The following is a 101,864-nucleotide window of genomic DNA, read 5'->3' as shown; positions in this document are numbered from 1 at the left end:
TGTCGATGTATGGGCTCGAGGATTACACCGTCGTTCGGCATGTGATGTTCAAGCACTAAGAAACGCATCGCCGGCAAGCCAGCTCCCACAAAATCTCAGCAATCCCTGTGGGAGCTGGCTTGCCAGCGATGGCGTCACCGCTGTTCCAAAACCAATCCCTACAACGTTCGCTGACTGTTGCCGATGCCCTTGGCGATATCGATACCCCAATCCATCGCCGCTTCCATGTCCAGCATGTGCGGTTTCGGGTCATGGTTTTCGTCGATCGGCGTGCCGTCCGGCCGATAGACGCCGATGAACATCCCCAGCGAACCGTCCTTCAAAATCTCGGCTTTGACGCGAATGCTGCATCCGTTCGACAGCGTCTCCTTGTGGTCCAGATGGCGCTCAGTCATTGCAATTTTCCTCCCGTCGCAGGATTTTCGACCTTACTGCCAATCCTAGCTCAGCCCCGCAATCGCGCTGATTCGCGACTCTGAACACTCAACCTGACAGCGGCGAAATGCCACCTATACTACAAGCCACCGCCCCTCCGGGGTCTGCGCATCCAACAATAAAAAGCAGAGGTGGAACATGGTTTGGCAGCAAATCTACGATCCGTTCAATAACCCGGTACTCTCCACCGTCATGGCCGCCGTGCCGGTGGTGGTGATGCTGGCAGCCCTCGCATTTTTCCATGTCAAGGCCCACCTGGCGGCACTGCTCGCCCTGGCCTCGGCGCTGGTGATCGCGATTTTCGCATTCGGCATGCCCGCCGACATGGCGGGGTCTGCTGCACTCTACGGCGCGGCCAATGGCTTGCTGCCGATTGGCTGGATCGTGTTGAACATCATCTTCCTGCACCGCCTCACCACCGAGAACGGCTCGTTCAAAGTGCTGCAGGATTCCCTGGCGCGGATCACCGACGACCGGCGCCTGCAATTGCTGCTGATCGCCTTCTGCTTCGGCGCCTTCTTCGAGGGCGCGGCCGGTTTCGGTACGCCGGTGGCGGTGACCGGCGCGATTCTGATCGGCCTGGGCTTTTCGCCGCTGGCGGCTTCGGGCCTGGCGCTGATCGCCAACACCGCACCGGTGGCATTCGGCGCGTTGGGCACGCCAATCATTACCCTGGCCAAAGTCACCGGGCTGGATGAAATGGAACTGTCGATGATGGTCGGGCGGCAATTGCCGTTCTTCTCGGTGATCGTACCGTTCTGGTTGATCTGGGCCTTTGCCGGGTGGCGCAAGATGCTGGAAATCTGGCCGGCCATCGTGGTCACCGGGGTCAGTTTTGCCATTCCGCAATTTCTTGTTTCCAACTATCACGGGCCGATGCTGGTGGACGTGATCGCCGCATTGATTTCCATGGCCTGCCTGACCGGTTTCCTGAAAGTCTGGAAACCGGCCACCGTGCACACGTCCGCCGCCCTCACCGGCCGAGTCGATAACTCGAAGATCGACGCCGAATATGAGTCGAAAATCGAGCCGAGCGCGGCGTTTTCCAGCGAATCGAAAAAGGCTGTAATGCGCGCGTGGATGCCGTGGATCATCCTCACGGTATTCGTATTCGCCTGGGGCACCCAGGGCTTCAAGAACATGTTCGACACCCGCCCGGCGATAGATCCGGCCACCAATTCGGCCAAGCTCGACCCGCAGGGCAAGCCGATGCGCGAAGCCAACCCGGTATTCGCTCCGGTCCTGACCTTCACCACCATCCACCAGCAAATCGAAAAAGTGCCACCGGTGGTGCCAGCGCCTAAAGTCGAAGAGGCGGTCTACAAATTCACCTGGTTCACCTCCACCGGCAGCGGGATCCTGCTGGCAGCGATTGTCGGTGGATTGCTGATGGGCTATTCCATCCCGCAATTGATCCACCAATACCTGCGAACCCTGTGGGTGGTGCGCTATTCGTTGATCACCATCACAGCGATGCTTGCCCTGGGTTTCCTCACCCGTTACTCCGGGCTGGATGCCACCATGGGCCTGGCCTTTGCCGCGACGGGAATCTTCTATCCGATGTTCGGCACATTGCTCGGCTGGCTCGGCGTGGCGCTGACGGGCTCGGACACCGCGTCCAACGTGCTGTTCGGCGGCTTGCAACGGGTCACCGCCGAGCAACTGGGCCTGAGCCCGGTGTTGATGGCAGCGGCCAACAGTTCCGGTGGGGTGATGGGCAAGATGGTCGATGCGCAGTCGATCGTGGTCGCCTCCACCGCTACCCGATGGTACGGCCACGAAGGGGAAATCCTGCGATACGTGTTCTTCCACTCGATCATTCTGGCGATCCTGGTCGGCGGTTTGGTGACGTTGCAAGCGTATGTGGCGCCATTCAGCAGTATGGTGGTGGGCGGAAATTGAACCGACAGACCGAGGTTTCACTGCACTGAAGCTCAAGCCCTTGCCCGGGAGGTCCGCCTCCCGGGCTTTTTCTTCGAAGGGCAGTTCTGGAGTACATCGCGAGCAGGCTCGCTCCTACAGGGGCCGGGATTGCGGTGGTACTTGCGTATCTGCGTTTCAGGGCAAAACTTATTGAATGAAAAGCGCTTTACCAGGGACGAAAAGATAGGGACAAACCCAAGGCAAGCAATCCCATAACAACAAACCGAGTGTCGAGCGCCGATGAACATTCTTTACGATGAACGCGTTGACGGCACCCTGCCCGACGTCGACAAAAATGCACTGCTGCAGGCCCTGCAAACGCAGATGCCCGACCTGGAAATCCTGCACCAGCAGGAAGAACTCAAGCCGTACGAGTGCGATGGGCTTTCCGCCTACCGCACCACGCCGATGCTGGTGGTGCTGCCGCGTGAAATCGCACAGGTTCAAGGGATATTGCGCCTGTGCCATGAGCGCCGGGTGCCAGTGGTGGCTCGGGGTGCCGGGACCGGTTTATCGGGCGGCGCATTGCCGCTGGAAAAAGGCGTGCTACTGGTGATGGCGCGCTTCAATCAGATCCTGCATATCGACGCCGCGGCCCGCACTGCGCGGGTTCAGCCGGGCGTGCGTAACCTGGCGATTTCCCAGGCCGCCGCGCCGTTTGGCCTGTACTACGCGCCGGACCCTTCCTCGCAAATCGCCTGTTCCATCGGCGGTAATGTGGCGGAAAATGCCGGTGGCGTGCATTGCTTGAAATACGGGCTGACCGTGCACAACCTGCTCAAGGTCGACATTCTCACCGTCGATGGCGAACACCTGACGCTGGGTTCCGACGCCCTTGATTCCCCCGGCCTCGATCTGCTGGCCCTGTTCACCGGTTCCGAAGGCATGCTCGGGGTCATTACCGAAGTCACGGTCAAGTTGTTGCCCAAGCCGCAGTCCGCCAAGGTACTGCTGGCGGCATTCGATTCCGTGGAAAAAGCCGGCCGCGCCGTCGGCGATATCATCGCTGCCGGGATCATTCCCGGTGGCCTGGAGATGATGGATAACCTGGCTATCCGCGCCGCTGAAGACTTCATCCACGCCGGGTATCCGGTTGAGGCCGAAGCCATTTTGCTGTGCGAACTCGACGGCGTTGAAGCCGATGTGCATGACGACTGCGACCGCGTGCGCCAGGTGTTGGAACAGGCTGGCGCCACCGAAGTGCGCCTGGCCAAAGACGAAGCCGAACGGGTGCGGTTCTGGGCCGGTCGGAAAAACGCCTTTCCGGCGGTGGGTCGCCTGTCACCGGATTATTACTGCATGGACGGCACCATCCCGCGCCGCGAATTGCCCGGCGTGCTCAAGGCCATTGCCGAGCTGTCGGCGGAATATGGTTTGCGCGTCGCCAATGTGTTCCACGCCGGCGACGGCAACATGCACCCGCTGATTCTGTTCGATGCCAATCAGCCCGGTGAACTGGAGCGTGCCGAAACCCTGGGCGGCAAGATTCTGGAGCTGTGCGTGAAGGTCGGCGGCAGCATCACCGGTGAACACGGTGTCGGGCGCGAAAAGATCAATCAGATGTGCGCACAGTTCAACAGCGATGAGCTGACCCTGTTTCACGCGATCAAGGCCGCGTTCGACCCCGGTGGCTTGCTCAACCCCGGCAAGAACATCCCGACCCTGCACCGCTGCGCCGAATTTGGCGCAATGCACGTGCATGCCGGAAAACTGCCGTTCCCTGACCTGGAGCGTTTCTGATGTACGCAAAAGCCGATTTGGACGACAGCGCGCTGCTGCTGGAGCAGGTCAACGAGGCATTGGAAAACGCCACGCCGTTGCGCATCCAGGGCGCCAACAGCAAAGCGTTTCTCGGGCGCATGACGGCCGGCGAAATACTCGACACCCGATCACATCGCGGCATCGTCAGTTACGACCCGACTGAACTGGTGATCACCGTGCGCTGCGGTACGCCATTGGCCGAACTCAAGCAAGTGCTGGACGCCGCCCAGCAGATGCTGCCCTGTGAACCGCCAGCCTTTGGCGATGGCGCCACCGTTGGCGGCATGATTGCCTGCGGGTTGTCGGGGCCGCGTCGGCCCTGGTCCGGCTCGGTACGCGATTTCGTCCTCGGCACACGGGTGATCACCGGCCAGGGAAAGCATTTGCGTTTCGGTGGCGAAGTGATGAAGAACGTCGCCGGCTACGACCTGTCGCGGCTGATGGCCGGTAGCTACGGAACCCTGGGCTTGATCACTGAAGTCTCGCTCAAGGTTTTGCCCAAACCCCGCCAAGCCTTGAGCATCAGTCTTGAAATGAGCGCTGAGCGCGCGCTGTTGCGCCTGGCAGAATGGGGCCAGCAACCATTGCCAATAAGTGCCGCGTGTCACGACGGCGAACGCTTGCAGCTGCGGCTCGAGGGCGGTGAAGGCTCGGTGGCGGCGGCCCATGACCGTTTGGGCGGTGAGCTGCTTGAGGCGGCGTACTGGGCGGATCTCAATGAACAGCGCTTGAGTTTCTTCGACGAGGACCAACCGTTGTGGCGGCTGTCCTTGCCCAACAACACGCCGCGCCTGTCGCTGCCCGGCAAGCAGCTCATCGACTGGGGCGGCGCCCAGCGCTGGCTCAAGTCCGACGCCCAGGCAGCATTCATTCGCCAGGTCGTCGAGGAAGTCGGCGGCCACGTGACCTGCTACAGCCACGGCCTCACCGACACTCCGTTCCAGCCACTGCCCGACGGGCTGATGCGCTATCACCGCAACCTCAAGCAGCAACTCGATCCCCGGGGCATTTTCAACCCCGGACGTCTGTACGCGGAGCTTTGAACCATGCAGACCACCCTGAGTGAAAATGCTCGCCAACTGCCCCGCGCCGAAGAAGCCGACAGCATCCTGCGCACCTGTGTGCACTGCGGCTTCTGCAATGCCACCTGCCCGACCTATCAGTTGCTCGGCGATGAACTGGATGGCCCGCGCGGGCGCATTTACCTGATCAAGCAAGTGCTCGAGGGCAACGAGGTCACGCAGAAAACCCAGCAACATCTGGACCGTTGCCTGTCGTGCCGTAACTGCGAAACCACCTGCCCGTCCGGCGTCGACTATCACAACCTGCTGGACATCGGCCGGGCGGTGGTCGATGCGGCAGTGCCGCGCCCGATTGGTCAGCGCCTGTTACGCGAAGGGCTGCGCACGCTGGTGCCGCATGCGGACCTGTTCAAGGGCCTGGTCAACAGCGGCCAGATGTTCCGTGCGCTGCTGCCTGGCACATTGCAAAGCAAATTGCCGCGCAGTTCACCGGCAACCAAAAAACGCCCCACCACCCGCCACGCCAGGCAGGTGTTGATGCTCGAAGGTTGCGTACAACCGGGGCTGTCACCCAATACCAACGTCGCCGCTGCGCGGGTGCTCGATCGGTTGGGCATCAGTGTCATGCCGGCTCGCGAGGCCGGTTGTTGCGGTGCCGTGGATTATCATCTCGACGCCCAGGCGACCGGACTGGATCGTGCTAGGCACAACATCGACGCCTGGTGGCCCAGCATTGAAAGCGGCGCCGAAGCCATCGTGCAAACGGCCAGTGGATGCGGTGCATTTATCAAGGACTACGGGCATTTGCTCGAACGCGACCCGGCCTACGCCGACAAGGCCAAAACCGTCAGTGCTCTGGCCAAGGACCTGGTCGAAGTACTGCGTAACGAGCCACTGGAACAACTCGGCATTCATAACGCCCGACGCGTGGCGTTTCATTGCCCTTGCACGTTGCAGCACGCGCAGAAACTTGGTGGCGCAGTGGAGTCGGTGTTGATGCGCCTGGGCTTCAATCTGACGACCGTGCCCGACGGTCATCTATGCTGTGGCTCGGCGGGCACCTATTCGCTGACCCAGCCGGAACTGGCCCGACAACTGCGCGACAACAAGATGAATGCCCTGGAAAGCGGCTACCCCGAAGTCATCGCCACGGCCAATATCGGCTGCCAGTCGCACCTCGATGGCGCGGGCCGTACACCGGTCCGGCACTGGATCGAACTGGTCGAAGCCGCCCTGTCCCAATAACGCCCCGGAGATTGCCCATGAACAGCAAAGCCATCCTGAGCCAGGCCGAAGTCAGCCAGATCCTGACGGCGGCGCGGACCGAAGCCCAGGCCAACCAGTGGCCGGTAACCATCGTGGTGGTCGATGACGGCGGTCATCCTCTGGCCCTGGAACGCCTCGACGGCGCTTCGCCCATCAGCGCCTACATCGCCACGGAAAAGGCCCGCACTTCGGCGCTGGGTCGGCGGGAATCGAAGGGCTATGAAGAGATGGTCAACGGCGGCCGCACGGCTTTTCTATCGGCACCACTGCTGACATCGCTGGAGGGCGGCGTGCCAGTCATCGTCGACGGCCAGGTGATCGGCGCGGTGGGCGTGTCGGGCGTCAAGGCCGAGCAGGATGCGCAAGTGGCGAAAGCCGGGGCGCAGTGTTTGAAGTGATCGCGATGCACATTTAACAACCCCCGCAGATCCCTGTGGGAGCGGGCTTGCCCGCGATGACGGCGGCACATCCGACATCCATTTGCCCGATACACCGCCATCGCGAGCAGGCTCGCTCCTACGGGGGTAGTGTCCAACCCGCCGAAGAGGAAGCACACCGATGACCCGCCTCACCGCGAAAGACTTTGCCCCGCAGTTGCTGGAACTCTACGACTTTTACGCCCATGGCCTGATCAACCGCCGCGAATTTCTCGACCGCGCCGCGTTGTTCACGCTTGGTGGTTTGACTGCCAGTGCGCTGCTCGCGTCCCTGAGCCCGAATTACGCGCTCGCCGAGCAAGTCGAGTTCACCGACCCGGACATCATCGCTGAATACATCACCTACCCGTCGCCCAAGGGTCACGGGCAGGTACGTGGTTATCTGGTGCGCCCGGCCAAAGCCACCGGCAAGGTCGCGGGTGTAGTGGTCGTGCATGAAAACCGTGGGCTCAACCCGTACATTGAAGACGTCGCCCGGCGTGTGGCCAAGGCCGGTTTCATCGCCCTCGCTCCGGATGGCCTGAGTTCGGTGGGGGGCTATCCGGGTAATGACGACAAGGGTCGCGCGCTACAGGAAACGGTCGACCCGAAAAAGCTCATGAATGACTTTTTCGCGGCCGTGGAATGGATGATGAAACATGAAGCCGGCAACGGCAAAGTCGGCATCACCGGGTTCTGTTACGGCGGTGGCGTGACCAATGCGGCGGCGGTGGCTTACCCGGAACTGGGCGCCGCCGTTTCGTTTTATGGCCGCCAACCCGATGCCAAGGATGTGCCCCGGATCAAGGCGCCGGTGATGCTGCACTTTGGCGAACTGGATACGCGAATCAATGAAGGCTGGCCGGCTTATGAGCAGGCACTGAAGGCCAACGGCAAGACGTATGAAGCGTATATCTACCCGGGCGCCAATCACGGTTTCCACAACGACTCCACACCGCGTTATGACGAAGCGGCGGCGAAACTGGCGTGGGATCGGACGCTGGAGTGGTTTCGCAAGTATCTGGTTTGACAGGCCGGCAGGACCGGCCCTATCGCGAGCAGGCTCGCTCCCACAGGTGATCGAATGTGGGAGCAAGCCTGCTCGCGTTGGCGGTGTCACTGCCGCTGATTACTTGGGCTGCGCCACGGTGCGCAGATAAGGCTTCAAAGTCTTGAACCCATCCGGATACTTCTTCTTCGCGTCCTCATCGGACACCGACGTCGGAATGATCACGTCCTCACCCGGACGCCAGTTCACCGGCGTAGCCACGGTGTGCTTGGCATTGAGTTGCAGCGAGTCGAGCAGGCGCAGCACTTCATCGAAGTTACGCCCGGCACTCATCGGGTAGATCAGCATGGCCTTGACCTTCTTGTCCGGCCCGACCAGGAACACCGAGCGCACGGTGGCGTTGTCCACAGCGGTGCGCGAACCGCCGCTGGCGTTCGGATGGATCATGTCATAGAGCTTGGCCACCACCAGGTTTTCGTCGCCGATCAACGGATAATTGACGGCGTTGCCCTGGGTTTCTTCAATGTCACCGACCCACTTGTTGTGATCACTGACCGGGTCGATGCTCAGGCCGAGGATCTTGGTGTTGCGCTTGTCGAACTCGGGCTTGAGCTTGGCCAGATAGCCCAGTTCAGTGGTGCAGACCGGTGTGAAATCCTTGGGATGGGAAAACAGAATGGCCCAGCCATCACCAATCCACTGGTGAAAATTGATAGGGCCTTCGGTGGTGTCGGCGGTGAAATCCGGTGCTTCATCGCCAATGCGAATGGTCATGATCGATCTCCTTAAAGTGAGTTTCAGGGATGCTGTCAGAGCACGCGCAACAGCATTCGTGCATGGCTGTCGAGCCAGTCAACGCGACTGAGTATAGGAGACGAATGATGACAGGCTGCAAGCCCACGCTCAGCCACCCAGCGCGATGATTGCCGTGATCAGCGCTGCACCGACAACCGCCATCGCCACCGCGCCCTGCCAGGGTTTGGCTCCGGCGTATCGCGCCAGCAACCAGCCAGCCACGAACAGCACTACCAGCCCGATCAGGTTGGACAAACGTACCGCCAGCCCCGTTTGCTCAAGCAGCAGGAACGGCACCACCAGCGGAAACGTCGCGAGCACCACCAACAGGAAAACACCCAGCGCCCCCTTGAAATCCTCCAGCCTCAGGACTGGATAATTCGGCGTGGCCGGCGATGCGACCAGGCGTTGGCGCAACACTTCCAGGCCTTCGGTGCCAGCCGCCGTGGCGATACGCGGTGGCAACGCTTCGGCAATCAGCGCCTGGCCGGCGCTTGCGTCCGCGCCCGCGCGCAAACCGGCAAACAGTGTGCGGTTGCGCGTGCGTTCGATCACCGTGCGCAACAGATACATCACCGCGTCCGCCAACCCCCAGGCCAGGTTGCAGCCGAGCGCGGCAATCATCATGGTGCGCTCCTCTTCCTGATTGGCGGTCGCAACACTGATAGTGCCTGTGAAAGTCATGGCCATCAGCAAGCCAAAAATCACTTCCGTGACCCGATCGACAGGATCGAGCACGCGTGTACGCAGCTGTTCGCGGTTGTCTTGCATAGGCACGGCCTTACGGCCCGCAGGCGAGCCGTCGTGTTCAAGGGAGGTTAAATCCGAATGCTTCACTCAGTGTAGTCAGGAACGTGCCTGCTGCTGATCGAGCGAGCCCTCGTCAATCCACCATGGCGATCAATTGATGCCGTTGCGCATCGGTGAGCATCGGCCCGAAACCGGCACCGGCGTTTTCAGCCATGTAGCGCGGGTTACCGGTGCCGGGAATGACGCAGGTCACCGCCGAATGCGACAACAAAAACTTGAGCGCCAGTTGTGGCCAGCTCTTGACCCCGACTTGAGCCGCCCAGCCCGGTAGCGGTTTGTCCTTGAGTCGCCCCAACAAGCCACCGCCGCCGAACGGCCGGTTGCAAATCACCGCTACACCGCGCTCGCGACACAGCGGCAGGATGCGTTTTTCGACACCGCGATCATCCAGCGCATAGTTGATCTGCAAGAAATCCAGCGGCTCGGCCTTGAGCACCGCTTCCACTTCTTCATAGGCCGATGCGGTGTAATGGGTGATGCCGATGTAACGTATGCGCCCCTCTTCCTTCCATTGCCGCAACGTTGGCAGATGGGTTTGCCAGTCCAGCAGGTTGTGGATCTGCATCAGGTCGATGCGATCGGTCTGCAACAACTTGAACGACTGCTCCATCTGCGCGATGCCCTCTTCGCGGCCCCGGGTCCATACCTTGGTTGCCAGAAACGCTGGTGAGCGGGGCTCGTGGATGGACAACAGTTCACCGGTGGTCTGTTCGGCACGGCCGTACATCGGCGAGCTGTCGATCACCGTCCCGCCCTTCTCGAACAATGCGCGAAGCACCGCGGGCAGTTGCTTGTAGGCGGCATCGTCCGGGGACACGTCAAAACCGCGATAGGTGCCCAGGCCGACAATGGGCAATGCCTCTTGGCTGGAAGGAATGACGCGGGTCTGCATGTTCTTGCCTCCTGTTCCCGTCGACGGCGGGGTTTGTGCGCCGGTCGGACCGAACGTGAAGACCGCCGAAACACCGGCAGCCAGCGTAAGAATTTTTCTACGGGTGTACCCCACAGGATGGCTCATAAATCGTCCCTCGCCCGCCAATCAGGTTTCGACTTGTTGCGCCTGGCGCCGAGCCAGCCACAGACATAACCCGCCCCACATCCCGGCAAATGGCACGATGACCAGCGCCACCAGGCCAAATCCTGCGCCCAACGCCGTCAAACCGGCGGACAACCAGCCACTGGCGGCATCGCCGCCGCGATAGACCAGGGTCTCGATGACATTCTTGGCCTTGTACTTCTCTTCGCGGCTGACCACTGTCCACAACACTTCCCGCGCCGGCCGCACGAGGGCGAATTCCACAGCGCGGCGCAAGCCTTGGGCCAGTGCCACGGTGGCCGGCACCGGCGCCAGTGCCATGGCGGCAAAGGCCACGATGGTCGCCAACGGCATTGCCAACAATGCACCGCCGATCCCCACCAGGCGAATCAAGGGCGCGGTCAGCAGCAGTTGCAACGTCAGGGTCAGTGCCGACACGATCAAATCGACAATGGCGAAGAATTGCGTCCGGCTGCCTGTATCAGCGTAGCTGCCAGCGACAATCCGTCCCTGCTCGAAATACAACAGCGTCGCCGCGCTGGTGTGCAGCAGCATGAACAGCACCAGCCCCAACAGGTACGGGGACCGCAGGATCAGCGTGATGCCAGCGAGCATGCTGCCACCCAGGCGCCGTTCGTCGAGTAACGGCTTGCCCGATTGCGACTGCGTGCGCGCCAGCAGCCCTCGATAGCAATGCACGGCGATCTCCAGCAACAGTGCCGCCGCAACGGTCAATGCCACCGGGCCAAGCCGGGTGGCCATGGTCGCCGCGAGCAGCGGCCCGATAAACGTGCCGAGGGTGCCACCGGCGGCGATGCAACCGAACAGTCGCCGGCCCTGCTCGCTGGAGAAGCGGTCGACCAGCACACTCCAGAAAATCGAGACGATGAACAGGTTGTAGATACTGATCCAGACAAAAAACACCCGCCCGACCGTCACCGGCGCGACCTGGTTGGCGATCAGCAGGCCGAACACCAGCATCGAGGCGGCAATGACGCGGTAGATCAGCGGCACGAAGCGCGTGGCCGGCAGACGCGACGCCAGCGCGCCGAACACCGGCACCATCAGCAGCATCACCGCAAACGTGGCGGTGAACAGCCACTGCAATTGATCGGCGCCACCCTCCAGCCCAAGCGCATCGCGCAACGGTCGCACCAGGTAATAGCTGGCGAGCACGCAAAAATGAAAAGCAAAACCCAGGGCCAGGGCCGCTCTTTCCGAAGGCAACACATTGAGCCACTTGAGACCGATGGGCATCGCTGCCCTCCTTTTCCGCCAGCTACACTCTGACAGCAATCCGGAGCCGTCAATGCCGCCCACTAACGTTAGTCGAATGTCCCGAACCCTGGTGTTACTCGTTGTCATCCTTGCCGCAGCGTACCTGTCGCTTTGCGCGGCGCTGTATGTGTTTCAGCGCTCGCTGATCTACTACCCGCAACCCCGCGCCGCTGGTTCAGCGCAAGCATTGCTCACGCTGCCCGTCGATGACGCGCAGGTGCTGGTTTCGGTGCGTTCGCACGACGGCCCCAAGGCGCTGATTTATTTCGGTGGCAATGCCGAAGACGTTTCCCGCAGCCTGCCCGGCTTCGCCGAGGCCTTCCCGGACCATGCACTGTACTTCATGCATTACCGAGGCTACGGCGGCAGCAGTGGATCGCCCTCCGAGGAGGCCATTGCCCGCGACGCCATGACCTTGTTCGACAAGGTCTATGCCGATCATCCGCACATCATCGTGGTCGGCCGCAGCCTGGGGTCAGGGGTCGCGGTGCGATTGGCCAGTTCTCGACCGGCCACCCGCCTGCTGCTGGTCACGCCTTACAACAGCCTCGAAGAGCTCGCCGCCCGTCAGTTCCGATGGTTCCCGGTGCGGTGGCTGTTGCAGGACAAATTCGAATCCTGGCGCTACGCATCACACATCGCAGTGCCGACGCGGCTGATTGCCGCCGAACATGACGAAGTGATTCCAAATTCCAGCACGCAACGGCTGTACAGCCACTTCGCCAAGGGCGTGGCATTGATGCAGATCATCAAGGGGACGGGGCACAATTCGATCAGCGACAGCCCTGAGTACTTCAAGGCGCTGGGGGATGGGTTATAGCAACAAACGCCAACATCGAGTGCGTCCGTCGGACAGAAAGCTTCAGCAGCCAATAAGCGCAGCGGTCCCTTGAACCTTGTTTCGCAAGCCCAGTCTTAGATCGGCGTTCAACCCACCTCCCTATCGTTGTCATCTCTTCAGAGCTGTCCGCACCATGCGCCAAACCGCCTCCGCCTTGCGCTTCACTTCGCTGTGTCTGGTTACTTTACTGCCCTTGATCGCCCCTCCCGCCCACGCCGGCGCGGAGCGACAACTGGTGGAAGCCATCAACGATTACCGTGCCCATCCGCGAGACTGCTCGCGGCGACCGGCCCAGCGCTTGTCGCCGCTGGCCTTGAAGTCAAACCTGGCATTGCCGGTGGGTTACGGTGGCGGTTTACGCGATCGATTGAAGGCATCCGGTTACCAGGCTGTCGCCGTGCGCTCCATCCGCGTGGTGGGTGCGCAGGATGCCGAAGAGGCCTTTGAACTGCTGCAGGATGATCACTGCGCCGCACTGCTCGATAGCCAGTACGCTGACATCGGTGTGAGCCGCAGTCGGGGTGAGTGGCAAGTGGTATTGGCCCGTCCCGTTCTCGACAGTCAAATGGCCGATCCGCGAGCCGTCAGCAAAGCTTTGCTGGCGCAAGTGAATGCCGCCCGGGCCAAACCACGGCTGTGCGGTCGCCAGCGTTTCGCCGCGGCCCGTCCGTTATCCTGGGATGCAAGTCTCGGGGCTGCCGCGCAAGGACACAGTAAAGCGATGGCCTACGGTAACTACTTCGCCCACCGCGACCCCGATGGCGACACCCCTGCCGACCGGGCGCGCGCCGCCGGCTACCGTGATCGGCAGATCGGCGAAAACATTGCAGCCGGCCAAGGCTCGGCGAACAAGGCAATGGCCGGATGGCTCGCCAGCCCCGGGCATTGCGCCAACCTGATGAACCCGATGTTCACTCAAGTGGGTGCGGGCTTTGCGACGGACGCACGCAGCGATGAAGGGGTCTACTGGACGATGCTGTTCGGGGCGAAATGATCGGCTCGCTGTGATTGCCGATCATTCATCGAGCCGTTACTTCACCAACCGGGTTTCCTTGGACGGTCGATAGCCGAAATAGGCGCTGTAGCATTTGCTGAAGTGGCTCGGTGAAACGAAGCCACAGGCGACGGAGACTTCGACGATGGTCAACGTCGTGTGCTGCAGCAACCGGCGTGCCTCAGTGATGCGCAAGTCCATGTAATAGCGCTGCGGTGTCGTACCCAACTGCTCTTTGAACAGTCGCTCGATCTGCCGTCGGGAACGACCGGCATACAGACAAAGCGTCTCCATCTCCAAAGGCTCTTCCAGGTTGGCATCCATCAGGTTGACCACCTCGCGCAACGGGCCGCTGACAGAGACATTGAGGCTGGGTTTGATGCGTCGATAGCGCGACGCTTCAAATGCCAGTATGTCTTCAATACCGTCGGTCAGCGCCTTGTCGTGCAAACCTCTGATCCATTCCAGCGCCATGTAGAACGCACCGTTGGGACTGGACGCCGTCAGACGATCGCGGTCCACCACATACGCTTCACTGGTGACCTGGGTGAGTTTGGCGATTTCCGCCAGCGCGGGACGATGCTCCGGGTGGATCGCGCAGCGATAACCGTCCAGCAAACCGGCTCGACCGACAAACCAGGCGCCATTCCAGATCCCTGCCAGCTTCACGCCTGCTTCGGCGGCCCCTTGCAAAAGACTGACCAGCACGTCGTCAGCCTGGAGCGCCGTTCGATACCCGCCACAAATCACCAACAGATCGAGCTGCATAATCTGCCCATGATCGAGGCGCGCATCCGGGCGGATCACCAACCCCAAATCGCTGATCACTTCACCTTCGCGCAAACCGAAAGTCTTGGTGGAAAACAGCTCTGGCCGCAGCAGGTTTGCAGTGACAATCGTATCGAGTGCCTGGGTAAACGCCGGCAACGAAAAATGCTCCAGCAGCAAAAAACCTGCCCGGGCGCGAATTGAATGGCCTTCCTGTTCATTGAGGTAGCGAAGGTTCTTGCCCTTCATCGCACCGCTGAACTGACGTCGCTCTACCAACGCCCGCCTCGCTTCGTCGTGTGGTCGTACATGTGATTTAGCGCCTTGATGTCTATCACTCCTGCTCCGCAGCACAAACCGCACAGTTGCGCCTGCGCGGTGCGTGCATTGTTTACGCCAGTTGATAACTGCGAGCAAGTGGGAGGGTTCATCGGAAGAAATTTTGTTGGGGTTGATCAGGCAATCACAGAAATCCGAGGGTTTTCAATGAGGACATGGAGGATTGCAGGAAGCGGCTGAAGATGGGGGGATTTGGGAAGTCAGAAAATGGCTATCGCAAGGCGATTGCGATAGCGCGTCGCACGCGCTGCCAAGACCTTCATCAACTGCCCCAGCCAGCAGCAGAGTCACCCGGAGCCAGCAACAGATGAACATGGTTGGTCATCAAACAGTAGGCGTAGACCTTTACGCCCCATGCATCTTTGAGTTCACGTAAATCCGTCAGGTAGCGCTGATAATCCTCGGCGACAGCAAATACCACCTGGCGATTATGACCGCGTTGCACAACGTGGTGCGGGTAGTTGGGTAATACGAGGCGTCCCATTCTGTGCACTTTTTACTTCTCCTTCCATGGAGGTTTTCAGCGTAGCAAAGGAGAAAAAATAAATCTGTCCCTGTCCCCTTTTTGAAAGCGAAGGATCAAGAGGCTTAAAAAATAAACATTGGTCCTCATGCGGCAATTTAAGTGAGAGCTTCTTTCATTTTATTTTTTTCTTTTTTTCTTAACGTCTTCAATTTTTGACAAACCCCAAACTCCTGCTCCGCCCCAAGCGCCATAGACAAGAGCAAACCGTAACGAAACTAGAAAATCATCCCCGTCAAATGTCCAAGCACCACTTTTGTAGTAATTTATTGCTGCACCAATAAGACTTCCGCATAGCCCTGCGACATAAAATAACGCAGTGGCATATACAATCAACAGCAAGAACAAATGCAACCCAACTTTTTTTGGCTTCATTATTTATCACCCAGCGACTGGACTTCGCCCCCTATTACTTCTGAAATTCCTGCTCCTACCATATTTCCAAAGACCTGAGCTGCACTATCGCCTACAAAAGGCTTTAATTGTTCCAGAAAAAAGGGGACCAGAAAAAAAAAAGGGGACAAAAAAAAAAGGGGACAGATTTATTTTCCTAGTCCGCTCCTTGGTCGGCCTCGCCCACGCTGCTCTACCCGCTGCCCCACAATCCGCTCCACCTCGTCCACAAAACGGCTTGTCCCCGTCAGTTGACCACGCTGCAAGGCGTCCCGAATCAATCTGGTCTCCTCATCGGAAGTAGCTTGCTGCATGAACCGCTCATATTGAAGGCGCCGCTCCATCGCCGTGTCACCCAAAGCCGTAAAGCATGGGTCGAAATCCAGCCAATGCTCATCAGGCCTGTCACTGATTCGGGCTCCATAGCTGGACCATGGGTAATCCGCCGCATCGGCCACCATGCGAGCACGTACTGGATTTAATTCAATGTAACGACAACAAGCAAGCAGGTAGGAATCTGACTGCACCACACTGGATTTGTACCGACTCTCCCACAGAGTGCCTGAACGCCCTTCCAGTCGATTGCGATAGCGCGTCGCACGCGCTGCCAAAACCTTCATCAACTGCCCCAGCCCAGCAGCAGAGTCACCCGGAGCCAGCAACAGATGAACATGGTTGGTCATCAAACAGTAGGCGTAGACCTTTACGCCCCATGCATCTTTGAGTTCACGTAAATCCGTCAGGTAGCGCTGATAATCCTCGGCGACGGCAAATACCACCTGGCGGTTATGACCGCGTTCTAGTCCACATAAAGGAAAAAAGAAAAAAAGGGGACAGATTTATTTCCCTAGCCCGCTCCTTGGTCGGCCTCGCCCACGCTGCTCTACCCGCTGCCCCACAATCCGCTCCACCTCGTCCACAAAACGGCTTGTCCCCGTCAGTTGACCACGCTGCAAGGCGTCCCGAATCAATCTGGTCTCCTCATCGGAAGTAGCTTGCTGCATGAACCGCTCATATTGAAGGCGCCGCTCCATCGCCGTGTCACCCAAAGCCGTAAAGCATGGGTCGAAATCCAGCCAATGCTCATCAGGCCTGTCACTGATTCGGGCTCCATAGCTGGACCATGGGTAATCCGCCGCATCGGCCACCATGCGAGCACGTACTGGATTTAATTCAATGTAACGACAACAAGCAAGCAGGTAGGAATCTGACTGCACCACACTGGATTTGTACCGACTCTCCCACAGAGTGCCTGAACGCCCTTCCAGTCGATTGCGATAGCGCGTCGCACGCGCTGCCAAAACCTTCATCAACTGCCCCAGCCCAGCAGCAGAGTCACCCGGAGCCAGCAACAGATGAACATGGTTGGTCATCAAACAGTAGGCGTAGACCTTTACGCCCCATGCATCTTTGAGTTCACGTAAATCCGTCAGATAGCGTTGATAATCCTCGGCGACGGCAAATACCACTTGGCGGTTATGACCGCGTTGCACCACGTGGTGCGGATAGTTGGGTAATACGAGGCGTCCCATTCTGGGCATTTTTCACTTCTCCTCCATGGAGGTTTTCAGCGTAGCAAAGGAGAGAAATTAAATCTGTCCCCTTTTAGAACACAGTTCAAAAACGTTAACGGATGAGCCGCAGGGCTAAAACCGGAGGCTTCCGAGGCGTCAGCGAGAAACGTCTTTGCGGGAAGAAAGCGCGGGACGTAGGAAAGGTCTGAAGACGGTGGGATTTGCGAGGTGCTGGGCTGATTCAAAAGCAGAGAGTTGGCGCAGTGGATGTCGATCGTCACCGCAACGCTGGATTCGTATGAGTCAGCGGACCGACATCCACAAACAATTTAACGCCGGGATTTCATCAAGGACGACGAACCGCCCTCACCCGCCCGCTGCTGCCGCCACCGCAGAAAAACCGTTCACTGCCGTCGTACTCAAGACCGGACACGCCTACGCCCTCCGGCATCTTCAGGCTCTCAAGCACTTCGCCCGTGTTCGTGTCGATGTGCCGCAGTTCGCTTTCTTCGGCTTCCCATGTGCCATGCCACAGCGCGTCTTCAACGAAGGTCACACCCGTGACAAAGCGGTTGGATTCGAGGGTGCGCAGGATCTTGCCGCTCTCGGGATCGATCTGGTGGATTTTGCGCTCGCGGTATTGCCCCACCCACAGCGAGCCTTCCGCCCAGGTCATCCCGGAGTCGTTGCCACCACCGGGGGCCGGGATGGTGGAGAGCACGCGACCGGTTTGCGGGTCGATTTTCTGGATGCGGTCTTCGGCGATCTGGAACAAGTGCTTGCCATCGAATGCGGTGCCGGCGTGGGCGGCGACATCCAGCGAACGCACCGTTGCGCCGCTCGAAGGGTCGAGTGCGATGAGTTTACCGGTAGTGGCAAACCACACCTGCTGACCATCCCAGGTCACGCCATGTACATCGTCTACACCTTCAAAAGGTCCGTATTCACGAATGATTTCTGCGGCTGACTGTTTCATTTCGGTGTTCCTCGAAAGGGTTTGGTGGCGTTCATCCTAGCCACCGGCCAGCGGAACCGGGAGTAACAAGGTCGTCGCGAAACCGGGCACCGGTGGCGTCATCCAGCGCCGCCCGCGCCCATGCCCGAACGACTGAACCTTGCCCTGTGCTGCCAGTGTTTCGAGAACTCGTTGCACGCTGCGCTGGCTGTTGCCCAGCGCCAGGGCAAGTGCTGAACTCGACCACGCTTCGCCGTCGGCGAGCAGTGCAAACACCGCTGCGTGTTTTTCTTCGACCGGTGGCGTGAGCAGCACCACGTCAGGTGAAACCTGGGTGATCAATGCAAACCCGCGCTTGGTGGCGACCACGTTGGCCAAGGGTTTGAGCGCTGCACGCAAGCGGCCGATTTCGACCCTTAGCCGGGCGCGATGGGATTCATCGCTGAGCTTCAGGCGAAAGGCCCGGGCGATGAGCGTTTCCCGCGCAACATCTTCCGGCCAGGCTTCGGCCAATGTCCGTACGAGGTTGAACAGCACCGGACGCTTCGACAGGGACACCGACATGCCCGCACCGCGCACGACGAACCGGCAGGCATCGACCACCAGCGATGTCGAGGCCAGCAATGCTTCGACGTCATCGAGCAACAAGGGTCGCGCCTGACCATTACTGATCAAGTGTGCGGCGGGACTGTCGAGCAAGCGCAGCGCGCTGTCGACTTCTGCTATCAACGCGGGAATGCCGGATTGCTGCGCGGCGAACTTGGCCCGGGCCAACGCCGCACGCGCAGCTTGTGAGCGCAAGTGACGCATGGCGATGCCCGCCGCCACGAGCTCATGGGTGGCGTGCAAAGCGGGTGGCAATGTCGAAGGGTCAAGTTGCGCGAGGTTGTCCTGGGCGTCATCCAATTGGCCGATCAGCAACAGGCGGCGGATGTGCAGGTAGCGCGCATGGGCCGCGTTCACCCTGTCACCGTGAGCTTGCAGCGTGACCCGCGCCGCATCGAGGGCCTTCACTGGCCAGCCGAGGTCCCGCGAGGCCAATGCGATCTCGGCTTCGGCGACGATGCAACGCGCCCGAGCCAGCGCTTCCTTTGGCCCGAACGCCCGTATTGCCCGGCGCACCAGTGCTTTGGCCCGTACCAGATCACCCAGTTGCGCCATGGCGATTGCGCGCAACGCCAGCGCCGGTGCATCGTCACGCAACGCGACCCGGTCCAGCGCGCCCAGCGGATCCCCCGCTGCCAGCGCCTGGGCGGCGGCGGTGATCAGCGAGTCCATCGCAGTCTTGCCATGGGGGTCACTCCATTGTCGGCTAGTCGCTGTTGAGTCTATCTCAGACGATGGCGCCTCATGCCGGATCGCGAATTTGATGCTCGCGGCAAATCAGATCCACTTCTGTGAATTCCAGTGGTTCCTGTGTCAGTCCGCAAAACGCTCCACCCGCCACTGCCTGATGAAAACGGCAGGTTCGGCACAGCCCGAAACTCGGGACATTTTCACCTTGCTGGATGTTGCGCAACAGCTCCAGCAGCAAGCCTTCCAGATCCACTGCCCGCGCACCCATGCGCTGGGCGGCATTGACCAGAAAATCCGGTGGCACCACGGCGTCCAGCAACGCCTGTGCCGGAGCCGTCAGTTTCAGGTGCACGCTGCGTTTGTCCCGGGCATCTGGCTGTTTGGTCAGCAGTCCTTTGCCTTCCAGAGCCTTGAGCGATTGCGACACCGTGCCTTTGGTCAGTCCCAGATATTCGGTCACCGCCAGCGGCGTGTCGGAGTAACGATTGCATCGGCCGAGGTACATCAAGGCGCTGAGCTGGATCGGCTGCAGGTCCGTCAGCAGCGGGTGCTCACGAAACCAGACCCGAGTCAGGCTCGACAACCTTTCCAGCAAATCAAAAAGCACGAGGAAATTCCTGATCAAAAGCGTTGATAAATAGTATCGGATAAAAACCTTATTGACAAAATATCGGCTTGCCGTAGGATTTGTGGTGTCGATCCGAAACCTAATCTACTTCCAAACGGAGGCATACATGAAAACCGCTCTGGCACTCACCCTTGGCACGCTGCTGGCGACACAGGCTGTGGCCCATGACAAACAAGGCATCCAAAGCGACAAAGGCAAAGCCGATGCCGCGTTCGATCTGGTCAATACCCGGGTTTTCAAGGAAGGCAGCAATCTGGTGTTCGAACAATTAGTCGATGGCCAGGCCGGCAGTCGCGTGCCAACCGCCAAGGGTTCGTTTGCCGGGGCCGAGGTGTTCAGTTATGTCTGGCCTACCAGCCTCGACAGTTCCGTTGTCGGCTTTGAAGCGAAGTCCGGGATCCTGGCCCTGGCGCTGACCTCTCACCCGGATTTCGATGACACCCCGCAGCTGGACGAAAACAAGGACGGCAAGAAGGACAACGACGGCGGCCTCTGGCACTCGCACTGGGTGGTGCTGAGCAAAGACGAAAGCTGCGGGCCTGGCGGTTTGAAAGTCCGCGACATTCCCAAGGATGCCAAACCGAAGTTACCGGCCACCTGGCCCGGCGCTCCGATCTACATCGACTCCCCCGGCTACGACCTGAGCGTCGAGAAAAACGCCGCGAAAATCCATGTGCCGTTGGCGGCAGTCGGCTTCCCCGAAAGTTTCAACTACGACGGCGTCACCGCTGCACTGAAAGTCAATGCCGACCTGCACAACCCATTGCTGTGCGTCAGCAGCGTCTATGACATTGCCTCGGGTGACCTGTCGTTGCCCGGCACCTGGAAACTCAAGGAGAGCAAATAATGAGCGTGAACGTATTCGATACCCACGTGCGCACCAAAGATGGCCGCTACCTGCACTTCGATGTGCTGATCGAGCGTAACGACGCCGAACTGGCGAAAACCTATGCCCGCCGCTTCCTTGATGAACAGGGCATACAGGACGAAGATATCGCCCAGGACCGCTGCCAGTTCTGTCACGTCGAACCGACCCATCCCGAAGTGGCAGCGGCGATCGGCAAGCAGGGTTACTTCATCCTCAAACTGCAAGGTTGCCAGGAGTAACGAAATGAACACCTACCAGCCCATGAACTGCGACCTGTACGACTATCTGGAAATCGCCTGCATGCGCGGTTACCGACTGGACATCGAGTTGAAGGATGGCGCCCGCCTGGAAGCGAAGGCGCTGACTACGCGAACGTCCGCCGACAAGGAAGAATTCCTCGAGCTTGAAACGGCTGACGGCCAACAGGAAATCCGCTTGGATCAACTGTTGGCCATCACCCCGCTGGACGCCAACGCGCAGTTCGGCCGGGTGGTGTTTACCGATGCGGTTTGCACGTTCTGAGGCGGTTATCAGACCAGCGACATGCCGCCGTCGACATGCAATTGGATGCCGTTGACGAACGAACTGTCGCTGCAGGCCAGGTACAGCGCCGCTTGTGCGAGCTCGTCGGCCTCCCCCAGTCGACCGGCGGGAATCATGGCCGCCATCATTTGCTCGAAGCCGGGGCGGGCTTCTTCTGAAACGCCCAGCTTGCCGATGATCGCAGTATCGACCGGCCCCGGGCTGAGCACATTGACGCGTATGCGCCGCGCCCGCAGCTCCAGCGCCCAGCTGCGCGCAAAAGCGCCGATAGCTGCTTTGGAACCGGCATACACCGCATGCCCTTCGAGCACTTTCGTAGCCGCCAGGGAACTGGTCAGGATGATGCTGCCAGCGTCGCGCATCAGCGGCACGATCGACTGCACACCAAAGAACACGCCTCGGGTGTTGATATTGAATTGCGCGTCGAACTCCGCTGGAGTGACCTGCTGCGATGGCGTCAGGGTGATGACCCCGGCGTTGGCCATGTAGATATCCAGCGCACCGAAGCGCACCCGGACTTGCTCGGCGACCTCGGCATGGTGCTCGAGGCTGGCGACATCGCCCTTGATGCCAAAGGCGCCGTGACCGATGTGGCGCACGGCTTCGTCCAGCACTTCTTGGCGACGTGCGGTGATAATCACCTGCGCGCCCTCTTTGGCGAACAGGCACGCCGACGCCAGGCCTATGCCGCTGTTGCCGCCGGTGATCACTGCGACCTTTCCTTGAAGACGTTGCATCTACTGACTCCGATTGTTGAAGGAGCGCAGTATTATGTCGCTCGCCCCAGCGCCAACCAGTCCAGAAAAAGGCACATCAGTTGTGCTTCGGAGTCACAAGATGCCCAGCTTGTTGAACCAGTCGGCCAGCCTGATTGCCTTTGTCCGCGCGGTGGAAGCCGGTTCTTTCAGTGCTGCCGCACGCAACGCCGGGACCACGCCGTCGGCCATTTCCAAAAGCATCGCCCGACTGGAATCCGAACTGAATGCCAAGCTGTTTCGCCGCTCCACGCGGATGCTCAGCCTTACGCCCGAGGGGCAGGCATTTTTCGAGCGTGTCGCGCCGTTGTTGCAGGCCATCGATGACTGCGCCGATGCGTTGCGCCACACCGGGGGTGCGCGCGGTCATTTGCGGGTCAGCATGCCGAGTGACCTCGGACGATTGCTGATGCCGAGGATCAGCTCGGTGTTTCTCGCCGAGTACCCAGAGGTGGAACTGGACCTGACGTTGCTCGACCACCATGTCGATGTGATTCGTGAGGGTTATGACGTGATTTTCCGCGCCGGCATCCTGTCTGACAGCGATCTGAAAAGCCGTACCCTCGCCCAACTCGACATGGCGTTGGTGGCCTCACCGAAGTTCCTCGACGAATGGGGAACCCCGCACACCCTCGAAGAACTGCGCGCTCTGCCCTTCGTGCGCTATCAACTCAATGGTCGAACCCTGCCCATCATTTTTGAAAACGGTGAAACGTTGGTGCCCCGTGGCCGAATAGGTCTGGACTCGGGATTCGGCTTGCGTGCCGCCGCATTGGGAAACCTGGGCGTTGCGTATTTGATGAAATGCACGGTCCAGCAAGAGCTCGATCGCGGTGAGTTGATGCAGATCATGCCCGGCCATCGGTTGCCGTCGCTGGCCATCCATTCCCTGCATGCGTTTGGTGTACTGACACCGATCCGGATCAAGCTGTTTGCCGATTTTGTACAACAGGAACTGTATCGACTGGAAGGACAATCCATTTCAAGTCATACGATCTCTTGACTCATTTTTTGCAATCAATAGGCGCTAAACTCCCTTCTCCAAAGCCTTCAACCTTGTTCATGCAAGCCAAATGCGTTACAAACCCCTTTGGTTGTACGACAACATAATAAATATTCGCGCCTCATTTCTTTTGAGAGCGCACTCAATTCGAGACACTGCCATGACCCAACCAACCTTCCGCCAAGAAGCGCCTGCGCCCTTCCCTCGCCATCTCGCCGTGCTGATTTTACTGTGCATGGGCTGTGCATTTGCGGGCAACCATGTGGCGGCGCGGGTTGCCTTCGATGACGGCGCGGGTGTGTTGTTGGCGATTCTGATGCGCTCGGGCGGGACGTTGTTGGTATTGGCCGCTTTGGTCATTTGGCAACGCCAGACGCTGCGCCTGCCGGCGGGTGCCTGGCGTTGGCAATTGCTGTTGGGCTTGCTGATCGCCACCCAAAGCCTTTGCCTGTATTCCGCGGTCGCACGGGTGCCGGTGGCGTTGGCACTGTTGGTGGCCAATGTCTTTCCCATTCTGCTGGCGCTGCTCACCTGGGCGTTGGGAGGCCCGCGTCCGACCGCACGCACCGCCGCACTGATGGGCCTGATTTTGCTGGGCCTGGTATTTGTGCTGGATGTCCCCGGTCGCCTCGCGGACAACGCCAGTGTCGGCCCGCAATGGTGGCTGGGCGTGACCCTGGCCTTTTGCGCGGCCAGCGTGTTTGCCTGTGCGTTGTGGATCACCGACCACAAGTTGGCCGAGGTTCGTGGATCGGTGCGCAGCCTGCTGACAATTTTCATCGTGTTCAGCAGTATCAATCTGGCCGGTATGAGCGGCGCCCTGCCTGGTGGCTTGAACCTTCCGGCCACCAGCACCGGGTGGCTGGCGCTGGCGACACTGGTTGTACTGTACGGCACCGGATTTATCGTGCTGTTCATTTGCGTGCCGCGCCTGGACATGCCGCGCAACGCTCCGGTGATGAACATCGAGCCGTTGGCCACGCTGTTGATGGGCTGGGTGGTGTTGGACCAGATGCTCAGTGCCGGGCAAGTGGTGGGTGGTGTGATCGTTGTCACCGGGATTGTGTTGCTGACTTATCGCAAGGGCCAGCGCGCGTCGCAGCCTGAACAGCCTGTCGCGCAGCGCGGCTGAAGTCACAGCCTATGGGAGCGAGCTGTCATTCAACGTTATCGTTGACTGGCAGGTCTCATCATCGGGTCGCCGCCCGGAGCAGGCTCGCTCCCACAGGGATAGGTGTGGTCCGGGCTTATTTATCCGACTTGATCGCCGTCCACACCCGCGTCCGTACCCGTTCGAGTTTCTGCGGCAGCGGCTGCACGACGTACAGGGTTTTCAACGCCTCGCTGGTCGGTGTCAGGTTCGGATTGCCGGTGATTTCCTTATTGATCAGCGCCAGCGAATCCTTGTTGGCATTCGGGTAACCGAGGAAGTCGCTGATCGGCGCAATGACGTTCGTGTCCAGCAGCGTGTTGAGGAACTCGTGGGCCTCTTCGACGTTTTTCGCGCTTTTTGGAATGGCAAACGTGTCGAACCAGATCGGCGCCCCCTCCTTCGGCAAACGCCAGTCGACCACCACACCGTTGCCGGCTTCTTTGGCGCGATTGCCAAACTGGTAGAAGCTGCCGGAGTAACCAATGGCCACGCAGATATCACCGTTGGCGATGTCGGTCATGTATTTGGCCGAGTTGAAGTAGGTAACGTAAGGCCGAATCTTCAGCATCAAGGCCTTGGCCTTTTCGTAGTCATCCGGGTTCTGGCTGTTCGGGTCCAGTCCCAGGTAATGCAGGGCCAGCGGCAGGATCTCCGAAGGCGAGTCGAGCATGGCGACGCCGCAGGACTTCAACTTCTCCATGTTCTCGGGTTTGAACACCAGGTCCCAACTGTCTACCGGGGCATTTTCGCCCAGCGCGGCCTTGACCTTGGCCGGGTTGAATCCGATCAACACGGTGCCGTACATGTATGGCACGCCGTATTGATTGCCGGGATCGTTCTTGTCGAGCAGTTTGAGCAGTGCCGGATCCTGGTGCTTCCAGTTTGGCAGTTTGGACTTGTCGAGCTTCTGGAATACGCCGGCCTTGATCTGGGTTTCGATGAACTGGTTCGACGGCACCACCAGGTCGTATCCGGAGTTACCGGTCAGCAGTTTGGCTTCCAGCGACTCGTTGGTGTCGAAGGTGTCCCAGGTCACTTTGATCCCGGTTTTGGCGGCAAAGTCCTTGGGCACGGACGGCAGGATATAGTCCGCCCAGTTGTACACCCGCAGCTCGCGCTGCTCGGCTTGCACCGCGCTGGCAAGCAACGTCAGCCCACAAACAGTGGCGCCCAGAATGCGTTTCATAATGTCCATGGATCAGTTCCCCAATGTCAGCTCGTTTGGTTTTTATAATCGGTAACGGCAGTGGCCTTGAACGTGGCCTGGAGCAAAGGAAGCAAAAGATTATGGTTATGGAAGCTGTGTACACGGCTGCTTCGGCCGCCTGCCACCGATTCTTGCTGACAGCCTGGACCGTTCACAGCGTGCGATCGGCCAAAAGGGGATCGAAATGGCCATTATCCGTGTCCGTATGGAGGGGCAATGGCGGCGCCCTGCCCCGGCTTAGTGCAAAATACGCGGCTTAAGGTTGAAAACCGGATTGCGTCGCGCAACGCTGCGCACGCAGATCCGTCAAGAAATTCATATTTGAGAGAGCCGGTGGTAACCGCATGATTGAAGTCACCGAAGTTTCCATTGCCCAATTGCGCGCTGCGCTCGAATCCGGCCAGACCACGTCGGTCGAACTGGTCCAGGCCTACCTCGCCCGGATCGATGCGTATGACGGCGCCGACACCGACACCGCGCTCAATGCCGTGGTGGTGCGCAACCCGGACGCGCTCAAGGAAGCGCAAGCTGCCGATGCCCGTCGGGCCAGGGGCGAGACGCTGGGGCCACTCGATGGCATTCCTTATACGGCGAAGGACAGTTACCTGGTCAAGGGCCTGACGGCCGCTTCGGGCAGCCCAGCGTTCAAGGATCTGATTGCCTATCGCGATGCGTTCACCGTCGAACGACTGCGCGCCGCCGGTGCTATCTGCCTGGGCAAGACCAATATGCCGCCCATGGCCAACGGCGGAATGCAGCGCGGGGTCTATGGCCGTGCCGAGAGCCCGTACAACGCCGATTTCCTCACCGCCCCGTTCGCCTCCGGTTCGTCGAACGGTGCCGGCACAGCCACGGCCGCCAGCTTCGCGGCGTTCGGTTTGGCCGAGGAAACCTGGTCAAGCGGCCGTGGCCCGGCGTCCAACAATGGCTTGTGCGCCTACACGCCATCGCGTGGCGTGATTTCGGTGCGCGGCAACTGGCCGCTGACACCGACCATGGACGTTGTCGTGCCGTTTGCCAGAACCATGGCCGACCTGCTGGAGGTGCTCGACGTGGTCGTGGCGGACGACCCTGACACCCGTGGCGACCTGTGGCGCATGCAACCCTGGGTGCCGATTCCGAGCGTCGCTTCGGTCCGGCCTGCCTCCTATCTTGAACTTGCCGCGCAACCCGATGCGCTCGCCGGCAAGCGCCTCGGCGTGCCGCGCATGTACATCAATGCCGATCCGGAAGCAGGCACCAGCGAAGCACCCGGGATCGGTGGCCCGACCGGCCAACGTATCAATACCCGCGAGTCGGTGATCGGTCTTTGGCAACAGGCGCGCAAGGCTCTTGAAGCCGCTGGCGCCGAGGTCATCGAAGTCGATTTTCCGCTGGTGTCCAATTGCGAAGGTGACCGTCCCGGTGCGCCGACGGTGTTCAATCGCGGCATCGTCTCCAAGGAGTTCCTGCACCATGAATTGTGGGATCTCACTGCGTGGGCTTTCGATGATTTCCTGCAAGCCAATGGCGATCCGAAGCTGAATCGACTGGTCGATGTCGATGGACCGAAGATTTTCCCCCATGACCCGGGAACATTGCCCAACCGTGAGGGCGACCTCGCTGCCGGCATGGACGAATACGTGAAGATGGCCGAGCGTGGTATCACCCCGTGGGACCAGATCAGTACCGTCCCCGATGGACTGCGTGGGCTCGAGCAGACGCGCAAACTCGATCTGGAAGACTGGATGGATCGGCTGGGCCTGGACGCAGTGCTGTTCCCCACCGTCGCGGATGTTGGCCCGGCGGACGCCGATGTCAACCCGGTCTCTGCCGACATCGCCTGGAGTAACGGCGTATGGGTGGCCAATGGCAACCTGGCCATCCGGCATCTGGGTGTGCCGACAGTCACCGTGCCGATGGGCATCATGGCGGATATCGGCATGCCAGTAGGCCTGACGTTTGCCGGTCGAGCCTATGACGATTCGGCACTGTTGCGTTTTGCCTCGGCATTCGAAGCCAGCGGGTCGAAACGAATGATCCCGCCTCGTACCCCGCCGCTGTCATCAGCAGAATAGAGTGCAGTTTTTCGGTGGGCACCGCGTGAGTGACCACCGAAAACCCTCATCTATTTGTGTGGAGCTGCTCACAAAGTCGATTGGAAACGGACAAAAAACCTCTACAATACAGAAAAATCTGTACAGTATTTGTAGAGGTTTCATGACCATGTCACCCTCTGAAAAACTCCTCGCCTGGCATGGAAACTGGATTCTTTCGCAAACAAAGGTCGTCTGCAGGAACTGCAAGGCAGAGCAATCCGAGTCAGACAGAACACTGGAGTTTCCTCACATTTCCCAGTGTCCCAGGAAGGGTTCTCTATCCAACCCGTGGCAGGAGCTGGACGGAATCAGTAATGCCGTTTCAGATAAGCCTGCTTAGCTGAAACGCCAAATTCAAATTTGCAGCGTTCCCCTTACCAAGGCTTCCAGCCTGGGCAAAATACTCGCTTCGTCGTTGCCCAATATGGCAATTGAAGAACCACGCAGCCCTGACGACGAAGCGGCAGCTGCGTCGCCAACCAGGGCCAATGGGCACGTAACGCCCATTTGAAGGGCACGCAGTCGCTTGTGTGCATCGGCCTGCAGTGGCGTCTGGACCAACAGCACCAGCGCGGCGGGCTGAATCGCTGTACACAGCAATGGCAGTTCTTCCAGGGGCTGGCCCGGGCCCAGCACTTCAATGCGCAGCTGGTCATTGCTCATCAACAAACCGGCGCACAACAGCTCCAGTTCGTGTGCATGGCCAGAGCCGTCGGCCAGCAGCACGCAAGCACCGTTGCCCGGGTTCATCTGCAGTCGCAATAACAACCGCGCACGAAAGAAAGCGTCCAGGAACAGCCACTGACTGCGTCGACCGAAAGCATCGCCAACTGCCAGGCTGCGCCAGACCGGCAGCAGAACAGCCGCCAGTACCGTAGCCTTCGGGTAGATCGTGAACAGTTGCCCGTGAAGGCGCTCCAGCTCGGCGCCATCAAAAGCCTGCGTGGCACGATGAATTGCCTGTTGCCATTGGAGCAGAGGGGCTTCGGCCGCGTCTGTGACAGCGAGCTCCGGCGTGTTCTGCTGCCGGTTGAGCAAAGCGCCAATCTTGCTGATTGGCAGACCTCGGCTGGTCCAGAGCATGATGCTGCGTATATGTTCGATATCTTGCTGCGAATACAGGCGATGCCCACCTACCGTGCGAACAGGTCGGATCAATCCGTGGCGACGCTCCCATGCCCGCAGGGTGATCGGGTTGACGCCAGTCAGGCTGGCGACTTCGCGCATGGGGAGCAAGGCGTCGTCGGAGGCGGATTCGAGGGGCTCGGTCATTGAAAGTCGTTACATCCTGAGTGTGTCGCCATTCTAAACCAGGCATGGCGCTATTTAACCAGCCAATCGCGGTCCGGGTTCCTGCGTCTTGCCATCTAGGCATGGCTGTCGCTGACGACTACGCTGTGAGGCAAATCCTCGAACTACAGCGAGCCCGGACCATGATTGACGCCAAACTCCTGCAACTTATGGTCGAAGCCTCCAATGACGGCATCGTCGTGGCCGAGCAGGAAGGCAGTGACAGCATTCTCATCTATGCCAACCCTGCCTTCGAGCGCCTGACCGGCTACAGTGCCGACGAAATACTCTATCAGGATTGCCGGTTCCTGCAGGGAGCCGATCATGACCAGGCCAGCCTCAACGCAATCCGCGACGCCATCCGCCTCGGTCAGCCCTGCCGTCAGGTGCTGCGCAACTATCGTAAGGATGGCAGCCTGTTCTGGAACGAGTTGTCTATCACTCCCGTGTACAACGATGCCGATCAGTTGACCTACTACATTGGCATACAGCACGACGTCAGCGAAAAGATTGCCGCTCTGGAAAGAGTCCAGTCGCTTGAGACCGAAGTGGCTGATCTTCGCCGTCAACTGGCAAGGCTTGGCGGTCAAGACGAGTAACGCAACGACCGATACAAAAAGTGTACAAGAATATTGACTTGTACAATTTTCCCCGTAGGCTTCAGGTAAACCTGTACAGTTTTCTCAACTTGTACAATTTTGCCTGGAGCCGGCCATGTCTGCATATCTCCGCCATTTCGCTGACACGTTCACAACGCTGAACGCTGATTGCCTGGATAAACTGGGCGAGCTGTACAGCAACGACGTTCAATTTCGTGATCCGTTGCACCAACTCAATGGCCTGCCGGCACTTCGTAGCTATTTTGAAAACCTGTACAGCAACGTCGAGGATATCCGCTACGAACTCCTGGACGTGGATGAAACCGCCCCCGGTCAAGGTTATCTGCGCTGGAACCTGCACTTCCGTCATCCGCGCCTGTCCCGTGGCCAGCCGATAAGTCTGCAAGGCTGCAGCCACCTGCGCTGGGCAACGCATGTCTACCTGCACCACGACTATTTCGATGCCGGTGCCCTGATCTACGAGCACGTTCCCGTACTTGGCGCAGTGATCGGCTGGATCAAAGGGAGGCTTGCATGAGTCGCTGCTGGCTGACAGGGGCCAGCAGCGGCCTTGGTGCCGCCCTGGCTGAACGGCTTCTGGAGCAAGGCCATTCGGTGGCCTTGGGTGGGCGGCGGGCGGAAGCACTGATGCCGCTCGTGCTGCGCTACCCAGGGGCCTTGCTCGCTACCGGCGATGTGGCTGACCCGCGTCAAGTTTCGGCCATTTGCGACAACATCGAGCAGGCGTGGGGCGCACTGGACCTGGTGATTCTGAACGCCGGCACCTGCGAATACCTGGTGCCGGGCAAGTTCGAGGCCGAGACAGTCGAGCGCGTGATGCGTACCAACCTGTTGGCGGTCAGCTACTGTTTGCAGGCGGCACTGCCACTGCTGCGCCGCGGGCACCGACCCCATCTGGTAGTGATCGGCAGCTCAGTGACCTGGCTGGCGCTGCCGCGGGCCGGAGCCTATGGCGCGTCCAAAGCGGCCCTGCGTTATCTCGTTGAATCCCTGCGCCTGGATCTACACGCCGAAGGCATTGATGTAACGCTGGTCAGCCCGGGGTTCATCGACACCCCCCTGACTCGGCGCAATACCTTTGCCATGCCACAACTCTGGACGGCCGACCGCGCTGCGCGGCATGTCGTCGCGCGCCTGACGCGACGACCGCTGGAGATCAACTTTCCACGCCTCTTCACTCTCGTCCTGCGCTTGCTTGGCGCCCTGCCGGCGCGTTGGCGCCTGGCCCTGGGCCGTCGACTGGCGCGAACCGAACAGGAATAGCGTCATATGCGTATCGCCATTATCGGCAGCGGGATTTCTGGGCTGACCTGTGCCTATCTGTTGTCGCGTAGCAATGAGGTGACCGTGTTCGAAGCGGCTGACTGGGTCGGCGGTCATACCCATACTGTCGACATTGAATGGCAGGGCCAGCGCTATGCCGTGGACACCGGCTTCATCGTTTTCAACGACTGGACCTACCCCAACTTCATTCGCTTGCTCGATCGCCTGGGAGTCGTCTCACGCCCCACCGAGATGAGCTTTTCCGTGAACGATCCGGACAGCGGTCTGGAGTACAACGGCAATAATCTGGACACCCTTTTCGCACAGCGCAGCAATCTGCTGTCGCCGGGCTTCTGGGGGATGCTGCGCGATATCGTGCGCTTCAACCGCCAGGCGGTAACAGACCTTGACGACCACCGCATTGACCAAGCCATAAGCCTTGGCGACTACCTGAGCATGCGAGGCTACGGGCAGCGTTTCATCCATCACTATATCGTCCCCATGGGATCGGCCATCTGGTCGGTATCAAGGGCCGATATGCTGCGTTTCCCGCTGCACTTTTTCGTGCGTTTCTTTCGCAACCACGGCCTGCTCTCGATCAGCCAGCGGCCGCAGTGGCGGGTGATCGAGGGTGGCTCGCGCAGTTATGTGAAGCCGTTGTGCTGGACCTTCAGCGAGCGCATTCGCCTCAATTGCCCGGTGATGGGCGTCCGCCGGGATGATACCGGGGTGGTGATCACCAGCGCCGCGGGCCAGGAACGCTTCGACAAAGTCGTGTTCGCCTGCCATAGCGACCAGGCTCTGGCGCTGCTGGAGAAACCGACGACCACCGAGCATGAGGTGCTCGGAGCCCTGAACTATGCCGCCAATGAAGTATTGCTGCACACCGACACGCGCCTGTTGCCCAGTCGGCGCAAGGCTTGGGCCAGCTGGAACTATCGTCTCGGCGGCCCGGCACACGCGCCGGCCGCCGTGACCTATAACATGAATATTCTGCAAGGCCTCGACGCACCCGTGACCTTCTGCGTAAGCCTCAATCAGGGCGATTGCGTGGACCCGTCGCAGGTTTTGGCACGCTTCGATTACGCACATCCGCAATACAGCCTTGCCGCCATGGCGGCCCAGGCACGTCAGGGTGAACTACAGGGAAACCAGCACAGCTACTTCTGCGGCGCTTACTGGGCCAACGGCTTCCATGAGGATGGCGTGGTCAGCGCTTTGGGCGTCGCCGAACGGTTCGGGGAGCGCCTGTGAACAGCAGCCTTTGCTACGGTTGGGTCAGCCACCGACGCCTGATGCCGCGGTACCACGGATTCCGCTATCGCAGCGCCATGCTTTACCTGGATCTGGACGAACAGCAATTGCTGCTGGGCCTGTCTCCGTTACTCGGTGCTACTCGGCTGGCACCGCTGAGCTGGCGAGAAACCGATTACCTGCCAGCCTGGACTCGTCGCGGCATACCTTTGAAAGACGCGGTGCGCGAAGTGGTGGCCAAGGCCTTGGGCCAGGCGCCGTGCGGCCCCATTCATTTGCTGACCCAGCCGCGCAGTTGGGGGATTTCTTTCAATCCGGTGAGCTTCTACTTTTGCCACGACAGCGATGGCCTCCTGGCAGCGATTGTGCTGGAGGTGCGTAACACACCTTGGCGTGAGCGTTTTCACTATGTGCTGTCGGTGCTGCCCGGTCAGCCGCGACAATTCTCGGTCAGCAAGCAATTCCATGTCTCGCCGTTCTTGCCGATGGACATGCAATACCACATGCGCTTCCACATCGATGGCGCGCACGTGCGCATCCACATGGAAAACCACCGCGAAGAACAGAAAGTCTTCGAGGCCGACCTGGCGCTGCAGCGCAAGCCGCTGGATGCCGCTGCATTGAGACGACACGTACTGGCCTTCCCCTGGATGAGCCTGCGTACCCTCAGTGCCATTTATTGGCAAGCCATGTGCCTGTTGCTCAAGCGCACCCCACTCTTTGCCCACACCACCCGTCAGAGCAGCCAAGACCTTGGCCATGACTTCCACGAGGAGCCCGAGCATGTCCGATCCAACTCTGAGCGTCAGTAAATCCTTTGGCTTGGCGCCGTTGTTCGGCGGCCTGGGCAGAAGCGCCGTGCTCTCCCAACTGCGCAACCTGCGCCAAGGACGTCTGCGCCTGATCTATCAGGGCCGACAGTGGCTGTTTGGCGATGCCGGCAGCACACTGCACGCCGAGGTCGAGATCTTCGACGAAGCAGCTTGGGGCATGGTGGCTGCCAACGGCTCGATCGGTGCCGGTGAAGCTTACATCCACGGCTACTGGCGCACGCCGGACCTGGCGGCGGTCACCCGACTCTTCGTCGCCAACCTGGAAGTGCTCGACGCCCTTGATGGCGGGTTGGCGCGCCTGGGTCGACCGGTCCTGCGCCTGCTGCATTGGTTCAATCGAAACAACAGGCAAGGCGCGCGGCGCAATATTCTCGCTCATTACGATTTGGGCAATGCCCTGTTCGAGCGGCTGCTGGACCCGACCATGATGTACTCGGCAGCAATGTTCGACAGTCTGGAGCAGAGCCTGGAGCAAGGCCAACTGAACAAACTCGAGCGTATCTGCGAGAAACTCGCGCTGAGCCCCGACGATCATCTGCTCGAGATCGGTACCGGATGGGGTAGCCTGGCGATCCATGCCGCTACCCGTCACGGGTGCCGGGTGACGACCACCACATTGTCCGAGGCGCAGTACGCCCATACCGTGCAGCGCGTCCGCGATCTTGGCCTGCAAGAACGCATTACCGTCCTGCGCGAGGATTACCGCGACCTGCGCGGACGCTTCGACAAACTGGTCTCGATCGAGATGATCGAGGCAGTGGGGCACCGCTATTTGCCGGTTTACTTCCGTCGGTGTGCATCGCTGCTCAAAGAAGACGGTTTGATGCTGTTGCAGGCCATCACCATTCGCGACCAGCGTTATGAACAGGCCCAGCGCTCGGTGGATTTCATTCAGCGCCATATCTTTCCCGGCGGTGCCCTGCCCTCCTTGAGCGTCATGCTGCAGACCGCCAGTTGCCATACCACGTTGAACCTGGTGCACATGGAGGACTTCGGACAGGACTATGCGCGGACTCTGCAGCACTGGCGCGACAACTTGCGCCAGTCGCGCACCGCGTTGCTTGAGCTGGGCTATGACGAAACATTTCAACGCCTCTGGGAGTTCTACCTGTGTTATTGCCAGGGCGGTTTCGAGGAGCGCGCAATTGGCGTCGCGCAACTGCTCTGGGCAGCCCCGGCCGCACGTCGAGCTTCGCTGCCGGGTGCCTGATGAGCCGGGCCTGGTTGATCGGCAACGCACTGTGGATGCAAGCCGCGTGGTGGGCTTGCGTGCTGAGCGAGCGGCATCCCTGGCTGCTGCTCCCGGTGGCGGCAGGTTTGTTGGTGCATGTGGCTGCTTGCCCGCGGCCGCGCGAGGAAGCAACCACGCTGGTCTGTGTGGCAATGGCAGGCTGCGCACTGGATGCCAGCCTGGGTGCGCTGGGCGTTTTCGATTTTGCCCAGCGCCCCTTACCTCTATGGCTGGCGGTACTGTGGCTGGTGCTGGCCAGTGGACTTCGCCATAGCCTGGCCTGGGCTCGACATCCCATCTGGTACGGCGCGCTACTGGGCATGTGCGGCGGTCCCCCGGCTTACATCGCCGGCGCATCGTTGGCGGGTGTCGGTCTGCCTTGGGGCACTTTTGGCACAGTCCTGCTGCTCGCGCCGCTTTGGGCTGTATGGATGCCGCTTATCCTGCGACTGGCGGCTCGGCGCTGATCTTTCCAATGGGCGAATAGCGCCTGCTCGGCTCGGCCATCGTGGGTTCAGGGAGTTGACGCCGGCTGGCGACGAAAGAACAGGATCACCTGTCCCAACTCGACGCCAAGCTTGCTCATAGTCGTGCGATTGATGATCGTGTCTTCGTCCATCAGGTACATCCAGTCGTCCATATCCACTTCCCAATGCCGGCCGTCAACCGGCAGGTCAAGGCGGTAGCGCCAGTGCAGCGCGTTGCCCGCGATCTCGCCGCTGGCCTCTCCGACGACATCGTCCGCACGGCCACGCCATCGCCCGGAACCGGTCGGTTCCAGCGTCCAGGTACGCCGCTGACGCGTGCCATCGCTGTAGAGAAATCGCTCGTCGAGGATCAATTTTTGTCCTTCGACGCGACTTTCAATCTGGACATGGAAACGTTTGACCACCTCGCCCGAGCGATTCTGGAACAACCCCCAAGCCTGTACCGGCCGGGAGAAGAAGGCCACCAGATCCAGAGCGGGTCGCTCCTTCGCGTAGTGGTCCACGCCAACGTTGTTACAGCTGACCAGCAACAGGCTAACGAGCAGTACCGCTAATCGACGCATCTCAACCTCCTCACTCCGCCGGCCCGGCCATCCCCAGCAGGCGTTGACGCAGTTCTTTGTCCCGAGTACGCGGGTCCAGCCAAATGTCGAAGAAGGCACGGGCGAATGCAGGGTCCTCGACCCGCCGGCGCAGTTGGCCGTCGACGAAGAAAGTGCAGCCTTTACCTGGATGGTAAAGCCCGGTAATGCGCATTCCCGGCCGAACATCGACGAAGGCATCTCGCATTTCACTGGACCAGCGTTGGAGTGTGGGCTCATCTGGACGAGCCTCTGCCATGCGACGCATTTCCTTGAGGCTGGCCTCAACCAGTGCGTCCCGGGAAAGGGCACGGTGATAAACCAGTTCGAGTGCAAAAGGCTGGTCCCAGGTCATCGGCATCCCTGGGCTCCACAAACGCGCTGTGTAGAGACTCACGCCGAACCAGGTAAAGTCGCCGCTGCCCAACAGACGCCCGTCTGGCAGTGCGGGACGCCAATCCGCCCAGCAAGGTACCGCCAGCAACAACGCGAACAGCCAGCATCTCGACAGACGATGTCCAAAGCAACGCTTGGAATCAGCCACGTTCATGATCGTCTCGGCCTTTTGTAAATTCTATACAAGAATAGCTTCATGTATAGTTTTTACGCCATCAGGACAGAGCTTGTACAACTTTTTTACGCCATGCGCGGTGATTCCTGATGAGCGTCGATGGAGCGACGCTCATCACCGCCAAGGTCAGCTTCTAGTCCTCGCGATACAGAATCATGCCTGCGTGATACAAAATCCCCTCCCGGAACTCGCCATCAGCGGTAAACCCGGTGTCATCGACGTATTCAATGTGGTCACCTTCCAGCCAATATCTTCCCTGGTAGGCGCTCGCTGTCTTGCCTCGCGCCTCATCATATCGGCCGCCTGGCAATAGCTCATGGCGAATATGCCCATCTGCCGTAACCCACATGCCGACGTATTTGTCTTGATCTGCGGACTTTTTGACCGTCATTTTCTTTTCCTCCAGTCTCGCCACATTAATAGGGGCTGGCGGTTGGCCGGACAATCAGCTCACTGACATCAACGTCGGCAGGTTGCTCGATGGCATAGGCAATAGCACGGGCGATGGCCTGGGCAGGCAGTGCGATCTTACGAAACTCACGCATCTCGGCCCGTCCACCTTCGTCTGAGATGCTCTCGGCCAATTCCGATTCGGTGACCCCCGGCGAAATAACGGTGACACGAATGTCTCCACCAACTTCCTGACGCAGTCCTTCTGAAATGGCCCGTACCGCAAATTTCGTCGCGCAGTAGACAGAGGCTGTCGGGCTGACTGTGTATGCACCGATAGACGCTATATTGATGAACTGACCGGATTTCTGCTTCTGCATCAGAGGCAGGCCTGCTGCAATACCATGCAGGACGCCGCGAATGTTGACGTCGATCATCTGGTCCCATTCAGCGACCTTCAGCGCTTCAAGCTTCGACAGAGGCATTACACCGGCGTTATTGACGATCACATCGACGCGACCATGGAGGCTGACGGCAAAATCCACAAACGCTTGCACGTCAGACCGGCTGGTGACATCAACCGCCTTGAATTGGGCGCTCCCTCCCGCGGCATTGATCTCATGGCAGAGGCTTTCGAGGCGATCCGTGCGACGTGCACCCAGCACGACGCGTGCCCCCTTGCCAGCTAAAAGACGCGCGGCCGCCTCGCCAATACCGCTGCTGGCGCCAGTGATCACCACTACTTTTTCCGAAATGTTCGACATGATCCCTATCCTTTACTGAGTGCTTGATGACGCGAGTGGTGCCTCGCTACGTGTTCAGATTAGGGATAAAGGTGTGCAGCGAGTTAGTCAGATCCTTCTGACAACTTGCCTGATCCTGCGGGAGTGCGATCAAGCGTAGTTTTCCAGACTGGAAGCGGCAGACGACATCCATCGGCAAAAGAAAGGGAGGGCATCCATTGCCCTCCCCGCCTCGGTTAACGCTGACTGGACTTCACCTCAAGTAGCCAGAATGAAGTCTGAGGCAGTGATGGTTGTCGCATCGGCCACACCGACCAGGCGGATGGTTTCAGCGCCTCCTGCGGAGCTGAGCAGGGTATCCGCACCGACATCGGTGATGATGACAGTGCTGGCAAAGGTCGCAGCCGTGACACCGAATGCGGAAATATCGAGCAGATCCTGGCCCCCCGCCGCGTTGGCATCGAAGCCGATGATCTGGTCGGCCCCGAAGCCCGCCGCGAACAGGAAGACGTCGTTGCCAACGCTGGCGACCATCACATCGTCGCCGGCACCGCCAGTGACCCTATCGTTGCCCACTCCGCCATCGATAAAGTCATTGCCGATACCGCCCAGCAATGTGTCGTTACCGATACCACCATTGAGGGTGTCGCTGCCATCGCCGCCCTGGAGCAGATCGTTGCCGGTACCGCCATCCAGCACGTCATTACCCAGCCCACCCAGCAACGTGTCGTTGCCTGCGTCACCATTCAAGGCATCGTTTCCGTCACCACCGTCGAGGCCATCATCGCCGATACCGCCGTTCAGGGTATCGGTGCCTATGCCACCCAACAGCTGATCGTTGCCGATGTCACCATTGAGCGTGTCGTTACCTGCGTTGCCGGTAAGGATGTCGTTGCCGCTGTTGCCGTTAAGGGTGTCATTACCTGCCCCGCCGACGATGTTATTGTTCAGCCCGTTACCGTTACCGACGAAGTTGTTGACTCCGGTGTAAGCCAGGTTCTCGACATTATTACCAAGCACGTAGCTGGCCAGCGTCGTCTGCACGCTATCCGTACCGCCACCCGCCACCTCGAACACCCCATCAGCGACCACATCGACGATGTAGGTGTCGTTGCCAGCGCCCCCTGCCATCTGGTCAGCACCCGCACCGCCATCGAGGATGTCGTTACCCACCCCGCCGGTCAGGGTGTTAGCCAGCGCATTGCCCGTACCGGTGAAGTTACCTGCCCCCGTATAGGTCAGGTTCTCGACGTTGGCCCCGAGCAGGTAGCTGGCCAGGCTGGTTTGCACCAGATCGGTACCACCGCCCAACGCTTCGGTGACGCTGTCACCGACATTGTCCACCACGAAGGTGTCGTTGCCGGCACCGCCGTTCATGGCATCCGCGCCAAGCCCGCCGTTGAGGGTGTCGTTGCCGTCCCCGCCACTGAGGACGTCATTACCAACCCCGCCAGTGATGATGTTGGCCAGCGCATTACCGGTACCGGTAAAGCTGCCCGCACTGGTATAGGCCAGGTTCTCGAGGTTGGCACCCAGCACGTAGCTGGCCAGGCTGGTTTGCACCAGATCGGTACCGCCCAAGGCAATCTCAGTGACAACGTCGCCAACATTGTCCACCACGAAGGTGTCGTTGCCGAGACCGCCATTCATGGCGTCCGCGCCGAGGCCACCGTTGAGGAGGTCGTCGCCGATATCGCCGTTGAGGATATCGTTGTCGTCTCCGCCGTTGAGGATGTCATTGCCGAAGCCACCTAGCAGTTGATCAGTACCGGCCAGACCATTGAGCGTATCGTTGCCGCTCAGGCCACTAAGCACATCGGCACCCCCGCCACCGGTGAGGGTGTCAGCGAGAAAGGTACCCTCCAGCACCACGCCAGGCGTTACCGTAACGGCAGCGGTTGCCGCCGAGGTCAGCGTCTCCAGCGTACCGAAGCCGTCGGTATAGCGCACGATCACCCGCAATTGCAGATTGCCCTGCGCAAAGCCCGGGGTGAAGGTCGCAGCGGTCGCGCCGTTAATGTCGGTGAAGGAAGCGCCAGTACCTTGCTGCCACTGGAAGCTGAAGGTGCCCAGCCCATCCTCATCGGCAATCCCGGCAGTCAGCGCGGTCAACACCTGTCCTTGATCCGGTGTCGTATCGCTGATCAGCAACGCACCGGTGGGTGCATCGTTGACGTTGGCGACCGGGTCCGAAGGGTCGGACGCCACGCTCTCGGTTACACCAAAGTCATCCACGTAACTGACCACTACCCGCACCTGGTCGCCGACCTGGTCCTGGCCAAGCGTGAACGTGCTACTGGTGGCTCCGACGATGTCGACGAAGCTGACCCCGTTGGTTGCCTGCCACTGGTAGGTGAACTGCGGATTGCTGAGGCCATCCAGATCGATAATGCTCGATGGGTCAGCGGTCAACACTTGGTCCTCCACCAAAAGACCGGTGACCGTCGGCCCCGCGGTGGGTGCGCTGTTCGCCGACGAGTCGACGATTTCCAGCGTACCCTTGGCATCCTGATACACCGCCCGGACGCGAATGTTCAGACCCGCCACATCGTCCGTCACCCGGTAGGTGGTCCCGGTCGCCCGCGAGGCTTCGCCGGCGGCAACAACGGTGATGTCCTCATAGATCCCCGTGCCTGGAATGTTTTCCACCTGCCAGTAGTAAGCCACCGCTCCGGACAACGTACCGGTCGGATTGGCGCCGCTTACGTTGTCCGCATCGTGTACGGCACGACCGCTGACGCGTAGCAACTGGCCGGCCACAGGCGTGTCGTCACGCAGACCGGTAGCATCATCGAGAATCGCCAGATGACCCGATGGCCCCTCGTTCAAGGCGCTACCAACGCCGGATGACTGCGCCAGGTCAGAGAATTGCAGACGCTCGATGCCCGTCAAGCGATCGACACCATCACGCCCCGCCACCAGATCCGTCACGATGACTGTATTGCCCTCGACAGAAACGATGTATTCCGTCGAATTACCGGAGAACACCGCGGTATCGAAGCTGTCATCGCCCGTCAGAATCTCCCGCTTGATGATCAACTGACCCGGGTTGTACGTACCGTTGAGCATGAACGGAACCAGTGGCTCCATGCTGTCGAAGGTAGCGATTTCCGGTCCGGTACCATCGGCATTTGCCCGGACGCTGATGCGTACGTTGAGCCACTTGTCACCATCGATGATGTCGTCGCCACCGCGACCCTCGATAAGGTCGCTGCCGCTGCCACCGAGGATGATGTTGCCGCCATCGAAGAACGTCGCTCCGGCCGGCAGCACATCCGCCAGGCCGTCGATCAGGTCGATGTTGGTCAGCACACTGCCGGTTGCACCTGCACCCGGTAACGATGCGGCATCTTGATTGTCGCCGCGCAGGAAGTCACCGTGCGATGAACCCGACAGACCTTCCATGATGTCGAAACGCACCAGTGCCGAAGCACCCGAGCCCGGAACCGGCGGCACATCGAAAAAGCGGTCGCTGTAATCGATGCTCACGCCCTGGGCGAGCCCCTTGAAGGTTGCCCAGTCAAAGCCCGAGCCACCGATATAGCGGTCACCAAAGCCGAGACTGCCGACCATGATGTCGTCGCCGCCTTCACCGTTGAACTTGTCGTTCTCGTTGCCACCGATGAAGACATCGTTGCCGATGACCGGGTCGTTGCCCAGCGGATCGAAGTTGTCGCCAGGCGCACCGTCGGAGGTGCCCTTCTCGATCCAGTCGTCGCCTTCGTTACCCATGTCCTGTTCGTTGGCCTTGCTGCCCAGGATAAAGTCATTGCCCTGTCCACCAATGGCCTCGGAGGCGTCCTCACCGGTCACGATGAAGTCATTGCCGAACCCGCCGATGATCAGGTTGATGCCGTTACCACCGTGCAGCACGTCGTTGCCGTCGCCACCCTGGATGTTATCGTCGCCGCCCATATCGCTGATGATGTCGTCACCGGCACCACCGCGCAGCTGGTCGTTGCCGTCACCGCCCTCGATGCGGTCGTTGCCGCCGTCACCCCAGACGGTGTCATCGCCTTCACTCGCGATGAGGATGTCTGCATCGTTGGTACCGCCCAGCACGATGTGTTGGTCACCGGTGTACTTGATGTAGTTGGTGTCCGGTCCGGCAGTCAGCGGGTTGTCGCGGAACACCACCTGCTGGCCGTTCTCGTCCAGCGGGTCGGCATTGCCCAAGCCATCGTTGTACTGCTTGGACTGATCCCTCTCCAGATAGAAGCCCGGGTCCGAAAACACCAGGCCCGGCAAGTGCGTGGCCGAGGTGTTGGCCATGATCAGCTTAGCGAACGAGTTGCTTTCCAGCTCGGCATTCATCGACAGGCCAGAGGTGCGCTCCAGGTAGTAGAAGCGGTCGCCGTCCTGCAGTTTCTCCATTTGATTTTCGAACACAAAGTTGAAGGTCGAGCCGAGCATGCCGCCAAACGGCGTTTTCTCTTCGGCCAGGCCACCAATCCATAGATCGATGGCGTCGACCCCTGTGATCGTCACACCCTTTAGATCGTCGGCAGTCCCCAGAACCCCGTCTTTGCCCGCCCGCGTTACGTTGGCCCAGGTACCGGTGCCGTTGAGGAAGTCCAGGCGATCGGATGGCTCGTTGATCCCGCCATCGCCGAACACCAACAACATCGCCGCGGCACGCTTGCCTTCGAGCGTAGTCGCCCCCGTGATCGTGCTGTGCGTACCATAAGCCGCGATGAAGTTGATCAACGACTCCGGATGCTTGAGGTGCTGCACCAGGTCGACCCAGCTGCTGTACGGCTTGAGTTGGGTATCTCCGGTCTGGTTGTAGATGTCGCGGCGAATCGCATTGAGCGAGGGAATCCCCACGTCGCGACCACGGGCGATGTTGATCGCCGGCAGGTCAAGAGGCAGGCCCAGCAGGTTGTTGCGCAGTGCCTCGGTGACGAACTCGTCGATTTCGTTACCGGCTTGCCGAGTTACCCCGCGCACGATCGCACTGGTCGCATCCTCCGGCGTCACGCCACTGGCGGCATAGGCCAACGGGTTGAGGAATGCCGCGATCAAGCCCAGTTGCTGATCGGGATCAGCACTGCTCGGATCGCCAATCACGTCAAAATTGACGTCGTAGCGATCGACAGTCTCGGTCAGCATCGAGTGGCCAAACCGGTACACGGTGTGGGCAAACTCGGCGACGATCGAGGCATCAAGGTCGACGTCATAGACCTGGGTCGGTGCGAAGAACAGGTCAACGCGAGGCTGGATGGTCCGCGCAAACTCCTCGAACACCAGGTGCTGATACTGCATCTCGGTGCCGAACTTGGCCGCCTGGAACAGGCGCTCGCCATTCCACACCAGCGCATCGATCTCGGCCTGGTTGACCGGCAAGGCAGCAACCGGCGAGAGCAGCCACTCGTTGAGGAAGGCCACGTCATTGGAATCGAGCACGGTGTCCTTGGTCTGCGCAACCAATCGATTGTGCTCGGCGTGGAAGATCGCATGCACTGCGGTCAGGCCGATGTTCTCGTTGACCCGGCCGTCACCGGCGATGTAGTGAGCGTCAAGCAGTTCGTTGTCGTAGGTCAGGTTGTTGCCGCCCGGGCCAACGGGCTGCGCGTTACCGACATCGACATCGCCATCCGCCTGCAGAACCCCGCCGACGACAACCGGCACAGCGTTATGGGCGATGTCGTTGAGGAAGGCATGGCCCGTGCGTACCGCGTTCACCAGGCTTATCGGGTTGGCCGGATTGCCTTCGACGAGGGTCGTGACGTCATCGGCGTTGCCGGCGATACCGTCCAGCCCGTTGTTGAGCCGAATGACAACTTGCGGGAAGCCGTTCGGCCCCTTGATGAAGTTGCCATAGGCGTCCGTCGCCAGCAGCGGACTGCTGTCGATATCGGCGTCGGTGAGATCGATACCCAGCACATCACGTGCCTGCGCCTTGACCACTTTCCAGGTCGCCATGCCACCGATTTCGCTGTCGTCACCAGTACCAAACTTGCCGTCCGGCCCAAGGTCACGGTTGGTGATGAGATTGCCGGTCGCTTTGGGGCCATCCTCCGTCATCACGTATCCGCGCAGGAATACCTGGTGCGAGGGATGCGAGCTGTAGGTCTGGTTCTGGTCCACGAACGGCGTGGTGGTGTTGGTGTGCTCACGGACATCGTCGGCCGTGCCCAACACGCCATCCGCCCCTGGCTGGTTGGTCGCGCGGGTCAACACCATGAAATTGGTGTTGCCGCCCGGCACATACAGCGGGTCGTCCGGTTGCAGCGGGATGAACACAGTGCCTGAACCGCCTTTGGTCAACAGGTCCAGGCCATGGTCGAAGAACTGCCCGAAGAAGGTCATCCAGGCGTTGAACGGCGCGGACAATCCCGCATCCGCCGCGGTGTTCTCGAACAGGTACACATCGTGGTCGTCGCCGGTACCGAACTGGCCATCCATGCCAGGGCTGGCGACGATCCGTACCCCCTCCTTGAGCACGTCGTCGTTACCGCTACCGGTTACGCCAAAGTCGAGATGACCGTTGGCCCCCGGGTCATAAGCCGTGGCATAGGCCGCCGGGTTGTTCGATGTCTGGTCGACGATCAGGTTACTGATGGTGCGCGGCTGCGAGTCAAACACAAAGCCGCTGGTTTGCTGATAAGACGATCCCGGAATGGCCGGCGAGCCGGGGCCAAAGAAACCGGCAGGTACACCTTCTGCCGGATTGAAGACCGGGTCGCTCAGGCGCGGGAAGAGGTTATCGGCAGCACCGTACTCGGTATGGTTGTTGCCGTTCAGGTTCAGCAGGTTGTTGTTCGACCCATCGACCGCACGCAGGCCCAACGGCGCGCGGATGTTCGGGATCAGCGAGAGCATGTCCTGGCCGGCCGCGTCAGCCTCGGCAATCTTGATCTGATCGAGGATGAAGTTGAGGTCGGAGCGGACCATGTGAAGGCCCTCGCCACCGGCCGTGGCATCGGCCACGGGTGTCGGCGACGTCGGTACGACCGGCGCGCCGGGAACGACCACGGCCGTCGGCTGCGAGAACACCACTTCAGTAGTGCCATGCCCATCCTGGTAGATTGCCTTGACCCGCAGCGATAACCCGGCAAGGTCGGGCGAGACCTTGAACGTGGTGCCGTCGGCACTCTGGAACGCCAGGTCGCCGGCCGGCAACAAGATGATGTCCTCGAAAACGCCGCTGCCTGGATCCGCCTCGAATTGCCAGTAGTAGGACACCGAGGAGTTGTTGAGGCTGCCACCAATATTGTCGGCGTCGCTCACCCCGGCCACGCTGACCGTCAGCACGTCGCCCACCGTGATCGCCCCGCCGTTTGCGTCGGCGATGTTCGGTCTGCCAACCGGTTGCGCGTTGAGCCCCGGCAGCAGCACTTGCTGGGTATCGGAGAACTGCAGGCGTTCGATATGCAGAAGGGTATCGGTGCCGTCGCGCCCTGCTACGGTATCGGCCACCGTCCAGACATCGTCCGCTGTATTGAGCGTACCGCGGGTGTCGCGCGTCACCACATACTCGGACTGCTGCCCGGAGAAAATCGCGGTGTCGTAGGCGGCTCCGCCTGTCGAGGTACCGGGCAGGATTTCCCGCACGGCCTTGAGCTGAGCCGGGTTATAGGTACCGTCCATCATGAACGGGATCATCTCGACCATGCTGTCGAAGGAGGCGATCTCAGGGCCGCTATGGTTGGTGTCGTCAGGGGCATAAACCGCAATCCTGACGTTAAGCCATTTGTCGCCGTCGAGCAGGTCATCACCACCACGACCCTCGATCAGGTCGCTGCCATCGCCACCCAGGATGATATTGCCCGTGGCAAAGCCGGTGGTCGGCAAACCGGCGTCGGCCAGGAACTGCTCCAGCCCGCGGATCAACGCCACATTGGTCAGCGCACTGCCCGTCGTACCACCGTGGTCAACGATGGTGACCGCATCAACATTATCGCCCTTGAGCACATCGCCGAATTTCGAACCGGACAAGCCTTCGACCTCGGCAAACCGGTCGAGGATCGAGGCCGGCGATGCGCCGACCGGGTTGAACGGCCCGTTGTTTTGATTTGGCGCATTACCGTGTGGCTGCGCCAGCGCGGCCATGGTCAGGTCGACGGTCACGCCGATCTTGTCATTCTTATGGGTCACCCAGTCGAAGCCCGACATACCGTCCATATTGTCCTGGGCATCGCTGCCGACGAAGATGTCATCGCCCCCCTCGCCGATCATTTCGTCGAAGCCAGCGCCACCGATAAAGATGTCGTTGCCGATCACATCATCGTTGGCCAACGGCGAGGCGTTATCGCCAGGTGCACCGTCCTGGGTGCCCTTCTCGATCCAGTCGTCACCTTCGTTGCCGGTCGGTGGCAAGTTGGTCTTGGCACCGAGAATGAAGTCGTCGCCCTGGCCGCCGAAGGTGGTGCTGATGTCTTCGGTGGTGACGATGAAGTCCTGGCCATCGCCACCCAGGATCAGGTTGCCCCCGGCCAGCATGCTGCCGGCGATGATCACGTCGTTACCGGCGTTGCCTTCCAGACGGTTGTCACCGAACGAATCGGTGATGATGTCATCACCGGCGCCGCCCAGGACCGCGTCGTTGCCGGCGCCGCCTTCCAGGCGGTCGTTGCCGCCGTCACCGTAAAGCGTGTCATCGCCTTCACTGGAGATGATGATGTCATCGCCGGCGGTGCCTCCCAATACCACATGGTCCGCACCGTTGTACTGCAGGAAATTGCTGTCTGCCCCCTGGGTGTCGGGGTTGTCGCGAACCACCAGCTTGACGATTTCCACGCCGTTGATCATCAGGCCGCCCGTCGGGTCGGCTTGGCCGTCCGCACCCAGGCCAGTGAACTGATTGGCCTGATTCACTTCGAGGGTGAACGTTGGCGTCAGGAACACGGTGTTCGACAGATGGGTGACATCGCTGTTGAGCATGATCAACTTGGCAAAGGAGTTGTTCTCCAATTCGGTGCCGAAGTTCAGGCCTGCAACGCGCGACAGATAGTAGAACCGGTCGCCGTTCTGCAACGCCTCCATCTGGGTTTCAAACACGAAGTTGAAGGTAGAGCCGAGCATGCCGCCAAACGGCATCTTCTGCTCGGCGAGACCACCGACCCAGAAGTCGATGTCGTCGACACCGGTGGTGGTCACACCGTTGACCATGGCGTAGATGCCCGAACTGTTGAGAAAGTCCAGACGATCCGCTTCAGTGGCGGTAAAGGTACGCTCATCGGCAGTACCGGCGTTGATGACCGCGCTGCCGCCAAACACGAGGGCCGCGGCAATCGCACGCATCTCGACCAGCGTATCGACATCGGCCGCCGTCAAGGCCCCGTGGGTGCCGAAGGCTGCGATGAAATTGACCAACGATTCAGGGTGCTTGAGGTTATTGGCCAGATCCGCCCAGCTGATGTACGGCTTGAGCTGGCTGTCGCCCGTCATCTCGTAGAATTCACGCCGCGCCTCGTTCAACGTCGGAATGCCTGTGTCGCGACCGCGCGCCAGGTTCAGGGCCGGCAAATCGAGCGGCAGCCCCAGCAGGTTGTTGCGCAAGGCTTCGGTGACGAATTCGTCGATTTCGTTGCCCAGTTGGCGGGTCACACCGCGAATGATCGCGCCTGCCGCTTCGTCCGCCGTCGCGCCACTGCCCGCGAAGGCGAGCGGGTTGAGGAAGGCCGCGATCAGGCCCATTTGCGAGTCCGGGTTGTCAGGGTCAGTGAGCAGCGGATTGAACTCTGGGTCGAAGCGATCGACCGTTTCAGTCAACATCGAGTGACCAAAGCGGTACACCACGTGGGCGAACTCGGCGAGGATGGCCGGATTGATCGAGGTGTCATAGCCGTTGGGTGCGAGGAATTCATCGATTTGCGGCTGGACGGTCCGCGCAAACTCTTCGAAAACCAGGTGCTGGTACTGCATCTCGGTGCCGAACTTGGCGGCCTGGAACAGGCGCTCGCCGTCCCACACCAACGCTGCGATTTCGGCAAGCGAAGCCGGCATTGCGGCGACGTCATCCACCAACCACTCATTGAGGAACGCCAGATCGCCCGCGGCCAATATGGTTTGCTTGGATTGCTCAACCAGGCGGTTGTGTTCCGAGTGGAACACATGGTGCACAGCCGTCAGGCCGATGTTCTCGTTGACCCGGCCATCGCCGGCAATGTAGTGGGCATCGAGCAATTCGTTGTCATAGGTCAGGTTGTTGCCACCTGGGCCAGCGGGCTGCGCGTTGCCGACATCGGTGTCGCCGTCCGCCTGCAAATTCCCACCGACCACGACCGGCGCGGCATTGTGGGCGATGTCGTCGAGGAAGGCATGCCCGGTGCTCACGGCGCTGGCCAGACTGATCGGCGCATCCCGGTTGCCTTCGACCAGTTGAGTAACGTCATCAGCTGTTCCGGCGATACCGTCGGCACCGTTACTGACGCGCATCACCACCTGCGGCATGCCGCTCGGCCCGCGAATGAAATTGCCATATGCATCGGTCGCCAGCAGCGGCACGCTGTGCACATCAGCATCGGTGAGGTTGATCCCGAGAATGTCACGGGCCTGGGCTTTGACCACTGCCCAGGTCGCCATGCCACCACTCGCGCCGTCGCCATCATCGGCCGTGCCGAACTTGCCATCGGCGCCGAGATCGCGGTTGGTAATCAAGCGCCCCGTGGCAACCGGCTCGCCAGCCGCATTGAGCATGTATTCACGCAGAAACACCTGATGCGACGGGTGCGAGCTGTACGTCTGGCTCTGATCAACGAACGGCGAGGTGGTGTTGGGCTGCCCATCATCGGCCGTGCCGACGACACCGTCCACGCCGGCGGTACGCACGGCACGTGACAACACCATGAAGTTGGTTGGGCCGCCCGGTACATACAATGGATCATCGGGCTGCAGCGGGATAAAAACGATGTCGGTACTGCTCTTTGTAACCAGGTCCAGGCCGTGGTCGAAGAACTGGCCGAAAAAGGTCATCCACGAGTTGAAGCCGGCGGTCAGACCGACGTCCGGCGACTCGTTGGGAATGAAGAACACTTCTTTGTCGTCGTCGGTACCGAACACGCCGTCCAGCCCGGGACTGATCACCGGGTCGGCGCCACCGTTGGCTGCAACGGCGGCCGGGTTGTTGGCGGTCTGGTCGTTGATCAGGTTACTGATAATCCGTGGCTGCGCGTCAACTACCGTCCCGGTCCCGGCATAAGCCGCTCTGTAGGAGGCGTCCAGTAGACGCAGGAAGGAGTTGTCCGCAGCGCCAAATTCGGTTTGCCCGGCGACCAGGTTGTTGTAGCTGCCATCGACGGTACGCAGGCCGAAAGGCACCTGACTGTTGGGTAGCAAATCACTGAGGCTGGTGCCGGCCGCATGCGCTTCCGCGATGAAGATTTGCTTGAGGATGAACTCCAGATCCGACTTGTTGAAATTGGCCATTTCGATTGCCCTCGATCTATATGGAAAAGGCTCGGGACGAAGAAATCCGCCCGCGCCAAGTCACGTGCTGGCTTGCGCAGTTCTTTGTTTCAGTGTTTGGCGAGAGCAGGCATGGAACAGGCAAAGCCGTTCTCTGCGCCGGTGAATGCGCGCCTGGAATTCGCGTTTTCAATTGCTCGCTGAGTAATCAGCCAGAGCGATTCCGAGCCGTTGGTGGCCCATGGAATCTGGAAGTCGAAGCGAACTTCCGGAGTAGCTCCGTGACTGCGAGGTAGAACGAGATGCTCGACATGCTGTGCTCCTTCAAGAAACACCGTGGCCTGCGTTGCCAAAGCGATGGCAGGCTTCAGGAGGGCGTCTCCCCAACCATGACTAAAGTTCCATAGCAACTAGCTGTCAATATTTCGGCACAAAAAAAGATCACCCATTTTTTGGGTACTCAACTAATTGTTCTTAAAGGATATATAGAAATTCAAGATTATCTGTAGAGCGAAATGTTATTTAAAACTGTATCGCTAGAGAAACAAACGCCACCTACGCTCCAGGCAGAAGGAAAATATTTTTTGAACTTTTTCGAGAGCGCTACAACTTGCGTCGATGAGCCGACCATGCCCCTACATCTAGGGGCCGGCACAACACTTGCACAAGCTGCCTTGCCTCATCGCAAACCGGATTTCGGAGAGGGATTATCAACATGCAAAAGCAGTCGAACGTCCGCTCCGAACTTGCCGCCGCGATTTTTCGCCTGCGCCGCAGTTTTTATTCGCTGGCCGCGTTCAGTGGCGTGATAAACGTCATGATGTTGACGCCAGCCGTGTACATGCTCCAGGTCTATGATCGGGCACTGGTCAGTCGAAACGTCACCACTTTGACGATGTTGACGTTACTGGTGATCGGGCTGTTCCTGCTGATGTCCACGCTGGAACTGGTCCGCACCCGAGTGCTGATCCGGGTCGGCAACTGCCTGGACATGGACCTCAACCGACGCGTTTTCACCGCCGCATTCGAGCGTAATCTGAATCGCGCCGGAGGCAATCCAGCCCAGGCCCTGCAAGATCTCTCACAGGTTCGACAGTTCATCACCGGCAATGCCCTGTTCGCTTTCTTCGATGCACCGTGGACGCCGATCTATTTGCTGGTTGCCTACCTGATCCACCCACTGCTTGGACTGGTCACCCTGATCGGTTCACTGATTCTGGTGGGCCTGGCCTATCTCACCGAAAAGGCCACGCAGAAACCCCTGGCCGAAGCCAATCATGCCGCCCTCTCTTCCGCCTGCTACGCCAACAACAACCTGCGTAACGCTGAAGTCATCGAGGCCATGGGCATGCTGCCGTCGATTGGCAAACGCTGGTACCAAAGCCATTTGCGCATCCTGGAAATGCAGACCCTGGCCTCCGATCGCGCCGCGCTGATCAGCAGCATCGGGCGCTTCGTGCGCATCACCTTGCAGTCACTGATCCTCGGCGCAGGTGCGTTGCTGGCCATCGAAGGCAAGATTACCCCCGGGATGATGATTGCCTGCTCGATCCTCACCGGCCGCGCACTGGCCCCGGTGGAACAAGTCATCGCGTCATGGAAACAACTGCTCGGTTGCCGCTCGGCCTGGAGCCGGCTCAACGAGATGCTGGAAGACTTTCCGCGCCGACCACCCAGCATGCCGCTGCAGCGTCCGCTGGGCATGCTCGGGGTGGAGAATGTGTATGCAGGCTCACCCGGTACCAGCAACACGATTTTGCGCGGGGTAAGTTTTAACCTTTCGCCGGGCGAAAGCCTCGGGGTTATCGGCCCATCCGCCTCGGGAAAATCCACCCTCGCCCGCTTGCTGGTCGGCGTCTGGCCGACACAGGCCGGCAAAGTGCGCCTTGACGGCGCGGACATATTCACCTGGAACAAAGGCGAACTCGGACCCTGGCTCGGCTACCTGCCACAGGACGTGGAACTGTTCGAAGGCACCATCGCCGAAAACATTGCGCGCTTTGGTGAAGTGGACAGCGACGCGGTCATCCAGGCCGCGAGGACGACAGGGGTGCACGAGATGATCCTGCGTTTTGCGCAGGGTTATGAGACCCGCCTGGGTACCGATGGCAGCCCCCTTTCCGGCGGCCAGAAACAGCGCATCGCCCTGGCCCGCGCGCTGTACGGAGAGCCCAATCTGATTGTGCTGGACGAGCCGAACGCCAACCTCGACGACGTCGGCGAAAAGGCTCTGGTCGATGCCCTGGGCCAGCTCAAGAAGCGCGGTGCCACCGTCATTCTGATTTCCCACCGCCCGAACGTACTCTGCGCCGTCGATAAGGTGCTGATGCTGCGCGATGGCGGCGTGCAGATGCTGGGCACACGGGACGAAGTATTCGCAGCGCTGCGCAAGGCCAGTGTGATGCCTGCAGGCGCATCGACTCCGCTGGCCTCCGTTAAAGCACGGGAGTGACCCGATCATGCAGATGAGCCCACACACGGACCTGATTCACGCCGACCCCAGAAACGAGGTCGATCTGGACGTCGGCAAACCCCTGCGCCGGGGCATGTGGCTGGTGCTGGCCGGCTTCGGCGGTTTCCTCCTGTGGTCCTGGCTGGCGCCGTTGGATGCCGGCGTGGTTGCGACAGGCACGGTAAAAGTCACCAGCAACCGTAAAGCCGTACAACATCTGAGCGGTGGCACGGTGGAAGCCATTTTTGTTCGCGAAGGCGATGCCGTGAAACAAGGCCAGGAAGTCGTCCGCCTCGACTCACTGCGCGCCGTTGCCGAACAGGGTGCCGTAAGCGCCCAGTACATCGTCAGCAAGACCGTCGAAAACCGCCTGGAAGCGGAACGGGACGGGCGCGACGTGGTGACCTTCGATCCCGAATTGCTCAAGCGATTCGGCAATGACCCCCGTCTGGTCGCCGCCATGAATTTGCAACAGCGCTTGCTGGATACACGGCGCGCCGGCCTCGCTGGCGAAATCAGCATCCTCCAGGAAAACCTCGCGGCATCGGCAGTGCAGCTCAAGGGTCTGCAGCAGGTCTATGGCGCCCGCGCCTCGCAGATCAACTTCCTCAACCAGGAACTGCAAGGCACCCGCGTGCTGGCAGCCGAAGGCTATGTGCCGCGCAACCGCCTGCTCGAACTGGAACGCAGCAACGCCGACCTCTCCGCAGGCCAGGCGGAAAACCTGAACAACATCGCTCGCATACGCAGTCAGACCACCGAAATCAAACTGCGCATCTTGCAGCGCCAGCATGATTACCAGAAGGAAGTCGAATCGCAGCTCACCGACACCGCCAAGGAAAACACCACCCTGGCCGACCGCTTGCGGGCGCTGGACTACGAGGTGAGTCACACGGTCATTCGCTCGCCCATCGATGGCATGGTGCAGTCACTGAGCATCGCAACCATCGGCGGGATCATTCAGCCGGGCTTCAAGATCATGGAAATCGTTCCGGGCAACGAACCCCTGCAAGTCGACGCGATGATTCCCGTCCAGGCCATCGACAAAATGGTTCCCGGCCTGGACGTGGACATCGCGTTTCCGGCTTTCAACCATGCCCAGACGCCCAATATTCCTGGCCGAGTAAAGACCGTTTCCGCCGACCGCCTGCTCGACGAGGAAAGCAAGCAACCGTTCTATCTGGCTCAGGTAGAAGTCACGCCCGATGGCATGAGCCTGCTGGGCAGCAATCACATTCGCCCGGGCATGCCCGCCAGCGTCACGATCAAGACTGGCGAGCGCAACTTGATGAGCTATCTTCTCAAACCGATGCTCGAACGTGTCGACAGCGCCTTCAAGGAACAATGAAATGGACCGTCATTGCCTGATTTTCTGCCTGCTGGGATTGTCACTCCCGGCCAGCGCCATGGACCTCAAACAAGCCTGGGATCTGCTGCAATACCAAGGCCCCGTCTACCGCGCCGCGGTGCATGAAAAAGAGGCCGGCCTGGAAAACCGCGCCATCGGCCAGGCCGGCCTGCTACCGCAGATCAGTGCCTCGGCCTACGACAACAAGGTCAACGGCACCCAGCGCCAGAGCGGTGTCGAACGGGATCTGGACTACGACTCCAAGGGCGCCAACGTGCGGTTGCGCCAACCGCTGTTCAACAAACAGAAAATGGCCGAGTACCGCCAGGGTCAGCAACGCGCCGACTACAGCGTCGCGGTGTTCGATGCCAAGAGCCAGGACGCGGCAGTACGCCTGGCCGAAAGCTACTTCGACGTGCTCCTGGCCAGCGAAACCATCGTGCTCGCCAAGTCCAAATTGAACGCCTTCGATGAGCAACTCGCCTCTGCGAAACGGCGTATGGAGCTGGGGGCCGGCACCATCACTGACATCGACGAGTCGATCGCTCGCCGCGACCTGGCCGAAGCCGAGCTGATCGAAGCGCAGGACAAGCTGATCAATGCGCGTCGCAAGCTTGAGGAGTTCATCGGAGAAACCCCTGAATCGCTGACCACGTTGCGTCCCGGCTTCGAAACGCCACCGCTGCTGCCGAGCAACCTTCAAGACTGGTTGATCAAGGCCCAGACCGATAGCCCGCTGATCCATGCGCGCAGGCACAGCAGCAACCTCGCCGAAGAAGAAGTGAAGCGTGCCCGGGCTGGTCACTGGCCGACACTGGATTTTGTGGCCGGCTACACCGCAGGCGACAGCCAATCAATCTCCGAGCTCAATCAACGCAACCGCTACGGCTCCATCGGGCTGGAAGTCAATTTCCCGCTGTACAACGGCGGCGGCACCAGCGCCCTGACACGCCAGGCCAGCGCAAACAGTTTCAAGGCCCTGGATGAACTCGACGCCACGCGACAGGAAGTGATCTCCGGAACCACCCGCGAGTTTGCCGGCATACACAGCGGCGCCAAGCGCATTCAAGCGCTGGAGCGGGCCGTGGAGTCCAACGAACGCTCACTGATGTCGACACGCAAAGGCTTCAAGGAAGGCGGTACCAACACCAACTCGGACGTCCTCAACGCCGAAGAGTTGCTGTACGTTGCACGCCACGATCTGTTCGAAGCGAAGTTGCGCTACCTGATGTCGCGTCTGCGCCTGGCTTCTTCGGTAGGCAGTCTGGGTGACGACGACATCAATCAAATCAACGACTACCTTGGTCCGGAACTGCTGGTCACCAACTAACGTTCAGCTGAGAGCCGGTCGAGCCAATTGAAAACCGACCGGCTTTGCTGACCAGTCATTTTTGACATTCCCTTCTGTTGAAAAACTTTCCCTTAACCGCATATAACCCCCTGCAAATAGGTATTATTCTCTCGCAACCGCTGACTTTCTTGGATCCAAACACTGTCCAAAACAAGACAATTACCATTCGCACAAGTGGGGATCTACACCCAATAAGTTGGGGAATCACCACCAAACTTGAGGAATATCACCCACCCTCTGACCCTGTCACTTACATCACTCATCACAACAGTCAACAAAATTGAACTTTCTTTTCGCCCTGCGGTAATGGCTCATTTGTTGCTCCACCCTGTGTACCCGCATCAGCTGTCGTCCCGAACGTGGAGACGGCGGGGCATTACGCGAGGGGTGAACAATGAAAAGCCTGACACCACCATTCAATTCCATCCACTTGCTGCGCAGGTCAAGCCTGTCCTGTGCGGTGCTTCTGACCCTCAACACTGCCCATGCCGTGCCGCTCGACGACTTCAGTCAGCCGCCACCGACGGACCCCTCGGCGTATTCCAATCCGCCTGCCGACCCTGCGGCAGCGCTGGAAGCCTTGAAAACCATGCCCGAGACCAATCAGGGCGCGCTGGCCCTGCCGAACGGCGCGTACGGGGACCGCAACACTCCGCGCACTGAAAACGTGCTGCCGCCGAGCCTGCAAACCTCGTTCAAAATCCCCACCAACGGCAAACCCAGCCCATTGTTCGGGGCGCAACCCTTCACCCAGCAATTGCTGCTGTTGGAGGAGTTCGGCACGGAAAAACTCGACCCGACCCTGCCCGCGCCACCGCTGACCTTCCCCGTGCCTCTCGCTGGTCCAGCGCCACAACAGGACCCGAACAGCATCGCTCGCAGCGGCCCGTCGTGGTCAGCACTGGAAGCGTTCATGCGCCAGCCCGGGCTCTATCCGTTTCCGTCGCAATACTCCAACGTGCTGGATCGCAATCCGTGGAAGTCGCAGGTTGAAGCTTTCCTCAACCGCCATCCGATCGGTTCGCCGGCTGAAGGTCGTCCGCCGGGAAAAGGCTGGTCCCATCAGCGTTGGAACGAGTTCTACCCGCAGGTCGCTTTCAAAACCGTGCAAGCGGGCGCCAGAGTCAACGGCGGCATGCGCGACCGCAGGCAGATGCACAACTATGCCGTCGGTGAGTTCGGACCTGGTGGGCTCTATTACCAGACCTCGGACAACCCCAACATTGTCGGCACCACCAAAGGCATCGACACCCGCTTTCACCCCAACATGCCGATCCAGAACCACAAAGCGCTGTGGACCTTCGACGGCACCTTCCCGGTAAAACTGCTGATGGCGCGGCATGGCCAACCGGTGCTGATGCGTCACTACAACGCCCTGCCCATTGATCCGGCGGCCAACATGGGTTTTGGCCTGCACACCCTCAGCACCCACGAACACAACGGCCACTCCCCGGCCGAAAGCGACGGCTATACCAACGCGTTTTTCTTTCCGGGGCAGTACTACGACTATCGCTGGCCACTGCAACTGGCCGGCTACGATACCATCAACACCAAGGCCGAAGACCCACGCGCGGCGTTCCCCTGCGCGCCGGGCGAAACCCTGTTCGTCAACGATGCCAGCCCGGGCCTCAAGACCTGCAACAACGGCACCATCAAGATCCGTGGCGACTGGCGCGAAACCATGAGCACCCACTGGTTCCACGACCACATGCTCGATTTCACCGCGCAGAACGTCTACAAGGGCAACGCGGTGATGATGAATTATTACAGCGCCCTGGATCGTGGCAATGAGGCGATCGAAGACGGCGTCAACCTGCGCTTGCCCAGCGGTTCGGCATTGCCCTGGGGCAACCGCGACTATGACGTCAACCTGATGGTGGCCGACAAGGCCTGGGATAAGAACGGTCAGCTGTGGTTCAACCCGTTCAACACCGACGGCTTTCTTGGCGATCAGATCCTGGTCAACTGGCAGTATCAGCCGCGCCTGAAAGTCCGCGCGCGCAGCTACCGCTTCCGCATTCTCAACGGCTCGGTATCGCGCTATTTCCGCATCGCGCTGGTCCGCGAAATCGCCGGCACCGGCGGTGAGTTCCCGGGGCCGGCAGGTTCCGGAGTGTCCTTCGCCCGGGTGCCGTTCCACCTGATCGGCAACGACGGTAACATCATGGAACACGCCGTGCCGTTCGACGGCAGCATGGACCTGGATGCCGACGGAGACCTGCAGGACCACAACGCCATCCTCCCCGCCCAAGGCATTGCTGAGCGTTACGACATCATCGTCAACTTCGCGAAAAACGGCATCAAGACCGGCGACAAACTGTACTTCGTCAACCTGATGGCGCATCAGACCGGCAAAGGTCCGGAGATGGATCCGCTCAGCCTGGCCGACGTGCTGTCCGGCAAGTACAAGGCGGTGCTGAAGCTGGGTAGCAAAGGGCTGGAATGGGACAACGGCGATCCGGTGGTGGGCAAGTTTCTGCAACTGGTGGTCCAGCCTTACAGCGGCACGGACGTGAGTATGAACCCGGCTGATTATGAACCGGCCAAACCCGGCAAAGCCGCTGGCAAGGTCATGATCCCACTGACCCTTAACCGCGACGACCCGACCGTCCAAACCAAACTCAAGGCGGCCCGGCATCGCGAGTTCATCTTCGGCCGCTCCGACGGCACCGACCAGGAACCCTGGACGATCAAGACCGACGGTAGTTTTGGCTACCAGCATGACTCACGGCGCATCAACGCCGCCCCGCAACTGGCCAACGGCCCAACCGACGCTGGCTACAGCGGCGACGGCACGCTGGAAGTGTGGAAGATCAAGAACGGCGGCAACGGCTGGACCCACCCGGTGCACGTGCACTTCGAAGAAGGCATCGTTCTCAACCGCGACGGCAAGGCCCCGCCTGAATGGGAAAAAGGCGCGCGCAAAGACGTCTATCGCATCGGCGAAGGCATCGACAGTTCAGTGGACGTGGAAATAGCTGTCCGCTTCCGCGAGTTCGCCGGAACCTACATGGAGCACTGCCACAACACCCAGCACGAGGACACTTCGATGCTGCTGCGCTGGGACGTCGAGAAGCCTGGCCAATTCCAGTTGATGCCAACACCCCTGCCCGGCTGGGACGGCGTTACCTACGTGAACTCTGCGGCGCTGCCGACCTTTCGCACAGGCGAAGTCGAAAACAAAAAACCGCTCGCCTATCCCGACAGCGCTGTCAGCAGCGACGGCAGACCGCTGACGATAAATGTCCTGGCCAACGACAACGACCCTGACGGTAACGTACCGCTCAAAGTGACAGGCCTGACGCAACCGGGTGTCGGCAAGGGCACGGTCAGCACTGATGGCGCACGTGTGGTCTACACGCCACCGGCCACAATCGCCGCGCCGTTCACGGCAAGCTTTACTTATCAGGCCAGCGATACCAGGAACGCCCTGTCGGCACCGGCGACGGTGACTGTGACTGTCTCGGCACCGATAACCCAGTGACAGTTAGCGCAGCAACCAGGGCGGGGATTTGGCCCGCCCCTTGCTGTGGCAGCTTCAAGCACTCATCAATCGGCGGAGGTGGTCATGGCAGGACAAGCAATGATGGCAGTGCTCATCACTGCCTTGGTCGCTGCCGTGATCATCATCGCCACTGTAGCCGCAGCCGCGGTGGCCGTCTGGGTGACCGGCGCAACGTTCGCGGCCATTGGCCTTATCGAGAAAGTTGCGCCGGATATTCAACTGCTGGCCACACTCTCACTGACACCACAACCGGCAATGCTCATGGCGGCGATGCAAGCCACGGGGCTTGTGAGCATTACGCAACTGATGCAGGAAGTTAATCTGGTGATGATTATTCTCACGCTCTGAATCTTTGTTTTTCCACTTTCTCCTGCATCTATCTCCCTCGTACAGCCAGTCAAATGCAGCCCCCCAAACAGGTCACCGGATTCAGGGTATTTCCCCAACGTCGGGGTCACTGGCAGCCTTGGCAGGCTCTGCCAAATCCGCTCTGAAATCATCGCCATTGTGTCGCCCGGCAACGCGACCGACTGACCGGGAGCGGTTGCGAATGAGCCGATCCCGGCCTATGGTCCAGACACAACAATATCGACAACCGGCGCCATGACTGGCCGCCCCTTTTGTTCATCCTGTGCGCATATGCGCAGTGAGGTGACCACATGCCTGATAACTCCCGCCCCGCGGTACTTGAACTGATCGGCAACACGCCACTGGTGCGTGTCAGCCGTTTCGATACCGGCCCCTGCACCCTGTTTCTCAAGCTCGAATCACAAAACCCCGGCGGCTCCATCAAGGACCGCATCGGTCTGGCCATGATCGACGCCGCCGAGCGCGACGGTCGCCTGCGACCCGGTGGCACGATCGTCGAAGCCACCGCTGGCAATACCGGCCTGGGCCTGGCGCTGGTCGGCCGCGCCAAAGGTTACCGGGTGGTGCTGGTGGTGCCGGACAAGATGTCCACCGAGAAAGTCCTGCACCTCAAGGCCATGGGCGCCGAAGTGCACATCACCCGATCCGATGTCGGCAAGGGTCATCCGGAGTATTACCAGGACGTTGCCGGACGCTTGGCGAGTGAGATTCCCGACGCCTTTTTTGCCGATCAATTCAACAATCCGGCCAACCCGCTGGCCCACGAGTGCAGCACCGCGCCGGAGATCTGGGCGCAGACCCAGCACGATGTCGATGCCATTGTCGTCGGTGTCGGTTCGGCCGGCACACTGACCGGCTTGACCCGTTTCTTCAAGCGCGTACAGCCGGAGCTGGAGATGGTGCTGGCGGACCCGGTCGGCTCAGTGATGGCCGAATACAGCCGCAGCGGTGCCATCGGCACCCCGGGCTCCTGGGCAGTGGAAGGCATCGGCGAGGACTTTATCCCGTCGATTGCCGACCTCTCCAGCGTGCGCCACGCCTACTCGATCAGCGATGAAGAAAGCTTCGATCACGCTCGCCAGTTATTGCGCGCCGAAGGCATCCTCGGTGGCTCTTCGACCGGCACCCTGTTGGCAGCGGCGTTGCGCTATTGCCGCGAACAGACCGTACCGAAACGCGTGGTCAGCTTTGTCTGCGACACCGGCACTCGCTATCTGTCGAAGGTCTACAACGACCAATGGATGAGCGACCAGGGCTTGCTGCAAAGCAAACGCTACGGCGACCTGCGCGACCTGATTGCGCGGCGCTTCGAGGACGGCCGGGTGATCAGCGTCGGTCCCGACGACACATTGCTCACCGCGTTCCAGCGCATGCGCCTGGCGGACGTCTCGCAACTGCCGGTGCTGATCGATGGTCAGCGTCTGGTTGGGGTGATCGATGAATCCGACATTTTGCTGCGGGTACATCAGGACGCTTCGCACTTCCGCCTGACTGTCGCCGACGCCATGACCGACAAACTGCAAACCCTGCCACCCGCCGCCAGCCTCGCTGAACTGCAGGAAGAACTCGACCGCGGACTGGTGGCGATCATCGCCGATACCTCAGGCTTCCACGGCCTGATCACCCGGGTCGACTTGCTCAATCATCTACGGAGATCCCTTGCATGAGTCAGCACGATAAAACGGGCGCCGCCCATGGTTTTGCCACCCGAGTGATTCACGCCGGGCAAGAGCCGGACCCGTCCACCGGGGCGTTGATGCCGCCAATCTATGCCAACTCCACTTACCTGCAGCAAAGTCCGGGCGTACACAAGGGCCTCGACTACGGGCGCTCGCACAACCCGACACGCTGGGCACTGGAACGCTGCGTGGCTGATCTGGAGGGCGGCTCCCGGGCGTTCGCCTTCGCTTCCGGCCTGGCGACCATTTCCACGGTGCTGGAACTGCTCGATGCAGGCTCGCACATCGTTTCTGGCAACGACTTGTACGGTGGGACTTTCCGCCTGTTCGACAAAGTGCGCCAACGCAGCGCCGGGCATCGATTCAGTTTTGTCGACCTGACCGACCTGTCGGCGTTCGAGGCGGCGTTACAGGAAGACACGCGCATGGTCATGGTCGAGACGCCGAGCAATCCGCTGCTGCGCCTCTCGGACCTGGCCGCCATCGCCCGCATCTGCCGCGCTCGCGACATCATCTGCGTGGCCGACAACACCTTTGCCAGTCCGTGGATCCAACGGCCACTGGAGCTGGGTTTCGATATCGTGCTGCACTCGACCACCAAGTATTTGAACGGTCACTCGGATGTGATCGGCGGCATCGCTGTGGTCGGCCAGAACGCCGAACTGGCGGAGCGCCTGGGTTTCCTGCAAAACGCCGTGGGCGCCATTGCCGGGCCGTTCGATGCCTTTCTCACCTTGCGCGGGGTCAAGACCCTGGCGCTGCGCATGGAGCGCCACTGCAGCAACGCGCTGGAACTGGCGCAATGGCTGGAGCAACAACCGCAAGTGGCGCGCGTGTACTACCCAGGCCTGCCCTCACACCCGCAGCACGAACTGGCGCGCCAGCAAATGCGCGGCTTCGGCGGGATGATTTCCGTCGACCTCAATACTGACCTCGCCGGCTCCAGACGCTTCCTCGAAAACGTGCAGATCTTCGCCCTCGCTGAAAGCCTGGGCGGCGTTGAAAGCCTGATCGAACACCCGGCGATCATGACCCACGCCACCATCCCCGTGGAAACCCGCGCGCAACTGGGCATCGGTGATGCGCTGGTGCGGCTGTCGGTGGGGGTCGAGGACGTCGAAGACTTGCGCGCGGATCTCGCACAGGCGTTGGCACGCATTTAACGCCGCCTTAGGAGCGGATACATTCACCCTTGAACACTGGATTCACATTTTTCGGATAATCAAGACATGTCCAACCCAGAGACTTCCCTGCAAGACACCGCTGCACCCGACGGCGTTTGTTACGGCTGCGGTGGCAGCAACCCACACGGACTGCACATCAAGAGTTACTGGCATGAGGACGGCAAACATGTCGTTGCCGAGCATGTACCCGAAACCAAATACTGCGGCTGGCCGGACCTGGTCTACGGCGGCTTGATCGCGATGCTGGTGGACTGCCACTCGAACTGGACGGCGATGGCCTTTCATTACCGTCAGGAAAACCGCGAAGTCGCGAGCCTGCCGCGGATCAATTGCGTCACCGGCAACCTGGGCATCAAATTCATCAAGCCGACACCCATGGGCGTGCCGCTGACGTTGCGGGCGACCGTTGAAGGCGAAGTCGGACGCAAAACCCGAGTCATCTGCGAGGTATTCGCCGGGGACGTGCTGACAGCGGTGGGCGACTCGGTTTTCGTCCGGGTCGACACCGGGCAACTCGCCGACGCCGCGCACGGCCGATAGCGCAGCGCCGCTGTGAGCCGCAGAGTGATCAATCAGCGACATCCGCTCATGTTCAACAAAGGAGTGCAGCAATGAAACTCAGACATTCACTGGCGGCGCTGACGATCACCCTCGGTGTCTACGGCTGCACCTCATCCTCAAACCATGGCTTCTTCGTGAACCTTGATGCGACCCGACAGAATGCCGGTCAGATCGGCAATGTCACGTTGTCCGATTGGGGCAAACAGACCGGACTGAGCTTCTTCATCAGCGGCGCTCCAATGGGATCCACCCTGCCCTTGCGCCTCTACAGTTTTATCAACAAAGGCAGCTGCCAGCAGCCCGGCCCGGTCGCCTACGCCATGAACGACCGGGTCAACACCGAGCGCCAACCCATACGCGGCTGGACCTTTTCCAGAAGCGTACCGGTGGCATTACCTGAACTGCTGACCAGTGAGCATCACATACTCGTGCGCACGGCTGCGACCGATGGCAACGTTGATATTTTTTGTGGGGATATCAAGCAGGCAGCGGCATCGAAGTAACCACCACCAGCATTCATGAAGGCTGCGGCTCGATGATCCTCAGCCAGGGCCAGCGCGCCTGGTAACTTTTGGCCTTCTGTTCGAACAGTTCGATTTTGGGATTCTTGGGATTGATACGCAGCAGTCCTGACTCGGTGTCGGCCAGCCCATTGGGCGCGTAGACTTCGCCGGTGACGACATCCAGACCGATGCAGGTACCCGTAATCAGGTACCGATCAATCCCGTCCTTGGCTGATTCAAGCTGAGGATAGGCCCCACCAAATCGCTGGCCGTACCAGAGATGAACGCGGGCCTGATTCTTGATTTCGATGTTGGCATCAAGGTCGTGGAACAAGCGTTGGGCGGCTTGGATGACATCGTTCTCAGCCTCCCATGACAAATCATCATCGAAGTAGAACACGTCGTAATCCTTCACCCCCCAAGCCGTCGACTGTTGCGATTGACGATTCCACACCGCCTGGAACAAACATCCGGCAGTCAGCATGCACTGGTTCAGACCCAGTGCGGGCAGGCGCCTGCTGATTTCAGCGTTCAGGGGATTGGTCATGGCGATCCTGACCAATGCTTCGTTCGTCAATGTCATGTTTTAACCTCGATCCCTGTGGTCGCCCATCGTAAACACCGGCACCGCCACCCGCTACGCTGTTTTCAGAATACTGCGCTTCATCCAGGAGGAAAAACTCATGAAAATCGTAGTCACCAGCGTGATGGTCGACGACCAGGACAAGGCACTGGCCTTCTACCGGGACGTACTCGGTTTTGAACTCAAGCATGACATCCCGATGGGCCAGTTCCGCTGGCTGACGCTCACCTCGACCGGCGATCCAGACGGCGTCGAATTGCTGCTGGAGCCCGATGCCCATCCGGCAGCGAAACCGTTCAAATCGGCGATCAAACAGGACGGGATTCCCTACACCTCATTCGGCGTCGACGACGTTCACGCCGAGTACCAACGGCTGCTCGCTGCTGGCGTGCACTTCACTCAGCCACCAACAGCGATGGGGCCGGTGACGACCGCGGTGTTCGATGATACGTGCGGCAATCTGATCCAGATTGCGCAAAAGAACTGAACAGTCGTTCACACCGGCGAAATGGTCGCGAGCACGCCAATCAGAATCGTCACAACCAAAAATCCACCGAGGAAAATCGCCATTTTGCCCATAAAGGCCTCCTGCATATTGAAGTTGCGGTGCACCGCGCCCGAGTCGCGGAACGGGTCACTATAGTGAGGCGCAAACTGCACTCATTACAGATGCAGAAAACATAAAATAATACGGATCAGATACAACTCCCTGTAGGAGCGAGCCTGCTCGCGATGGGCGTCAACGATAACGCGTGCTTCCTGAAGAAACACGGGCGCTCTCAGGTGCATTGCGAGCAGGCTCGCTCCTACAACCGACAGCTCACAAAAAACCCGCTGACCGTTACCGGTTCAGCGGGTTTTCTTTACTGCGGATCAGCTAAATCAGGCATCCCACCTCAACGGCAGAACAACTGGATCACAAAGCCATATCAGCCGCAGCATTTTCCTTCGGTGCTTTCGGTGCTTCTGCCGGAGCCGGAGTAGCCACCTGGCCAATCGCCGGCGGCGGGGTCAGTTCCAACACCTTGGCGGTGTAGGCCCACTCCTGCGCAACCTTTTCAGGGCTGGCGTTCAGTTGTGTGCCATAGCTCGGCACGATCTGGTGCAGTTTTTCCTGCCAGGCCGGGGTGGCGACCTTGTCCTTGAAGACCTTCTGCAGCACGCTCAGCATGATCGGTGCGGCGGTCGAAGCACCTGGGGAAGCGCCCAGCAGGCCGGCGATGGTGCCGTCTTGCGAAGCGACGATTTCGGTGCCCAGTTTCAGCACACCACCGGCGGCTTCGTCACGCTTGATGATCTGCACGCGCTGGCCCGCTTGCCACAGGCGCCAATCTTCGGCCTTGGCATTCGGGAAGTATTCTTTCAGGGCGTTGAGGCGGTCTTCGTCCGACAGCATCAGTTGACCTGCAAGGTACTCGACCAGCGGGTATTCCTTGATGCCGACCTTGGTCATCGGCCACACGTTGTGCGTGGTGGTGGTGGTCAGCAGGTCCAGGTAGGAACCTTCTTTGAGGAACTTGGTGCTGAAGGTCGCGAATGGGCCAAACAGGATCACGCGCTTGCCGTCCAGCACACGGGTGTCCAGGTGCGGAACCGACATCGGCGGTGCGCCAACGGAAGCTTTACCGTAGGCCTTGGCCAGGTGTTGCTCGGCGAGGGTCGGGTTTTCGGTCACGAGGAACGAGCCGCCCACCGGGAAACCTGCGTATTCCTTGGCTTCAGGAATGCCGGACTTTTGCAGCAGATGCAGGGCACCGCCGCCGGCACCGATGAACACGAACTTGGCGTCGGTTTCGGTTTTAGTACCGTCTTTCAGGTTTTTGTAGCTGACACGCCAGGTGCCGTCGTCGTTCTTGGTGATGTCCTGCACTTCGCTGGACAGCTTCAAGTCGAATTTTGGCGTGGTTTGCAGGTGCGCAACGAACTGACGGGTGATTTCGCCGAAGTTCACGTCGGTGCCGATCGGGCTCCAGGTGGCCGCGACTTTCTGGTTCGGGTCACGCCCTTCCATCATCAGCGGGACCCACTTCTTGATCACAGCCGGGTCTTCGGAGTACTGCATGCCGGCGAACAGCGGGCTCGCTTGCAGGGCTTCGTAGCGCTTTTTCAGGAACTTGATGTTGTCATCGCCCCACACGAAACTCATGTGCGGCGTGGAGTTGATGAACGAACGCGGATTCTTCAACACGCCTTGCTGAACCTGCCAGGCCCAGAACTGACGGGAAATCTGGAAGGCTTCGTTGATTTCAACGGCCTTGGGAATCGACACGTTGCCCTTGTCGTCTTCCGGGGTGTAGTTCAGCTCAGCCAGGGCGGAGTGGCCGGTACCGGCGTTGTTCCAGCCGTTGGAGCTTTCCTGGGCGACACCGTCGAGGCGCTCGACCATTTCCATCGACATGCCAGGTTCCAGCTCATTGAGCCACACACCCAGGGTCGCGCTCATGATGCCGCCGCCAATCAGCAGCACATCGACTTTCTTGGCTTCTTCGGCCTGAGCCGTCGTCATCCCCAACGACAGAGCCAACCCCAGCAGGGCTGTGTTCACTTTTTTAAACATCTGTAGCACCTATGATAAAACGCCATCCGCCCTTCCATCCTCGCGCGCACAGCCATGTTTCACGGCAGATCATGGGTGCGGCACAGCAGGAATTCCGGGTGGGCACACAAGGCCGATGTCTGTGCATCGACCCCCGTTATATGTCCCTACTGAACTGACTTCTTATCTTTTTTGGCTTCAGCTACTTGAGCGACAGTGATTCTGTTCGCCCGTCTCATGGACAGGAAAACTGAATAGGTCAAACCAAGTTGCGCCAAGAATATCACGACAAGGCTCACCCGCGCGTCTGTTCCCGACTCGTGAGTCCGGCTCGACGCGGCGGGACCTCTATACTGATGCTGTTTGCCTCAAAGGATGCATTGTCATGAGCGATACAGACTATCTGCGCAAGTACTCCTCCCAAGTGATCGATGGCGTCGAAGCCGCACCCGCCCGGGCCATGTTGCGCGCGGTGGGTTTCACCGATGACGACTTCAACAAGCCGCAGGTCGGCATTGCCTCGACCTGGGCGATGGTCACGCCGTGCAACATGCACATCGACAAGCTGGCGCTGGAAGTGGAAAAAGGCGCAAACGCCGCCGGCGCCAAAGGCGTGATTTTCAACACCATCACTATCTCCGACGGCATCGCCAACGGCACCGAAGGCATGAAGTACTCGCTGGTGTCCCGCGAGGTCATTGCCGATTCCATCGAGGTCGTGGTCGGTTGCGAAGGCTTCGACGGATTGGTGACCGTGGGCGGCTGCGACAAAAACATGCCGGGCTGCCTGATCGGCATGGCGCGGCTCAATCGGCCGTCGATCTTCGTCTATGGCGGCACCATCCGCCCCGGTGCCGGCCACACCGACATCATTTCCGTGTTCGAGGCCGTCGGTCAGCATGCCCGCGGCGACATCAATGAAATCCAGGTCAAGCAGATCGAAGAAGTGGCGATCCCCGGCCCCGGTTCCTGCGGCGGCATGTACACCGCCAACACCATGGCCTCGGCTATCGAAGCGCTGGGCATGAGCCTGCCGGGCTCAAGCTCTCAGGACGCCGTCGGCGGCGACAAGGCCTCGGACAGTTTCCGCGCCGGCCAGCAAGTCATGGAACTGCTCAAGCTCGATTTGAAACCGCGGGACATCATGACGCGCAAGGCTTTTGAAAACGCCATCCGCGTGGTGATCGCCCTCGCCGGCTCGACCAATGCGGTGCTGCATTTGCTGGCCATGGCCAATGCAGTGGATGTCGAGTTGACCCTGGACGATTTCATCGAGCTGGGCAAGATTTCCCCGGTGGTCGCCGACCTGCGCCCCAGCGGCAAATACATGATGAGCGAGCTGGTGGCCATCGGCGGCATTCAGCCCCTGATGAAACGCATGCTCGCGGCCGGCATGCTGCACGGCGATGTCATGACCGTCACTGGCAAGACTCTCGCGGAAAACCTGGAGAACGTGCCCGACTATCCCGAAGGCCAGGACGTGATCCTGCCCTTCGACCGGCCGATCAAAAAGGATTCGCACCTGGTGGTGTTGCACGGCAACCTCTCGCCGACCGGCGCGGTCGCCAAGATCACCGGCAAGGAAGGCTTGCGCTTTGAAGGCACGGCCCGGGTCTACCACGGTGAAGAAGGTGCGCTGGCTGGCATTCTCAGCGGCGAAGTTCAGCCCGGCGAAGTGATCGTGATCCGCTACGAAGGGCCCAAGGGCGGGCCGGGTATGCGCGAAATGCTCTCGCCAACGTCGGCGGTGATGGGCAAGGGTCTGGGCAAGGATGTGGCGTTGATCACCGATGGTCGTTTTTCCGGGGGTTCCCATGGTTTCGTGGTCGGGCATATCACGCCGGAGGCCTTTGAGGGCGGCCCGATTGCGTTGATCGAGAATGGCGACAAAATCACCATCGACGCCGAAACACGGCAGCTTACGCTGGATGTGTCCGAGGCTGAGCTGGCCGAGCGCAAGTCGCGCTGGGTGCGGCCGGAATCGAAGTACAAGCGCGGGGTGTTGGCCAAATATGCGAAGACCGTGTCCAGCGCTTCGGAGGGGGCGGTGACGGATAAGTATCTGTGAGCCGAAAAGGTGTGCTGCCTGACCTGGCGCATTCAACTTGCCCGCGATGGCGGCGGCTCAAGTGCCATCAATGCTGAATGTGCCGGCCTCTTCGCTGGCAAGCCAGCTCCCACAGGGTTTTGCGGCGTGCCTAAATCATGCGGCAACCACAAGACCTTGTGGGAGCGGGCTCGCCCGCGATGACGGCGCTGTTAACCACCGAAACATTCAGGCGCCCGACCCATACCCAAACATCGACTTCACTTCCAGGTAATCCTCCAACCCGAACACGCCCCATTCACGACCATTGCCCGACTGTTTATAGCCGCCGAACGGCGCGCCGTTGTCCGCCTTGCTGCCATTGAGGTGGACCATGCCCGTGCGCAAGCGTCGCGCCACTGCACGAGCGCGCTCAAGCGAACCCGACGTGACGTATCCCGAAAGTCCATAAGGGCTGTCATTGGCGATCGCGACGGCTTGGTCTTCGGTGTCATACGCGATGATCACCAATACGGGTCCGAACACTTCCTCCCGGGCAATCGGCATATCCGGGTGGACGTCGGCAAACACCGTCGGCCGGACGTAATACCCCAACGACACACCGTCGGGACGCCCTGTGCCACCGCATACCAAGTGTGCTCCTTGATCGATGGCGGCACCGATCAGAGCCTGGACCCGTTCGAATTGCGCGACATTCGCCAGTGGCCCCATGGCGCTGGCCGGCTGACTGTCATCGAAACAGATCTGCGCGGCAACGGACCGGGCGATCTCGATGGCCTGCGCCTGCATTGACCGAGGTATCAACAGACGGGTCGGCGCATTGCAGGACTGACCGCTGTTGCGAAAACAACTGCTCACAGCGTGGCGCACCGCCGTCTCGATATCGGCATCGGCGAGGATCAGGTTGGCCGACTTGCCGCCCAACTCCTGGGATACACGCTTTACCGTATCGGCAGCGGACTTGGCCACGGCAATGCCCGCAGCTGTAGAACCGGTGAACGAAACCATATCGATTTGCGGATGCCGGGCGATCCCATCGCCGATCGTCGGGCCATCGCCATTGACCAGGTTGAACACGCCCTTGGGCACGCCGGCACGGTGAAGAATGTCGGCCAGCAACATGGCAGACAGCGGAGCTTTTTCGCTTGGTTTGAGCACCATGGTGCAACCGGCGGCAAGAGCCGGTGCGAGCTTGCAGGTCAGTTGATTGAGCGGCCAGTTCCAGGGGGTGATCAATCCGCAGACGCCAATCGGCTCACGGCTGATCAGTGTCGTGCCGTGATGGCGGTCGAACTCATAGCTACGCAGCACTTCGAAGGCCCGCTGCAAGTGACCAAGCCCCGCAGGCACGTGTGCATTGCGCGCCAGTGACAATGGCGCGCCCATCTCCCGGTGCACCAGTTCGACCAGCGCTTCGCTATGTTGTCGATAACCTTCGATGATCGCACCCAGCAGGTCCAGGCGTTCCTCCCGCGACCATTGTGCGTACTGCGCAAATGCGCGTCTTGCCGCCGCCACAGCCCGGTCGAGGTCGGAACGAGTGCCGAGCGTGATCGCGCCGATGGAACGCTCGGTGGTCGGGTCGATCACCACCATGGATTCGCCCGCCAGGGGCTTGACCCACTCGCCATCAATGTAGAAATCGAGGTAATTCATCGGGCCTCCTCAGGCGACTTGATCGAGTACCCGCTGCAAGGTGTCGAAGATCAGCGCAATCTGTTCTTCGCTGATGATCAGCGGTGGCGACAGCACGATGTTCTCGCCCGAGGCGCGCACCAGCAGCCCGGCGTCGAAGCAGCGCTGCGCGACTTCCGCAGCCCGGGCACCTGGCGCGCCCTCGCGGGATCTCAGCTCGACGGCGCACAGCAGACCGATGGCCCGAATGTCCTGCACCGACGGTTGCTCACGCAACGCCAGCGCTGTTTTCTGCCAGACGGGAGCAACTTGTCGGACGTGAGCGTTGATGCCCAATTCCTCATGCACAGCGAGGGTCGCCAGTCCCGCTGCGCACGCCAGCGGATGGGCCGAATAGGTGTAGCCATGCATGAATTCGATGGCTTGCTCGGGGCCGGTCATGAACGCGTCATACACCGAACCGCTGACCAGCACGGCCCCCATGGGCACGGCGCCGTTGGTCAAGCCCTTGGCGAGGGTCATCAGGTCCGGCGTCACTGCGAATGTCTGGGCGGCGAACGAGTGCCCCAACCGACCGAAACCGGTAATCACTTCATCGAAAATCAGCAACACGCCGTGGCGATCGCAAATCTCGCGCAGCTTCTGCAAGTAACCCAGGGGCGGCGCATAGACGCCACCAGAACCGGTCACCGGTTCTACGATGACCGCCGCCACCGTCGAAGGGTCGTGCACCTCCAGCAGTTGCAGCAATGCATCGGCATAATGCGCGCCCTGTTCTGGCTGGCCGGCGCTGAAGCGCAGGCCGGCGTCATACGGCAGCGGCAGGTGTGCAACGTCGCCAAGCAATGGTCCGAAATCACGTTTCTGCCGACCGATACCGGACACCGATAACCCACCAAAGCCCATGCCGTGATAGCCCTTGGCTCGGCCGATCAGTTTGGTCCGGCGACTGTCGCCACGGGCCTGATGATAGGCGCGGGCAATTTTCAAGGCAGTGTCGACGGCTTCGGAACCTGAGTTGGTGAAGAACACCTTGTCGAGTCCCGCCGGAGCAATCGCCACCAATTTGTCAGCCATGGCGAGGGCTGCCGGGTGGCTCATCTTGAACGAGGATACGAAATCCAGACGCCCCGCCACCTCGCGGATCGCGTCGACGATTCGTGCCTGTCCGTGACCGGCGTTGACGCACCAGAGTCCGGCCATGGCGTCGAGTACGCGGTGGCCGTCGGTGGTGGTGTAATGCATACCCTCGGCGCTCTCGAACAGCGTCGGCTGGCGATTGAACTGACGCATCGGGGTAAAGGGCGCCCACAGCGCGGAAGTCGAAATCGGGTTCATCTACTGTGCTCCATCCAATTAATCAGGGGGTCAGATCCGGGTGCCGGTCAGTGTCGAGCGCTGCATCGATCCGGCATTGGTGTTAACGCCGCGATCGAACAGCAAGTGGCCGTGCTCCAGGCGACAGCAGACGTGGTCGCCGAAAGCGGTTTCGACAAAGCGCCAGTCCATCCGCAATTCGCCTTGCTCGTTCCAGCGTCCGTGGGCGATGACCGGGGTCTGTTCCGGTTGGTATTGATGATGCAGATAATTGCCGGTGATGCTGGTTTGCGACTCTACCGGCTGGCGCAGGCCGACTCGCAAGCGGTGCTGTCCGCGATGATCAACGAGGGTGAAATCGCAATAGTCATCGCGAAAGTCGAAGCCCAGCTCCAGCACTCCGTCCTCATTTGGCGCCACGGCGAAGCGACCTTGCAGGTGGGTGGCGCAGGGCGATTCACTCAAGCCTTGCAGGGTTGGCAGGCACAAGGTGTCGATCAGCTCGTCGAGTTGCGTTTGGGTGGAATGCGGATCGGTGGCCGCACGGCCCAACGCCGGGAACAAATGGTCCCAGATCGCTGCTTTCAAGCGTCGTTCGCCCAGGCGCAAACCGCAGGTTAAGACGATCACCGTGTCCTGGTCCGGCAGCACCATGCAGTACTGGCCGAATACACCCGAGGCGTAATATCCGCCTTGCTCGGTCATCCACCATTGATAGCCATAGCCGTCCTGTCGCGCCTCAGTGTTGCGGTCATGACTGCGCGGCAGATACTGCTTGCCGTCGAATTCCCCCATCCACACCTCTTCGACCTGATTGCGAGTGGCGTCGGCGATCCACTGTGGGGACAGCAACTGTCGTCCCTGCCACTGGCCCCGATTGAGGTGCAACACGCCGAATTTCAACGAATCTTCGGTGGTGCAGCTCAGGCCATTGCCGCCAGAATTGAAACCGCCGGGAGCCAGATCCCACTCCAGACGGTCCAGCCCCAGATAATCCAAAACCCGCTCCTGCAACAGCTCATGCATGGTTTTGCCGCTGACCTGCGTAACAATCGCCGACAGCATGAAACTTGAAGCACTGCTGTAGATGAAGTCCTTACCCGGTGGCACTGCTACCGGCTCATGCAGAAAAGCTTCGACCCAACTGGTTTTCAGGTTGCGCCAGTCACCGCCGGAAATGCCCCGCTTGTGGCCGGTGCGCATGGTCAGCAAATCTTCCACGGTCATGGCGGCGAGGTTTTCACTGATCTCGACCGGGCACAGCTTGGGGAAAAAGCTGACCACTTTGTCGTCTAGCTTCAAGCGTCCATCGTCGATCAGCAGGCCCACGGCCGTGGCGGTCCAGCTCTTCGTCGCCGAGTGCTGTACATGCATGCGCCGCGCCGAGTACGGGCGCCAAAAGGCTTCTGCCACCACCGCGCCCTGGCGATAAAGCATGAAACTGTGCAGCTCAAGCCCGGCGTTCTGCACCGCCGAGATAAAGTCAACGACCCCTTGAGGGTCGACACCTCGTTCATGAGGCAAGGCTCTGGGCAGGGGTTCATAGGTCATGACTAACTTCCTCAAAATTGCCGTTTCTCTGCGAATCAATGTTTTTATATATCAAATAATACGTTTTTTAATTTATCTACCACTGCATGCCTGTATTTAAAGCCTCTATAATTCAGCTTCCGCTGCTTCGAAGCGTTTTGTACTTTTCGGGTATCCTTGCCTCCCCTGTCACAGGAACGACAACGCGCCATGGCTCAACTCACCTCGCTGCAGACCAAGGTCGCCGGCCAGATCCTTTCCGCCATTCAGTCCGGCGACCTGCAACCCGGTAGCCATCTCAAGGAAGTGGAACTGAGCCAGCGATTGGGCGTATCCCGCTCGCCTATCCGCAGCGCCCTTTCCTACCTGGCCGAGCAGCAATTGATCGAGCCCTTGCCTCAACAGGGCTTTCGCGTTCCTCTGCAAACTTCTGCCGGTCTGGCGGAGCAGTTCGATGAACTGCACAACGAGGAAGATGAGCTTTACACCCGGCTGATCGACGACCGGCTGAATCAGGTCTTGCCCGACCAGATCTCCGAAAGCGATCTGCTGCGGCGCTACGGTGCCGGTAAAAGTGTGTTGCGCCGCTGTCTGCTGCGGCTCTCCGATGAGGGCGTCATGCAGCGCAAACACGGCCATGGCTGGATGTTCCTGCCTACCCTGAGCAGTCCCCAGACGCGCTTCGAGAGTTATCGCTTCCGCATGCTGGTCGAACCCGCCGGCCTGCTGGAACCGACGTTCAAGATCAATGCCGAGCAGTTCCGGCGCTGCCGGGAACGCCAGCTCGAACTGCTCGAAGGTCAGGTCGACGGCCAGCGGTTTTTCGAATGCAACGCCGAGTTCCATGAACTGCTCGCTGCGGCATCCGGCAACACCTACATTCTTCAGGCGATCCAGCAGCAGAACCGCTTGCGTCGGCTGACCGAGTTTCATTCGGCGAGCAATCTCGAGCGTGTGAAAGTTTCTTGCCGCGAGCACCTGGCGATTCTTGATGCACTGGAGCAAGGTGATAACGAATGGGCCTCGACCCTGCTGCATCGGCATTTGGAAGTGGCCAGCAAGATGGGGGTTGCACGCAATAAGGCCTGAGCCGGAACTCATTTGCCCTGTAGGCGCAGAGCTTGCTCGCGATGGCGTCACCACTGAAAAATATCCGTTGATTGATACGCCGCCATCGCGGGCAAGCCAGCTCCCACAGGGATCGAGTACATCGGCCAAATTCCGGTGGGCTGGCAAGCCGCCATCGCGAGCAAGCTCGCTCCTGCAGGAGATCAGCGTGCACAGCCAGCGCATCACCAAAGCGCCACGGTGTAACCGAGGATCACCCGGTTTTCGTTCATGTCGCGCAGGTAATTGGCTTTGCTCAACCCATTACGCCAGCGCAGCGAAACACCCTTGAGCGCCCCGGACTGAAACACATAGCCCAGATCGATATCCCGCTCCCACTCGCGGCCCTCACCAGCAAACCCAAGGACTTCAGCTTGATCGCCCTTGGCCCAGCGAGTGGAAAACGTCAGCCCCGGAACTCCCAACACCGCGAAATCAAAGTCGTAGCGCGCATGCCAGACCCGCTCGTTGGTCTGGGAGAAATTGCTCAACTGATACTCGGAAAACAGGTAAGTGTTGGTGCCATCCACATAGGTAAAGGGCGTGTCGCCATATTGCTCCTGATAACCGCCGCCCAGGCTGTGGCCTTTAAAGCTGTAGGCAACCCGCGTACTCAATGCGCGGTTGTCGACCTTGCCTGCCAGCCCAGCACCCGCCTTGTCCGCGTCGAAGTAGCGGATGTCGGTTTTCAGCGTGCCGCCACCCAGCGCGAAGCTGTTTTTCAGGCCGACGTAGTGTTGCTGGTAGATGTCTTCCAATTGCGCAAAGTGGTAGGTCAGGGTCAGGTTGGGACTGAGCTTGTAATCGCCGCCGACAAAATTGAACTCGTCACTTTTGGCCGAACTTTTATAGGCGCCGCTTTGACCGGTCAGACCCATCTCTTCGTAGTCGGTCGACTCACGTTGTTTGGTCCGATTGATCTGGCCACCCGTGAGAGTCAGGTTCTTGATGTCCGCGGATGTCACTTGCGTGCCTCGGAAGGATTGCGCAAACAACCGGCTGGTATTCGGTTGCAAGGTCGGCAGGTCGGGCAGCAGATAACCGCTGCGCAATTCGCTTTTGGCGATACGCATTTTCCCGGTCACACCCAACTTGGAGTATTCGTCGTGGGCACGCTTGGCATAGCTCGGCTTTCCAGGCTCTGCTTCGTTGTTCCGCGACAGCAGGCCCGAGCCGGAACGGTCGGGGCTGGAGTCGAGTTTCAAACCGAGCATGCCGATCGCATCCACGCCAAATCCCACCGTGCCCTCGGTGAACCCTGACTTCACATTGAGGATGAAACCCTGCGCCCATTCTTCGCGTTTGGATTGCCCGGCGTCCTCACGATAATCGCGGTTGAAGTAGTAGTTCTTCAGCTCCAGATCGGCCTTGCTGTCCTTGATGAAATCGGCCTGGGCCGGGGCGCTCAACAGGCCCCCGCCCATCAGGCTGACACCGGTCATGATCAGGTTGAGGTTGCTGTTGTTGCTCATTGCGTGGCTCCTGGCAGTCATCGTGAGTGAGTGGGTCTTATTGTTTTTCGGACATGACTTCCCCCTTCGCGCCGGTTTCGGGACTGGCGCGCGAGGTGCAATCAGGGTGTTAAATCAAAAACTGGCCGGGCGTAATCGGTAGCCGCCGTCGGCGAGTTTTTCCAGAGGACTGGCCGCCGCCAACAACTGGCGTGTGTACGGATGCTGCGGATAGTCGAAGACCTGCTCGCGAGCGCCGATTTCGACCACTTCGCCCTGGTGCATGACCGCCACCCGGTGCGCAATTCGCTCCACGGCTGCCAGGTCATGGGAGATGAACAGGCAGGCAAAGCCGTACTGCGCCTGCAAACGCTCGAACAATTCCAGAATCTGCTTCTGGATGGTCATGTCCAACGCGGAGATCGGCTCGTCGGCAATCACCAGTTGCGGATGTCGCACCAAGGCGCGACCAATGGCGACGCGCTGGCGCTGGCCACCGGACAGTTGATGTGGGAAGCGTTCGACAAACTGCTCGCCAAGGCCCACATCACGCAATGTCTGCGCGACTCGCTCGCGACGCTGGGCAGCATTCAGGCCAGGTTCATGCCGCAGCGGCTCAGCGAGAATCTCGCCGATTCTCATCCGCGGATTGAGCGAAGAATACGGGTCCTGAAAAATCATCTGGCATTGCAGGCGATGGGTCCGGTTGGCGGCCTTGAGAATGTCGACACCCTTGAACCGAATCGCCCCGGCACAGGGTTTGATCAAGCCCACCAGCGAGCGGCCAAGAGTCGTCTTGCCCGAGCCACTGCCGCCGACCAGCGCCAGCGTTTCCCCTGGTGCAATGGCCAGGCTGGCGCAATGCACCACCCGTTTGTACTGGCGTTTGCCCCAGAAGGATGGCGGCCCGGGATGCTCAATGCACACCTGATCAACTTCCACCAACGGGCCGTTGCTCGCCGGCAGCGCGGCCAGTTCGCCACGTCGTGGCAAAGCCTCGAGCAGCTGGCGGGTGTACTCGGCCTTGGGTGCCAACAGAATCTCGTTGATCGTGCCCTGCTCCACCGATTTGCCGTGACGCATCACCACCACTTTGTGCGCATAACGTGCCACCAAAGACAGGTCATGACTAATGAACAGGATCGCCGTGCCCTGCTCCCGGGTCAGTTCAAGCATCAACTCGATGACGTCCAGTTGTGCCAGGCAATCGAGCGCGGTCGTCGGCTCATCGGCAATCAATAGCGCCGGGCGCAGCAACATCACCGAGGCCAGCATGATCCGCTGACGCATGCCACCGGAAAACTGGTGCGGGAAAGCTTCCAGGCAGCGTTCGGCGTCCTTGATGCCGATGCGTCGCAACATGGTGAGACAACGCTCGCGGATCTGCCCGGCATTCAAGTCAGTGTGCAGTTCCAGTGCTTCGCTCATCTGCTGGCCGATCTTCAAGGCCGGATTAAGCGACACCATTGGCTCCTGGAACACCATGCCGATACTCGCGCCGCGAATGGCGCGCAGCCCGGCGGTGCCTGCAGTCACCAGATCACGCCCCTGGAAATCCAGGCGGCCGCCGCAGACTTGCATCGGTAACGGCAACAACCCGATCGCCGCCCGAGCGGCCATGGTCTTGCCGCTGCCGGACTCACCGACCAGGGCCACGATCTCACCGGGTGCGACGCTGAAGCTCAGGTCATCGACAGCCAGCGGCCCATGCTCACCCACGCGGATCTTCAGGTTTTCCACGCTCAACAAAACATTGGTGGACGACATGCTCATTTCCTCATCCGCGGGTCGAGACGATCACGAAGTGCATCGCCGAACAGATTGATCGCCAACAACGCCAGGCAGATGAACAGCCCCGGAAAGATCCCCAGCCAAGGGGCCGATGCGATGTAGGGTCGGCTACTGGCAAGCATGTTGCCCCAGGTCGCCGCGGGCGGTGGCACACCCAGGCCAAGGAAGCTCAGGGCACTTTCCGAGAGCAACGCCCAACCGAACATGCTGGTCGCCAGCACACACAGTGGCGCCAGGCAGTTTGGGGCGATATGCCGCAGCATGGTGTACAGCTCCGAATTGCCGATCACCCGCGACGCTTCGATGTACTCCAGCTCGCGCAATGACAACACCGTGCCACGCACCACCCGCACCACCGAGGGCGTGTAGGCGATCCCCAGTGCCAGGACGATGCCGTACTTGCTTGCACCGATGATCGCCATGATGCCCAGGGCCATGAGAATCCCGGGGAACGCCAGCAGCGCATCGTTGAACATCATCAGCAAACGATCGGTCCAGCCGCGCAGGTACCCGGCAAGCATGCCGATCAACGTACCAGCGACCACCGCCACACTGACCGTCAGCAAACTGATCCACAGGCTGGTGCGGGCGCCGATCAACAGCCGGCTGAACACATCGCGACCGAACTCATCAGTGCCCAGCCAATGCAGCACGGACGGGCCTTGCAGGCGCGACAACAGATCGATTCGCAACGGGTCGAACGGTGTCCACACCAGCCCCAGCAATGCCAGAGCGATCAGCACCAGCAACAACCCGCCACCTATCAGTGCATTGGCCGCTGGCCAGCCACGCGGGCGCTTGACGGGTGGGCTCGCGGCCCCCACCAATGGCGCCAAAGGAATATTCGAACTCATAACTTCACCCTTGGATCGAACAGTGGGTAGAGCAGATCCACGCAAAGGTTGACCAGCACATAGATGAAGGTGATCAGCAGGAGGCAGCCCTGCAGTACCGGATAGTCGCGGGCAAAAATCGCATCCACCATCAGTCGGCCGATGCCCGGCAGCGTGAACACGGTTTCCAGTACCGCGATGCCGCCCAGCAGGTTGCCGAGGATCAGTCCGACCAGGGTCCAGGTCGGCGCAAAGGCGTTGGGCAATGCGTGCCGCCACAACACAGTCCGCTCCGACAAGCCTTTGGCGCGGGCATGGGCGATGTATTCCAGGCGCAATACTTCAATGGTGCTGGCTCGGGCCATTCGGGTAATCGCACCCAGTTCCACCAGGGTCAGGGTGATCACCGGCAGTACCAGAAAACTCATGGCCTGCCACGGGGCCTGGGCGAAACTCACGTAGCCCACCACCGGCAGCCAGCCGAGCTTGATGCCGAAGGCATGCAGCAACAGCAGGCCGAGCCAGAAGCTGGGGATCGACAACAGCAAGGTAGCGGTGGTCACCAACCCCAGGTCCAGGGCACTGTTTTGTTTCCACGCAGCGACCAGACCGACCGGTACCGCAATCAGCGTGGCCAGGAACACAGCCACCAGCACGATGATTGCACTGACACTGAAGCGCTCCAGTATCAGCGGCAACACCGCCTGTTTGGTGCTGATGGAAAAGCCCAGGTCGCCGCTCAGGACAGCCTTGAACCAAATCAGGAACTGCGTCACCACCGAGTGATCGAGCCCCAGGTCACGGCGCATGTCGGCCAGACTCTGTGGGTCGGCCATATCGCCGAGCATCAGCAGCGCCGGGTCACCGGGGATCAGGCGAATCATCGCGAACACCATCACCGAAATCAGCAACAGGGTCGGTATCGCCATCCCGAGTTTTTGCAGGATAAAACGCAACATGATCAGCCTCCGCGTTACTGGGCCGCGAGGCTGACGCCCCACAGTCGCGGCTTGGCCACAGGCCAGGAGTGGTAACCACGTACGCTGTCACGCAGACCACCGATAATGGTGCCGTTGTAGATGATCACCATTGGCGTGTCCTGGATCATCATCCGGTGCAACTGGTCGAACAACGCTTGGCGTTTGCCGGTGTCACTCTGGCGCACCGCATCTCGCAGCAACGTTTGGGCTTGCGGGTTATCCCAGACTTTGCGCGGTTCCTTGGTTTTGTCGCCCATCAACGAATCGAAGCCCAGCGCAGGGTCCAGCCGTGATGAGTAGGAGAACGACATCATCTGGTAGTTGCCGCTTTGGTAGCGCTCCAGTTGCGTCCCCCACTCCAGGGTTTCCATCTCGATGTTCAGTCCGCTGGCCTGGGCCATGGCTTGACTCAGCACGCCCATGTCGAACATCTGTTGGTAGCGCTTGTTGACGATCATCTTGATCGGCTGGCCGCGGTACCCCGCCTCTTTCAGCAAGCGTTGCGCCTCTTGCGGGTCGTACTTGTAGCCCTGCTTGGCGGTGGCATCGTAGAACGCGCTGGTTTGCGGGATTGCCGAGTTGTTCGGCTCGGACAAACCGTTGGACAGCGCGGTGACCATCTGGCCGTAATCCAGCGAATGGGCAATGGCCTGGCGGATGCGCACATCCTTGAGCAGTGGATCGTTGGTCTGGAACAACAGGCCGCAGATCGCCATGATCGGGCTGACCGACACCTCAATTCCCGGCAATGCCTTAAGCTCCTGAGCGTCGCTGGCGGTAACGTCTGGCAGCAGGTCGATGTTGTTTGACAGCAACGCCGCTTTGGCCGAAGCCGCATCGGGAATGATCATGAAACGCACGGTGTCGACCAAGGCCTGCTTCTTGCCAGTAAATCCATCCGGTCCGGCATCGTCACGGGCGCTGTAATCCTTGAAGCGCGCCAGCTCTACGGACTGGCCGGGCTTCCAGTCGGCCAGCGTGAACGGGCCGGTGCCGATCGGTGCCTTCCAGCGTCCGTCCGCCGCGACCGAATCCGGATGCAGAATGCCCCCACCGCCACAATCCGGACGGGCCATGGACGCCAGGAACAAACCGCTGGGCTGATCGAGCTGGAACACTACGGTAAGTGGATCCGGCGTGGTGATACCGGTGATCTTCGCCCCACCGCGACCATCGAATTCCGCCAGGCACCGCCACTGCGTCTGAGGGTTGAGGTAATGCGACCAGGTCCACTTGACGTCGGCGGCGCTCATTATTGCGCCGTTGTGAAAGCGCACCCCCTCGCGCAGCTTGAAGGTATAGGTCAAACCATCCTCGGAAACCTGAACTTCCTTGGCCAACAGCGGGCCGACAGTGGCGTCCTCGCGATGGGCTACCAGGCCTTCGACAATATGCAGCATGACGGTATCGGTGTTCTCGTCGCGGTTGACGCCAGGCTCGGTGCTACGGATGTCGGCGTTCAAGCCAACACGCAATGTGCTTTCAGCGTGAGCCTGCGCAATGGCGGCACCGAGCGCGATGACGCCGAGCGCTTGCAGGGTGACGCAAAGAGATCTGTTCAATAAGCGATTCACGGGAGAGGTTCTCCTTCGCTGCAAAGTCCGGCCAGGGGCAGTGCCGGCTTCAAGCCTGTGTTTATGTCGTTTTTGTAATGGCCTGATCTCGATCAGTGCCGCATGCGATTTTGTTTTTTTAAATTCGCAGAGACATATTCACAGCATGATGATCGCTTTGCAATGTTTTTTTAACTTGCAAAAAACATTGCATGTCATTTTTAGGGCACACCGAATCTCCCCGCATTGGCACACCAATAGATTGGGAGGCAGGGGAGCGTATCCGCGAGCAAGCACGCGTCTACGGATAATCTTCAGCGAACACAAAACTTGTGATCGCCCTAAATCCGGTATGGGAGCGAGTTTGCTCGCGATGAGGACTTATCAGGCAACGGATGATTTGAATGTCAAAGCCGAAACCGATCCACCGACTGCGACAATTGCCCGGCCAGGTTCGATAACTCGTCCGTCGTCGTAGCCGTTTGCCCGATTACTTTGCTGTTGCCTTCGGACATGCCGGCGATCATCTCGACCTGATGGGCGATTTCGTTGCTGGCCAGGCTCTGCTCGCCGATGGTGCGGCTGATATCGTTGACCAGTTGCGTGGTGTTGAGCGTAGCTTCGAGGATCTCGCGGATGGCGCGTTCGACGTCGGCAGTCACGGCCATGCCTTTGTCGACCTGGGCCACGCCCTCCTCCATGCTGATCACCGCTTCGCGGGTGCTTTGCTGGATGCGCGAGACCATGGCGGCGATTTCCTGGGTCGAGGCGCTGGTACGCCCGGCCAGGCTGCGCACTTCGTCGGCGACTACCGCGAAACCACGGCCCTGTTCGCCGGCACGGGCAGCCTCGATGGCGGCGTTGAGTGCCAGCAGGTTGGTTTGATCGGCGATGCCCTTGATGACCTGGATAATGCTGAAAATCCCTTCGGATTCCTTGTCCAGCGTGCGAATCACCTGCGCTGACTGCTGCGCCGAGCGGGCGATGCCGTCCATGTCGTTGACCACCTGATGGATCACCCGCCCACCATCCTTGGCCAAGGCTTCAGCCTGATTGGCCATATCCAGCGCGCGCTCGGCGTGCCGGGTGATTTCTTCGATGCTTGCCGTCATTTCACTGGCCGCCGCGGCCATGGTACTGGCGGCGGCGCTTTGCTGCTGGCTGCTGCCGGCGACTTCGTGGCAACCGCTGCTCAATTGCTCGCTCATGCCGCTGACACCATGGGCATTGCTGCGCACCACTTCGATCATGCCGCGTAAATCGCGCTGCATGGTGGCGAGGCTGCGAATCAGCGTGCTGGCTTCGTCCTTGCGGGTCGGCTCGACGATGGTTTCGCTGAGGTTGCCGTGGGCGATGCGCTCGGCAATGCGGATGGCCGTCTGCAAAGGCGCCATGATGCTGAGAATCACCCAGCGGCCCTGCGCCAACAGCAGCAACAGGCTGGCAACCAGAACGCAGGCAAGTGCGAAGTTAGCGTTGCTGATGGCTTGCGCTGTGCCTTGGCTGGTCTGTTGCGTGTTGCTCTCGATCAACTCGCTGAGCGCCGCCATCTGGTCTTCCAGTTGGCCGAAAGCCTGGTTGAACGTGCCCAGTTGCGCTTGCGCGGCTTGCGGATTCTCCAGCGCCAGCGCGACGATGCGTTCGGCGGTGCCGATGTAGGTGTCCAGGCTCGGCTTGATTTGGTTCAACGCGGTTTTCAAGGTGTCGTTGACCGGCAGCTTGAAATTTTCGCCCAATACTTCGCGAAAACGCGTGGAGTGCTCCTCGATGGAACTCTGTACCTCGGCCTGGCTGCTGGTGCTTTTGCCCAATCCCACCAACATCGCCGACAGCACATCGGCGCGCAAGGCGTCGTGCATCATGTCGGCTTCAAGGTGGTTACGCAGTGCAGTCATGCCGACGTCGTTGTCCTTCACCGCTTGCGCCATTTGGCCATTGCCCAGGTAACTGACCAGCCCCATGATCAAGGCAGTGATCACGCCTGTGCCGATCAGCAACAGTAAACGCAGTTTAATGGACACTCTGTGGTTCCTCTTCGTACGTTTATCGGGTGGCTTGCGCCAGCACAATTTGCATTGCTGAAGAGGTTATCGACTGCACCAAAAGGGAATTGAAGGGCTGACTTCACTGATTGCAGTTTTTGCGACACGCGGTAGGCAACGCGGGTTGGAACAGGCTGCTGCGTAGCGAAACCAGCGACAGGCTGATGAAGGCCCCAAGAATGGCGAGCGCCATGTCCTTTTGCGAATCCCACGGATCGTTTTGTGCACCAACGAAGGCTTTGGCAGTGTCGTCGCCGAGGTAAGCGCCGCCCACCCACTCCACCAGTTCATAAACCGCCGAGGTGGAAAGCATGATGTTCACGGTGACAAAAAACAGCCAGAACCCACGCAATGGCGTCAGCCGCGCCAGCACTTCACGAATGGGAAAGACCATCAACAGGCCGTAACTCAGATGCACCAGTCGATCGAAATGGTTGCGGTGCCAGCCAAAGGTTTTATCGAAACTGAACCCGGTAAGGGCGGAACACCATCGGTCGTAAGGCACCATGGAATAGGTGTAGTGCGAACCCAACTCGTGAATACACAGGAATACGAATACCAGGGTGATGGACGTCGCAGACAAACGAAACCGCCGATAAACCGCCAGCAATGTACCCACCAACAACAACACCAACAGATTTTCCAACGCCCAATCGATCCGGCTGCGCGGGGCAAAACCGGAAACCGCGACGATGACCAGCAGTGTCACCAGCAACGTCAGTTCGTATCGCGGATGTTCTTTGGGCTGCATGGCATTGATTCCTCGAAATCCGACACTTGAAATAAAAAACCGTGACGAACGTTTAACTTCGAGAAAAACCTGCGGCGCAAGTTCGCTTTTTTCCGCAAGCGCATGCTAGGTTGTACGATGACTGACAAATCTATTTTCAAGCTCAGTCACCCTAAACAACAACAAGGAAACCTTCATGAAAAAAACCACATTGCTGATCGGATTTTTCTGCCTGTTCAGCGGCTACGTTGCAGCCGCTCCTGCTGCCGCGGACAAGGAAGTAGCACAAGCCGTCGATCACCTGACCCAGGCCATGTTGCACAAGGACATCGCCGAACTGCAGGCATTGACCGCCGAGAACCTGACTTATGGTCATTCCAGCGGCAAGATCCAGGACAAGAAAGCTTTCATCGCCGACATCGAAACCGGCAAAAGTGCCTTCAAGACCCTTGAGATGCAGAATCAGACCATCACCTTGTCCGGCGATGTTGCATTGGTTCGCCACCACTTCTCGGCCCAGGCCCTCAAGGGCACCGAGGTGGTCCCGACTGAAATCGAGAACTTCCAGATCTGGCAAAAACAGCACGGGAAATGGCTGTTGGTAGGACGGCAGGCGTTCAAATTCTGATGCTTGGATAATCCCGCAAAAAAAGGGGACGAATCGGCGGCTACCCTCCGATCCCTCCCCTTTTGTGTGGCTAATGAAAAACGTGTCTCAGTGCCCGCGGATGTAATGTTCAAACTGACGAATCAGGTCGGCCTGCTCGACAATGGCTTGCTTGACCAGATCGCCGATCGACAGCAAACCGATCAGCTCGCCATTCTCAACAACCGGTAGATGCCGCAAATGGCTGTCAGTCATGACCGCCATGCAATGCTCGATGCTTTGTTGGCTATCAGCGGTAACCACCGGAGAACTCATGATGGCCCTGACCGGGGTGCCGACTGATGAACGCCCCAGCAGCACCACCTTGCGCGCGTAGTCACGCTCGCTGATCACACCAACGACTTCGCCCTTTTCGATCACCGGCAACGCGCCCACGTTCTTCTCGGCCATTTTCTTCACGGCCTCGAGCACCATGGCATCCGGTGCGATGCTGTGCACCTGCTGGTTTTCCACGACTTTGAGCTTGAGCAACTGTGCGGCTGTCTTCATGTGCGTCTCCTGATGCGAATCGCGTACAACGTCAGGCCAGCCCGACTTCCACCCGCCCTTCCTTCAACCGCACCGGCCAGACCCGCAAACGCTGTTGTGGATACTCCAGGCAGCTGCCGTCTTCCAGGCGAAAATGCTGTTTGTAGATCGGCGACGCCACCACCAGATCCCCCTTGATACTGCCGACCAGGCCGCGGCCAATCACGTTGGCCCCGGATTGCGGGTCATGGTTGTCGATGGCGTAGAGTTTTTTGCCCTCCGCGCCCGGCAGGTAAAACAGCGCCACTTGCGCACCGTCGAGCCACACCACGACACCGGAATCGCTCACCAGATCCTGCTGGCTGCACACCGATTGCCAGGCATCGATATTCTCTACACGTGCAGCGCGCTGAGTATTGGACAGGCTCATCAGACAGTCTCCTCGGTGACAGGGATCAGGTTGAGTTCGGCGGCCATGATCGGCCGGCGTTGGCCGCGCTCCTGGACAAAGTGAATGTCCGGGTCCGGGCGTTTGTCGTTGACGAAGGTGCGGAAGCGCTTGAGTTTTTCCGGGTCCTTGAGGGCGTTGGCCCACTCGCATTCATAGCGATTGACCACCAATTGCATCTGCGACTCGAGTTCGGCGCCCAGGCCAAGGCTGTCGTGGATGATCACGTCCTTGAGGTAATCCAGGCCGCCTTCCAGGCTTTCGCGCCAGACCGACGTACGCTGCAATTTGTCGGCGGTGCGGATGTAGAACATCAGGAAGCGATCGATGTAACGGATCAGCGTCGCGTCATCCAGATCGGTGGCGAACAGTTCGGCGTGCCGTGGACGCATGCCGCCGTTGCCGGCGATGTAGAGGTTCCAGCCTTTCTCGGTAGCGATCACCCCCACGTCCTTGCTTTGGGCCTCTGCGCATTCACGGGTGCAACCGGACACCGCGAACTTGAGCTTGTGCGGCGAACGCAGGCCTTTGTAGCGGTCTTCGATGGTCAGCGCCATTTGCACGCTGTCTTGCACGCCATAGCGACACCAGGTGCTGCCGACGCAGGACTTCACTGTGCGGGTCGATTTGCCGTAGGCGTGGCCGGTTTCGAAACCGGCTTCGATCAGCTCCGCCCAGATGTCCGGCAATTCATGCAACTGCGCGCCGAACAGGTCGATGCGCTGGCCGCCGGTGATCTTGGTGTAGAGGTCGTATTTCTTCGCCACCACGCCGATGGCAATCAGTTTGTCGGCCGTGATCTCGCCCCCGGGAATGCGCGGTACCACTGAGTAGGTGCCGTTTTTCTGCATGTTGGCCATGAACGTATCGTTGGTGTCCTGCAACGGCACCAGCGACGGATCCATGATCGGCTGGTTCCAGCACGACGCCAGGATCGAGCCCACCGCCGGTTTACACACGTCGCAACCGGTGTGGCCACGGCCATGCTTGGCCAACAGTTCTTCGAAGGTGATCACCCCTTCTACCCGCACGAGTGCATACAACTCCTGACGGGTGTAGGCGAAGTGCTCACACAGACTCTTGTCGACGCTCACCCCACGGGCAATCAGCTCATGTTCGAAGACTTGCTTGAGCAACCCGGCGCAACCACCGCAACCAGTGCAGGCCTTGGTCTGCGACTTGAGCAGGCCGAGGTCGGTGCAGCCGCCGTCGATGGCCGAGCAGATGGCGCCCTTGGTCACGTTGTGGCAGGAACAGATGGTGGCAGCTTGCGGCAAGGCACCCGGGCCGAGGGTCGGCGCACCTTCGGACGACGGCAGGATCAGCGCGGCCGGCTCCGACGGCAAGACAATCGCGTTTTGCATGTATTGCAGCAGCGTGTCGTAATAGCTGTTGTCGCCGATCAACACTGCGCCGAGTACCCGTTTGCCGCTGGCATCGACCACCAGGCGCCGATAGCTGGCGGTGGTTTCGTCGATGAACTGGTAACTACGGGCGCCCGGGGTATTGGCATGGGCGTCACCGATGGAGCCGACATCGACGCCCAGCAGTTTGAGCTTGGTCGACATGTCGGCGCCCTGGAACGGTTCGGCGACGTCGTCGCACAACCGCGCCGCGACACTGCGAGCCATCTGGTAGCCAGGAGCGACCAGACCGAACAGGCTGCCGTTCCACGATGCGCATTCGCCGATGGCGTAAATGTTCGGATCGCAGCTCAGGCACGTGTCGTCGATCACTACGCCGCCGCGCGGGCCGATCTCCAGCGCGCATTGGCGAGCCAGGGCATCTTGCGCCCGAATACCAGCGGAAAACACGATCAGGTCGGTTTCAAGGAATTCGTCATTGGCAAAATTCATCCGATAGCGGAACTGCTCGCCAGCACTGATCGATTGCGTGGCGCGGGACAGGTGAACACCGACGCCCAATCGTTCGATCTGCGCCTTGAGCGCCAGCCCACCCAAATCGTCCAGTTGCACCGGCATCAGGCGCGGTGCGAACTCCACGACGTGTGCTTCCAGCCCCAGGCTTTTCAGGGCATTGGCCGCTTCCAGGCCGAGCAAACCACCGCCGACCACTACACCGCGCCTGGCGTTGGCTGCAGCAGCGCGAATGGCATCAAGGTCTTCAAGGGTGCGGTAGACCAGCCGCGAATCGCCTTCGGCGCCTTCGATCGGCGGTACGAACGGATAGGAACCGGTGGCCAGGACCAGTTTGTCGTAGGCAACAGAGCCTTGGGCGGTGATCACCTGTCGACGGGCACGGTCGATTTCCAGCACCGGCACTCCCAGGTGCAGGGTCACGCCTGGCGTCTGGTACAACGCCGCGTCACTCAGTGCCAGCGACTCGGCATCGCGACCGGAAAAGTATTCGGACAGATGCACACGGTCGTAGGCGCGCATCGGCTCTTCGCTGAATACGTGCAAGCGATAATGTTCAAGGGCACCGCGCTCGATCAACTGCTCGACACAGTGATGTCCGACCATGCCATTGCCGATGACGATCAGCGTTTGCTGCTTGTTCAAAGTGGCCACATTGGAATTCATAAACGACACCTGCCCAAAGCCCATCACGGTGAAAAAAAGCAAAAAAAAACGCCTGAAACCTTGCGGTTCCAGGCGTCTTTGCCTGTTCTTTTGCGGTGTTGAAACCAGACGGCCATGCCTGATCCACCGATATTGCCCACGACCTGTGCGGTTGATCGATCGTCGTTGACCGAGTGGGCGGTCCATCTTTTCCAGATGGCGCTGATGGGGTGGATGCAGTGTTTGTGCCAAGCGCGTACAGAAACTGGAAACAGACCTGCAGAGCCGTGTCCGCAACGCTTCTGGCGAAGTGAGCAGGATTGTCAGCGGTTGATGTTACAGGGGGGAATGGTTCAGGAAACCGCTTCGCACTGGTGCAAGTTGCCGGACATCGCGCTTTAAAAGTGCGCAAATCCCTGTAGGAGCCGAGCTTGCTCGCGATAGCGGTGCATCAGTCAGCCTTGATGTCACAGACATACCGCAATCGCGAGCAAGCTCAGCTCCTACAGGGGCTCTGGATGACCTTGTGGACGGGATCTTTGTCTCAGCAACACCGCGTATTACATTTCCCACGGCCAAACCGCGCTTCCTGACGCTCGCGGAAAAACGCCTCATAGCTCATCACCGGCTCGCCCGGCTGGTTGATCGCCATTTGCGCGACGTAATTGTCGTAGCCGGGCATGCCCACCATCAAACGTCCGCTCTGGCTCAGGAAACGCGCGGCTTGCTGCAGTTTACGAAACATGGCGATGCTCTCTTTGAGGTATTGGACGACCCTATCAAACCTGATGTTTGTATCTGCAATGTGTCGACAGCCGAGCGCTTTGTATTCTCTTGTATTTGACGGGCCCGCGACCTTTTGGCGCATGACCGGCCGGCCATCGATTGAGCGCCAACGGGCAACAGTTTGTTAACATCCCTGCGCTTTTTCTCGTCTGATTGATCAGCCACTGTAGATATCCAGTCGCTACACAGGATGCTTTTTTCCATGAGTACGTTGTATTCCCGTCGCACGGTCCTGCAAGGCATGAGCCTGCTGAGCCTCGGCCTGCTCGCCGGCTGCGATGGCAGCAGCAAGCTGTCGTTCAAGTACGGCAAGGACCTGAGCGACAAGATCATGGGGCGTTCCTTCAAGCTCAAGGACACCCAGGGCGAAACCCGGATGCTCGGCAGCTATCAGGGCCTGATGCCGATGATCTTCTTCGGCTTCACCCAGTGCCCGGCGGTTTGCCCGACCACCCTGGCCCGCGCCGCCCAGGCGAAAAAACTGATGGGCCGCGATGGCGAGCGCCTGCAAGTGATCTTCATCACCCTGGACCCGGAGCGCGATACCCCAGAATTGCTCGACCAATACGTCAAAGCCTTCGACCCGAGTTTCGAGGCGTTGTACGGCACGCTGGAAGAAACCGCGGCCACCGCCAAGGAGTTCGGCGTATTCTTCGAGAAGGTCCCGAGCGGCGACACCTATACCCTGTCCCACACCGCCACCAGTTTCGTGTTCGACTCCCGGGGCAACCTGCGCCTTGGACTGTCCGCGTCCCTTACCGCTCAAGAGTGCGCAGAAGACCTGCTCACCGTCATGGAGGTTTGCTGATGATTTCGTTCTGCGCGCCACGCATCAAACAACTGGCCCTGGGCCTTTCCCTGCTCGGCATGGCGTGGCAGGTGTCAGCGCAAACCGAGGTCAACGACGCCTGGGTCCGGGCAACGGTGGCCGGTCAGCCTTCGAGCGGCGCCTTCATGACCCTCAAGGCAGACACCGACAGCAAATTGTTGAGCGTGCAGTCGCCGGTGGCGAAGCTGGTGCAGATTCACCAGTCCAGCATGAAGGACGATGTGATGAGCATGCAGCAGGTCGACTCGGTTGCCCTGCCCGCCGGCAAGGCCGTGAGCTTTGACCCCCATGGCTATCACATCATGCTCATGAACCTGACGGCGCAGATCAAGGAGGGCGACAGCGTTCCCCTGACCCTGACCGTGGAAAACGCCAAGGGCGAGAAAGAAACGATCAAGGTCGATGCCCCGGCTCGTGCGCTTGGCACGATGGACCACGGCAACATGGATCACAGCAAGATGGATCACAGCAAGATGCAATGAGGGTCTGACGGCCTCCCCCACAAGGCCGTTATCTGATGGGAGGTGCATACCATGACGACGAACACCGAAACCGCCATTCTTGCCGGCGGCTGCTTCTGGGGCATGCAGGATCTGCTGCGACGCCAACCGGGCGTGATCACCACGCGGGTCGGCTACTCGGGCGGCGATGTGCCCAATGCGACTTACCGCAACCATGGCACCCACGCCGAAGCGATCGAAATCGTCTTCGACCCGACGCAGATCAGCTATCGTCAGATCCTCGAGTTTTTCTTCCAGATCCACGATCCGAGCACCAAAAACCGCCAGGGCAACGATCTGGGCACCAGCTATCGCTCGGCGATTTACTACCTCAGCGAAGAGCAGAAACGCGTCGCGTTGGACACCGTAGCCGACGTTGACGCTTCGGGGCTCTGGCCCGGCAAGGTGGTCACCGAAATCGAGCCCGCTGGCCCCTTCTGGGAGGCAGAACCCGAACACCAGGATTATCTGGAACGGCTTCCTGAAGGTTACACCTGCCATTTCATCCGGCCGAACTGGACACTGCCCAAACGTGGTTGATGCCGCGAACGCATGGCCTGTCGGAGCTGTCGAGCGAATCGAGGCTGCGATCTTTTGATTTTGTTTTTGAAAGCAAGATTCAAAGATCCAGCCTTCGGCAGCTCCCGCGTCAGACGCAATACCTCGACGAAATGCAGTGGGTGATCAAATTCAGCACAGGTAGCTGCGTTGCACCCAGATCCTGCGGTCAATCGCCTCTCGCAATCGATTCTGATGCTCAGCCCATACTTTTGGGTCAACCGTGTTGGTCGAGCGCATCAACTCGAGCATGGCCGCCTGAGCGGCTTGATACTCAGCCCGAGCATCATCGAATCTGATTTTGCGTCGCTGACTTTCAGTCAGTTCCATCCGCCGCAATGCCAGGATCGATTCGTCGGCGATCACCGTGCTCAACGTCAACTGCGGCCGATGGGGCGCCGTGAAAGGTTGCATGTCCAGAATAACTTCCCGAGCCCAGGACGCCCCCCACTTCAATGCTGAAGCCAGCGGTTCGCGGAAACCGCGATCCTGAAAGTCTTCAAACATCACGCCACCACGATTGTCGTAGATGCCGATGAAGACCTGCGTCATTCCTTCTTGCGTAATGCGTGAATGCACTTCGATCTGCCGACCGTCGTTCAGCGCATCTTCATAAATTTTGACCGGTAACCGATTGTTGAGCCATAACCAGAACTTTGCGCCTCTGTGTCGCATCCCCAGCCCTCCCCGGTATGGTTTTCGAGTAAGGCACAGGATCGAAGGCGGTGCCATGTCACCGGTCGCTCGATAAACGGAAGCATTGTCTTTCACACGTTCTGCCATCACATCGTCATTCGCGATCTAGACTCCATCTGTGAGGGTCAAAACCTCGCCGACTCCTGCAGAAGCCGATAAAAACAAGGACACTCAACCTTGAACATTTCTACCATCTGCCTTTTGGGGAACTTGTTTGTCTCGGCCGGGGCTTTTGCCAATGGCGTCATTCCTGTCCTCGAACTGGATTTCACCCGCTCAGCCACTGAAACCCTGAAAAAAAGTGGTATCCACGACGCCTGTATCATCGTCGCTGCCAACCCGAGCGGTTTTACCTATTGCCGGGAAGGTTCGGCAACGCTGTGGCAGTATCAGGCGCTGGACCTGGAGCAACAAGCGTCGTACCTCAAGGGTTCTGCGCTGGCTTCAATCAACAATGGAAGAATAAGCATCGCCGAAATCGACAGTGCCGCCTGCGAAGACGAGCTGCCCAAGCCGCGGATTGACCCGGTTTTCCTGAATGCATCATCCCTTGGCCTGATCGCCCTGTTTATCCTGCTGGGCTTGCGCTACACCTACCGGGCCACCCTGGAAGGCCTCTTTGAGCGTCCCCTGGATTCAGGCATGCACTTGCCACGCTCCAGCGGCGCGCTGCGCACCAACCGATCGACGACGAAAGCGTTGGGCGCGTTCGCCCTCGCGGCGGGCATGGCTTTCATGTACTTCGGCTACATTGCGCTTTGATCCGCAGAGCCCGCGATCGCTGGTGCGGATCTTTTTCCGTTCAGGTCACGGATTGCGCCGCAGAACGTCGGTCCGCAATCGGCGCGTGCTGCGCCATCAGCTCAGCGACCCAATCGATGAATACGCGTACCTTGCGGCTGATATGCCGGTTCGGGGGGAACGCCACGTAGAGCGGCATCGGATCGAGCTGCCAATCCTCGAACAGCGCAACCAATTGGCCACTCGCCAGCCAGGGCCTGGACATGTAATCGGGCAACCAGAGGATGCCCATGCCGGCCAGGCCCGCTGCCATGTAAGCGTTGCCATCGTCGACCGCCAACACGTAGCGCCCCTTGATCTCCAGGCTTTCACTTTGATTGCGCATGGCATAGGGCAAAGCCTTGCCGGTTCGCGCCCACAGGAAACCGACGATGCGATGCTCGGAATCTTCCAGATCCTTTGGATGCGATGGCCTGCCGACACGCGCCAGATATCCCGGCGAAGCGAACACCCCCAATTGCAGGTCTCCCACCCTTCGGGCCATCAGCGATTGATCGGTCAACTCGCCTCCGCGCACAACGCAATCGACGTTCTCATCAATCAGATCGACGATGCGATCACTGACGCCCATGTCGACCTGGATATCCGGATAACGGGCATGAAATTCCGGCAATGCCGGGACCAGGATCAGACTGGCCAATGGGCTGGGCACATCCACCCGAAGCCTGCCCCTGGGCACCGTCGAGGCACTCGACAGGCTGGTTTCGGCATCGTCCAGATCGGCCAGCAGTCGCACTACGCGCTCGTAATAGACGGCACCATCGGCGGTGACGTTGACCTTGCGTGTCGTACGGTTGAGCAATTTGACCCGCAAGCGCGCCTCCAACTGTTGCACCAGTTGCGTGACGCTGGTCTTGCTCAAGTGCAGCGTCTCGGCGGCTTTGGTGAAGCTGCCCGATTCCACTACCCGGGCGAACGCCTGCATTGCATCGAAACGGTCCATACCTGCCCCGAATTGCTATTCGATTGTTTGGGATTCGCAAACAGTGATAGTTGCAGTTGCGCGTTTATCGGGCAAGTGCCTGGCCTTAGAGTCTCCCCATCGTTAATCGAAGGAGGTTGTCATGACCCAACGTGATGTCGTTTTCCCACCCGCACGCCAGGCACTTTACGAGCGCAATCGCTACTCGCCGGCGATCCGTTCCAACGGTTTTTTGTTTGTGTCAGGGCAAGTGGGCAGTAACGAGGATGGCTCGCCCAAGGCAGACCTGGAGGAGCAAGTGCGGCAAGCGTTCAACAACCTGAACGGGATTTTGAATGCGGCCGGTTGCACCTTCGACGATGTAGTGGACGTCACCGTCTTCATGGTCGATCCCCAATCGACATTCGAGAGGATCTGGAAGGTAGTGCCAGAGTTCTGGGGCCAGGCACCGCATCCGACGTTGACCGCCGTCGGCGTCACCTGGCTCTATGGATTCGCGTTCGAAATCAAGGTTATCGCCAGGCTTGCAGAAACCGCTGCAAGCCAAGCGGCTCAATGATCACCGGCGCTTGCTGCGATCACTCCTTCGCCGGTGCGCCAGGCAGTGCGGCGCCTTGCTGGAAGATCACGGTTTGCGCCGGCATCGGCGCCGGGAAACCGGCTTCGCCGAGGGCATCCTTGATCACGCGATTGGTGTCGAAATAGACCTGCCAGTAGTGTTCGTTATGGCAGTAAGGACGCACCGCCAACACCGGCCCTACCAGATTGAACTCGATGATTTCCACATCGACCGCAGGGGTCGCGAGCACATTGGGAATCGCCGCGATTTTTTCCTTGAGCAAAGCCGCCGCCGCTTTCCAGTCGCTCGCGCCCGACAGCTGCGCCTGGAGATCGACGCGGCGGAACGGGTTGTGGGTGAAGTTCTGGATGTTGTCGCTGAAGATTTTGTTGTTGCCCACCAGGGTCAGCACGTTGTCCGGGGTGTTGATTGCAGTGGCGAACAGACCGATCTCGGTGACCGTACCGGTGACCCCGCCAGCGCAAATGAAATCGCCGACCTTGAACGGCCGCAAGACAATAATGAATGCACCCGCCGCCAGATTGGCCAGCAACCCCGACCAGGCCATGCCGATGGCCAGGCCGACCGCAGCGAGCAGCGCGGCGAACGTGGTGGTCTGCATGCCGAGGTAACCGAGGATGGCAATCACCAGGATGATGTTCAGCGTCACGGTGATGGCCGACCCGACATATCGCAGCACGGTGGGGTCGACCTTCTGCTTGCCGAGGGCCTTCTGCACCATGCCGACCGCAAAACCGATCAGCCAGCGCCCGACGATCCAGAAGGCGATGGCGGTCAGCATCTTGACCGCAAAGGCGACGCCGTACGCCTGCACCACGGCGATCAGTGCGTTGAACTTCTCGGTGGTTACATTAACGATGGTCTCGTCCATGGCAGAGGCTCGCAAATGAGGGTTGACCTCAAGACGCTAGCACAGCTCGCGAAGCCCGCCAGTCGAGAACAAGCAAAGCGCGACGACCCGATCAACAGATTGCAACCTGCGGCAGTTCCTACAGTGGATTCCTGTAGGCGCTGCCGCAGGCTGCGATCTTTTCAGCTGCTACTCAGTGCGGAGCGCGGGGAATGGTCTTGAGCAGGTCTTCGGGGCTGATGTGGCCGACAACCGGTTGAACGCTGCCCGGCTGTGGCAAGCCAAGGATGTGGCCTTTCATCTTGCCGATGATGTGCATTTCACACGGCTTGCAGTCGAACTTCAGGGTCAGCACTTCATCGCCGTGGATCAGTTGCATCGGCGCGACCTTGGTGCGCACACCAGTCACGCCCTTCGCCTGCTTGGGGCACAGGTTGAAGGAGAACCGCAGGCAGTGCTTGGTGATCATCACCGGCACCTCGCCGGTTTCCTCATGCGCCTCGTACGCCGCGTCGATCAGCTTGACCCCATGGCGGTGATAAAAATCGCGGGCCTTCTGGTTGTAGACGTTGGCCAGGAACGACAGGTGCGACTCCGGGTACACCGGTGGCGGTGTGGTTTCGGCTTTACGGCTGCCACGCGGGTGGGCGGCGATCCGTGCATCGGTCAAGGCTTCAATCACCTCGCGGCGCAAGGCCTTGAGCTGCGAATTCGGGACGAAGTATGCCTGTGGGGCGTCGAGCTTGATGTCGATGGCGTGATACTGAGTGGTCCCCAGCTGGCCGAGCAGATCCTGCAATTGCTCCAGCGCCTGTTCCGGCTTGTTGGCGGCACCGAACGGGCCATTCAAGGTGACGCTGGCGCTGACGCCCTCTTCACTGGTGGCCGTCAATTCAAGCTGTTCTTCACGCAGACGAGCGACCCAGCGCAAGGCCACACGACGCTCGGCAGAGGTCTTTTGCAGCGCCTGTTGCCAGTTGTGATCGAGGTTGCGATTGAGCGGGTGGTTGGGACGCAGCTTGTACATGCCCTCCGGCATCTCGTTGGGCTCGACGCGATAGCGATAGCGCTTCTCGCCGTCCTCTTCGAACTCGCCTTTGGGCTCGGCGATGTTCGCGCGAAAACCCACCACTTCACGCTTGACCAGCACATTGAGGCCATCGCCGTTGGACAGTGGCTCGTGCGTCACGACCAGCATGTCGCGCTTGGCAACTTTCTCGACAACGCCGACTGGCAAACCGGTGAACGTCGGCGAGTCAAAGGCACCGATGTCGATCTTGCGGTCAGTGACGAAGTAATCAGTGCTGCCACGGTGGAAGGTTTTTTCCGGGTCGGGCAGGAAGAAGTGCGCGGTGCGGCCGCTGGAGGCGCGGGCCAGGTCCGGACGCTCTTCGAGCACGGCGTCGAGGCGCTGGCGGTAATAGGCGGTGATGTTCTTCACATAACCCATGTCCTTGTAGCGGCCTTCGATCTTGAACGATCGCACGCCTGCCTCGACCAGGGCGCGGATGTTGGCGCTCTGGTTGTTGTCCTTCATCGACAACAAGTGTTTTTCGTAAGCGATCACGCCACCCTTCTCATCCTTGAGGGTGTACGGCAAACGGCAGGCCTGGGAACAGTCGCCACGGTTGGCACTGCGGCCAGTCTGCGCGTGGGAAATGTTGCACTGCCCGGAGAACGCGACGCACAAAGCGCCGTGGATGAAAAACTCGATCGCCGCTTCAGTCTCGTCGGCGATGGCGCGGATTTCCTGCAGGTTCAACTCACGGGCCAACACCAGTTGCGAGAAGCCAGCCTGGTCAAGGAACTTCGCCCGTGCCAGCGTGCGGATGTCGGTCTGGGTACTGGCGTGCAGCTCGATCGGCGGGATGTCCAGTTCCATCACGCCCAGGTCCTGGACAATCAGCGCGTCGACACCGGCATCGTATAACTGGTGGATCAGCTTGCGGGCCGGCTCCAGTTCGTTGTCGTGCAGGATGGTGTTGATGGTGGTGAACACCCGGGCGTGATAACGACGGGCGAATTCCACCAGTTCGGCGATCTCGCTCACTTCATTGCAGGCATTGTGGCGGGCGCCGAAGCTCGGGCCACCGATGTAGATCGCATCGGCGCCATGCAAAATTGCCTCGCGGGCGATGGCTACGTCGCGGGCGGGGCTGAGCAATTCCAGGTGATGTTTGGGCAGGGACATAATATTTTTTTTTAGTCAGGCTGTCACGGTCGAGGCGCGCATTGTACCGGTGAAACGCCTGACCGGCACCCGTAGGCTGCCCGGTGGCTGCCTCGGGCAGGCCTGGAATGCCTCAAACCCTGTGGAAGCGCTGTAGCTGTGGCGAGGGAGCTTGCTCCCGCTGGGGCGTAAAGCGCCTCTGAAACAAGGACTGCTGCGCAGTCCAGCGGGAGCAAGCTCCCTCGCCACAGGATGCAAATGTTCGATCAGGTTTGTGTGTGTCCTGCCGGGATCAGGTCTTGGCCGCCATTGCCGTGACTTCCACACGCATGCCTTCGACTGCCAGTGAAGCAACGCCTACGGCGGCGCGAACCGGCCATGGCTTGGCGAAGAAGCGCTTGTACACCTCGTTGAACGCGGCGCGGTCGGCCATGTCGGTGAGGTAAATGGTCAGGTGCAACACGCGGTCCATGGAACTGCCGGCACGCTCCAGCGCAACCTTGAGCGCTTGCAGGGTGCATTCGCTTTGCAGGGTAATGTCACCCAGCTCCAGGCTCCCGTCGGCGCGGGTGGGAATCTGCGTGGAGACCAGCATGCCGCCGAAACCGGCAACGTCGGAGGAAATGGAGTCTGCGTCGGGATCGGGGGTGAAAGTGATGTCTTGGTTGGCCATGGGGCTCTCTTGCTTGCGAGGTAAAGGGGCACCGCCGCGATTCAACGCAGCGGCGCCTTTTGCGCAGGCAGTTTAACCCAAGTTTTTCTTTATCCCATCCGCCATGTCGGTGAGCCATTGCCCCGGATATTGCCGGGGCAAAGGTGGCGTCATCAATCCGCTTGCACTGTCGTTTGATGCTGCTCGCCCAATCCGGTGATCCCCAAACGAATGGTTTGCCCCGGGCGCAGGAACACCGGATCGGGTTTGATACCGAGCCCGACACCAGGCGGTGTGCCGGTGGAAATCACATCGCCCGGTTGCAGGCTCATGCAACGGCTGAGGTAGGCGATCAGCTGCGGCACATTGAAGATCAGCGTGCGCGTGTTGCCCTGCTGGTAGCGGTGCCCGTCGACATCCAGCCACAGGTCCAGCGCATGCGGGTCGGGCACTTCATCACGGGTCACCAGCCATGGGCCGAGGGGGCCGAAGGTGTCAAAGCCCTTGCCCTTGTCCCAGGTGCCACCGCGTTCGAGTTGCCACTCGCGCTCTGACACATCATTGATAACGCAATAGCCGGCGACGTGGTCCATGGCATTGGCTTCATCGATGTTGCGCCCGCCTTTGCCGATGACCACCCCGAGTTCTACTTCCCAATCCGTCTTGCGCGACCCGCGCGGGATTTCGATGTTGTCGTTCGGGCCGCAAATGGCGCTGGTCCATTTACTGAAGATGATCGGCTCCTTCGGCACTTCCATTCCTGACTCGGCGGCATGGTCGGCGTAGTTCAAACCGATACAGATGAACTTGCCGACCTGTCCGACGCAGGGACCGATGCGAGGATGGCCCGCTACGATCGGCAAACGGGTGGGATCAATCGCCGCCAGTGCCGCCAGACCGGCCGGGCTCAAGACCTGCCCGGCGATATCGGTGACGTGGCCCGAAAGATCTCGGATTTGCTCGTCGGCATCCAGCAGGCCAGGTTTCTCCGAGCCTTTTTCGCCATAACGCAACAGTTTCATGGGGTTCTCCTGCTCAAATCAAAAATGCAAACGCGGATTCAAATGCTCATGCCGCCGTCGATGATGTGCACACCGCCAGTGGTATAGGCCGATGCATCGCTGCCCAAGTAGACGGCCAAACGGGCGATTTCCTGTGCGGTACCGATTCGGCCCATGGGCTGGCGGTCGAGGAATTGCTGGTAGACCTGCGCCTCGTCAACCCCCTGTTGTGCGGCTTGCGCTGCAATGCGTTGGCGCAGGGACGGCGATTCCACGGTACCGGGGCAAATTGCGTTGCAGCGGATGCCCTGGCCGATGAAGTCGGCCGCAACCGCCTTGGTCAGGCCGACCACCGCCGCCTTGCTGGCAGCATAGGCGAACCGGTTGGGCACGCCTTTGACGCTGGAAACCACCGACGACATGTTGACGATCGAACCACCGCCCCGCTCCAGCATGCCCGGCAGAAACGCGCGGATCATGCGGTACATGGCACTGACATTGATGTCCATCGAACGCGCCCAGGCCGCTTCGTCACATTCCAGAATAGTGCCGCTGTGCACGTAGCCGGCGCAGTTGAACAACACGTCCAGCCCACCGATGCGCTCACACGCGTCGCTGATCGCGCTGGTCGACGTCACGTCGAGGCTCAGCGGATGGATGCCATCAATGCCCGCCAGTGCTTGAGTGTCGATATCACTGGCAAACACTTCGGCACCCGCCTCGGCAAAGGCCAGGGCGCTGGCCAGGCCTATACCCTGGCCGGCCGCCGTGATCAGTACCCGTTTGTTTTGCAGGTTCATGCGGTCTCCAGCTTAGCGGTGGTAGCTGCGGTTTTCGGGGTCTTGCCAAGCATCGCCGCCGGGATCATCAGGATCAGTCCGCCGCTGATGAACAGGCATGCCGCCAGCACGTAGGTGCCGTTATTGATATTGCCGGTGAGGTTTTCCGCCACGGCGGTGATCATCGAACCGGTGAAGCCGGACAGGTTGCCGAAAGCGTTGATCATGCCGATCCCGGCAGCCGCCGCGACACCCGACAGTACGGTCCCTGGCAAGGTCCAGAAAATTGGCATCAGGCTGAGAATCCCCGAGGCGGAAACGCTGAGAAACAGCACCGAGAGCACCAGGTTGTCAGCGAAGAATGCACTGAGGATCAGCCCCACCCCGCCGATGAAGGCCGGAATCGCCGCGTGCATGCGGCGCTCGCCGGTGCGGTTGGAGTGCCGGGCATTGAGCAGCATCGCCACCACGGCCACCGCGTAGGGAATCGCCGTGAGGAAGCCGATGTGCAGGCTGTTGGTGATGCCGGTGCTTTTGATGATTGAAGGCATCCAGAACGCCAGACCGTAAAAACCGGTGTTGAAGGTCAGCAGGATCAGCACCAGCAGCCATACACGAGGATTGAAAAATACTTCGCTCAGGCGGGAAGCCTTGCCTTGGTTGTCGGTTTGCAGGTTGGCCTTGAGCATGGTTTTTTCCGCTGCCGACAGCCACTTCGCCTTGTCGATGTTATCGGCCAGGCAGACGATTACCACAAAGGCCATGATGATCGAAGGGATGCCTTCGATGATCAGCATCCACTGCCAGCCGGACATGCCGTGCACGCCCTGCATGCTGTTCATCAGCCAACCGGACAAGATGCCGCCCAGGGTCAGGCTGATCGGCATGGCCATCAGAAACCCGGACATCACCCGGCTTTGACGGTGGGTCGGAAACCAGTAGTTGAGGTAAAGGATCACGCCCGGGAAGAAGCCGGCTTCACAGATACCCAGCAAGAAACGCAACACGTAGAACATCGTGCTCGATTCAATGTGGAAGAAGCCCGCCAGCGGCACAGTGTAGGCCACGGCCATGGAAATCACCGCCCAGCTCAGCATGATCCGGGCGATCCAGAACCGCGCACCGAAGCGATGCAGCAACAGGTTGCTCGGGACTTCGAACAGGAAATACCCCCAGAAAAACATGCTGGCGCCCAAGGCATAGATGGTGTTGCTGAACTGCAGCTCGTTGAGCATGTCGAGCTTGGCAAAGCCGATGTTGACGCGGTCCAGATACGCCGCCATGTAGCACAGCAGCAAAACGGGGAGGATGCGCCAGATGACCTTGCGGTAGGTGCGGTCTTCAAAGTCGAGTTCGCTGGCTTGTGCCTGCGCGGGCAAATGCTCGGATATCGTTTGCATGAGGTAACCCCTGGGCATGTGGACATGCCTGATTGTTTTTATCGAATGGGTCACGCCGGGCGAGCAATTCACCCGGCGGTAAAGCGATGGCTAGAGTGCCTGGGCGGTTTCTTCTCCGTTGACCAGGCGCGTCAGCCTCAATGGATTGCTGTTCTTCAATGCCTCGGGGAGCAAGGCATCAGGAAAATTCTGGTAGCACACCGGACGCAGGAAGCGCTCGATGGCCAAGGTGCCCACCGAGGTGCCACGGGCATCGGACGTTGCCGGCCAGGGACCGCCGTGGACCATCGCATCGCAGACTTCCACACCGGTGGGGTAGCCGTTGACCAGCACACGACCCACCTTCTGTTCCAGCACCGCCACCAGATCCGTGGCCTGTTCCAGCTCGGCCGCTTCCCCCAACAGCGTGGCGGTCAGTTGCCCACGCAAACCCTGCAGCGCCGCCAGCAACTCGGCTCGGTCAGCGACCTCGACCACCACCGTGGCCGGGCCGAAGATCTCTTCCTGCAACAGCTCATTACCGGTCAACAACAGGCTGACATCAGCCTGGAACAGTTGCGCCCGCGCCTGATTGCCCTGCTGCGCCTGCCCGGCCAGATGGGTGATTTGCGGGTGCGCCAGCAAGGTTTCACAACCCTGCACATAACTGCGCAGGCCGCCGGCATTGAGCATGGTTTGAGCGGGTTGATCGGCCATCAAGGCACCGAGTGCCTGCACAAATTCGGTGAACGCCGATGAGCGGATGCCAATGACCAGACCGGGGTTGGTGCAGAATTGTCCTGCGCCCATGACCACCGAGGCGGCCAGTTCCTCGGCAATACGTGGGCCACGAACCTGCAAGGCCTGGGGCAAAACCAGGACTGGATTGATGCTGCTCATTTCGGCGAACACCGGGATCGGTTGTGGCCGGGCGGCAGCCATGTCGCACAGCGCCCTGCCCCCTTTGAGCGAACCGGTGAAGCCGACCGCCTGAATCAACGGGTGCTTGACCAGTGCTTCACCGACGCCGGCACCGAAGATCATGTTGAACACACCCGCGGGCATGGCGGTTGTTTCAGCGGCACGGATAATCGCTTCAGCCACCCGTTCCGCCGTCGCCATGTGGCCGCTGTGTGCCTTGAACACCACCGGGCAACCGGCCGCCAGCGCAGCAGCGGTGTCACCGCCGGCGGTGGAGAATGCCAGCGGAAAGTTGCTGGCACCGAATACCGCCACAGGCCCGACACCCAGTTGACACTGGCGCAGATCACCACGGGGCAACGGTTTGCGCTCAGGCATGGGCAAATCGATACGTGCGCCGTGGAAATCACCGCGACGCAGGGCCTGGGCAAACAGGCGCATCTGGCCGCTGGTGCGGGCTCTCTCACCCTGAATGCGCGCTGCAGGCAGAGCGGTTTCCTGGCAGACCAGGTTGATGAAGTCTTCACCCAGTGCATCCAGTTCGGCAGCGATGGCCTCGAGAAATTGCGCACGACGCTCGGACGGCACATGGCGGTAGATCGGGTAGGCCTGGTGGGCCGCCATGGCGGCAGCTCCGACTTCTTCGAGGGTGGCTTGTTTGAACGCGGTGGGCAGTGCTTGACGGGTAGTCGCATCAACGCTGTGCAGCATCACTGACCCGGCGGCACTGCGGCCGCCGGCGATGAAATTGTGTCCGGACAGTTCGGGCATGACAGTCTCCTGACCCTGATTGGAAGCTGGTCGATACTCTACTGTCGCAAACCGATTCTTTCCCAATGGCATTTTTGGATTAACCGATAACGGATCGTTATCGAATTCAGGCAAAGGTTTTGCCCCATTCAACTGACCAAATCCCTGGTCAACCGCGCGTTCTCCTTGAGGATTTCCGCAAATTCCAGGGCCGCTCCCACCAGTTGCTCGCCCTTGCGCGTGAGGATGCCGTAATCCTGCGGGACCAGGTGCAAAGGCGTGTCGAGGGTCTTCAGCTGACCGCTGTCGAGCAACGGATTGACCATCGCATTGGGCAACATGCCGATCATGGGCCCGCGCTGCAAAACCTGGAGGAAGGTCTGCATTGAAATGGTGTCGACCGTGTTGCGCGGCATTCCCACCCCGGCCTCGGCGAAGGCCAGTTCCATGCGAGCGCGAATCGGCGTGCCCACCGGGTAGAGAATCCACGGCAAGTCCACCAGTTGCTGCAATGACGTCGGACCGGCATCGGCCAATGGATGGCGGTTGTTGACGACGATGCAGAACGGTTCGGGCGCCAGCGGCTGGAAGTCATAACGCTGCTGTTGGCTTTGGTCGGTGAAACGGGCAACGGCCAGGTCGAGCTTCTTCTCTTCAAGCATTTCCATCAGGTGATTACTGGTTTGCTCGACCACTTCGATGGACAGCAACGGCGAGCGCTGCTTGATCTGCAAAATGGCTTCGGGCAAAGCGACCGCCGTCGCCGCGAAAATCCCGCCGACCTTGAGGTGGCCGTGTCCGCCTTCGCGCAGGCTGCTGATTTGCTGGACGAACGAACGCGCATCGTTCAAGGCGATCTGCGCATAACGCAGCACATGTTCGCCCAGCGCCGTGGGCGGCATGCTCCGCGGCTGGCGCTCGAACAAGGCAAAACCCAGCAAGCTTTCGATTTCCTTGAGCATCTTGCTGATCGCCGGTTGGCTCAGGTTCATTTGCTGGGCCGCCAGGTGCATATTGCGCGTGCGCCCCAGGGTGTCGATCAGCAGCAAATGCCTGAATTTGAGCCAGCCGCAGACGCTGGAGAAGGACAGTTCTGACATGGGCGATCCTCGGCGAAGTAATAACCGGACGTTATCGAATACTGAATATATCTCATTGGAGTTTATCGACTGCCCACCCTAGCGTGAAGGCTTTACGAACCAGGAAGTTTCGCCATGTCGCTAATGCTTACCCCCGAAAACACCCTGCCGGCCGATGGTGTGTCCGGCACACTGATCGGTCGCGCCTGGGTTCCGGGCAAGATCGCCGGGCCTTCGCCGATCGTCCTGCGCGCCGATGGCGTGTTTGACCTGTCAGAACGTTTCGCGACACTCAGTGACTTGCTGGAATCGGACTCTGCGCTGTCGGCCGTGCGGCAAACGCCAGGCGCTTTTATCTGCAGCATTGAAGCGCTGCTGGCCAACACCGGGCCAGACGCCGATCCGGCACAACCGCACCTGTTGCCACCGCTGGATTTACAGGTGATCAAGGCCGCCGGGGTGACCTTCGCCGCCAGCATGATCGAACGCGTGATCGAAGAGCAGGCCGGCGGTGACGCGGCGAAAGCCGAAGCCGTGCGAGCCACCGTGCATGCAGTGATCGGCGACAACCTGCGCTCGATCGTGCCGGGTTCCGAGCAAGCGATGCGTTTGAAAGCCCTGCTGATCGAACAAGGCATGTGGTCGCAATACCTGGAGGTCGGCATTGGGCCGGACGCAGAAATTTTCACCAAGGCTCCGGTGCTGGCCGCCGTCGGCAGCGGCAACCGGATCGGCATTCACCCCGGCTCGCAATGGAACAATCCGGAACCGGAAGTGGTGCTGGCGGTGAACAGCCGTGGACAGATCCATGGCGCGACCCTGGGCAACGACGTCAATCTGCGGGACTTCGAAGGCCGCAGTGCCCTGCTGCTGAGCAAGGCCAAGGACAACAACGCATCCTGCTCCATCGGGCCATTCATTCGCCTGTTCGACGAGCACTTCAGCCTCGATGATGTGCGTGCCTGCGTGGTCGACCTTCAGGTGCAGGGCGAGGACGGTTACCGCATGCAGGGATCCAGCTCCATGAGCCAGATCAGCCGTGACCCGCAGGACCTGGCCGGCCAGACGTTGAATGCCAATCATCAATACCCCGATGGTTTTCTACTGTTTCTCGGTACCCTGTTCGCCCCCACTGAAGATCGCGATCATGTCGGCAGCGGATTCACCCACAAACTGGGCGACCGGGTCAGCATC

The 101,864-nt window shown here is 60.0% G+C and carries 86 protein-coding genes and 1 pseudogene (1 of these 87 only partly in view); 40 read left to right on the top strand and 47 right to left on the bottom strand.

What is annotated here, in order from left to right:
- Nucleotides 1-158: 158 nt before the first annotated feature.
- Nucleotides 159-395, bottom strand: a complete 237-nt coding sequence (locus tag D8U73_RS13235) for a hypothetical protein (RefSeq protein ID WP_056853424.1) — start codon at nucleotides 393-395, stop codon at nucleotides 159-161.
- A 178-nt stretch (nucleotides 396-573) separates the two neighbouring features.
- Between D8U73_RS13235 and D8U73_RS13230 the strand changes: the two genes are divergently transcribed.
- From D8U73_RS13230 to yghX, 6 genes are all read left to right on the top strand, one after another.
- Nucleotides 574-2,337, top strand: coding sequence for an L-lactate permease (locus tag D8U73_RS13230; RefSeq protein ID WP_130904724.1), 1,764 nt, complete (start codon nucleotides 574-576; stop codon nucleotides 2,335-2,337).
- A 261-nt stretch (nucleotides 2,338-2,598) separates the two neighbouring features.
- Nucleotides 2,599-4,098, top strand: coding sequence for a glycolate oxidase subunit GlcD (gene glcD, locus D8U73_RS13225; protein WP_130904723.1), 1,500 nt, complete (start codon nucleotides 2,599-2,601; stop codon nucleotides 4,096-4,098).
- Nucleotides 4,098-5,162, top strand: coding sequence for a glycolate oxidase subunit GlcE (gene glcE / locus D8U73_RS13220; RefSeq protein ID WP_130904722.1), 1,065 nt, complete (start codon nucleotides 4,098-4,100; stop codon nucleotides 5,160-5,162). Before glcD ends, glcE begins: the two co-directional genes overlap by 1 nt.
- Nucleotides 5,163-5,165: 3 nt before the next feature.
- Nucleotides 5,166-6,386: a glycolate oxidase subunit GlcF gene (glcF, locus tag D8U73_RS13215; protein ID WP_130904721.1), complete on the top strand. Its 1,221-nt coding sequence runs from the start codon at nucleotides 5,166-5,168 to the stop codon at nucleotides 6,384-6,386.
- 17 nt (nucleotides 6,387-6,403) lie between these two features.
- The gene (locus D8U73_RS13210; protein ID WP_130904720.1) at nucleotides 6,404-6,805 is read left to right on the top strand and encodes a heme-binding protein; all 402 of its coding nucleotides are present in this window, start codon (nucleotides 6,404-6,406) and stop codon (nucleotides 6,803-6,805) included.
- Nucleotides 6,806-6,965: 160 nt separating this feature from the next.
- On the top strand, nucleotides 6,966-7,853 hold the full coding sequence (yghX, locus tag D8U73_RS13205) for a YghX family hydrolase (protein WP_130904719.1): 888 nt from the start codon (nucleotides 6,966-6,968) through the stop codon (nucleotides 7,851-7,853).
- A gap of 99 nt (nucleotides 7,854-7,952) precedes the next feature.
- Here the strand turns inward: yghX and D8U73_RS13200 are convergent, their stop codons facing one another.
- The 4 genes from D8U73_RS13200 to D8U73_RS13185 all read right to left on the bottom strand — a co-directional run bounded on the left by D8U73_RS13200 (nucleotide 7,953) and on the right by D8U73_RS13185 (nucleotide 11,730).
- Nucleotides 7,953-8,606 (bottom strand): peroxiredoxin, encoded by a 654-nt coding sequence (locus D8U73_RS13200; RefSeq protein WP_056853417.1) that lies wholly within the window; start codon nucleotides 8,604-8,606, stop codon nucleotides 7,953-7,955.
- 129 nt (nucleotides 8,607-8,735) lie between these two features.
- The gene (locus tag D8U73_RS13195; protein ID WP_130904718.1) at nucleotides 8,736-9,398 is read right to left on the bottom strand and encodes a hypothetical protein; all 663 of its coding nucleotides are present in this window, start codon (nucleotides 9,396-9,398) and stop codon (nucleotides 8,736-8,738) included.
- A 112-nt stretch (nucleotides 9,399-9,510) separates the two neighbouring features.
- Nucleotides 9,511-10,455, bottom strand: coding sequence for an aldo/keto reductase (locus D8U73_RS13190; RefSeq protein WP_130904717.1), 945 nt, complete (start codon nucleotides 10,453-10,455; stop codon nucleotides 9,511-9,513).
- A 21-nt stretch (nucleotides 10,456-10,476) separates the two neighbouring features.
- Nucleotides 10,477-11,730: an MFS transporter gene (locus D8U73_RS13185; RefSeq protein WP_130904716.1), complete on the bottom strand. Its 1,254-nt coding sequence runs from the start codon at nucleotides 11,728-11,730 to the stop codon at nucleotides 10,477-10,479.
- A gap of 52 nt (nucleotides 11,731-11,782) precedes the next feature.
- Between D8U73_RS13185 and D8U73_RS13180 the strand changes: the two genes are divergently transcribed.
- Nucleotides 11,783-12,571, top strand: coding sequence for an alpha/beta hydrolase (locus D8U73_RS13180; RefSeq protein ID WP_130904715.1), 789 nt, complete (start codon nucleotides 11,783-11,785; stop codon nucleotides 12,569-12,571).
- A gap of 154 nt (nucleotides 12,572-12,725) precedes the next feature.
- On the top strand, nucleotides 12,726-13,586 hold the full coding sequence (locus D8U73_RS13175) for a CAP domain-containing protein (RefSeq protein ID WP_130904714.1): 861 nt from the start codon (nucleotides 12,726-12,728) through the stop codon (nucleotides 13,584-13,586).
- Between the two features lie 36 nt (nucleotides 13,587-13,622).
- Here the strand turns inward: D8U73_RS13175 and D8U73_RS13170 are convergent, their stop codons facing one another.
- The 8 genes and pseudogenes from D8U73_RS13170 to D8U73_RS13135 form a co-directional block, all read right to left on the bottom strand.
- Complete coding sequence (locus D8U73_RS13170) at nucleotides 13,623-14,633, bottom strand: GlxA family transcriptional regulator (protein ID WP_082557543.1); 1,011 nt, start codon at nucleotides 14,631-14,633, stop codon at nucleotides 13,623-13,625.
- A gap of 278 nt (nucleotides 14,634-14,911) precedes the next feature.
- A pseudogene (locus D8U73_RS13165) lies at nucleotides 14,912-15,186 on the bottom strand (transposase); the annotation flags it as partial.
- 150 nt (nucleotides 15,187-15,336) lie between these two features.
- Nucleotides 15,337-15,591 (bottom strand): hypothetical protein, encoded by a 255-nt coding sequence (locus D8U73_RS13160; protein ID WP_130904713.1) that lies wholly within the window; start codon nucleotides 15,589-15,591, stop codon nucleotides 15,337-15,339.
- Nucleotides 15,592-15,758: 167 nt separating this feature from the next.
- Nucleotides 15,759-16,448, bottom strand: coding sequence for a transposase (locus D8U73_RS13155; RefSeq protein WP_130904712.1), 690 nt, complete (start codon nucleotides 16,446-16,448; stop codon nucleotides 15,759-15,761).
- Nucleotides 16,449-17,150: a transposase gene (locus D8U73_RS13150; RefSeq protein WP_130904711.1), complete on the bottom strand. Its 702-nt coding sequence runs from the start codon at nucleotides 17,148-17,150 to the stop codon at nucleotides 16,449-16,451.
- 319 nt (nucleotides 17,151-17,469) lie between these two features.
- A complete protein-coding gene (locus D8U73_RS13145; protein ID WP_130904710.1) occupies nucleotides 17,470-18,099 on the bottom strand; it encodes a PQQ-binding-like beta-propeller repeat protein in 630 nt (209 codons plus the stop codon).
- A 36-nt stretch (nucleotides 18,100-18,135) separates the two neighbouring features.
- On the bottom strand, nucleotides 18,136-19,356 hold the full coding sequence (locus D8U73_RS13140; RefSeq protein ID WP_130904709.1) for a helix-turn-helix domain-containing protein: 1,221 nt from the start codon (nucleotides 19,354-19,356) through the stop codon (nucleotides 18,136-18,138).
- Between the two features lie 70 nt (nucleotides 19,357-19,426).
- Nucleotides 19,427-19,981 (bottom strand): MarR family transcriptional regulator, encoded by a 555-nt coding sequence (locus D8U73_RS13135; RefSeq protein ID WP_056853404.1) that lies wholly within the window; start codon nucleotides 19,979-19,981, stop codon nucleotides 19,427-19,429.
- Between the two features lie 127 nt (nucleotides 19,982-20,108).
- Between D8U73_RS13135 and D8U73_RS13130 the strand changes: the two genes are divergently transcribed.
- From D8U73_RS13130 to D8U73_RS13120, 3 genes are read left to right on the top strand one after another with little or no spacing between them, the layout of a single operon-like run.
- On the top strand, nucleotides 20,109-20,849 hold the full coding sequence (locus D8U73_RS13130; RefSeq protein WP_056853403.1) for a hypothetical protein: 741 nt from the start codon (nucleotides 20,109-20,111) through the stop codon (nucleotides 20,847-20,849).
- Nucleotides 20,849-21,109 (top strand): DUF2024 family protein, encoded by a 261-nt coding sequence (locus D8U73_RS13125; RefSeq protein ID WP_056853402.1) that lies wholly within the window; start codon nucleotides 20,849-20,851, stop codon nucleotides 21,107-21,109. The genes D8U73_RS13130 and D8U73_RS13125 overlap by 1 nt, the downstream gene beginning before the upstream one ends.
- A 4-nt stretch (nucleotides 21,110-21,113) precedes the next feature.
- Entirely contained in the window at nucleotides 21,114-21,392 is a 279-nt protein-coding gene (locus D8U73_RS13120) for a Rho-binding antiterminator (protein WP_056853401.1), read from the top strand.
- Between the two features lie 8 nt (nucleotides 21,393-21,400).
- On the opposite strand, the gene D8U73_RS13115 is transcribed toward D8U73_RS13120, so the two are convergent.
- Complete coding sequence (locus D8U73_RS13115) at nucleotides 21,401-22,150, bottom strand: SDR family oxidoreductase (protein WP_056853400.1); 750 nt, start codon at nucleotides 22,148-22,150, stop codon at nucleotides 21,401-21,403.
- Between the two features lie 100 nt (nucleotides 22,151-22,250).
- On the opposite strand from D8U73_RS13115, the gene D8U73_RS13110 reads away from it, so the two are divergent.
- Both D8U73_RS13110 and D8U73_RS13105 read left to right on the top strand, forming a co-directional pair.
- The gene (locus D8U73_RS13110; RefSeq protein WP_130904708.1) at nucleotides 22,251-23,171 is read left to right on the top strand and encodes a LysR family transcriptional regulator; all 921 of its coding nucleotides are present in this window, start codon (nucleotides 22,251-22,253) and stop codon (nucleotides 23,169-23,171) included.
- A gap of 160 nt (nucleotides 23,172-23,331) precedes the next feature.
- Nucleotides 23,332-24,303, top strand: a complete 972-nt coding sequence (locus D8U73_RS13105) for a DMT family transporter (protein WP_056853398.1) — start codon at nucleotides 23,332-23,334, stop codon at nucleotides 24,301-24,303.
- 115 nt (nucleotides 24,304-24,418) lie between these two features.
- Here the strand turns inward: D8U73_RS13105 and D8U73_RS13100 are convergent, their stop codons facing one another.
- Entirely contained in the window at nucleotides 24,419-25,519 is a 1,101-nt protein-coding gene (locus tag D8U73_RS13100; protein ID WP_130904707.1) for a polyamine ABC transporter substrate-binding protein, read from the bottom strand.
- A gap of 356 nt (nucleotides 25,520-25,875) precedes the next feature.
- On the opposite strand from D8U73_RS13100, the gene D8U73_RS13095 reads away from it, so the two are divergent.
- Nucleotides 25,876-27,588, top strand: coding sequence for an amidase (locus D8U73_RS13095; protein ID WP_130904706.1), 1,713 nt, complete (start codon nucleotides 25,876-25,878; stop codon nucleotides 27,586-27,588).
- A gap of 375 nt (nucleotides 27,589-27,963) precedes the next feature.
- On the opposite strand, the gene D8U73_RS13090 is transcribed toward D8U73_RS13095, so the two are convergent.
- Entirely contained in the window at nucleotides 27,964-28,881 is a 918-nt protein-coding gene (locus tag D8U73_RS13090; RefSeq protein ID WP_130904705.1) for a MerR family transcriptional regulator, read from the bottom strand.
- Between the two features lie 161 nt (nucleotides 28,882-29,042).
- Between D8U73_RS13090 and D8U73_RS13085 the strand changes: the two genes are divergently transcribed.
- The 7 genes from D8U73_RS13085 to D8U73_RS13055 all read left to right on the top strand — a co-directional run bounded on the left by D8U73_RS13085 (nucleotide 29,043) and on the right by D8U73_RS13055 (nucleotide 34,567).
- Nucleotides 29,043-29,498 carry a PAS domain-containing protein gene (locus D8U73_RS13085; protein ID WP_130904704.1) on the top strand — a complete coding sequence of 152 codons (456 nt, stop codon included), beginning with the start codon at nucleotides 29,043-29,045 and terminating at the stop codon, nucleotides 29,496-29,498.
- A gap of 115 nt (nucleotides 29,499-29,613) precedes the next feature.
- Entirely contained in the window at nucleotides 29,614-30,036 is a 423-nt protein-coding gene (locus D8U73_RS13080) for a nuclear transport factor 2 family protein (protein WP_130904703.1), read from the top strand.
- Entirely contained in the window at nucleotides 30,033-30,782 is a 750-nt protein-coding gene (locus tag D8U73_RS13075; RefSeq protein ID WP_056853392.1) for an SDR family NAD(P)-dependent oxidoreductase, read from the top strand. Before D8U73_RS13080 ends, D8U73_RS13075 begins: the two co-directional genes overlap by 4 nt.
- A 6-nt stretch (nucleotides 30,783-30,788) precedes the next feature.
- Entirely contained in the window at nucleotides 30,789-32,036 is a 1,248-nt protein-coding gene (locus D8U73_RS13070) for an FAD-dependent oxidoreductase (RefSeq protein ID WP_130904702.1), read from the top strand.
- A complete protein-coding gene (locus D8U73_RS13065) occupies nucleotides 32,033-32,848 on the top strand; it encodes a DUF1365 domain-containing protein (protein ID WP_056853390.1) in 816 nt (271 codons plus the stop codon). Before D8U73_RS13070 ends, D8U73_RS13065 begins: the two co-directional genes overlap by 4 nt.
- A complete protein-coding gene (locus D8U73_RS13060) occupies nucleotides 32,820-34,079 on the top strand; it encodes a cyclopropane-fatty-acyl-phospholipid synthase family protein (protein WP_056853389.1) in 1,260 nt (419 codons plus the stop codon). The genes D8U73_RS13065 and D8U73_RS13060 overlap by 29 nt, the downstream gene beginning before the upstream one ends.
- Nucleotides 34,079-34,567 carry a DUF2878 domain-containing protein gene (locus D8U73_RS13055; protein ID WP_130904701.1) on the top strand — a complete coding sequence of 163 codons (489 nt, stop codon included), beginning with the start codon at nucleotides 34,079-34,081 and terminating at the stop codon, nucleotides 34,565-34,567. Before D8U73_RS13060 ends, D8U73_RS13055 begins: the two co-directional genes overlap by 1 nt.
- 47 nt (nucleotides 34,568-34,614) lie before the next feature.
- Here the strand turns inward: D8U73_RS13055 and D8U73_RS13050 are convergent, their stop codons facing one another.
- From D8U73_RS13050 to D8U73_RS13030, 5 genes are all read right to left on the bottom strand, one after another.
- Nucleotides 34,615-35,151 carry a DUF3833 domain-containing protein gene (locus tag D8U73_RS13050; protein WP_130904700.1) on the bottom strand — a complete coding sequence of 179 codons (537 nt, stop codon included), beginning with the start codon at nucleotides 35,149-35,151 and terminating at the stop codon, nucleotides 34,615-34,617.
- A gap of 10 nt (nucleotides 35,152-35,161) precedes the next feature.
- Nucleotides 35,162-35,719 carry a chalcone isomerase family protein gene (locus tag D8U73_RS13045; protein WP_130904699.1) on the bottom strand — a complete coding sequence of 186 codons (558 nt, stop codon included), beginning with the start codon at nucleotides 35,717-35,719 and terminating at the stop codon, nucleotides 35,162-35,164.
- Between the two features lie 154 nt (nucleotides 35,720-35,873).
- A complete protein-coding gene (locus D8U73_RS13040) occupies nucleotides 35,874-36,131 on the bottom strand; it encodes an Atu4866 domain-containing protein (protein ID WP_056853386.1) in 258 nt (85 codons plus the stop codon).
- Between the two features lie 25 nt (nucleotides 36,132-36,156).
- Nucleotides 36,157-36,894, bottom strand: a complete 738-nt coding sequence (locus D8U73_RS13035) for an SDR family oxidoreductase (protein WP_130904698.1) — start codon at nucleotides 36,892-36,894, stop codon at nucleotides 36,157-36,159.
- Nucleotides 36,895-37,131: 237 nt separating this feature from the next.
- Complete coding sequence (locus D8U73_RS13030; RefSeq protein WP_130904697.1) at nucleotides 37,132-48,246, bottom strand: peroxidase family protein; 11,115 nt, start codon at nucleotides 48,244-48,246, stop codon at nucleotides 37,132-37,134.
- 694 nt (nucleotides 48,247-48,940) lie between these two features.
- Between D8U73_RS13030 and D8U73_RS13025 the strand changes: the two genes are divergently transcribed.
- The 9 genes from D8U73_RS13025 to D8U73_RS12985 all read left to right on the top strand — a co-directional run bounded on the left by D8U73_RS13025 (nucleotide 48,941) and on the right by D8U73_RS12985 (nucleotide 61,177).
- The gene (locus D8U73_RS13025; RefSeq protein ID WP_056853383.1) at nucleotides 48,941-50,677 is read left to right on the top strand and encodes a type I secretion system permease/ATPase; all 1,737 of its coding nucleotides are present in this window, start codon (nucleotides 48,941-48,943) and stop codon (nucleotides 50,675-50,677) included.
- A gap of 7 nt (nucleotides 50,678-50,684) precedes the next feature.
- Nucleotides 50,685-52,025 carry an HlyD family type I secretion periplasmic adaptor subunit gene (locus D8U73_RS13020; RefSeq protein ID WP_130904696.1) on the top strand — a complete coding sequence of 447 codons (1,341 nt, stop codon included), beginning with the start codon at nucleotides 50,685-50,687 and terminating at the stop codon, nucleotides 52,023-52,025.
- Between the two features lies 1 nt (nucleotide 52,026).
- A complete protein-coding gene (locus tag D8U73_RS13015; protein ID WP_056853381.1) occupies nucleotides 52,027-53,355 on the top strand; it encodes a TolC family outer membrane protein in 1,329 nt (442 codons plus the stop codon).
- 415 nt (nucleotides 53,356-53,770) lie between these two features.
- Nucleotides 53,771-56,860, top strand: a complete 3,090-nt coding sequence (locus D8U73_RS13010; protein WP_241668514.1) for a multicopper oxidase domain-containing protein — start codon at nucleotides 53,771-53,773, stop codon at nucleotides 56,858-56,860.
- An 84-nt stretch (nucleotides 56,861-56,944) separates the two neighbouring features.
- On the top strand, nucleotides 56,945-57,229 hold the full coding sequence (locus D8U73_RS13005; RefSeq protein WP_130904695.1) for a hypothetical protein: 285 nt from the start codon (nucleotides 56,945-56,947) through the stop codon (nucleotides 57,227-57,229).
- 311 nt (nucleotides 57,230-57,540) lie between these two features.
- Complete coding sequence (locus D8U73_RS13000; protein ID WP_130904694.1) at nucleotides 57,541-58,917, top strand: pyridoxal-phosphate dependent enzyme; 1,377 nt, start codon at nucleotides 57,541-57,543, stop codon at nucleotides 58,915-58,917.
- Nucleotides 58,914-60,092 (top strand): PLP-dependent aspartate aminotransferase family protein, encoded by a 1,179-nt coding sequence (locus D8U73_RS12995; RefSeq protein WP_130904693.1) that lies wholly within the window; start codon nucleotides 58,914-58,916, stop codon nucleotides 60,090-60,092. Before D8U73_RS13000 ends, D8U73_RS12995 begins: the two co-directional genes overlap by 4 nt.
- 66 nt (nucleotides 60,093-60,158) lie before the next feature.
- Entirely contained in the window at nucleotides 60,159-60,653 is a 495-nt protein-coding gene (locus tag D8U73_RS12990) for a hypothetical protein (protein WP_056853377.1), read from the top strand.
- A gap of 71 nt (nucleotides 60,654-60,724) precedes the next feature.
- A complete protein-coding gene (locus tag D8U73_RS12985; protein ID WP_130904692.1) occupies nucleotides 60,725-61,177 on the top strand; it encodes a hypothetical protein in 453 nt (150 codons plus the stop codon).
- Nucleotides 61,178-61,190: 13 nt separating this feature from the next.
- On the opposite strand, the gene D8U73_RS12980 is transcribed toward D8U73_RS12985, so the two are convergent.
- Nucleotides 61,191-61,760 (bottom strand): nucleotidyltransferase family protein, encoded by a 570-nt coding sequence (locus tag D8U73_RS12980; RefSeq protein WP_130904691.1) that lies wholly within the window; start codon nucleotides 61,758-61,760, stop codon nucleotides 61,191-61,193.
- A 100-nt stretch (nucleotides 61,761-61,860) separates the two neighbouring features.
- On the opposite strand from D8U73_RS12980, the gene D8U73_RS12975 reads away from it, so the two are divergent.
- The gene (locus D8U73_RS12975; RefSeq protein WP_056853374.1) at nucleotides 61,861-62,247 is read left to right on the top strand and encodes a VOC family protein; all 387 of its coding nucleotides are present in this window, start codon (nucleotides 61,861-61,863) and stop codon (nucleotides 62,245-62,247) included.
- Between the two features lie 429 nt (nucleotides 62,248-62,676).
- Here D8U73_RS12975 and mqo read toward each other — a convergent pair whose 3' ends face one another.
- Nucleotides 62,677-64,317 carry a malate dehydrogenase (quinone) gene (mqo, locus tag D8U73_RS12970; protein WP_130904690.1) on the bottom strand — a complete coding sequence of 547 codons (1,641 nt, stop codon included), beginning with the start codon at nucleotides 64,315-64,317 and terminating at the stop codon, nucleotides 62,677-62,679.
- Between the two features lie 364 nt (nucleotides 64,318-64,681).
- On the opposite strand from mqo, the gene ilvD reads away from it, so the two are divergent.
- Entirely contained in the window at nucleotides 64,682-66,364 is a 1,683-nt protein-coding gene (gene ilvD / locus D8U73_RS12965; RefSeq protein WP_130904689.1) for a dihydroxy-acid dehydratase, read from the top strand.
- 207 nt (nucleotides 66,365-66,571) lie between these two features.
- On the opposite strand, the gene D8U73_RS12960 is transcribed toward ilvD, so the two are convergent.
- From D8U73_RS12960 to D8U73_RS12950, 3 genes are read right to left on the bottom strand one after another with little or no spacing between them, the layout of a single operon-like run.
- Nucleotides 66,572-67,999, bottom strand: coding sequence for an aldehyde dehydrogenase family protein (locus D8U73_RS12960; protein WP_130904688.1), 1,428 nt, complete (start codon nucleotides 67,997-67,999; stop codon nucleotides 66,572-66,574).
- A 9-nt stretch (nucleotides 68,000-68,008) separates the two neighbouring features.
- On the bottom strand, nucleotides 68,009-69,316 hold the full coding sequence (locus D8U73_RS12955) for an aminotransferase class III-fold pyridoxal phosphate-dependent enzyme (protein WP_130904687.1): 1,308 nt from the start codon (nucleotides 69,314-69,316) through the stop codon (nucleotides 68,009-68,011).
- Between the two features lie 30 nt (nucleotides 69,317-69,346).
- Nucleotides 69,347-70,846, bottom strand: a complete 1,500-nt coding sequence (locus D8U73_RS12950; RefSeq protein ID WP_130904686.1) for a serine hydrolase — start codon at nucleotides 70,844-70,846, stop codon at nucleotides 69,347-69,349.
- A gap of 189 nt (nucleotides 70,847-71,035) precedes the next feature.
- On the opposite strand from D8U73_RS12950, the gene D8U73_RS12945 reads away from it, so the two are divergent.
- Nucleotides 71,036-71,914, top strand: a complete 879-nt coding sequence (locus tag D8U73_RS12945) for a GntR family transcriptional regulator (protein ID WP_130904685.1) — start codon at nucleotides 71,036-71,038, stop codon at nucleotides 71,912-71,914.
- A 203-nt stretch (nucleotides 71,915-72,117) separates the two neighbouring features.
- Here the strand turns inward: D8U73_RS12945 and D8U73_RS12940 are convergent, their stop codons facing one another.
- The 7 genes from D8U73_RS12940 to D8U73_RS12910 all read right to left on the bottom strand — a co-directional run bounded on the left by D8U73_RS12940 (nucleotide 72,118) and on the right by D8U73_RS12910 (nucleotide 81,333).
- On the bottom strand, nucleotides 72,118-73,404 hold the full coding sequence (locus D8U73_RS12940) for an OprD family porin (RefSeq protein WP_130904684.1): 1,287 nt from the start codon (nucleotides 73,402-73,404) through the stop codon (nucleotides 72,118-72,120).
- Nucleotides 73,405-73,518: 114 nt separating this feature from the next.
- Nucleotides 73,519-75,150: an ABC transporter ATP-binding protein gene (locus D8U73_RS12935; protein ID WP_130904683.1), complete on the bottom strand. Its 1,632-nt coding sequence runs from the start codon at nucleotides 75,148-75,150 to the stop codon at nucleotides 73,519-73,521.
- Nucleotides 75,151-75,152: 2 nt separating this feature from the next.
- The gene (locus D8U73_RS12930; protein ID WP_130904682.1) at nucleotides 75,153-76,028 is read right to left on the bottom strand and encodes an ABC transporter permease; all 876 of its coding nucleotides are present in this window, start codon (nucleotides 76,026-76,028) and stop codon (nucleotides 75,153-75,155) included.
- Nucleotides 76,025-76,966, bottom strand: coding sequence for an ABC transporter permease (locus D8U73_RS12925; protein ID WP_130904681.1), 942 nt, complete (start codon nucleotides 76,964-76,966; stop codon nucleotides 76,025-76,027). The genes D8U73_RS12930 and D8U73_RS12925 overlap by 4 nt, the downstream gene beginning before the upstream one ends.
- A 14-nt stretch (nucleotides 76,967-76,980) precedes the next feature.
- Nucleotides 76,981-78,525: an ABC transporter substrate-binding protein gene (locus D8U73_RS12920; RefSeq protein WP_241667847.1), complete on the bottom strand. Its 1,545-nt coding sequence runs from the start codon at nucleotides 78,523-78,525 to the stop codon at nucleotides 76,981-76,983.
- A 422-nt stretch (nucleotides 78,526-78,947) separates the two neighbouring features.
- A complete protein-coding gene (locus D8U73_RS12915) occupies nucleotides 78,948-80,561 on the bottom strand; it encodes a methyl-accepting chemotaxis protein (protein ID WP_130904679.1) in 1,614 nt (537 codons plus the stop codon).
- Nucleotides 80,562-80,664: 103 nt separating this feature from the next.
- Complete coding sequence (locus D8U73_RS12910; RefSeq protein ID WP_130904678.1) at nucleotides 80,665-81,333, bottom strand: DUF2238 domain-containing protein; 669 nt, start codon at nucleotides 81,331-81,333, stop codon at nucleotides 80,665-80,667.
- Nucleotides 81,334-81,508: 175 nt separating this feature from the next.
- Here D8U73_RS12910 and D8U73_RS12905 point away from each other — a divergent pair, with 175 nt between their 5' ends.
- A complete protein-coding gene (locus D8U73_RS12905; RefSeq protein ID WP_056853365.1) occupies nucleotides 81,509-81,940 on the top strand; it encodes a nuclear transport factor 2 family protein in 432 nt (143 codons plus the stop codon).
- A gap of 87 nt (nucleotides 81,941-82,027) precedes the next feature.
- Here D8U73_RS12905 and D8U73_RS12900 read toward each other — a convergent pair whose 3' ends face one another.
- The 4 genes from D8U73_RS12900 to D8U73_RS12885 all read right to left on the bottom strand — a co-directional run bounded on the left by D8U73_RS12900 (nucleotide 82,028) and on the right by D8U73_RS12885 (nucleotide 86,162).
- Nucleotides 82,028-82,468 (bottom strand): CBS domain-containing protein, encoded by a 441-nt coding sequence (locus D8U73_RS12900; RefSeq protein WP_056853364.1) that lies wholly within the window; start codon nucleotides 82,466-82,468, stop codon nucleotides 82,028-82,030.
- 31 nt (nucleotides 82,469-82,499) lie between these two features.
- Nucleotides 82,500-82,877: a nitrite reductase small subunit NirD gene (gene nirD, locus D8U73_RS12895; protein ID WP_056853363.1), complete on the bottom strand. Its 378-nt coding sequence runs from the start codon at nucleotides 82,875-82,877 to the stop codon at nucleotides 82,500-82,502.
- Nucleotides 82,877-85,438 carry a nitrite reductase large subunit NirB gene (gene nirB, locus D8U73_RS12890; RefSeq protein ID WP_130904677.1) on the bottom strand — a complete coding sequence of 854 codons (2,562 nt, stop codon included), beginning with the start codon at nucleotides 85,436-85,438 and terminating at the stop codon, nucleotides 82,877-82,879. The genes nirD and nirB overlap by 1 nt, the downstream gene beginning before the upstream one ends.
- A gap of 523 nt (nucleotides 85,439-85,961) precedes the next feature.
- Nucleotides 85,962-86,162, bottom strand: a complete 201-nt coding sequence (locus D8U73_RS12885) for a CstA-like transporter-associated (seleno)protein (protein ID WP_130904676.1) — start codon at nucleotides 86,160-86,162, stop codon at nucleotides 85,962-85,964.
- A 243-nt stretch (nucleotides 86,163-86,405) separates the two neighbouring features.
- Between D8U73_RS12885 and D8U73_RS12880 the strand changes: the two genes are divergently transcribed.
- The 3 genes from D8U73_RS12880 to msrA are packed head-to-tail and all read left to right on the top strand — an operon-like array spanning nucleotide 86,406 to nucleotide 88,072.
- The gene (locus D8U73_RS12880) at nucleotides 86,406-87,011 is read left to right on the top strand and encodes an SCO family protein (protein WP_130904675.1); all 606 of its coding nucleotides are present in this window, start codon (nucleotides 86,406-86,408) and stop codon (nucleotides 87,009-87,011) included.
- Nucleotides 87,011-87,514 carry a copper chaperone PCu(A)C gene (locus D8U73_RS12875; RefSeq protein ID WP_130904674.1) on the top strand — a complete coding sequence of 168 codons (504 nt, stop codon included), beginning with the start codon at nucleotides 87,011-87,013 and terminating at the stop codon, nucleotides 87,512-87,514. Before D8U73_RS12880 ends, D8U73_RS12875 begins: the two co-directional genes overlap by 1 nt.
- Before the next feature lie 51 nt (nucleotides 87,515-87,565).
- Entirely contained in the window at nucleotides 87,566-88,072 is a 507-nt protein-coding gene (gene msrA / locus D8U73_RS12870) for a peptide-methionine (S)-S-oxide reductase MsrA (RefSeq protein ID WP_130904673.1), read from the top strand.
- 150 nt (nucleotides 88,073-88,222) lie between these two features.
- On the opposite strand, the gene D8U73_RS12865 is transcribed toward msrA, so the two are convergent.
- Nucleotides 88,223-88,765, bottom strand: a complete 543-nt coding sequence (locus tag D8U73_RS12865) for a hypothetical protein (protein ID WP_130904728.1) — start codon at nucleotides 88,763-88,765, stop codon at nucleotides 88,223-88,225.
- A 198-nt stretch (nucleotides 88,766-88,963) separates the two neighbouring features.
- On the opposite strand from D8U73_RS12865, the gene D8U73_RS29175 reads away from it, so the two are divergent.
- Nucleotides 88,964-89,548 (top strand): hypothetical protein, encoded by a 585-nt coding sequence (locus D8U73_RS29175; RefSeq protein WP_177435057.1) that lies wholly within the window; start codon nucleotides 88,964-88,966, stop codon nucleotides 89,546-89,548.
- A gap of 40 nt (nucleotides 89,549-89,588) precedes the next feature.
- Here the strand turns inward: D8U73_RS29175 and D8U73_RS12855 are convergent, their stop codons facing one another.
- Nucleotides 89,589-90,530, bottom strand: coding sequence for a LysR family transcriptional regulator (locus tag D8U73_RS12855; protein ID WP_130904672.1), 942 nt, complete (start codon nucleotides 90,528-90,530; stop codon nucleotides 89,589-89,591).
- A gap of 121 nt (nucleotides 90,531-90,651) precedes the next feature.
- Between D8U73_RS12855 and D8U73_RS12850 the strand changes: the two genes are divergently transcribed.
- The gene (locus D8U73_RS12850; RefSeq protein WP_130904671.1) at nucleotides 90,652-91,068 is read left to right on the top strand and encodes a RidA family protein; all 417 of its coding nucleotides are present in this window, start codon (nucleotides 90,652-90,654) and stop codon (nucleotides 91,066-91,068) included.
- A 19-nt stretch (nucleotides 91,069-91,087) separates the two neighbouring features.
- On the opposite strand, the gene D8U73_RS12845 is transcribed toward D8U73_RS12850, so the two are convergent.
- The 8 genes from D8U73_RS12845 to D8U73_RS12805 form a co-directional block, all read right to left on the bottom strand.
- Nucleotides 91,088-91,960, bottom strand: a complete 873-nt coding sequence (locus tag D8U73_RS12845; RefSeq protein WP_130904670.1) for a mechanosensitive ion channel family protein — start codon at nucleotides 91,958-91,960, stop codon at nucleotides 91,088-91,090.
- A 172-nt stretch (nucleotides 91,961-92,132) separates the two neighbouring features.
- Entirely contained in the window at nucleotides 92,133-94,130 is a 1,998-nt protein-coding gene (locus D8U73_RS12840) for a U32 family peptidase (RefSeq protein WP_056853352.1), read from the bottom strand.
- Nucleotides 94,131-94,401: 271 nt separating this feature from the next.
- Nucleotides 94,402-94,782: a RidA family protein gene (locus tag D8U73_RS12830; RefSeq protein ID WP_130904668.1), complete on the bottom strand. Its 381-nt coding sequence runs from the start codon at nucleotides 94,780-94,782 to the stop codon at nucleotides 94,402-94,404.
- Nucleotides 94,783-94,934: 152 nt separating this feature from the next.
- Nucleotides 94,935-95,783 (bottom strand): ureidoglycolate lyase, encoded by an 849-nt coding sequence (locus D8U73_RS12825; RefSeq protein ID WP_130904667.1) that lies wholly within the window; start codon nucleotides 95,781-95,783, stop codon nucleotides 94,935-94,937.
- Between the two features lie 38 nt (nucleotides 95,784-95,821).
- Nucleotides 95,822-96,562 carry an SDR family oxidoreductase gene (locus D8U73_RS12820; RefSeq protein ID WP_130904666.1) on the bottom strand — a complete coding sequence of 247 codons (741 nt, stop codon included), beginning with the start codon at nucleotides 96,560-96,562 and terminating at the stop codon, nucleotides 95,822-95,824.
- Entirely contained in the window at nucleotides 96,559-97,941 is a 1,383-nt protein-coding gene (locus D8U73_RS12815) for an MFS transporter (protein ID WP_130904665.1), read from the bottom strand. Before D8U73_RS12815 ends, D8U73_RS12820 begins: the two co-directional genes overlap by 4 nt.
- A gap of 90 nt (nucleotides 97,942-98,031) precedes the next feature.
- The gene (locus tag D8U73_RS12810) at nucleotides 98,032-99,612 is read right to left on the bottom strand and encodes an aldehyde dehydrogenase (NADP(+)) (protein ID WP_130904664.1); all 1,581 of its coding nucleotides are present in this window, start codon (nucleotides 99,610-99,612) and stop codon (nucleotides 98,032-98,034) included.
- Between the two features lie 128 nt (nucleotides 99,613-99,740).
- Nucleotides 99,741-100,691 carry a LysR family transcriptional regulator gene (locus D8U73_RS12805; protein ID WP_130904663.1) on the bottom strand — a complete coding sequence of 317 codons (951 nt, stop codon included), beginning with the start codon at nucleotides 100,689-100,691 and terminating at the stop codon, nucleotides 99,741-99,743.
- Between the two features lie 114 nt (nucleotides 100,692-100,805).
- On the opposite strand from D8U73_RS12805, the gene D8U73_RS12800 reads away from it, so the two are divergent.
- Nucleotides 100,806-101,864: the 5' portion of a fumarylacetoacetate hydrolase family protein gene (locus tag D8U73_RS12800; RefSeq protein WP_130904662.1), read on the top strand. 123 nt of this gene lie beyond the right edge of the window; only the first 1,059 of its 1,182 coding nucleotides appear in the window; its start codon is at nucleotides 100,806-100,808; its stop codon lies beyond the right edge, outside the window.

The organism is Pseudomonas sp. Sample_22 (genome assembly GCF_004307635.1).
Lineage (GTDB): Bacteria > Pseudomonadota > Gammaproteobacteria > Pseudomonadales > Pseudomonadaceae > Aquipseudomonas.
The sequence above is the reverse complement of the archived record's forward strand: the minus strand, read 5'-3'. Positions and strand labels throughout refer to the sequence as shown.

Coding starts and splice junctions, on each gene's coding strand:
- D8U73_RS13235 (WP_056853424.1), bottom strand. CDS start 395: ATGACTGAGCGCCATCTGGACCACAAGGAGACGCTGTCGAACGGATGC.
- D8U73_RS13230 (WP_130904724.1), top strand. CDS start 574: ATGGTTTGGCAGCAAATCTACGATCCGTTCAATAACCCGGTACTCTCC.
- glcD (WP_130904723.1), top strand. CDS start 2,599: ATGAACATTCTTTACGATGAACGCGTTGACGGCACCCTGCCCGACGTC.
- glcE (WP_130904722.1), top strand. CDS start 4,098: ATGTACGCAAAAGCCGATTTGGACGACAGCGCGCTGCTGCTGGAGCAG.
- glcF (WP_130904721.1), top strand. CDS start 5,166: ATGCAGACCACCCTGAGTGAAAATGCTCGCCAACTGCCCCGCGCCGAA.
- D8U73_RS13210 (WP_130904720.1), top strand. CDS start 6,404: ATGAACAGCAAAGCCATCCTGAGCCAGGCCGAAGTCAGCCAGATCCTG.
- yghX (WP_130904719.1), top strand. CDS start 6,966: ATGACCCGCCTCACCGCGAAAGACTTTGCCCCGCAGTTGCTGGAACTC.
- D8U73_RS13200 (WP_056853417.1), bottom strand. CDS start 8,606: ATGACCATTCGCATTGGCGATGAAGCACCGGATTTCACCGCCGACACC.
- D8U73_RS13195 (WP_130904718.1), bottom strand. CDS start 9,398: ATGCAAGACAACCGCGAACAGCTGCGTACACGCGTGCTCGATCCTGTC.
- D8U73_RS13190 (WP_130904717.1), bottom strand. CDS start 10,455: ATGAGCCATCCTGTGGGGTACACCCGTAGAAAAATTCTTACGCTGGCT.
- D8U73_RS13185 (WP_130904716.1), bottom strand. CDS start 11,730: ATGCCCATCGGTCTCAAGTGGCTCAATGTGTTGCCTTCGGAAAGAGCG.
- D8U73_RS13180 (WP_130904715.1), top strand. CDS start 11,783: ATGCCGCCCACTAACGTTAGTCGAATGTCCCGAACCCTGGTGTTACTC.
- D8U73_RS13175 (WP_130904714.1), top strand. CDS start 12,726: ATGCGCCAAACCGCCTCCGCCTTGCGCTTCACTTCGCTGTGTCTGGTT.
- D8U73_RS13160 (WP_130904713.1), bottom strand. CDS start 15,591: ATGAAGCCAAAAAAAGTTGGGTTGCATTTGTTCTTGCTGTTGATTGTA.
- D8U73_RS13150 (WP_130904711.1), bottom strand. CDS start 17,150: ATGCCCAGAATGGGACGCCTCGTATTACCCAACTATCCGCACCACGTG.
- D8U73_RS13145 (WP_130904710.1), bottom strand. CDS start 18,099: ATGAAACAGTCAGCCGCAGAAATCATTCGTGAATACGGACCTTTTGAA.
- D8U73_RS13140 (WP_130904709.1), bottom strand. CDS start 19,356: ATGGACTCGCTGATCACCGCCGCCGCCCAGGCGCTGGCAGCGGGGGAT.
- D8U73_RS13130 (WP_056853403.1), top strand. CDS start 20,109: ATGAAAACCGCTCTGGCACTCACCCTTGGCACGCTGCTGGCGACACAG.
- D8U73_RS13125 (WP_056853402.1), top strand. CDS start 20,849: ATGAGCGTGAACGTATTCGATACCCACGTGCGCACCAAAGATGGCCGC.
- D8U73_RS13120 (WP_056853401.1), top strand. CDS start 21,114: ATGAACACCTACCAGCCCATGAACTGCGACCTGTACGACTATCTGGAA.
- D8U73_RS13115 (WP_056853400.1), bottom strand. CDS start 22,150: ATGCAACGTCTTCAAGGAAAGGTCGCAGTGATCACCGGCGGCAACAGC.
- D8U73_RS13110 (WP_130904708.1), top strand. CDS start 22,251: ATGCCCAGCTTGTTGAACCAGTCGGCCAGCCTGATTGCCTTTGTCCGC.
- D8U73_RS13105 (WP_056853398.1), top strand. CDS start 23,332: ATGACCCAACCAACCTTCCGCCAAGAAGCGCCTGCGCCCTTCCCTCGC.
- D8U73_RS13100 (WP_130904707.1), bottom strand. CDS start 25,519: ATGGACATTATGAAACGCATTCTGGGCGCCACTGTTTGTGGGCTGACG.
- D8U73_RS13095 (WP_130904706.1), top strand. CDS start 25,876: ATGATTGAAGTCACCGAAGTTTCCATTGCCCAATTGCGCGCTGCGCTC.
- D8U73_RS13090 (WP_130904705.1), bottom strand. CDS start 28,881: ATGACCGAGCCCCTCGAATCCGCCTCCGACGACGCCTTGCTCCCCATG.
- D8U73_RS13085 (WP_130904704.1), top strand. CDS start 29,043: ATGATTGACGCCAAACTCCTGCAACTTATGGTCGAAGCCTCCAATGAC.
- D8U73_RS13080 (WP_130904703.1), top strand. CDS start 29,614: ATGTCTGCATATCTCCGCCATTTCGCTGACACGTTCACAACGCTGAAC.
- D8U73_RS13075 (WP_056853392.1), top strand. CDS start 30,033: ATGAGTCGCTGCTGGCTGACAGGGGCCAGCAGCGGCCTTGGTGCCGCC.
- D8U73_RS13070 (WP_130904702.1), top strand. CDS start 30,789: ATGCGTATCGCCATTATCGGCAGCGGGATTTCTGGGCTGACCTGTGCC.
- D8U73_RS13060 (WP_056853389.1), top strand. CDS start 32,820: ATGTCCGATCCAACTCTGAGCGTCAGTAAATCCTTTGGCTTGGCGCCG.
- D8U73_RS13055 (WP_130904701.1), top strand. CDS start 34,079: ATGAGCCGGGCCTGGTTGATCGGCAACGCACTGTGGATGCAAGCCGCG.
- D8U73_RS13050 (WP_130904700.1), bottom strand. CDS start 35,151: ATGCGTCGATTAGCGGTACTGCTCGTTAGCCTGTTGCTGGTCAGCTGT.
- D8U73_RS13045 (WP_130904699.1), bottom strand. CDS start 35,719: ATGAACGTGGCTGATTCCAAGCGTTGCTTTGGACATCGTCTGTCGAGA.
- D8U73_RS13040 (WP_056853386.1), bottom strand. CDS start 36,131: ATGACGGTCAAAAAGTCCGCAGATCAAGACAAATACGTCGGCATGTGG.
- D8U73_RS13035 (WP_130904698.1), bottom strand. CDS start 36,894: ATGTCGAACATTTCGGAAAAAGTAGTGGTGATCACTGGCGCCAGCAGC.
- D8U73_RS13030 (WP_130904697.1), bottom strand. CDS start 48,246: ATGGCCAATTTCAACAAGTCGGATCTGGAGTTCATCCTCAAGCAAATC.
- D8U73_RS13025 (WP_056853383.1), top strand. CDS start 48,941: ATGCAAAAGCAGTCGAACGTCCGCTCCGAACTTGCCGCCGCGATTTTT.
- D8U73_RS13020 (WP_130904696.1), top strand. CDS start 50,685: ATGCAGATGAGCCCACACACGGACCTGATTCACGCCGACCCCAGAAAC.
- D8U73_RS13015 (WP_056853381.1), top strand. CDS start 52,027: ATGGACCGTCATTGCCTGATTTTCTGCCTGCTGGGATTGTCACTCCCG.
- D8U73_RS13010 (WP_241668514.1), top strand. CDS start 53,771: ATGAAAAGCCTGACACCACCATTCAATTCCATCCACTTGCTGCGCAGG.
- D8U73_RS13005 (WP_130904695.1), top strand. CDS start 56,945: ATGGCAGGACAAGCAATGATGGCAGTGCTCATCACTGCCTTGGTCGCT.
- D8U73_RS13000 (WP_130904694.1), top strand. CDS start 57,541: ATGCCTGATAACTCCCGCCCCGCGGTACTTGAACTGATCGGCAACACG.
- D8U73_RS12995 (WP_130904693.1), top strand. CDS start 58,914: ATGAGTCAGCACGATAAAACGGGCGCCGCCCATGGTTTTGCCACCCGA.
- D8U73_RS12990 (WP_056853377.1), top strand. CDS start 60,159: ATGTCCAACCCAGAGACTTCCCTGCAAGACACCGCTGCACCCGACGGC.
- D8U73_RS12985 (WP_130904692.1), top strand. CDS start 60,725: ATGAAACTCAGACATTCACTGGCGGCGCTGACGATCACCCTCGGTGTC.
- D8U73_RS12980 (WP_130904691.1), bottom strand. CDS start 61,760: ATGACATTGACGAACGAAGCATTGGTCAGGATCGCCATGACCAATCCC.
- D8U73_RS12975 (WP_056853374.1), top strand. CDS start 61,861: ATGAAAATCGTAGTCACCAGCGTGATGGTCGACGACCAGGACAAGGCA.
- mqo (WP_130904690.1), bottom strand. CDS start 64,317: ATGTTTAAAAAAGTGAACACAGCCCTGCTGGGGTTGGCTCTGTCGTTG.
- ilvD (WP_130904689.1), top strand. CDS start 64,682: ATGAGCGATACAGACTATCTGCGCAAGTACTCCTCCCAAGTGATCGAT.
- D8U73_RS12960 (WP_130904688.1), bottom strand. CDS start 67,999: ATGAATTACCTCGATTTCTACATTGATGGCGAGTGGGTCAAGCCCCTG.
- D8U73_RS12955 (WP_130904687.1), bottom strand. CDS start 69,316: ATGAACCCGATTTCGACTTCCGCGCTGTGGGCGCCCTTTACCCCGATG.
- D8U73_RS12950 (WP_130904686.1), bottom strand. CDS start 70,846: ATGACCTATGAACCCCTGCCCAGAGCCTTGCCTCATGAACGAGGTGTC.
- D8U73_RS12945 (WP_130904685.1), top strand. CDS start 71,036: ATGGCTCAACTCACCTCGCTGCAGACCAAGGTCGCCGGCCAGATCCTT.
- D8U73_RS12940 (WP_130904684.1), bottom strand. CDS start 73,404: ATGAGCAACAACAGCAACCTCAACCTGATCATGACCGGTGTCAGCCTG.
- D8U73_RS12935 (WP_130904683.1), bottom strand. CDS start 75,150: ATGTCGTCCACCAATGTTTTGTTGAGCGTGGAAAACCTGAAGATCCGC.
- D8U73_RS12930 (WP_130904682.1), bottom strand. CDS start 76,028: ATGAGTTCGAATATTCCTTTGGCGCCATTGGTGGGGGCCGCGAGCCCA.
- D8U73_RS12925 (WP_130904681.1), bottom strand. CDS start 76,966: ATGTTGCGTTTTATCCTGCAAAAACTCGGGATGGCGATACCGACCCTG.
- D8U73_RS12910 (WP_130904678.1), bottom strand. CDS start 81,333: ATGCAGCCCAAAGAACATCCGCGATACGAACTGACGTTGCTGGTGACA.
- D8U73_RS12905 (WP_056853365.1), top strand. CDS start 81,509: ATGAAAAAAACCACATTGCTGATCGGATTTTTCTGCCTGTTCAGCGGC.
- D8U73_RS12900 (WP_056853364.1), bottom strand. CDS start 82,468: ATGAAGACAGCCGCACAGTTGCTCAAGCTCAAAGTCGTGGAAAACCAG.
- nirD (WP_056853363.1), bottom strand. CDS start 82,877: ATGAGCCTGTCCAATACTCAGCGCGCTGCACGTGTAGAGAATATCGAT.
- nirB (WP_130904677.1), bottom strand. CDS start 85,438: ATGAATTCCAATGTGGCCACTTTGAACAAGCAGCAAACGCTGATCGTC.
- D8U73_RS12885 (WP_130904676.1), bottom strand. CDS start 86,162: ATGTTTCGTAAACTGCAGCAAGCCGCGCGTTTCCTGAGCCAGAGCGGA.
- D8U73_RS12880 (WP_130904675.1), top strand. CDS start 86,406: ATGAGTACGTTGTATTCCCGTCGCACGGTCCTGCAAGGCATGAGCCTG.
- D8U73_RS12875 (WP_130904674.1), top strand. CDS start 87,011: ATGATTTCGTTCTGCGCGCCACGCATCAAACAACTGGCCCTGGGCCTT.
- msrA (WP_130904673.1), top strand. CDS start 87,566: ATGACGACGAACACCGAAACCGCCATTCTTGCCGGCGGCTGCTTCTGG.
- D8U73_RS12865 (WP_130904728.1), bottom strand. CDS start 88,765: ATGCGACACAGAGGCGCAAAGTTCTGGTTATGGCTCAACAATCGGTTA.
- D8U73_RS12855 (WP_130904672.1), bottom strand. CDS start 90,530: ATGGACCGTTTCGATGCAATGCAGGCGTTCGCCCGGGTAGTGGAATCG.
- D8U73_RS12850 (WP_130904671.1), top strand. CDS start 90,652: ATGACCCAACGTGATGTCGTTTTCCCACCCGCACGCCAGGCACTTTAC.
- D8U73_RS12845 (WP_130904670.1), bottom strand. CDS start 91,960: ATGGACGAGACCATCGTTAATGTAACCACCGAGAAGTTCAACGCACTG.
- D8U73_RS12840 (WP_056853352.1), bottom strand. CDS start 94,130: ATGTCCCTGCCCAAACATCACCTGGAATTGCTCAGCCCCGCCCGCGAC.
- D8U73_RS12830 (WP_130904668.1), bottom strand. CDS start 94,782: ATGGCCAACCAAGACATCACTTTCACCCCCGATCCCGACGCAGACTCC.
- D8U73_RS12825 (WP_130904667.1), bottom strand. CDS start 95,783: ATGAAACTGTTGCGTTATGGCGAAAAAGGCTCGGAGAAACCTGGCCTG.
- D8U73_RS12820 (WP_130904666.1), bottom strand. CDS start 96,562: ATGAACCTGCAAAACAAACGGGTACTGATCACGGCGGCCGGCCAGGGT.
- D8U73_RS12815 (WP_130904665.1), bottom strand. CDS start 97,941: ATGCAAACGATATCCGAGCATTTGCCCGCGCAGGCACAAGCCAGCGAA.
- D8U73_RS12810 (WP_130904664.1), bottom strand. CDS start 99,612: ATGCCCGAACTGTCCGGACACAATTTCATCGCCGGCGGCCGCAGTGCC.
- D8U73_RS12805 (WP_130904663.1), bottom strand. CDS start 100,691: ATGTCAGAACTGTCCTTCTCCAGCGTCTGCGGCTGGCTCAAATTCAGG.